This is a genomic window from Micromonospora carbonacea, from assembly GCF_014205165.1.
In the GTDB taxonomy this organism is placed as follows: Bacteria; Actinomycetota; Actinomycetes; order Mycobacteriales; family Micromonosporaceae; genus Micromonospora; species Micromonospora carbonacea.
In genome coordinates this window covers 2,595,611-2,710,953 of record NZ_JACHMZ010000001.1, presented here as the reverse complement: position 1 = coordinate 2,710,953, position 115,343 = coordinate 2,595,611, and the positions used below count along the sequence as shown (strand labels likewise).

The window sequence follows — 115,343 nt, the reverse complement described above, 5'->3', positions numbered from 1 at the left end:
CGGGGACCCGCGCCCGCAGGGCCACCTGGTCGACGAAGGTGTCGTAGTTCATGACGGCGCTCCTTCCGCTGCCTCGGGCCGGTCGCGCCCGCAGGAGGGGCTCGCGTACCCGCCGGACGGGCGGGGAAACGGCGGCCGGGCGGCGTCGATCGCCGGGCCCCGCGCGGGCGTGGGCGGCCGCACGGTGGGTAACCGCCGCCGGTCGGGAAGCCCGATCGCGGCGACGAGGAGCGCACCCATGGCGAGCTACGACGACGTCCTGCAATACCTGTCCAGCCTCGACTACCCGGCGGACAAGGCCGACGTGGTCCGCGAGGCGGAACGGGAGGGCGCCCCGCCGGACGTGCTGCGCGCCCTGCGGGCCCTGCCCCCGGTGGACTACGCCAACGGGACCGAGGTGGCCCGGTCCGCCGGCATCGAGGCGGCCCCCGAGGCGAGCCCGGCCCGCCGGGCGGCACAGGCCAGGGAGCCGCACACCCGGGTCTCGCAGCACCTACGGCGCATCTGACCGCCCGCCGACGACCCGGGCAATTGGGTACGCGGCCGGTGCGGCGCGTCGACGGCCACCCGCCGGCGGTGGCGCAGCTGCTCGTGATGGGGCTGGTCGGGCTGCTGGCCGGCGGCCTGTTCGCGCTCGTCGGCTCGCCCCGGATCGGTCCCCTCGTCGGCTGGGACGCGGCGGCGCTGAGCTGGCTGGTGCTGGTGTGGCGCAGGCTGTGGCCGCTGGACGGCGAGGGCACCGCCCGGCTCGCCGGCCGGGAGGACCCGAGCCGCGCCGTCCGCGACGTGCTGCTGCTGGTCGCCTGCCTGGCCAGCCTGCTGGCGGTCGCGGTGGTGCTGCTGTACGCGCACAGCGCCCCACCGGGGCCGCGCCGCGACGCGTACGGCGGGCTGGGCGTGGTGAGCGTGCTGCTGTCCTGGCTGGTGGTGCACACCGTCCACACCGCCCGGTACGCGCGGATCTACTACACGGGCCCCGACGGCGGGGTGATGTTCCACCAGCGGGAGCGCCCCCGCTACTCGGACTTCGCCTACCTGGCGTTCACCGTGGGGATGACCTTCCAGGTCTCCGACACGAACCTGACCAGCAACGAGATGCGCACCACCGTGCTGCGGCACTCGCTGCTGTCGTACCTGTTCGGCGCGGTGATCATCGCCGCGACGGTGAACCTGGTGGTGGGGCTGGCCGGCTGAGCGGACCGCCGCGACAGAAACGGGTGAGCGGGCCGCCGCGACAGACGGGCGCCCCGGGCCACGAACCGCGACCCGGGGCACCACGCAGAACCTGTGCCCCGGCGGTGAGCGCGGACCGAACCGGACCGCACCGCCGGGCGGCCACTCCCACCCGATGAGGGCGGGAGTCAACTGCCGAGATCATCGTACCGACACCATCGTCCGAACGGTCAGTTCTGCGGGAAACTGTGGGCCAACGCACCTCAGGTGAGCTCGGCGTACCGCTGCTCCAGGTCGACCCGGGCGAGCGCGCCGACCAGCCAGGCGAGCCGCTCCGACCCGCCGCCGCCGACCAGGTCGGCCAGGTCGGCCGCCGACCCGCCCAACCCCAGTCGGCGGGCCGCCGCCAGCGCCCGCCGGTCCGCCACTGGGGCCACCTCCCGCCACAACGCCTGCGCCTCACGCAGGAACAACGCCACCGCCTCCGCGTCGACGCCCGGCAACCCGGCCAGCAGCTTCCGCTCGGCGGCCGGGTCGTGCCGGGCCGAGCCGCGCAGCCGGCGCAGGTCGCCCCGGTAGCGGTCCACGACCGTGCGGGCCAGGTCGCCGAGGCCGTCGGCGAGCGCCTCGACGTCGCCGCGCAGCCCCGCCCCGCGCAACACGCGTACCCGGTCGGCGTGCAGCGACCGGGCCAGCCGGGCGGCGCTGTCCCACCCGGAGTCGCGCAGCGCCGCCGCGGCGGCCACGGCGCACCGGAAGTCACCCCGGCGGGCCAGCAGGACCGACAGGGTGAGCAACTGGAACAGGCTGGACGGGTTGTTGGTGACCCGGAAGCCGTACTGCTCGGCGAAGCCGCGCCCGTCGCCCGCCAGGCGGCGGGCCAGGCGCTTCCTGTCCTCGATGGTGGAGATCGCGGTGGTCGGCATGCCCGCGACTACCCGCGTCGCCGCCGGCCACGCCTGGCGGGCGGCGGCGGGGTGAGCGGCGGCTCAGCGCAGGATCTCGCCGTGCCGGGTGCGGGCCAGCAGCCGGGTGGTCGGCAGGGCGGGCGCCGGCAGCGGCGGGGCCGTGTCGTCCGCCACCACCCCGAAGCGGCGGCCCGCTGCCCAGTCCGCGCGGGCCTCGGCGATCTCCTCGTGCGACCGGCCGACGAAGTTCCACCACATCACCAGCGGCTCCTCGAACGGCTCCCCGCCGAGCAGCAGCAGGCGGCTGCCCGGGGCGGCGGCCAGGGTCAGGCTCTCCCGACCCAGGCCGAGGTAGAGCAGCGAGCCCGGCTCCACCGACACGTCACCCACCTCGGCGACGCCGGACATCGCCAGCAGCGCGTACTCGAAGTCGCGGCGCAGCGGCAGCCGGGCCGGCGCCGCGCCACGGGCGGTGAGCTGCGCGCCGAGCAGCGGGGTGTGCACCACGGCCGGGGAGCGTTCCCCGCCGAGCTCACCCACCAGCAGCGTCACGTCGGTGTCGCCGTCGCGCCACACCGGCAGGTCCCCGTGGTGGGCGAAGCCCGGCCCACCGGCCCGCGCCGGGTCCGGCAGGGCCACCCACAACTGCACCCCGTGCATCACCGGCGGATGCTGCGCCGGCGACCGCTCCGAGTGCGCGATGCCGTGACCGGAGGTCATCACGTTGAGCTGCCCCGGGCGGATCGGCTGCACGTTGCCGAGGCTGTCCCGGTGCACGATCTCGCCGTCGAGCAGCCAGGTCACCGTCTGCAGGCCCGTGTGCGGGTGGGGCGGCACCTCCATGCCGGGCCGCTGCGCGACGTCGTCCGGACCGAAGTGGTCGACGAAGCACCAGGCCCCGACCATCCGCCGCTGGCGCTGCGGCAGCAGCCGGCGCACCGTCGTGTAGCGGCCGAGCGGCACGTCGTGGCCCGGCAGCAGCACGCTGCCCGGGTCGGCGGGCGCCACGCCCGGCGGTCGGGTCTGCGCCGGCAGAGATTCCGTACGATCCACCGCCCGACTGTACGCTCAGCTCCCCTCGACGGTCACCGTGTTGGCCCCGGCGACCATGTCGACGTACACCCGGTCGGCCCGGCGGTCCCAGTCCGGCGAGCCGGTCAGCGTGCCGGCCGCCACCCCCTGCCGGTGCCGGTCGTAGACGGTGACCGCGCCCGCGCCGGCACCCGCCCGGACCCGGGTCGGCAGCGCGCCGGGCACCCGGACCACCAACTGGTTCACCCCGCCGGTCAGCCGCACCGTCAGCGTGCCGACGACCCGGGGCAGGCGCAGGTCGACGCGGGTGGCCCCGGCGGCGAGCTCCAGCCCGGTCAGCCGTCCCCGGGTCAGGTCCAGCACCTGCTCGGTCACCCCGCCGGCCAGCCGCAGCCGCCAGGTCACCCGGGAGCTGAGCACGACCTCCGCGACGGCCGGGCCACGCCGGCCGCTGACCGCCATCCGCACCCGCAGCCGGTCGCCGACGAGCTCCGGGCGGGGCTCCACCCCGCCGTCGGCGGGGCTGGTGATCCGGTACAGGTCCTCGCCGAGGTCGTCGATGCGCAGGTCGAACGTGGTCAGCCCGTCGACCAGCTCGAAACTGGCCCGGGCCCTACCGGCCAGGGGCGCGGTGAGCACCCGGCCGTCGGCCGACGCTCCCCCGCCGCCGGGCTCGGCCGCCAGCGGCACCGTCGACCCGACGTCCGGCCTGCCGCCGGAGAACGCCACCCCCAGCCGGTCCGGGTTGGCCAGGGTCACCGCCACCGCGCCGGCGCCCAACGCCAGCACCACGACCGCGGCGGCGACCATCAGCCGTACGCCGCGCGGCCAGGCCGGGACGGGCGGCTGCGGGACGGGGTCCCCGGTCACCTCGACGACCGGTGCGGGCACCGGAGGAACGGCCTCCGGACGGCGGTACGCGTCATGCTCCGACACCGGCATGTGCTCCCCTTTCGCGGTCCCCGCCAGGCAGTACGTACCCGACCCGGGATCGGATCACTCCGCCCCCCGGCTGGCAAGGAAGGGCCCCTTGTTAACGCTTTCTGTAGCGGAAGGGCCCCTTGTTAACACCCCGCTAGGCGGGGCCGCCGAGGGCCGGGGCGCCACCGGTAAGGACGCCACCGGCCGGGCCCCTGTGATCGGGGGCCCGGCCGGTGGCGTTCGTGCTGGTGTCAGCTGTTGTTCCAGTGCTGGGTGACGAGGTCGGCGGCCTGCTGTTCCCACTGGGCGTAGGCGTCGGGGTAGGCGGAGACCTGGACGGTCTGGGCGGCGTCGGTCAGGGCCATGTCCTGCCAGCCGTCGACCTGTCGGAGGCCCTTGAGGAACGCGGTGGTGGCGTACTGGGGGTCGGTGATCTGCTCCGGGGTGCCCCAGCCGCTGGAGGGGCGCTGCTGGAACAGGCCGAGGGAGTCGTGGTCGTTGCGGTCACCCAGGTGGCCCAGGTTCTCCAGCTTCGACTCCTGCAACGCCGTGCCGATCGAGATCACCGCGGCGCGCTCGTCCAGGCCCGCCTTCTTCGTGGCGGCGATGACGGCCTTGACGTTGGCGGTCTGCTCCGGGTCGAGGTCGATGCGCGACTGCGCGCCCTGCACACCGTGCGGGATGAGCTTCCCGGCGTCCACGCCAGCGGCCTTGTCGGCCTTGTCGGCCTGGACGGCGGCGACGGGCCGCGCGTCAACAGTGTCGGTGGTGGCGTGGTTCAGGGGGCCGGCGGCGAGGCCACCGGCGAACGCGAGTCCGGCGATGCCGAGGACGCTCTTACGCAGGATGGTCGTGTTCATGAGGGGGTGACTCCAATCCGGGGGTCGGCACACCCTCACGCCCCGAACGGGGGTGGCGCGGGGGTGTGCGAGCACCACGTCGAGGCGCCCGAACAACGAACAAAGGGGGAAAGACGAGGAAGGACCGGGCCGGCTGCCACGTGCGGTACCGCGCCGGGCCCAGGTGTAACGACCGGCGACCCGCCCCCATTCCCGGCGACCGGCCACCACCCTGGGGGCGGGGTCTGCTGGGCCGGGGGTCTGGCGGGTGCTGCTTCGGTCGTGCGTCAGGTGTAACGACCCCGACCCCGCCGAGATTCCGGCCCCCGGGTGCCGCCGGCCACCCCACCCCCGGTCCCGCGCCCCGGGCCGGTGCCGGCCTCGACGCCCACGCCCCGCACCCACTCCCCGCCCACCCCACCCACCCCGCCGAGTCGGACAATCCGCCCATCCCGGTGGGGGCGTGACGGGATGCCGGGCAGATGGGGGTATCAGCGGGCCGGGATACCCCCATCTGCCCGACATGATCAACCCCACCCCACCCCGCCCCACGCCACGCCCATCCCCGCGCCGGGTCGGACAAACCGCCCACGCGGGCCGTCGCGTGACGGGGTGCCGGGCAGGTGGGGGTATCAACGAGACGGGATACCCCCATGTCCCCGACACGGAGTCGATCAGCCGGGCGGGACGCGCCGACCCGTCAGTGCTCAGGCCCGCCGCGCCAAGAGCCGCTGCGGTAGACCGTTCCCCGGTACTCCCCCGTGCCGCGTTCCGGCCCGGTCGGCAGGCCCCGATCGGCGCCGGCAGACGGGCCGTGCCCAGCCGGACCGCCGGCGTACCCAGCCGGACCCCGGGCGAACCCGACGAGGTCGCCGCCGTGCTCCTCGGCGGACGGACCGCCCACGGACGGACCACCGACAGACGAGTTCGCGGAAGGGGAAACGGACGTGGAGGCGGACGTGGAGGCGGAGGCCGCGGCGTCACGCCGTGCGGCGCGGGACCGGCGTACCCGGGTGACGACGAACCACGCGACCGCCAGCGCGGACACCGCGATGACCACGTTCTGGAACGTGCCGACGTAAGCCTCGACCACGTGCCAGTTCTCGCCGAGCAGGTAGCCCGCCAGGACGAAGACCGTGTTCCAGATGAGGCTGCCCAGCGTCGTGTAGAGCAGGAACGTCAGCACCGGCATCCGCTCGACGCCGGCCGGGATCGAGATGAGACTGCGGAACACCGGGATCATCCGGCCGAAGAACACCGCCTTGACGCCGTGCCGGAGGAACCACGCCTCCGTGCGGTCGACGTCCTCAAGCTTGACCAGCGGCAGCTTGGCGGCGATGGCCCGCATCCGGTCCCGGCCCAGCATCGCGCCGATCCAGTAGAGGGCCAGCGCGCCGACCACCGAGCCGAGGGTGGTCCAGCCGATCGCCCCGACCAGGCTCATCCGGCCCTGGCTGGCGACGAAGCCCGCCAGCGGCAGGATCACCTCGCTGGGGATCGGCGGGAAGAGGTTCTCCAGCGCGACCGCCAGCCCGGCGCCGGGGCCACCCAGCCGCTCGACCAGACCCGTGACGAATCCGACCGGCCCGTCGGAGCCGGGTTCGGGACCGGCGGCGACCGTACGGGGGAAGGGCAGGAGCGGCTGCGTGCTGATCATCCGACAACGGTAGTGACCGTTCCCGCCGGCTGCCACGCCCCGCCGACGCGACGACGGGCGGGCCGTACACCGTGGACGGCCGGCGTCGGTGTGGCCCGTCAGCCCGCCGCGTCGCCGCGCGCCCCCGGGAAGCCGGTGAGCAGTTCCCGGAGCCGGGCGGCGGTCTCCCCGCCGATCTCGTCGCGCTCGACCGCCTCGGCGATGTCCTCGCGCAGGTCCCGCAGATGCTTGGCCCGGTCCTTGAGCCTGCCCCGGTTGAGCTCGGCGACCTCCTCGCGCAGGTCGTCGGCGGTCTCGCGGTCGATGTCGCCGCGCGCCTGCGCCTCGTCGATCAGGGCGGTGAACTCGGCGGCGAGCTGGCGCAACGTGACCGGCAACGAGCGGGCGGTGGTGGGCGGGGCGGCGGCCGACCGGGGCGGCTCGGTCGGCTTACCGGCGGCGGAGGCGACGGTCGTGGGCGCCCCGGACGGCGGGGGCGGCGCGCCGTCGCCGAGGGCGAGCAGCGCGACCACGCCGACGAGCAGCGCCATCCCGGCGGCGACGAGCACGCCGAGGAGGCGGTTGCCCTGGCCCGGGCCGCGCGGCGCGCGGCGGGCGGGCTCCGCCGCCGGGACGGGCCCGGGCACCCGGGCGGGCGGGGACGCCGGACCGGACGACCGCCCGGGGCGGGCGGGGGCCGCCCAGGACCCGGCGCGGTCCACCAGCGTGGGCGGGTGGTCCGGGGGCGTCGGGTCGGCGGGCCGGGCCGGGGCCGACGCGGCGGCGGGCCGGGTCCCGGCCGGTGTCGCGCCGAGCCGGCGGGCCAGCTGGGCGGCGCTGGGTCGGCGGGCCGGGTCGGCGCTCAGGCAGGCGAGGGTGAGCGCGGCGACGTCCGGGGGCAGCCCGGGGACGCGCAGCGGCGGGGGCTGCCGGCGCTGCGCGTGCGCTTCGAGGGCGTCCGCCCAGGTCTGCACGGGCAGCGGGGCGCGGCCGGCGAGGGCGCGGTGGAGCAGGGCGCCGAGGGCGTACACGTCGCTGGCCGGGTTCGGCGGCCCGGGGCGGAACCGCTCGGGGGCGAGGTAGGCGGGCGTGCCCATCATCGGCTCGTCGTCCGGCCCCGGACGGGACTGGTGCGCCCCCGGAGCGGACCCGGAACGCCCGGGGCGGGGATCGCCGTCGGGGCCGGTGCGGGGCTGGTGCGGCCCGGCGAGGGCGGCGATGCCGAAGTCGAGCACCTTCGCGCCGCTCTCGGTGAGCATGATGTTGGCGGGCTTGATGTCGCGGTGCACCACGCCGATGCGGTGCGCGGCGGCCAGGGCGGCGGCGACCTGCCCGGCCAGCCGGACGGCTTCGGGCCAGGGCAGCGGGCCGGAGGCGAGCCGGTCGGCGAGGCTGTGCCCCTCGACGAGCTCCATCACCAGGTACGGCACCACCGTCCCGCCCCCGAGGGCCGCCTCGCCGTAGTCGTACACCTGGGTGACGTGCGGGTGGGTGAGCCGGGCGGCGGCCCGCGCCTCGCGCTGGATGGTGGCGCGCAGGTGCGGGTCGGCGGCGAGTTCGGCCGCGAGGGCCTTGACGGCGACGGGGCGGTGCAGGACCTCGTCGTCGGCGCGCCACACCTCGGACATGCCGCCGAGGCCGATGCGCTCGCGCAGGACGTAGCGGTCGTGCAGGCGCAGGGTGGGCGTGAACGGCGACATCGTGGTCCAGTCTGCCTGCCGGTCGGCGTCGGGCACCAGTCGCATCTGCCTGTCCGTCGGCGTCGGGCAAGCAGACGCGTCTGTCCGTCGGCGTCGGGCACCAGTCGTGGTGACGCGCGGAAGCCGGGCCGGTGGCGGCGGTCAGGGCTTGCGGGCCACTGCCCCGTACATGCTGACGTCGACCACCGAGGGCCGGGGCAGGGGCTCCCGCTCGGCGCGCCACTGCGCGATCGAGACGATGCCCGGGTCGACGAGCTCCAGCCCGGCGAAGAAGCCGGCGAACTCCGCCCGGCTGCGCAGGCTGATCACGTTGTTCGCCCCGCCGGTCCGCGTCGCCGCGATGGACTCCTGCGCCACCTGCTCGGGAAGGTGGTCGTAGGTGGCGTGCGAGGCGGCCAGGTAGCTGCCGGCGGGCAGCGCTTCCAGCAACCGACGGACCACGTCGTACGGGTGGTCGGGGTCGGGCAGGAAGTGCAGGATCGCGACCAGCATCAGCGCCACCGGCTGCCCCAGGTCGAGGGTGCGGAGCAGGTCGGGGTGGCTCAGGATCCGCTCCGGGTCCCGCAGGTCGGCGTCGATGTAGGCGGTCGCGCCCTCGGGCGTGCTGGTCAGCAACGCCCGGGCGTGGGCGAGCACGATGGGGTCGTTGTCGACGTATACCACCCGGGCGTGCGGGTCGGCGGCCTGGGCGACCTCGTGGGTGTTGTCGGCGGTGGGGATGCCGGTGCCGATGTCGAGGAACTGCCGGACGCCGGCCTCGCGGGCGAGGTGGCCGACGGCCCGCTTGAGGAAGCGGCGGTTCTCCAGGGCGGCGGTGCGGATGGTCGGGAAGGCCGCGGCCATCGCGTCCCCGGAGTCGCGGTCGGCCTGGAAGTTGTCCTTGCCGCCGAGCAGGTAGTTGTAGCGGCGGGCGGGATGCGCCACCGAGGTGTCGATCCGGTCGCTGGGGTGGGCGGGACCGGTCGAGGTGCCGGGGGCATCGGTGGTCAAGGGGTGCCTCCATGGCTCTGCGCTTACCTGTTGCGCGGCGTCCGTCCACTGTCGCCGGTGTCGACCATGGTAGAGGCAGCCCGCGCCACGGCCCCGACCAGGGAACCCGCTACTGCGGATAGAGCTCGTCGCGCAGCCGGGTGAGGAGTTCCGGCGTGCGCTCCGGCGGCTCGGCCTCGACGCAGAGTCGTTCCATGGCCGCCGCGTAGTAGTCGAGGTCCTCGCGCTTGTCGAGGTAGATCGCGCTGGTGAGCTGCTCGATGTAGACGATGTCGGGCAGGTCCTGGTCGCCGAAGCGCAGGATAGTGAACGCGCCGCCGGCCGCGGCGTGGCCGCCCGCGTCGAACGGGATGATCTGCAACCGCACGTGCGACGCCCGGGTCGCCTCGATCAGGGCGGTGAGCTGGTCGTGCATGACCTGGGGGCCACCGATCGGCCGGCGCAGCGCCGCCTCGTCCACGACGGCCCACAGTTGCGGCGGCCGGGGGCGACGGAGCAGCTCCTGGCGCTGCATGCGCAGGCTCACCCGGCGGTCGATCTCGTCCGCCCCGGCCCCCCGGTGGCCGAGCAGGACGACGGCCCGGGCGTACTCCGGGGTCTGCAGCAGGCCCGGCACGAACTGCACCTCGTAGCTGCGGATCAGCGCGGCGGCCGCCTCCAGGCCGAGGTACGACTGGAACCACGACGGGAGCACGTCGCCGTAGCGGTGCCACCAGCCGGGGCTGTTGGCGTCGCGGGCGAGCTTGAGCAGGGCCTCCCGCTCCGTGGCGTCGGTGACGCCGTAGAGGCTGAGCAGGTCCGCGACGTCGCGCTCCTTGAAGCCGACCCGGCCCAGCTCCATCCGGCTGATCTTCGACTCGGAGGACCGGATCTCCCAGCCGGCGCCCTCCCGGGTCACCCCGCTGGCCTCCCGCAGACGGCGTAGCTGCGCGCCGAGCAGCATGCGCAGCACGGTCGGGCCGGTGGCCGGGCCACCCTCCGTGGGAACCATCGTCACGCGCCGACCTCCGCTTGCTGCCTTCGTCGCACCGGGCCCCACCCCGGCCGACGTGTAAGCATGCCATGGACCGACAGTGAGGTGAACCCGGCCCGACCGGCGTTTCGGTCCCGTTGACGGGACGCAGCCGAAGGGTGACCCAGGGTCAGCCGATGAGGTGGTCGAAGTCGCCGTCCCGGGCGCCGAGGACGAATGCCGCGATCTCGTCGATCGTGTAGATCAGCGCCGGACCATCGGGGTAGCGGGAGTTACGGACGGCGATTCCGGCGCCGCCGGGTAGCTCGGCAAGCTCGACGCAGTTGCCGCTGGGATTGCTCCGTCGACTCTTCAACCAGGTCAGCGGAGGGAGCTGTGCAGTGGGAACGCCGTTGCGGGGCTGCTGCATGGGGCATCTTTCTTGTCAAGAGCCTGCCGATGCCGCGGGGAGGAGCGGTGTGCTGGCGAGGGGCGGGGCTTACGACGGGATTTGCTGCACGTGCATCTGCTATTGCATCTGCACCGGACAGCGAGCATGATAGCCCAACGAGGGTGTACCCAGGTGTTCACTTTGGGTTACCTCACCTGGGGCTGTACCAGGGAAAACAGGAGCCCCACGGGCACGGCGGCAGCGGTCGGGCGCGTGGGCAGACGCGGTGAGGAGGGTTCGTGCCGGATCCGTTGACCATCGCGTCCGGCATCTCGGCCGCCGGGGCCCTGGTCTCCGCTTGGCAACTGCGCCGCCGGGCCATGCTGGCCGAGGCGGAGATCGAACACCTCCAGGCGGAGCTGGCCGCCGAGCGGCACGCCGCCAGCCACGACCCGCTCACCGGGCTGCCCAACCGGCGGGCCTTCTTCCGGCTGGCCGCGACCCTGCTCACCGACACCGCCGGCCAGCCGCTGATCGCCATCGTGCTGGACCTCGACGACTTCAAGCAGGTCAACGACCGCTACGGGCACGCCGCCGGGGACCAGGTGCTGATCAGCGTGGCCGAACGGCTGGCCGCCTTCGCCGGGGACAACCTCGTGGCCCGCCTCGGCGGCGACGAGTTCGCGGGACTGCTGGCCACCCCGACCGTCGACCGGCGCTGGATCGAGCACGCCTCCCGCCGGCTCTGCGAGTCGCTCGCCGCGCCGATCCCCCTCGGCGGCCTGAGCCTGCGGGTCACCGCCTCCGTCGGGCTCGCCCCCGTCACCTGCCCGACCCAGCTCACCGAGGCGCTCGACCGCGCCGACGCCGCGATGTACCGGGCGAAGAGCGTCGGCGCGTCCCGCTCCGCCCGCCAGCTCATCGACAGCGCGCGCCTCGCCGAGTGCTGACGCCCCGCCGGCGGCGGGGCCGCGACGGGGCGGCGGGGCTCAGCGCCAGCCGTAGCCGCCGCGCAGGGCCTGGCCGACCCGGTCGAAGCGCGCCCGGTCCAGCACCGCGCCCTCCCGGCGGATGCTGTCCTCCCGCATGGTGAGGACGCGGTCGAGCCGCACCCAGCTGGGCCGGTTGTCCCGGTCCCAGGCGCCCGGGCCCAACGCCAGCCAGTGCCGCTGGCCGTCCCGCTCGCTCTGGCTGGACAGCATCAGGCCGAACAGGGTGCGGCTGGAGCGCCCCACCACCAGCACCGGGCGGTCCTTGCCCTGCCGGGGGTCGTCCTCGTAGGGGACCCAGGTCCAGACGACCTCGCCCGGGTCGGCCTGCCCGTCGGGCTCGGGGGCGTAGCTGAGCTCCCGGCGCTGCAACGCCGTGACCTGCCGACGCCGCGCCACCTGGGCCGGGATCGGACCGGGGGTACGCGTCGGCGCGGCCCCGCCGCGGGCCACCCGCCCCAGCCGGGACGCCACACTCCTCAACAGACCTGCCACGGCGGGCAGCCTAACCCGTCCCCCGGCCCGCCGCCCAGCCACGGCGGCCGGCGGACGCCGCGCGGCCGCCCGCCGCGCGAACGGGCCGGGGCGGGCACAGTGGGGGGATGACGACGAACCTCCACGCCCCGCTGGCCCGCTACGCCGCCCGGCTGCACGCCACGGCCGGCGACCGGCACCACGTCGCGTCCCCGCTGGGCGCGTGGCTGCTGCTCGCCCTCTGCGCATCGGCCGCCCCCGAGGGCGACGCCGCCGGACCCCACGGGCACGCCGCCGGACCGGACGGAAACGCCGGACTCGACGGGCACGCCGGGCTCGACGGGGACGCCGCCGCCCTCGCCGACGCCCTGGGCACCGCGCCGGCGCGGGCCGCCCGGATCGCCGCCGACCTGCTGGACGCGCCGCATCCCCTGGTGCCGTCGGCGACGGCCGTCTGGCACCGGCCCGGCACCGGGAGCGCCGGGCTGGACGCCTGGCGGGCCGCCCTCCCCCGCGCCACCGGGACCGGCCCGCTGCCCGACCAGGCCGGCCTCGACGCGTGGGCCCGCGAGCACAGCCTCGGGCTGATCGAGCGGTTCCCGCTGGCCCTCGACCCCCGGGTGGCGCTCGCCCTGGCCTCGGCCGTGGCCACCCGGATCTCCTGGGCCGCCCCGTTCGACCTCGCCCCGGCCGGGGCGCTCGGCCCGGACAGCCCGTGGGCGGGGCGGCTGACCCGGGTGCTGCGCACCCCGGCGCACGGGCACCGCGCGTGGATCGCCGCGACGCCGGAGGCCGGGGACGTGGCCGTGCACGTGGCGGCGGCGCAGCCGGCCGTGGACGGCGGGCACGAGGCGGGCGGCGCGGACACCGGCACGGACGGCAGCGGCGGGGCCACCGGGGCGGGGCTGTCGGTGGTCTCGGTGGCCGCCGCGCCCGGGGTGGCCCCGCCCGACGTGCTCGCCGCCGCGTACCGGATCGCCGCCGACGCCGACGAGCCCGCCGGCCGGCGGTCGCTGTTCGACCTGCCGCTGGGCGAGACGACGCTGTGGACGCTGCGCGAGGAGGCCGTGCGCACGTTCGCCCCCGACCGCCGGGAGCAGCGGCACACGGCGGCGCTGCCCTGCTGGTCGGCCCGCGACGAGCACGACCTGACCGGGCTCGGGTTCACCGCGGCCGGCCGGGTGCTGGCCCCGCTGGTCGGCGCGGGCGACGTGCGGGCCCGGCAGGCGGTCGCGGCCCGCTACGACCGGTACGGGTTCGCCGCGGCGGCCGTCACCGGGATGTTCGCGCGGGTCAGCCTGCCCCCGCTGGGGGTGGCCCGCGTCGCGGAGCTGCGCTTCGGCCACCCGTACGCGGTGGTGGCCGTCGCCACCGACCGGCGCGGCGGCGGCACCGGCCCGTGGCACGGCGTGCCCGTCTTCTCCGGCTGGGTCGCCGAGCCCGACGACGTCGCCGCCGCCGACCTGGCCGACCCCCCGGGGGCCTGAGCACACCGGGGGCCTGCGGCGGTGGACCGCCGCAGGCCCCCGGCCCCGTGCCGGGGCGGCCACGCGGGCCGCCCCGGCGGCGGGTCAGGCCGCCACGGGCACCTTCTCCTCCTGCCGCCCGGCGGCCCGGGCGGCGAGCCGCCGCTCGCGCTCCTGCGCGCCGATCAGGTCGTCGGGCAGCGAGTCCGGCACCTCCAGGTCGAAGCGGCGCAGCAGCCGGATCGCGAAGCCGCCCAGCGTGACCAGCACCAGCGCCGCGCCGAAGCAGACGTACGCGAAGCCGATGCCCCGGCCCGGCCCGGTGCCGATGACCGCGCCCACCGACCCGGCGAGCGCGCCCCCCTCGGCGAGCATCGGCTCGAACAGGCCGCTGGCCGCCGGGGCGAGCAGCGCGAACCCGATCGGCAGCGTCGACCAGGAGATCGTCTGGTTGAGGCTGAACACCCGGCCGTGGTAGCGCTGCGGCACCTTCACCTGCACGATCGTCGCGTAGATCGACTGGGCGGTGGTCATGGCCATGGCCAGCCAGAACGCCCCGACGCAGATCACCGCGACGGAGGCGTCCAGGCCGATCACGACGCAGCCGAGCGCGGTGCCGAGGTTGCCGAGCAGGACGCCGATCATCCGGCGGTGGCGCGGGCCGCCCCACAGCGACATGAGCACGCCGCCGGCCACCGCGCCGAGCGCCTCGGCCAGGGCCACCTGCGCCACCTGCGTGGCGGTGGCGAAGGAGAGCACCAGCGGGGTGGTCAGCACCAGCGCCGGGGCCAGGAAGATGTTGCCGATCGCGAAGTAGCCCAGCATGAGCCGGAAGCCCCGGTGCTGCCACGAGTAGCGCAGCCCGTTGGCGATGGCGACGAGCAGCCGTTCCCGGGGCCGCCAGCCGAGCAGGTCGGGGAAGCGGACCACGGCCAGGGTCGCCACCGCCACCACGTAGCTGGCCACGTCGATGAGCAGGATGCCCTTGAGCTCGATGGCGGCCAGCAGCCCGGCGGCGAAGACCGGCATCAGCAGCATCGCGAAGCCGTTGGTGAGCTGGGTGACGCCCATCGCGTGGCCGAGGTAGCGCTTCGGCACGAGCTGCGGCACCGCCGACTGGAACGCGATGCGCTGGAACGACCCGGCGACCTGGCTGAGCGCCACCAGGGCGTAGATCATCCACAGCCGCAGGTTGTCCGTCCAGAGCAGGGCGGCCAGCACGAGCTGGATCGACCCGGCCCCGGAGCTGGCGATCATCATGATCCGGCGGCGGCTGACCCGGTCGGTGATCGCGCCCGCGATGGGCAGCATCAGCACGCCGCAGATCAGCGCCAGCGCCCACAGCAGGCCCAGGTTCGCCACCGAGCCGGTCTGGGTGAACAGCCAGATCGGCAGGGCGAACGCGGTCAGCGCCGAGCCTGTCGTGGAGACGAGCTGGCCGGCGGTGACCGCGACGAACCGGCCCATGCTCGGCTTGACCACGGCCCGCTCGGGGCTCCGGTCCGCGCCGATGCGCTGGTGGTCGGCGACGACCCAGCCGGCGTCGTCGCCCCGGGCCGCCGCCTCCAGGGCGGTCGTGTCGCCGGCGCGCACCGCCGGGTGCACCGCCGTGACGATCTCGGCCAGCTCGTCGGCCCGGTACTTGAGGAAGAAGTGCCCCGCCTGGTCGAGCACGACCAGCCCGACGGTGTCGGTGAGGAACTGCCACTCGGCGTACCGCTCGGTGAAGTAGTCGGTCACCGGGTCCTCGGAGCCGACCACCGAGACGATCGGGGCGCGCAGCTTCGCCGCGTTGGCGTCGAGCAGCCCGGTGAAGTACTCCTCCGAGGCGCGGGAGTCGGCCCGCATGTTGCTGATGATCCGGTCGGCCTGCTCCGGGTCCAGCTCGTCGGTGTCGACGCCCATCGACTTGAGCCAGCTCGCGTAGTGCTTGTTGCTGCGCAGCCGTTCGAGGCGGTTGCGGGCGGCGGCGAAGAGGCCCTTCGGGCGGGCGAACGGGAACATCGCGCCGATGTAGAGCGCCTCCAGCTCCCGCCCGGCCGCCTCGACCTTGCGGGCCACCTCGGCGACGATGGCGCTGCCGACGCCGCAGTGGCCGTACAGGACGATCGGGCCGGAGATCCGCTCGACGATCTCGTCGGCGACCCGCCGGGTCAGCTCCTCGAACGGCAGGCCCTCCTCGCTGAGGCCCACGTCGTGCCCGGGGATCGCCAGCGAGTACAGGGCGTTGCCGGCGGGCAGGGCGTCGGCGAGGGGCTGGTAGACGATGGCGCTGCCGCCGCCGTAGGGGACGCAGACGTACGTGCGGACCCGCTGGCCCGCCGGGATCGGCTTGGTCAGCTCGTAGAGCAGCCGGCGCGGGCCGTCGTCGGCGGCGTCGCCGGTCATGAACGCGGCCAGCTCGCGGATGGTCCGCTGCTGGAACAGGTCCATCACGCCGACGGGCCGCCCGCCGTGCTCGGCCTTGCGGATCTTCGCGACGACCTGGGTGGCGAGCATCGAGTGCCCGCCCAGGTCGAAGAAGTCGTCGTCGATGCCGAGCGTGTCGACGCCCAGCACCTCCGACCAGATCCCGGCCAGCAGCCGCTCGGTGTCGTCGCGCGGCTCGACCAGCGCCACCGACGCCTCGCGGGTCACCACGGGCGCGGGCAGCGCCCTGCGGTCGAGCTTGCCGTTGGGGCTCAGCGGCAACGCGTCGAGGGTGACGAACGCGGTCGGCACCATGTATTCCGGCAGCGTCTCCTTCAGCGCCGCCTTCAGCGCGGCGTGCTCGGCGTCGCCCACCAGGTACGCGGTGAGCCGCTTGTCGCCCGGGGCGTCCTCGCGGACGATCACGGCCGCCTCGGTGACGCCCGGCTGCTCCCGCAGGGCGCTCTCGATCTCGCCCAGCTCGATGCGCAGGCCGCGCAGCTTCACCTGGTGGTCGATGCGGCCGAGGAACTCGATCACCCCGCGCGGGCCGTCGCCGGCCGCCACCCCGCCGCCGGCCGAGTCACCGCCGCCGGCCGCTTCACCGTTGCCGGCCGCGTCGCCGTTGCCGGCCGGGGAGACGACCCAGCGGGCCAGGTCGCCGGTGCGGTACAGCCGGGCCCCCGGCTCGCCCGAGAACGGGTCGGGCACGAACCGCTCGGCGGTCAGCGCCGGCCGGCGGTGGTAGCCCCGGGCCAGGCCGACGCCGCCGATGTGCAGCTCCCCCGCGACGCCGACCGGGCACTCGTTGCCCGCCGCGTCGAGCACGTGCAGCCGCAGGTTGGCGATCGGCCCGCCGATCGGCACGCCCGACAGCCCGGCGAGCGCCGCCGGGTCGCAGCGCCAGGCGCTGACGTCGATGGCCGCCTCGGTGGGGCCGTACAGGTTGTGCAGCTCGCACCAGGGCAGCCGGGCGGTGAACTCCACCGCCGAGGCCAGCGGCAGCTCCTCGCCGGAGCAGATCACCCGGCGCAGGCCGGTGGCCGCCTCGATGCCGTCCTCGCCGAGGAAGACCGTCAGCATCGACGGCACGAAGTGGGCGGTGGTGATCCGCTCGGCCACCAGCAGGTCCCGCAGGTAGCCGGCGTCCTTGTGCCCGCCGGGCTTCGCCAGCACCAGCCGGGCGCCCTCGCGCAGCGGCCAGAAGAACTCCCACACCGACACGTCGAAGCTGGCCGGGGTCTTCTGCAGCACCGCGTCGTCGGCGGCGAGCCGGTAGGTCTCCTGCTTCCAGTGCAGCCGGTTGACGATGCCCCGGTGGGTGTTCGGCACGCCCTTGGGCCGGCCCGTGGAGCCGGAGGTGTAGATGACGTACGCCAGGTTGCCGGGCCCGGCCGTCGGCGCGGGGTCGGTGGCGGGCTGGTCGGCCCACGTCGCGGCGTCGTCGAGGGCGAGCACCGTCGCGCCGGTGTCGGGCAGCACGTCGCGCAGGTGCTCCTGCACCAGCACCACGGGCGCGTCCGCGTCGGTGACCATGAAGGACAGCCGGTCGGCCGGGTACTCCGGGTCCAGCGGCAGGTAAGCGCCGCCGGCCTTGAGCACGCCGAGCAGCCCGGCGACCAGCTCCACCGACCGCTCGGCGCACACCCCGACCAGGGTCTCCGGGCCGACGCCGGCCGCGCGCAGCCGGTGGGCGACGCGGTTCGCGGCGGCGTTCAGCCCGGCGTACGTCACCGGGCGGCCCTCGAAGGTCAGCGCCACCGCGTCGGGCGTGGCGGCGGCCCGCGCCTCGAACGGCCCGTGCAGGGTCTGCTCGTGCGGGAACCCGGCCGTGGTGTCGTTCCAGGCGGCCAGCAGGTCCCGCTCGGCGGGGTCGACCATCGGCAGGGCCGAAACCGGGGTGTCCGGCGCGGCGACGACCGCCCGCAGCAGGGTGGTCCACCGGCGGGCGATCCGCTCGACGGTGGCCCGGGTGAACAGGTCGGTGTTGAAGACGAGCTTGCCCCAGAGCCCCTCGGTGGTCTCCACCGCGTGCAGCTCGAAGTCGAACCGGGTGGCCCGCAGCTCCATCGGCGTCCACTCGAAGCGCACCTCGGCGGCGTCGGAGACCCCGGTGAACCGGCCCATCTCGTAGTTCTGCAACACGAACATGGCCTGGAACACCGGGGACCGGCTCACGTCGCGGGGCAGGCCCAGCTCGTGCACGACCTTGGCGAACGGCACCTCGGCGTGCTCGAAGCCGTCCAGCACGCCGCGCCGGGTGCGCTCCAGCAGCTCGGTGAACGTCGGGTCGCCGGCCAGCTCGGCGCGCAGCGGCAGCATGTTGATGAACATGCCGACGACGTTCTCCAGCTCGGGGGCGGACCGGCCGGCCACGGACGCGCCGACGGCGAAGTCCTCCTGCCCGGCGTGCCGGGCCAGCAGCACCTGGTAGGCGGCGAGCAGCGTCATGAACAGCGTCGCGCCGGACGACCGGGTGAGCGCGTTGAGCCGCTCGGTCTCGGCCGGGTCGAGCTGGAACTCGACGAAGTCGCCCCGGTAGGTCTGGGTGGCCGGGCGCGGCGCGTCCAGCGGCAGCTCCAGCGGGGTGATCCCGGCCAGCCGGGACTTCCACCAGTCCAGGTGGCCCCGGGCCGCCGGGCCGTCCAGCTCCCTGCCCTCCCACACGGCGAAGTCGCCGTACTGCACGGGCAGGGCGGGCGGCTCGCCGCCGTGGTAGAGGGTGATCAGGTCGCGCAGCAGCACGTCCACCGACCAGCCGTCGCCGACGATGTGGTGCTTGCTCAGGAACAGCACGTGGTCATCGGGGGCAAGGCGGATCAGCAGGGCGCGCAGCAGCGGCCCGGTGGCCAGGTCGAACGGCTCCGCCGACGCGGCCTCCACCAGCGCCTGGGCGGCGTCGGCGTCGGCCGCCTCCGTCACCGTCAGCGGCACCTCGACGGACTCCTCGACCACCACCGTGGGGCGGCCGTCGGCGTCGGCGGGGAACCGGGTGCGCAGCGACTCGTGCCGCGCGGTCAGGGCGGCCAGCGCGCCGCGCAGGGCCGCGACGTCGAGCGGCCCGCGCACCCGCAGCGGCACCGCGATGTGGTACGCCGCCTCGCCCGGGGCGATCTGGTCCATGAACCAGACCCGCTCCTGGGCGTACGACAGCGGCACCGGCGTGCCGGGGGGTCGGGGGGTGATCCGGGCGGCGGGGGCGGTGGTCCGCTTGCGCAGGCGCTTGGCGATCAGCGCCTGCCGGGCCGCCTCCCGGGCCGGATCCTTCAGGTCGGTCATGCGGTGGGTCCCTCTTCCGTCGCCAGCAGCTCGGCGACCTCGGCGTCGGTGAGCTCGTCGAGTTCCGCGGCGATCAGCTTCTCGATCTGGGCGGCCAGGTCGGCCACCACCGGGCTGCCGAACAGCGCCCGCATGGGCAGGTCCACGTCCACCTCGGCCCGGATGCGGGCCATCGCCCGCATGCCGCGCAGCGAGTTGCCGCCGAGGGCGAAGAAGTCGTCGGCCGCGCCGACCTTCTCCACGCCGAGGATGTCCGCGTACACCTCGGCCACCAGGGCCTCGGCGTCGGTGCGCGGGGCGACGTACGCGTCCTCGACCGCCGCCGGGGCGGCCTGGGCGGGCAGCGCGGCCCGGTCCAGCTTGCCGTTGGGGGTCAGCGGCAGCGCGTCGAGCGTGACGAACGCGGCCGGCACGAGGTGCGCGGGCAGCTCCCGGGCCAGGTCGGCCGCCAGGGTCGCCGGGTCGGCGTCGCCGACGAGGTAGCCGACCAGCGTCGGCTCGCCGGAGTCGACGCGCACGGCCGCCGCCGCCGCGCGCACGCCGGGCCGGGCCAGCAGCGCCGACTCGATCTCGCCCAGCTCGATGCGCATGCCGCGCACCTTCACCTGGTCGTCGCGGCGGCCCAGGTATTCCAGCGTCCCGTCGGCCCGCCAGCGGGCCAGGTCGCCGGTGCGGTACATGCGCTGCCCCGGCGGCCCGTACGGGCAGGGCAGGAACCGCTCCGCGGTCAGGCCGGGGCGGCGCAGGTAGCCGCGGGCGAGCTGGTCGCCGGCAACGTACAGCTCGCCGGCCACGCCCGGGGGCACCGGGTGCAGCGCGGCGTCGAGCAGCAGCGCCCGGGTGTTCCAGGTGGGCGTGCCGATCGGCACCGGCCCGGCGGCCAGTTCCTGCCCGGGGGCGATGCGGGCGGCGACGCAGCCGACGGTGGCCTCGGTCGGGCCGTACTCGTTGGTGACGGCCACGCCCGGGTGGGCGGCCCGCCAGGCGGCGAGCTGTTCGCCGGTGAGCGCCTCGCCGCCGATGACCAGGTCCGCCGTCGGGGACAGGGCGTCGTCGAGCAGCGGCAGGTGGCTCGGGGTGACCTTCAGGAACGCCGGCTGCCCGCCCGCGCGGGCGGCCGGCTCGTCGATGGCGGCGAGCCGGACGGTGCCGCCGGCGGTGAGCGGGCCGAGTAGCCCGGTGACGGTCAGGTCGAACGACACCGGCGAGTGCAGCAGCGCCGTGCCGCCCAGCCCCGGGTAGGCGTCCCGGGCCCAGGCCAGGTAGGCCGCCACCGCCCGGTGCTCCACCACGACGCCCTTGGGGCGGCCGGTGGAGCCGGAGGTGTAGAGCACGTACGCGGGGTGTCCGGGGCGCAGCGGGGCGGCCCGGTCGGCGTCGGTCAGGTCGGCCGCGTCGAGGTCGGCGGCGGTGCCCGGGTCGAGCACCAGCGCGTCGCCGGGCACCAGGGCCGCCGTGTCGGCGGTGGCGAGCACCAGCGCCGGCTCGGCGTCGTCGAGCAGGTACGCGATCCGGGCCGCCGGGTAGCCGGTGTCGACCGGCACGTACGCGGCGCCGGACTTGAGCACCGCGAGGACGGCCACCAGCAGGTCCGCCGAGCGGGGCAGGGCCAGCGCGACCCGGGTCTCCGGGCCGGCCCCGCGCGCCACCAGCAGCCGGGCCAGCCGGTTCGCGGCGGCGTTCAGCTCGGCGTACGTCAGTGCGACGCCGTCGCAGACCAGGGCGGTGGCGTGCGGGGTGACGGCGGCCTGCCGCTGCACCGCGTCGACGACGGTGCCGGCCGGCCGGGCGTGGCCGGTGGCGTTCCCGGCGTCGAGGACCAGCCGCCGCTCGGCGTCGTCGAGCAGGGGCAGCTCGCTGACCCGCCGCCCGGGGTCGGCGACGGCGGCGGCGAGCAGCCGCACGTAGCGGGCGACGACCGCCTCGGCGGTGTCCCGGTCGAACAGGTCGGTGCGGTAGACCAGCCGGCTCTCCCCCGCGGTGACGTCGAAGGCCAGGTCGTCCTTCGTGGTGCCCAGCGGCACCGGGTCCAGGCCGGAGTCGGGGATGAAGTTCAGCGCGGTCTGGAAGATCGGCTGCACGGACGGGTCCCGCTGCGGGGCGACCGCCTCGACGATCTTCTGGAACGGGGTCTGCCCGTGCTCCATCGCGTCGAGCAGGCCGCCGGTGACCCGGCCGAGCAGCTCGGCGACGGTGGGGTCGCCGGTCAGGTCGCAGCGCAGCGCCACCGGGTTGACGAACATGCCGATCAGCGGGGCCACCTCGGCGGTGTCCCGGCCGGCGGTGGAGACGCCGACGACCACGGTGTCGTCGCCGGAGATCCGCGACAGCAGCGCGGCGAACCCGGTCAGCAGCACCATGTACGGGGTGGCCGCCGACGCGGTGGCGAGGGCGCCGACGCGGTCGAGCAGCCCGGCGGGCAGGTCGAAGCGGACCTCGTCGCCGGCGAAGCCGAGCTGGGCCGGGCGGGGCCGGTCCAGCGGCAGGCCGGTCACGGCGGGCGCGCCGGCCAGGTGCGCCTTCCAGAAGTCGAGCTGCCGGTCCAGCTCCGGGCCGGCGAGCTGGTCGCGCTGCCAGGCGGCGAAGTCGGCGTACTGGATGGGCAGCTCGGGCACGGCGGCGGGCGCGCCGGTCAGCGCGGCCGTGGTGAACGCGGACAGCTCGGTGGTGAACAGCACCGCCGAGTGGGCGTCGAAGACGGCGTGGTGCACCACGAACTGCACCGACCACGCCTCGTTGACCTTGACCAGCCGGGCCCGCCACAGCGGCGGGGCGTCCAGCGGGATCGGGGTGCGGGCCAGCTCCTCGCGGATCTGGTGGTAGCGGGCGAGCCGCTCGGCCTCGGGTAGGCCCGACAGGTCCTCGGCCGGCAGGCGGACCGGCTCGTGCTCGCGGACCACCTGCACCAGCGTCCCGTCGTCGGAGCGCAGGTGGGTGCGCAGCGCCTCGTGCCGGGCGACGACCTGGTTGAACACCCCGGTCACGGCGTCGGCGTCCAGCTCGGGCGGGAACGGCCACGGGTTGGACACGTTGTAGACCGGCGAGCCGGGGTCGAGCTGGTTGGCCAGCCACACCCGCTCCTGGGCGAAGGAGGCGGGGAAGGTCCACTCCCTGGTCATGATGCTGCCTCGCGTACGGAGCGGGGGCGCATGTCGGTCCAGACGGTGTCGATGTGGGCGAGGCACTCCTCGCGCGTGCCGGCGAAGCCGGTGTCGTGCCAGCCCGCGGGGAGCTCCCGGTCGGCCGACCAGATCGAGTACTGCTCCTCGTCGTTGCGCACGACCAGGAATCGGGTTTCGGCCATCAGTTGTCTCCAGTGCTCTCGGGGGTGTGCGGCTCGGCCATCGCGACGGCGATCTTGCGGGGCCCGGTGAACGGCTCCCGGGCGTGCGCGGCCGTCATGTTGTCGACCACCAGCACGTCGTCGCGCTGGTAGTCGAAGCGGACGCTGGCGGCCCGGTACGCGGCCCGCAGGTGGTCCAGCACGTCGGCGGGGATCTCGCCGCCGTCGCCGTAGTAGGTGTTCGACGGCAGCCCGTCGGGGCCGAACATCGCCAGCAGCCCCTCCTGGTATTCCTGCGGCAGGGTGCTCAGGTGGAAGAACGTGGCGTGGTTGAACCAGCGCGGGGTGTCCGAGCCGGGCCGGTAGTGCACCGGCTCGCGCACGGCGCGGGTGCGCAGCCCGTCCGCGCCCACCCACTCCAGGCTGATCCGGTTCGCCGCCGCGTACGCCTCGACCTCGGCGCGGTCGTCGGTGTTGAACACGTCCTGCCAGCGGGTGCCGAAGTCGGCGTGGAAGTTGCGCACCAGCATCCAGCGGCGGCGCACGAACTCCTCCCGCACGGCCGGGTCGATCAGCTCGTAGACCCGGCGCACGTCCGCCAGGGGCGTCGCGCCGAGCGTGTCCGGCGGGGTGACGCACCAGAAGAACAGGGTCAGCGGCCAGCGCGCCTGGTACGAGTTCTCGTTGTGCAGGAAGATCTCCTCGTCCGGCGGGTAGTCGGTCGAGGTGTAGACCCGGCCCTTGATGGCGTGCCGGGGCGAGGACCGCTCGGTGTAGACCAGCGGCTCACCCGCAAGCGCCCGCACCACCGCGTCGAAGCCGTCGACGCCGCCCACGTCGAAGCCGCGGAACAGCAGCCCGCCGTGGTCGACGAGGGCGGCCCGCAGCTCGGCGCGGCGCGCGCCGATCAGGTCGGTCAGTGCCCGGCCGTCGCTTTCGACGACCACCGGCAGCGTGGCGATCGTGTCGCTCATTGCTCTGTACTCCCTTGCTTGCGTCAAGCCACGACTCCTGGTGCTTCCTTGGTGCTCACGCGCGGGGCAACCGCGGGATGCTCGTGGTCGGGGCCGGGGCCGGGGGCTCGTCGGCGGCGGACGCCTCGGCGCGCAGCTCCTCGATGCGGGCGGCGAGCCCGGCGACGGTGGGCGTCTCGAAGAGGCTGCGCATCGGCAGCCGTACCCCGGTCGCCTTGCGCATCGACGCGATGAGCTGCACCGCGACGAGGGAGTTGCCGCCGAGGGCGAAGAAGTCGTCGTCCACGCCGACGACCGGCACGCCGAGGCCGTCGCGCCACACCTGGGCGATGGTGGCCTCCAGCTCGGTGCGCGGCGCGGCCGACGCGCCGGCCTCCACGGTGGCGGCCGACGCCGCCGGGTCGGCCTCCGACTCCAGGCTCCCGGTGGTGACCCGGGCGGCGCGGGCCCGGATGTCGGCCACCGACCGGGTGGTGATCACCACCTGGGTGCCGAGGCCGGCGGTGAGGCTGCGGCGGAACGCCTCCGCGCCGTCGACCGGGCGGATGTCCTCGCTGGGCGCACCCGCCACCGGGCCGTCGGCGTCGGCGGGCGTGCCGTCGGCGGCGAGCCCACCGGTGACCGCCGACGCGTCCACCCGGCGCAGCACGAAGTCGCTGATCGAGACCAGTTCCCGCCCGTCCGGGTCGGTGAGGGTCAGGTCGGCGGAGACGACCTCGTCGGTGCCGCCGGCGCGGTGGCGCAGGTGGCTGTGGAACCGCCCGGGCAGCGGCCCGCGCACCACGATCCGCCCGTACGACAGCGGCAGGTAGGTGCCGGAGCCCTGGCCCCGGCCGAACGCGGTGGCCACGTCCAGCAGGGCCGGGTGCAGGCCCCACGCGCCGAGGTCGGCGGCGGCCTCGGCGGGCGCGGTCACCAGCGCCAGCTCCTCGCCGTCGGCGAGGTGGTGCGCGGCCAGCGACCGCCAGCGCGGCCCGAAGGCGAGCATGCTGGTGCGGCCCCGGCCGAACGACGCGTCGTCGTCGACCCGGCGGGAGCGGGCGGCCACCGCCGCCACGTCGACCGCCGCCGGGGCGGGCTCGGTGGTCCAGCCGGCCGCGCCGCGCACGTGGGTGCGCAGCACCCCGGCGGCGAGGCTCTGCACCACGAACTCCGTGGCACCGTCCTCGGCGGCGGTGAGCGCCACCCGGTACTGGGCGATCGTGCCGTCGGGCACCGAGAACGGCTCCAGGAACACCACGTCGCGCAGCTCCACCGCCGCGTCGGGGCCGGGGGCCGCGACGGCGGCGGCCACGGCGGCGCGCACCGACTCCAGGTGGGCGGTGCCCGGCACCACCGGCACCCCGCCGATGCGGTGCTCGTCGAGCAGCCAGTGGGTCGCGGCGGAGACCAGCCCGTGCAGCACCGTGCCCTCCGGGCCGGTCACCCGCGTGGTGAGCACCGGGTGGTCGACCGTGGCGGTGACGGTGTCCCGGGTCACCGCCCGGAACCCGGCCGGCGCGGTGCTCTCCGCCGCCATGCCGACCTCGGCCCAGCCGCCCCAGTTCTGCGCCACCACCGGCGCGGCCCAGCCGGCACCGGCGCGGGCGTGCGCGTCGAGGAAGTTGTTGGCCGCGCAGTAGTCGACCTGGCCGAAGCCGCCGATCACGGCGGTGATCGAGGAGCAGAGCACCACGAAGTCCAGCGGCAGGTCGCCGAAGACCTGGGCCAGGGCGAGGGTGCCGGCGAGCTTCGGGGCGAACACCCGGTCGGCCTCGGCGCGGTCCTTCACCTCGGCCATGCCGCCGCCGGGCAGGCCGGCGGCGTGCACGATCCCGTCGATCCCGCCGAACTCGGCCTCGGCGGCGGCCCGCACCCGGCGCAGGTCGGCCGGGTCGGTGACGTCGGCGGCGAGGACCAGCACCGACGCGCCGGCGGCCTCCATCCGGCGGATCGCGGCGATGGCCCGGCCCGCCCGGTCGTCCGCGCCGTGCACGGCGAGGTGGTCGTCCCACCGCTCGCGCGGCGGCAGGCCCGAGCGGGCCAGCAGCACCAGCTTCGCCTTCGCGCGGGCGGCGAAGTCCTCGGCGAGGGTGATGCCGATGCCGCCGAGGCCGCCGGTGATGACGTACCGGCCGCCGTCGCGCAGCGCGCCCGGCTCGGCCTCCGCGTCGACCGTCACCTGCTCGTAGCCGGTGACCCAGCGGCGGTTCCCGCGCAGCGCCACCTCCGGGTGCGCCGGGTCGACGGGGCGGCGCAGCTCGGCGACCAGGGCGTCCGCGCCGGCCGCGGCGGGGTCGGCGTCGAGCAGCCGCACCGTCAGGCCGGGCAGCTCGACCGGCAACACCCGGGCCAGGCCGGCGAGGGTGGCGTGCTCGGGGCGGGTCAGGTCCGCGCCGGTCACGTCGCCGATGCCGGCGGTCACCAGGTCCAGGGCCAGCGGGCGCTCGTCGCCGGTGCGGCCGGCCCCGGCGAGGGCCTGCACCAGGTGCAGGGCGCTGAAGAAGCCGCGGTCCTGGGCGGCGAGGGTGGCGGCGATGTCGGTGCCGGTGGGCTCGCCGTCGAGGGCGAGGGCGTGCACCAGCCGCGCCGGCAGGTCGTCGCCGAGGGCGGCGACCAGCGCGTCGAAGTCCTCCCGCGCGGCGGGGCGCAGCGTGAAGCCGTCGGTCTCCGTGCCGGCCGCACCGGTGGTGCCACCGGGGGCCGCGGGGACGGCGGCGAACGCGTCGCCGGGGCGTACCACGACGGGGTCGGCACCGGCGGCGCGCAGGCCGGCGACGAGCGCCGCGCCGCGCGGGCCGTCGACCAGCACCAGGCACCGGCCGAGCGGCGCGGTGGCCGGCGCGGGCGCGGCCTGCCGCCACACCGGCACGGCGAACCACTCCGGCAGCGGCCGGGGGCCCGCCTCGGCCGGCGCGGCGGCGACCGCCTCCACCGGGTCCGGGTCGACCCAGTAGCGGCGGCGCTCGAACGGGTACGTCGGCAGCGGCACCCGCCGGGCCGCCGGGTCGGAGCCGGCCCGCACGGGCAGGCCGGCGCACCACAGCGCCCCGGCGGTGGCCAGCAGCGTCGCCAGGTCGCCGGCCGGCTCCCCCGGGCCCGGGAGGCTGCCCAGCGGCACCAGGGCCCGCTGCTGCGCCGAGCCCTTGGCGACCTGCATCCGGGCCAGGTTGGCCAGCTGCCGGCCGGGGCCGCACTCCACCAGCGCCCAGGTGCCCTCGGCCAGCAGGGCGGCCACCGCGTCGCCGAAGCGCACCGGCTGGCGCAGGTGCGCCGCCCAGTACGCCGGGTCGGTGGCCTGCGCGTCGGTGATCCAGGTGCCGGAGACGTTCGACACGAACGGGACGCGCGGCGCGCGCAGCGCCACGGTGGCCATCAGCGCGGTGAACTCGGCGAGGATCGGCTCCATCATCGGCGAGTGGAACGCGTGCGAGGTGCGCAGCGCCTTGCTCTTGACCTTGCGGGTGGCCTTCAGCGTCTCGGCGAACGCGGCCACCGCGTCGGCCTCGCCGGCCACCACGCAGGTGCCCGGCCCGTTGACCGTGGCGATCGACACGCCCTCGGGCAGCAGCCCGGCGACCACCGACTCGTCCAGCGGCACGGCCAGCATCGACCCGGCCGGCAGGGACTGCATGAGCCGGCCCCGGGCGGCCACCACCGTCAGCGCGTCGGGCAGGTCGAGCACCCCGGCGACGGTCGCGGCGACGTACTCGCCGATGGAGTGCCCGACCATCGCCGCCGGCCGCACGCCGAAGCGCTGCCAGGTGACGGCCAGGGCGTATTCCACGACGAACAGGGCGGGCTGGGTGTAGCGGGTCTGCGCCAGCAGCCCGGCCGCCTCCGGGTGCCGGCCGAGGATCAGCTCCCGGATGTCGAGGCCCAGCTCGGCGCGGAGCAGCTCGGCGCACTCGTCGACCACGGCGGCGTAGCCGGGCTCCTCGGCGTAGAGCTGCGCGCCCATGCCGGCGAACTGGGAGCCCTGGCCGGAGAAGAGGAAACCCACCTTCGGGGCGGGCCCGTCGGTCACCCCGCGCGTCGCGCGCCGGGGGTTGCGCAGCGCGGCGACCGCGTCGGGCAGGTCGGTGGCGGCCACGGCGAGGCGGTGGGCGTACTGCTGGCGGCCCACCCGCAGGGTGTGCGCGACGTCGGCGAGGTGCGCGGCCCCGCCGTCGGGGTTGCCGGCGAGGTGCTCGGCGAGCCGGTCCACGGCGGCGTCGAGGGCGGTGGCGGTCTTCGCCGAGATGTGCAGCAGCTGCGCCGGGCGCACCCGCCGGTCGCCCGGCTGCGCCGGCGGCGCCTCCTCCAGCACCACGTGGGCGTTGGTGCCGCCGATGCCGAAGGAGCTGACCCCGGCGCGGCGCGGCGCGCCGTCGGTGTCCCACTTGGTGAGGGTGTTCGCCACGTAGAACGGGGTGTCGGCGAACTCGATCGCCGGGTTGGGGGTCTCGTAGTTGATCGTCGGCGGGATCAGCCCGTGCTCCATCGCCAGCACCGTCTTGATCACGCTGACGATGCCGGAGGGCTGGCTGAGGTGGCCGATGTTGGACTTGACCGAGCCGATGCCGCACCAGCCCCGGTCGTCGGTGTCCTTCGTGTAGACCGCCGACAGGGCGGCCACCTCGATCGGGTCGCCCATCGCGGTGCCGGTGCCGTGCGCCTCGACGTAGCTGATGGTGCGCGGGTCGATCCCGGCCATCCCGACGGCCTGGGCGACGGCCTCCATCTGCCCGTCCACGCTGGGCGCGGTGAAGCCGACCTTGCCGGCACCGTCGTTGTTGATGGCGTTGCCGAGCACCACGGCCCGGATGTGGTCGCCGTCGGCGATCGCGTCGGAGAGCCGCTTGAGCAGCGTCACCCCCACGCCGCTGCCCCACACGGTGCCGTTCGCGGCGGCGTCGAACGGCCGGCACCGCCCGTCGGGGGAGGTGAAGCCGTCCATGCCGAGGTAGCCGGCCTGCGGCAGCTCGATGTTGACGCCGCCGGCCAGGGCCATGTCGCACTCGCCGTTGCGCAGCGCCTCGCACGCCAGGTGGAACGCGACCAGCGAGGTGGAGCAGGCGGTGTGCACGGTCAGGCTCGGCCCCCGCAGGTCCAGCCGGTACGACACGTTCGTCGCCACGTAGTTCGGCGAGTTGCTGGTGGCGATGGAGACGGCGCTGTGCGGGTTGCCGCCGACGCGCTTGTTGCGCAGCACGTTGCGGTTGAGGTACGACGCCGCGCCGGTGCCCGCGTACACGCCGACGGCCCCGTCGTAGCGGGCCGGGTCGTAGCCGGCGTCCTGGAGCGCGGTGTAGCAGGTCTCCAGGAACAGCCGGTGCTGCGGGTCGGTGACCTCGGCCTCCCGGGCGGTCATCCCGAACAGGCCGGCGTCGAACTCGTCGTAGCCGTCGACGAGGGGGGCGCGGCTGACCCAGCCCGGGTCGTCGACCTCCTCGGGCGGCACGCCCCGGGCGAGCTGCTCCTCTCGGGTCAGCTCGGTCACCGACTCCACGCCGTCGACCAGGTTGCGCCAGAACTCGTGCACGTCGGCCGCGCCGGGCAGCCGGGCGGCCAGCCCGACGATCGCGATCGGCTCGATGCCGTCGTCGGCGGGGTGGTCGGTGTCGATCGCGTTGTCCATCAGGTCGTCCTTCATGCGGTGCCGCCGGGGCGGCGGGGAGGGATACGTCGGGCGCGGCTGCGGCGGGCGGCGGCCCGCAGCGCGGCGCGGGCCAGCTCCGGCCGGTCGGCCGCGCCGTCGAGGTGCGCGGCGAGGGCCCGGACGGTGGGGTGGCGGAACAGGTCGAGCATCGCGATCGACCGGCCGGTGGCGGCGGTCAGCCGGGCGTGCACGGCGGCCAGGGCGAGCGAGTGCCCGCCGATGTCGAAGAAGTTGTCGGTCACGCCGACGCGGTCGCGGCCGAGGACCTCCCGCCAGGCGGCGGCGACCAGCTCCTCGGTGTCGGTGAGCGCGTCCGGCCCCGCCGGCAGCGCCACCGGCCGGGCGGGCTCGGCGGACGCGGCGACGGTCATCGCGCCGAGCCCGGCGGTGCGCACCGTCGGCCGGGGCAGCTCGGCGGCCACCTCCCCGGCCGGGGACCGCGGCGCGGCGGCCAGCGCGCCGACGAGGGCGGCCAGGTCGGCCAGCATCGCCTCGACGCGGTCGGCGTCGAACAGGTCGGGGTTGAACACCACCTCGACGCCGAGCCGGCCCGGCCCGTCCGCACCGGGAAGCGCCCGCTCCACCACGTACACGGTGAGGTCGAACGGGGAGCCCGGCTTGGGCACCGGCACCGGCTCGCCGGCCAGCCCGGCCAGCGCGAGCCGGGGCTCGGCGAAGTTGAGCACGTTGAACAGCACCTGCACCAGCGGGGCGCGGGAGGTGTCCCGGCCCACGCCGAGGGCCTCCACGATCCGCTCCAGCGGTGCGCCGGGGTGGGCGGTGGCGTCGTGCAGCTCGGCGGCGCACCGGTCGACCAGCTCGGCGAAGCTCGCCCCGGCCGTGCGGACCCGCACCGGGACGGTGTCGATGAAGAACCCGACGACGTCGTCGAACGCGGCCAGCCGCCGGTCGGCGACGATCGCCCCGACGACGTGGTCGTCGCCGCCGGTGAGCCGGGTCAGCAGCTCGCCGAACCCGGCCAGCAGCACCGCCGCCACGGTCGTCGAGCGCCGCTCGGCCAACGCCCGCACCGCCCGGTCCGCCTCGGCGGAGAACGCGACGGCGGTCTCCACCCCGGCGTACGTCTGCACGGCGGGGCGGGGCCGGTCGCGGGGCAGCTCCAGCACCGTCGGCGCGCCGGCCAGGTGCGCGGACCACCAGGCGAGGTCGGCGGCGCCCCGGCGGCGGTCCCGCTCGGCCCGCCACACGGCGTAGTCGGCGTACCGGGCCGCCGGGGCGGGCAGCGCCGGGTCGTCGCCCGCCACGGCCCGCGCGTACGCGGTGGCGAGGTCGGCGTAGAACACCGCCTCGGACCAGCCGTCGAACACGGCGTGGTGCCAGGTGACGGCGAGCACGTGCTCGGCCGCGCCGAGCCGGTAGACGGTCACCTGCCAGGGCGGGCCGGTGGCCAGGTCGAACGCGTGGCCCGCCCCGTCGGCGAGCATCCGGGCCAGCTCCGCCTGCGGGTCGTCGCCGCCGGTCAGGTCCACCACGGGCACCGGCACGTCGGTGGGTTCCGCGCAGACCGCGTACGGCACCCCGGCGGTCTGCGGGATGCGCCAGCGCAGCACGTCGTGCCGTCCGGCCACCGCCCGCAGGGCCGCGCCGAGGGCCGGCACGTCCAGCTCGCCGCGCAGCCGGTGGGCCACCGCGATGTTGTACGGCGCGCTGGACGGGGCGAGCTGGTCGACGAACCACAGCCGCCGCTGCGGCGGGGACAGCGTCGGCGGGTTGCCGGTGGTCAGCCTGTCCCCGGCGTCGGGGGCGGCGGCGGTGATCCGCTCCACCAGGCCGGCGAGGGTGCGGCCGGCGAACACGTCCCGGGTGTCCACGGCGCGGCCCAGCTCGGCGCGCAGCGCCGCGACCAGCCGCATCGCGGCGATGGAGTTGCCGCCGGCGGCGAGGAAGTCGGTGTCGGGGCCGGGGGCCGCGCCGAGCAGCCGCGCCCACACCCGGGCCACCGACCGGGTGACCGGGTCGCCGTCGGCCGGGCCGTCGACGTCGCCGGCGGCGGGCGCGGGGCGGGCGGCGGCGGCCAGCGCCCGCAGCGCCGGCCGGTCCAGCTTGCCGGTGGTCGGGCTGACCGGCAGCGCCGCCAGGCGCAGCACCCGGGCGGGGCGCATCGCGGCGGTCAGCCTCGGCTCGGCGTACGCGGCCAGCGCCGCGTCGTCGGGGGCGTCGGCGGGGGTGAGGAACGCGACCAGCTCGGCCCCGGCGGGGGCGTCGACGGCCTCGGCCACGACCCGGTCGACGCCGGGCAGCCCGGCGAGGACCGCCTCGACCTCGCCCAGCTCGATGCGCTGCCCCCTGATCTTCACCTGCCGGTCGGCGCGGCCGAGGTAGACGATCCGCCCGTCGGGGGCCTGGGTGACCAGGTCGCCGGTGCGGTAGAGCCGCTCGCCGGGCAGGCCGGAGAACGGGTCGGGCACGAACCGGTCGGCGGTCAGGCCGGGCCGGTTGAGGTACCCGTCGGCCAGGCCGGGGCCGCCGATCAGCAGCTCGCCGGTCTCGCCGGGCGGCACGGGGCGCAGCTCGGTGTCGACGACGTACGCGCGGTGGTTGGGCACCGGCCGGCCGATCGGCACCGGGTCCGTCTCGGCGGCGGTCAGCTCGGCGGTGACGGCCAGCACGGTGGTTTCGGTGGGGCCGTAGCCGTTGACGAAGCGCCGGCCGGGTGCCCAGCGGGCGGCCAGCTCGGCGGGCACCGCCTCGCCGCCGCAGAGCACGGTGCGCCAGCCGGGCAGCTCGGCCGGGTCCAGCGTGGACAGCACGGTCGGGGTCAGGAATCCCCAGTCGACCTCGTGGGCGGCGATGAACCGGGTGAGCCGCGCCGGGTCGGACCGGTCGTCGGCGTCGACGAGCTGCACCGCGCCGCCGAGCAGCAACGGCACGAACAGGTCGATGACGGCCGCATCGAAGCCGAGCGAGGCGGCGCCGAGGCCGCGCACCGACGCGTTCGCTCCGGTGAGCGCCGCGCAGCCGGTGACGAACTCGACGACGTTGCGATGGCTGACCAGCACGCCCTTGGGCCGGCCGGTGGAGCCGGAGGTGAACAGCACGTACGCGGGGTCGCCGGGTCGGGCCGGGCAGGGGGCCAGCGGCGCGGGGCCGGGCAGCCCGAGCGCCTCGATCCCAGTGGCATCGCCGAACTCGGCCTCGGTGGCGTCGCCGACGACGACGCGCACCCCGGCGTCGGCGGCGATCTCGCGCAGCCGCCGGCGGGGGCCGCCCGGCTCCAGCGGCACGTAGCACGCGCCCGCGAGCAGCACGCCGAGGACGGTGACCACCAGGTCGGGGCGGCGGTGCCCGCACACCCCCACCCGGGTTTGCCGGCCCACGCCGCGCTCGCGCAGCGCGGCGGCGACGCCGGCGGCCCGGCCGACCAGCTCCCGGTAGGTGAGCTGCTCGTCCCACTGGCGCACCGCCACCGCGCCGGGGGTCCGCGCGGCCTGCGCGGCGACCAGGTCGGCCAGCGTCGCGTCGGGCCACGGCAGCGGCTCGCCGTGCGCGGCGCTGATGGACAGGATGTCGGTCACCCGTGTTCCCCCCGGTAGGTGGCTGGATCGGTGATCTGTAGGCGCAGCTCGCTGACGTAGCCGCGCCCGGCGGCGTCGGTCACCCAGGCGTCGGCGGGGGCCGGCAGCAGCTCGCTGACGGTGAGCGTGACGGCCGGGTCGGTGCGGGCGGCGGCGTCGGCCATGGCGCACAGCGACTGGGCGTACAGCGGGCCGGTGAGGTCGACGTAGCAGGGCTTGACCTCGGTGCCGACCTTCACGAAGACCCGCTCGGGCAGGCCGAGGCGGGCCCGCCAGCGGCGCACCGCGAGGTAGCGCGCGGACTCGCCGGTCACCCCGGCCAGGCCGCTGTCGGCGACGGTGGTGCGCCAGGTGCGCCGGGCCACCACCAGCCGGTCGATGGTGATCCGGGGCGTCGTCGGGGCGGGGGCGAGCAGCTTGAAGCTGTCCAGCAGCAGTGCGCCGAGGAGGTTGGCGAACACCTCGACCAGCGGCCAGCGGGCCCCGTCGGGCAGCACCGCCACCAGCCGCCCGGCGACGGACTCGACCCGGACGGCGCTCGCGGCGACCAGGTCGGTGACGTCCGCGCCCCGGGCCGTGTCGATGCCGACCTGCCGGTCGGCGGGGCCCCGCAGGTGCCAGGTGGTGCGGGTGGTCTGCCGGGGGAACCCGGCCGGCGGCAGCAGCCGCAGCCGGGCCGGCCCCAGGTCGGCGTCCATGGCCGCGCGCAGCGCGGCCGGGTCGGGGTGGAACGGGGTGAACACGGCGCTGTCGAACGGCGTGGTCGCCGGGTGCAGCTCGCCCAGGACGAGCTGGAACTCCCCGGCGTTGAGCGCGTCGACGCCGGCCGCGGCGACCTGCACGTCGGGGCTGTGCACGCGGGCGGTGGGCCAGCCCGGCGCGGCGGCGGGGAACAGCGCCTCGGCCCGCCCGGCCAGGTCGGCGCTGCGCAGCCGCAGCTCCGGCTGGTCGGCGGCGACGTCGGCGAGCCCGAACAGCTCGGCCCAGCGGGCGGTGAACCCGGCGCTGGCGACGGCGACGGGGCCGTCCGGGGCGAGGATGAGCCCCTGCGCGAGGGACCACATGTCGGCCAGCCGCACCGGACCGTCGGCGGCCAGCTCGGCGTGCAGCTCGCCGAGGACCCGCTCGCACGCCGCGCCGATCTCGGCGGTCAGCCAGCGGGCGGCCCGCAGCACGATCGCCAGGGGCGCGGCGAGCGCGTCGACGACGGCCGACCCGACGGCGACCTCCAGGTCCCGCGTCGTCTCCTCGTAGACGACCGTGCGGCCCGTGTACATCTGCCCGCCGTGCCGGGTCGCCGACTCCCCGGTGGCGGCGGTGAACTCGGCGTTCAGGGCGGCCAGGGCGGCGGCGAGCCGGTCCGGATCGCCGGCCGCCGACGCCACGGCGTCGCGGGCGGCGACGAGCCGGTCGAGGCCGGCGGCCAGGCCGGCGCGCAGCTCCGGGTCGCCGACGGCGGCGATCCGGGCGGCGAGCACCCGCACCGCCTGCGGGTTGTTGGGCAGGCCGGCGTCCCAGGTCAGCAGGCCCCGCTCGACGAGCCGGTCGAGCAGCAGGTAGCCGTCGTCGGCGCGGCGCAGGCCGGCGTCGCCGTCTTCGCACAGCCGCGCCACGATCTCCCGGGCCGGGGTGCGGCCGTCGCAGCCGGCGAGCAGCCGGGCCTCCACGGCGGTCAGCTCCACCGCCGGGGCCAGCGGCGGGCACAGCCGGCGGCCGTCGAGCCGCAGGTGGGGCGGCAGCACCGGGGCCCACCAGCGGCGCACCGCCGGATCGGCGGCGAGCCGGTCGGCGTACGCGGACAGCGCCCACGCCTCCAGGTGCGCCTGGCGGCGGGCGACCAGCCCCGGACCGGGGGTCAGCCGGGTGTGCGGGGTGTCCGGGTCGAGGGCGCCCCAGCAGACCGGCCCGAAGAAGCCGATCGTCTCGGCCTTGCCGCAGTAGCGCTGCCAGTAGCGCAGCACCGCGATCTCCCGCTTGCGGCGGGGCTTGTTGCGCACGGCCGGGTCGGTGCGCAGCAGCCCGTCGAGGGCGACGAGCATCTCCGGGTTCTGCCAGGTGACCGCCTCCCGCACGGCCGGGTCGGCGCAGATCCCGGCGAGCACGGCGGAGGAGCCGGCCAGGGCGGCGGCCAGCTCCTTGTCGTACGCCTCGGTGGTGACCTCGCCGGCCAGCAGCGCGTCGGCCGCCGCGGCGGCCTCGGGCGCGGCGAGCAGGTCGAGGCCGGCGGCGGGGAAGCCGGCGGTGCGCAGCAGCACGTCCCGCCACACCGACCAGCCGGTGTCGCCCAGTGGCAGCAGGTGGCTCACGGCGCGGCCCGCCGCTGGTCGTCGACGATGTGCAGCCGCAGCTCGCTGAAGTAGCGGCGGCCGGCGGCGTCGGGCACCCACGCGTCGTCGGGGGTCGGCAACATCTCGCTGACGGTCAGCGACACGGCGTCGCCGCCGTCGGTGCGGGCGGCCCGGACCATCGCGGCGAACATGGCGGCGTAGGCGGGGCTGCCCAGGTCGACGAAGCAGGGCTTGGTCTCGGTGCCGAGCTTGACGTAGACCAGCTCGGGCAGGCCGAGGTCGCGCCGCCAGCGGCGCACGGCGAGGAACCGGTCCCGTTCGGCGGTGACGTCGGCCAGGCCGCTCTCGGCCACCGTGGTACGCCACGTCTGCCGGGCCACCACCAGCCGGTCCAGGGTGATCCGGGGCGTGTACGGGGCGGCGGCGACCAGCTTGAACCCGTCGACGGCGTGGGCGCTGAGCAGCCCGGCGAACACCTCGGTCAGCGGCCAGCTCGCCCCGTCGCGGGCGGTGACGACGAGCCGGCCGTCCTCGTCGGCGACGGTGAGGTCGACGGTGGGCAGCACCCGGTCGGGGTCGACGCCCGGGGCGGGCAGGAACGCGAGCTGCCGGTCGGTGGGGCCGGTCAGCGCCTCGGCGGTGCGGCTGGTGCGCCGGGGCCAGTCGGCGGGGAACAGCAGCCGGATCCGGTGCTCGCCGAGGTCGGCGGCGAGCGCCGCGCGCAGCCGCGCCACGTCCGGGTGCGACGGGGTGAACACCTGGCAGTCGAACGACGGCCACGCGGCGTGCAGCTCGCCGAGCACGGCGGTGTAGTCGCCCCGCGCGAGGGCGTCGGCGTCGGCGGCGCAGAGCTGGAGGTCGGGGCTGTGCAGCCGGCCGCTGGTCCAGTCGCTGGGGCGGTCGGGGAACACCTCGGCGACCCGGTCGGCCAGGTCGGCGACGGCCAACCGCACCTCGGTCGCGCCGTCGGGCAGGTCGGCGAGGCCGAACAGGCCCGCCCAGCGGGCGGCGAACTCGGCGGCGACGGCGTCGACGGGCCGCTCGCCGGTGCCCCAGAACAGGCCCTGCACGAGGAACCACAGGTCGGCCAGGCTGACGGGGGCGTCGCCGGCGTCGGCGCGCAGCTCCTCGTAGAGGTCGCGGAACGTCGCCCCGTACGCCTGCTCCAGCTCGCCGGCCAGCCACCGGGCGGCCCGCAGCAGCACGGCGAGCGGGGCGGCGAGGTCGGCCAGCAGCGGCGCGCCGAAGCTCACGTCGAGGTCGCGGGCGGTGTCCTCGTAGCAGAGGGTGCGCCCGGCGTACATCTGGCCGGCGCGGCGGCGGGCCGGCTGGCCGGTCAGCTCGGTGAACGTGGCGTCGAGCCGGTCGAGGGCGGCGCGCAGCCGGTCGGGGTCGCCGGCGGCGTCGGCCACCTCGTCGCGGGCGGCTTGCAGCCGGTCGAGGCCGGCGCGGGCCGCGAGCCGGGCCGGCTCGTCGCCGATGGCGTCGATGCGGGCCGCGAGGGCCGCCTCGGCGTCGGGGGCGACGGGCAGGTTGGCGTCCCAGGTGATCAGCTCCCGCTCGACGAGGCGGTCGAGCAGGGCGTACCCGTCGTCGGGGCGGCGCAGCCCGATCGCCGGGTCGGCGACCAGGTCGCGGGCGCTGCGGTGGCCGTCGGCGGCGGCGAGCAGGGCCGCCTCGACGGGGGTGAGGGTCACCGGCGGACGGCCGGGGCGCAGCACCGACCGGTCGCGCAGGCTCAGGTGCGGCTGGAGCAGCGGCGGCCACCACTGCCGCACGGCCAGGTCCGCGCCGACGCGGTCGGCGTACGCGGACAGCGCCCACGACTCGAACCACACCCAGCGCCGCCGGGTCAGGGCCGGGCCGGGGCGCACCCGGGCGGTGTCGGCCTGCCCCGGGTCGAGGGTGACCCAGCAGCTCGGGCCGAAGAAGCCGACGGTCTCGTTCTTGCCGCAGTAGCGCTGCCAGTACTTCAGCAGGGCCCGCTCGCGGTCGCGGCGGCGCACGTTGCGGGGCGCGTCGGCGTCGGCGCGGGCCAGCCCGTCGAGGGCGAGCAGGGCGGTGCGGTTCTGCCAGGTGACGGCCTCGCGCAGCAGCGGGTCGGCGGCCAGCTCGTTGAGCCGGCCGGCGGTGGTGGTGAGCGCCTCGGCGAACTCCTTGTCGAACCGTTCCGCGCCCTCGCCGGTGGCGAGCAGGTCGTCGGCCGCGGCGGCGGCCTGCGGCGCGGAGAGCGCGGTGAGCCCGTCGGCGGGAAACCCGGTGGTACGCAGGATCGCGTCGCGCCACACCGACCAGCCGGTGTCGCCCAGCGGCACCCGGTGCGCGTCGGCCTCGCCGGCCCCGTCCCTGGTCGGGGCGGCGGCCTGCTCCGCCGGGCCGTCCGGGGCCGGCACGGTCCCGTGTGCGCCGGCGACCCGGACGGCGGCGGCGCCCCGCAGGGCGTCGGTGAGGTCGCCGCGGATCGCGGCGACCAGCTCGGGCAGGCGGTCGTGCAGGAAGAAGTGCCCGCCGTCGATCTCGTGCAGGGTGAACCCGGCGGCGGTGTGCCGCGCCCAGGCGGCGCTCTGCGCGTGGCTGACGGCCCGGTCGGCCCGGCCCGAGAACGCGACGACCGGCACCGGCAGCGGCTCGCCCGGCACGTAGCGGTAGCTGTCGACCCGGCCGAAGTCGGCGCGCAGCAGCGGCAGCAGCAGCTCCACCAGCTCGGGATGGGCCAGCACCTCCGGCGGCAGCCCGCCGCCGTCGCCGAGGCGGCGCAGCAGCTCCTCGTCGTCCACGGCGGACAGGCCGTCGAACAGGCTCGCGTCGTCGACGTGCGGGGCGCGCGCCCCGCCGACGTAGAGCCGCAGCGGCAGCGGCCCGCCGGTGCGGGCCAGCTCGCGGACCACCTCGAAGCCGACCCGCCCGCCCATCGAGTGCCCGTAGATCGCGTACGGGCGGTCGGCCCGCCCGGCGATCGCGGCGGCGACGTCGGCGACGGTGAAGCGCGGGTCCTCGCTGATCCGGTTCTCCCGGCCGGGAAGCTGCACGGGCAGCACCTCGACGTCCGCGCCGAAGGCCCCCTGCCAGTGGCGGAACGCGCTGGCCCCGGCCCCGGCGTAGGGCAGGCAGAACAACCGCACCGGCGCCTGGGGACGGCTTCCGGCGGAGACGAACCAGTTCACCGCACGCCTTTCTGAGGGGGGTCGATCCAGTGCCGCTGACGTTGGAAGGGATAGGTGGGCAGCCCGGTGCGCCGCACGCCGCCCTCGGGGTGCAGGGCCGCCCAGTCGACGTCGCGGCCGGCGACCCAGTCGAGGGCCAGCTCCCGCAGCTCGCCGTCGGGCCCGGCGACCCGGGCGTCGGCGTCGGGCAGGCCGGCCGGGCCGGCGGCGTCGGGCAGCCCGTCCAGGCCGACGGAGTCGAGCAGCTCGTCCAGGCCGGCGAGGGCGGCGGCGAGGTCGGTGGCGACGACCGCCGCCCGGCAGCCGAACTCCCGGCGGCCCAGCGCGAGGGTGGCGGCGACCTCGGCCAGCGCCGGGGACGCCCCGGCCAGGTGCTGCCGCAGCCGACGCAGCGCCGCCCGCAGCGCCACGGGGGTACGCGCCGACACCGGCAGCAGGTGCGCGACCGCGTCCGGGGCGGCGTCCCGCGCGGCGGCTCCCGGGACGGCGGCGTCCCGGGCCTCGACCGGCTCGACCGGGGGCGGCTGCTCGACGACGACGTGGGCGTTGGTGCCGCCGAGCCCGAACGAGCTGACCCCGGCCACCCGGCGGGCCACCTGCGGCCAGTCCCGGGCCTTCGTCGGCACGTAGAACGGGCCGCCCGCCAGGTCGATCTCGGGGTGCGGGCGGGTGAAGTGCAGGTTCGGCGGGATGACACCGTGCTGGACGGCGAGCACCGCCTTGATCAGGCCGGCGATGCCGGCGGCGGCGTCGAGGTGCCCGATGTTGGTCTTCACCGAGCCGAGGGCGCAGCTCTCGGCGGGCGCGGCGCCCCCGTACACCTCGTGCAGGGCGGCGACCTCCAGGGCGTCGCCGAGCGGCGTGCCGCTGCCGTGCGCCTCGATGAGGCGTACCTCGCCGGGGGCGACCTCGGCGGCGGCGAGCGCGCCGGCCACGGCGGCGGCCTGCCCCGACGGGCCGGGGACGGCGTAGCCGGCGCGGTCCGCGCCGTCGTTGGTGACCGCCCAGCCGGGCAGCACCGCGTAGATCCGGTCCCCGTCGGCCTGCGCGTCGGCGAGCCGGCGCAGCGCGACGACGCCGACGCCGGAGCCGAAGCCGGAGCCGTTGGCGGCCTCGTCGAAGGCGCGGCACCGGCCGTCCGGGGAGGCCATCCCGCCGGGGGTGTGCCGGTAGCGGGGCCAGGTCACGTTGACCCCGCCGGCCAGCGCGATGTCGCACTGGTAGTCGGCGAGGCTCTGGGCCGCGACGCAGACCGCGACCAGCGAGCTGGAGCAGGCGCTCTGCACGGCCAGGGCCGGCCCGGTCAGCCCGAGACGGTAGGCGACCTGGCCGGGCAGGTGGTCGGTGAACTGCCGGCCGACCAGCCGGGCCTCCCAGTCGTCGGGGTCGACGTCGCCGACCACCGCCGGGTTGTCCATGAGGTGGAACAGGAAGTAGCGGTTGGCGGAGGTCGCGGCGTAGACGCCGACCAGGCCGGGGAACCGGGACGGGTCGTGCCCGGCGTCCTCCAGGGCCTCCCACGCCGTCTCCAGGAACAGCCGGTGCTGCGGGTCGGTGCGGGCGGCCTCCTGCGCGCCGAAGGCGAAGAAGTCGGCGTCGAAGTCGGCCACGTCGTCGAACCGGCCGGCGGCCCGCACGTGCCGGGGGTCGGCGAGCAGCCGGGGGCCGATGCCCAACGCGGCCAGCTCGGCGTCGGTGTGCTCGTGGATGGCGTCGACGCCGGCGCAGAGGTTCCACCAGAAGGTCGCCGGGTCGGGCGCGCCCGGGAAGCGGCCGGCGAGCCCGACGACGACGATCTCGTCGCCGGTGTACTCGCGGGCGGCCGTGGCGGGCGCGGCCGGCGCCGGCCCGACGGGCGCGCGGTCGGGCGCGGCCGGCGCGTCGACCAGGCGGGCCTGCGCCTCGATCGTCGGGTTCTCGAACAGCCGCAGCAGGGGCAGCCGCACCCCGAACCGGGCGGCGAGCCGCTGCTGCACCACGCCGAGCAGCAGCGACTGGCCGCCGACGTCGAAGAAGCCGGCGGTGCGGGCGATCGTCTCGCGGCCCAGCACGGCGCACCAGACGTCGTGCACGGCCCGCTCGGTGGCGGTGGCCGGCGCCTGGCCGGCGGCGTCCTTTGCGACGGTGGCTTCGGCGGCCGGTTCGGGTAGCGCCCGCTCGTCGATCTTGCCGGTGACGGTGAGCGGGAACTCGTCGACCACGACGACGGCCCGGGGCAGGGCGTACTCCGGCAGCCGCCGGGCGAGGGCGGCGCGCAGGGCCGCCGGGTCGAGGACCCCGCCGGCCGGGCGGGCGTACGCGAGCAGCTCGCCGCCGCGGGCGATCGCCCGGACCGCGCCGACCCCCGGGCAGGCGGCGAGCACGGCCTCGATCTCGGTCAGCTCGACCCGGAAGCCGCGCACCTTGACCTGCCGGTCGAGCCGGCCGAGACAGACGAGGTCGCCGCCGGCCAGCCGCGCCCCGAGGTCCCCGGTCCGGTACGACCACACCCCGTCGCCGTCGCGGCTGAACCGGTCGTCGGCGCGGTCGAGGTAGCCGGGCGCGACGTGCCGGCCCCGCACGACGATCTCCCCGGTGGCGTCGCCCCGGGCAGCCTTGGTGGCTCCGACGGGGGCTGCGCCGCTGGGGTCGGCGTCGGTGTCGGTTTCGGGGTCGGCGTCGGTGTCGGTTTCGGGGTCGGCCAGGTGCAGCTCGTAGCCGGGCAGCGCGGTGCCGATCGGCAGCGGGCCGGTGGCGGCCGGGTCGGCCTCGGCCAGCGGCAACGCGTAGCGGGCGGCGAACGTCATCTCGGTCGCGCCGTACCCGTTGACCAGCACGCAGCCCGGGGCGAACCGGTCCCGGCCCTGGGCGGCGTCGGCGTGGGTGGCCTGCTCGCCGCCGAGCAGCACCGCCCGGACGCTGGTCAGCCGCCGGTCGCCGAGGGCGTCGAGCAGGAACCGGTAGACGGTCGGGGTGGAGTGGTAGACGGTGACCCGGTGCTTCCCGAGCTGCTCGACGGCGTGGGCCAGCCCGTGCCGGCGCAGGTCGACGGGGACGACGGCGGCACCGGTGAGCAGCGCCGGGTACAGGTCGGGGATGGCCGCGTCGAAGCTGAACGAGGCGAGCAGGCTGAGCCGGTCGTCGGGGCCGATGCCGAGGGTGGCGATCTGGTTGTCGACGACGTGGGCGAGGTTGCGGTGGGTCTGCCCGACGGCCTTCGGCAGCCCGGTCGAGCCGGAGGTGAACAGCACGTAGGCCAGGGCGTCGGGGTCGACCGGCACGGGGCGCAGCGGGGCGGGGGCCACCGCGTCGGTGGTCAGCACGACGCTGGCCGGCACGACGCTGTCTGACACGCCGCTGGCCGACACGGCGGTGCCGGGCCCGTCGGCCTGTTCCCGGTGGTCGGGGCCGGGCTCGCGCTCGGTCCCGGGTCGGCCGGTCGGTTCCCGGTGGTCTGCGGCGAGCCGGTCGGCCAGGTCCCGGTGCTCGGGGGCGGTCAGCACGGCGCGCACCCGCGCGGCGGCGAGCATGTGGCGCAGCCGGTCGACGGGGAAGCCCGGGTCCAGCGGCACGTACGCGGCCCCGGCGGCGAGCGTGCCGAGGATGGCGGCGACGGTGGGCGCGCCGTGCGGGGTCAGCAGGGCGACCCGGTCGCCGGGGCGGATCCCGGCGGCGGCGAGCAGCGCGGCGTGACCGCCCGCCGAGGCGGCGAGCGCCGAGTAGCTCACCGGCTGGCCGTCGCCGAGCAGGGCCGGCCGGTCGGCGAAAACCGCCGAACGGTCAGCGAAACGATGGACGATGTTGTATGTTTCCATGTCAGTGGGCGCGGGTCGTCGCACCACCGACGGGCGCGCAGCATCCAAGCATCGTGATCACGATCCCCCCCAGGACTTCACAATGGATGCAGCATAGGACTCGATGCCCGGCCGGCAAGATCATCGATCAGAGTCGGACCGAACAGCCGACGGACGCGACCCGGGACGGCCGGCAAGATTCACCCGATCATCCCCCTAGCGCGCACATGAGTTTCAACCTAGAGGCATACCCGCAAGTAATCTTGCGGCCAAAGCACCTGATGACCGGCGTTTTTCCACTGAGGCCGGACCTTAACGGCAGCTCAGGAAGGGCAATTGGCGCGGGCGGGGCACCGGCCATCGTACGCCGCGAAGGCAATCCCGACCGCCCCGCACGCACCCCTGTCGGCCGCCCCGCACGCGCTCCACGCGCCCCGCGCGGCGGGCCGGTCACCCACGCCCGCGCGTTCGGTGAGGAAGGACGCCGCCGTCCCCCCGGCGCAAGTCGTCCCGCCCGGCGACCTCCGCGTGGTTGCGACGCCCCCCCACGGCGCAACGAGACCTCGGCGCTGAACGCTGGCCGCCTCCGCGACACGACACGCCGACGCGACTCCACCGCGACCGGCCACCGAACGCCCCACCCCGCGCCACCGGACGACCCGCGCCGCCAGGGCTGGCCCGCGTGCGCCCAGCCCGACGGGGCCGGGGCCGCCCGAGCGCCCGCGCACCCCCACCACCACGCGTCACGAGGCACCCGAACACGACCAAGAGATCTTGGTACGAAACGGCCCCCCGAGGGGCCGAAAACTACCAAGATCTGTCGATGCTCCACCGCGATGTCGCGATATCGGCCGTGGCGACGTCGTCGGCCGTCAGGTCACGTCGCGGTCGGCTCGCGCACGGGCTCAGGCGGGGCCAGGCGGGGCCGGGCGGGTCAGCCGACGGGGCCGATCCGCTTGGCGAGACCCACGAACCCGGCCCAGGCGTCCGGCATGAAGGCCAGCGTCCCGCCGGCGCGGTCCTTCGTGTCCCGGACAAGAACGACACCAGGCAGGTTGTCAGCGACCTCGACGCACGCACCGCCGTTGTTGCCGCTCCTCGTGCTCTTGCGCCACCGAGCCTGGCTCACGTCCATGAGGCCGCCGCTTTCCTGATGAGTGCTAGGGATTGCGCCCGCGGCAGGGCATCACCACAGATACGAGCCCACCGCCGATCCAGCGTAGCAAGGTCAGTTGCCTGTTCGAGGATCTGCGCGTGGGCCTGACCATCCACATGGAGGAGCCGCGCGCCGCCGTCCAACTCGGCGAGGATGAACGGCCCGCCGAGCCCGGCGTACATCCCCACGTCGGCAGGAACGACATGGACCTGGACGAACGGCAGCGTCGCGCAGGTCGCCAGGTGTTCGCATTGGTCGCGCATCATGGACCGGTCCCCGCCAGCCGTGCGCCTGAGCACCATCTCATCGATGACCGCGACCAGCAGCATGGGCGGGTCGCGGCGCAGGACCGCCTGTCGAGCCAGACGAGCGGCGACGAGTCGGTCGACCTCGCCACTGGACAACGCCTCACCCGCGAGGGTGGCTCGCGCATACGCCTCGGTCTGAAGTAGGCCCGGGATCCAGGCCAGCTCGAACCATCGCAGCGAGAGCGCCTCGCGCTCTACGTCTGCCCACCGCCGGAACCACGTCGGCTCGCGCCGCTTGCCGACCTCCGGCCACAACTCCGAGACTTCTCGCCCGAGCAGGGCGGCAACCTTCGCCCGGTGGCGGGACTGCGGGATATGTCCAGGATTTGCCCACCGCCCTGCCGTCTTCGGATCCACCTCAACCTGAGCTGCAAGGGCTTCGGCAGTCAGACCGGCAGTCGCCATCGCCTCGATAACCGCGTGGTTCATCCGGCTTCCCTTTCTGAATTGTCCCGCGCACCTCAAATCCATCCTGCTACAGGGTGTGTTCGTCTCACAACCCTCAGCAAGCTGGTGTCTGGGCGGCGCGGGTCGGTCGACAGATGTCTCGGCCCGTGTTCGCCGAGGGGGCCGTCCCGGTCCTTCCGCACCAGCCGGACGGCCCCCTCTCCACTGCTCCACTGCCGACACGCACCGAGGGAGAGCCATGCCCCACCGACGAGCACGTGATCTCCGGGCGCCCTTCCGCCCGGACGGCGACGCCGAGGTGTCGCGTACCCCGATCGGGGGCCGACGGAGAGACGGGGGCCGCTGGTGAGGCCGGCGCTCGCGCTGCAACGGCACTGCGCGGCCGGGCCCACCTGGCGGTGCGCGGCCGACGGCGAGCCGTTCCCCTGCTCCGCGTGGCGGAGCCTGCCCCTGGACGACCACCTGCGCGGCGCGCTGCTGGCGGGCTTCACGCTCTTTCTGCGCCTGGCGATCCGCGACCTGCGGGGCCGGCCGGAGGGCCCGACGCCGCCGCAGATCGTGCGGCGGTTCCTGTGGTTCCTGCCGTTGACCGACGAGGAGGCGCGGGCGACCGCGCTGCGGTACCGCTGATGTCGGGCGGCCCGCACCTGCCGATGCGTCCCCTCTGGTTGTGCCGCCGCTGCGGGGCCCCGTGGCCGTGCGGCCCGGCGCGGCTGTCACTGCTCGTCGAGTACCGGGGCGACCGCACCGCCCTGCTGTTCTACCTGGCGCTGCTCATGCAGGAGGCGACGGCCCACCTGACGGCGCTGAATCCGGCGAGCCCGCCCGGCGACCTGACCAACCGCTTCCTGTCCTGGGTACGCGCGCCGCGACCGCCCTCGTGAGCGCCCCGTCTCGGGCCGGTTCCGGGTGAAGGGGACCGGCCCGAGGCGGGGCTCGGCGCTGCCCGCCAGGACAATTGTCACCGCGCACCGGGTACCGGCGGTTCTGCCAGCGCCGGCCTGGCCGTTCGTAGCGTGCTGGGCATGGCTGACCTCGTTCTGTCCCGCACACTCAGATTCGGCGCCCTGATCCTGGCCGCGGTGCTCGCGGCGCAGGCCGCCCCGGCGCAGGCCGCCCCGGCGTCGCCGGCGAGCGCCGGGCCGGTCGTCCGGACCGACAGCGGACTCGTCCGCGGGGTGACCGGCACCGGCTTCCGGACGTTCCACGGCGTGCCGTACGCGGCGCCCCCGACGGGCGAGGGTCGCTGGCGGGCCCCGCAGCCCGTGCCCGCCTGGTCCGGGGTCCGCGACGCGACCGCGACGCCCGAGAGGTGCGCGCAGAACATGGTCGGCGGCCCGCCGGCCGGGGTCGAGGACTGCCTCTACCTGAACGTCACCGCGCCCACCACGCCGGGCCCGCACCCGGTCCTGGTCTTCGTGCACGGCGGCAGCTTCCAGAACGGATCGGGCGTCGACTACGACCCGGCCCGGCTCGCCAGCCGGGGCGGCCTGGTCGTGGTGACCATCAACTACCGGCTCGGGGTGTTCGGCTATCTGGGGCTACCCGGGCTGGCCGGGTCCGGCACCTTCGGGCTTGCGGACCAGCAGGCCGCGCTGCGCTGGGTGCGACGCAACGCGGCCGCGTTCGGCGGGGATCCGGGCAACGTCACCCTCGACGGCGAATCGGCGGGTGCGGCAAGCGTCTGCGCGCAGCTCACCTCGCCGTCCGCTCGCGGCCTGTTCGACAAGGCGATCATGGAGTCCGGGTCGTGCCTGACCGACTGGCCGGACGCGCTGTTCCTTCCGGGGACCGAGGCCGGGGGGCAGTTCAGTCCCCGCGCGACGGTCGAACGGGCCGGTTCGGCTCTCGCCACCACGCTCGGCTGCCCGGCTGACCAGGCGCTCACCTGCCTGCGCGGCCAGGACCCGGCCGCGCTGCTCGCAGCGACGACCGGGACCGGCGTCGAGGCGCTCACCACCCCGGCTTACGGGACGGCGCTGCTGCCGGACTCGCCGGCGGCAGCGTTGCGGGCCGGGAAGGCGCTACGGGTTCCGGCGCTGGTCGGCAACAACCGCCACGAGCACCGGGCGTTCATCGGATTCATGGAAGTCACGCGGGGGGCCTACACCGCGGCCGACTACGAGGCGATGCTGGGGGCGGCGTTCGGCGACCAGGCCGCCCGGGTGGCCGCGCGCTATCCGGCCGAGGCGTACCCGACGCCGGGCCTGGCGTGGGCGGCCGTGGCGACCGACCGGATCTGGGCCTGCCCGACCCGCACCGTCCACCGACTGCTCGCCCGCCACGCGCCGACTTACGCGTACGAGTTCGCCGAGGAGCACGGGCCGGCGCTGACCGTGGACTACCCCTGGGGCGCCGCGCACGGATACGAACTTCCGTACCTCTTCGACGTCGCCAACTTCCTGACGGTCGGCACGGTACAGCCCGAACTGGCCGCCGACATGATCGATTCATGGGCGCGCTTCGCGGCCACCGGGCGGGCGCCATGGCCTGCCGTACGCCCGACCGAGGCGGCACCCTATGCCCGGGTGTTCGCGGTCGGCCGAGGCGGCAGTGTCGACCTGGCCGCCGAGCACCAGTGCGCGTTCTGGGACACGATCGCCACGGAGGCCTCGGCGGGTGGTCGATCCGGCCCGGGTGCCACGCCCACGCCCGTCGGCCACCGGTCCGCCCACCCGCGCTCGACCCTGCGCCCCTGACCGCCGCTACGGTGTCCGTCATGTCCGGTGCTGCGGTCGACGCGACGAGTCCGGTCGACCGCAGCACGCGACGCCGTGGGTTCGTCCTCGTGGCTGCCCACACGCTGTGGCTGTGGCTGCTGCTGCCGCCGGCCGCCGCGATCGCGCGGGGGCAGGTCCGGCCCGCGCCGGTGGCGGCGGCCGGGCTGGTCGTCTTCGCGCTGCTCTATCTCGTGCTGGTGGCGGTGCCGGTGGCCGGCCTGGCCGTCCGGCCGGCTCTGCACCACGCCGGGCTGGTCCTGCTCGCGCTGCTCGGGGTCGCGCTCGCCGCGACGTATGCCGGTGCCCCGCAGGGGTGGCTGGCCCTGCTGATGTACGTCTGCTCCGCGGGCGCCGTGGGGCTGATCCGGGCGAACCGGGCCTTCGCCTGGGTCGGCGGCAGCGTCGCCGCCGTGCTGGTGATCGGGGCCACGCGACGGTTGCCCGCTGACGACACCGCCAGGATCGCGCTGATCACCCTGCTCGCGGGTGCCATGACGCTGGCGTTCGCCCGGGTGGCCCGCCTGGTGGACGAGTTGCGCCGCACCCAGCGGGAACTGGCCCGCGCGGTGGTGGAACGGGAGCGGCTCCGGTTCGCCAAGGACCTGCACGACCTGCTCGGTCACACGCTGTCGCTGATGGTGGTGAAAGCCGAGGTGGCCCGCCGGCTCGCCTCGGCGGACCCGCACCGGGCCGCGGCGGAGGCGGCCGACATCGAGCGGATCGGCCGCACCGCGCTCACCGAGGTACGCGAGGCGGTCACCGGCTACCGGGAGCACAGCTTCGGCAGGGAACTGGACAACGCCCGGACCGTCCTGGCCGACGTCGGCATCACCGTCACCGTGCGAGGAGATGTCCATCGACTCGACGTCGAGGTCGACGACGCGTTCGGCTGGGTGCTCCGGGAGGGAGCGACGAACGTGCTGCGGCACAGCCGGGCCTCGCGATGCGACATCGGGGTCGACATCGACGCCGACGGGGCGGTGCTGACCATCCGGGACAACGGGGTGGGCGGTCGACCGGACCTTGGCAACGGCCTGCGTGGCCTCGCCGAACGGCTCTCACAGGTGGGCGGGACGTTGCAGGTCGGCCCGGCTCCCGGCGGCGGTCTGCTGCTCACCGGCCGGGTTCCCGCGCACCCGAGGGCGACGGGGACCGGATGATCCGGCTGCTGCTCGCGGAGGACCAGGGAATGATGCGTGGCGCGCTGGCCCTGCTGTTGAACCTCGAACCCGACATCGAGGTGGTGGCCCAGGTCGGAACCGTCGCCGAGGCGATGGAGGCGGCCCGCGACGTTCGTCCGGACGTGGCGCTGCTGGACATCGAGATGCCCGACGGCAGCGGCCTGGACACCGCGGCGATGCTGCGGGAACAGGTGCCCGACTGCCGGGTGCTGATCCTCACCACGTTCGGCCGGCCCGGCTATCTCCGACAGGCGATGGAAGCCGGCGCGGCGGGGTTCCTGGTCAAGGACGGCCCTGTCGAGCAGCTCGCGGTGGCCGTCCGGCGGGTGCTGGCCGGTCATCGGGTGATCGATCCGGCGCTCGCCGCGGCGGCGCTGGCGGCCGGCCCGAACCCGCTCACCTGCCGGGAGCGGCACGTGCTGACCGCCGCCGCAGACGGCGCCACGATCGCCGACATCGCCGCGCGCCTGCACCTGTCCGAGAGCACCGTCCGCAACTACCTGTCGGCCGCCATCGGCAAGACCGGCACCCGCAATCGGATCGAGGCGGCCCGCAGCGCCAGGGCCAACGGCTGGATCTGAGGCCCGGCCGGGCAGGGCGGTCAGCGCGGGGCGGGTGGCATCGGCTTGGTGCACAGCACGTCGGGCATCGGCAGGTAGCCGAGCGCCTGCCAGAATCGCAGCCCGGCCTCGTTGTCCGGCATTACCAGCAGGTTCACCCTCGGGCAGCCCAGCGCCGTGAAGCGCCGCTCCAGTTCGTCCACCATCCGGCTGGCGATGCCCCGACGCCGGTGTGCGGGGTGGACGGCGAGCCGGAGAAACCAGCCGCGTCGTCCGTCGTAGGCGCCCAGCACCACCGCCACCACGTCGCCGTGCGCCTCACCGACCAGGAACAGCTCGGGGTCCCGGGTGAGCTTGGCTTGCAGCTCGGGCCGGGGCACGACGTCGCGGCCGGCCGCGGTCCACACCGCCGCGACGGCGTCGTAGTCGTTCCAGCGGAACTGCCGGATGCGCAGCACGGCGTGTCTCCTCTCCCCGGTCATGCCTCTGAATAACGACGTCGACGGCAGGCCGTGCTGGTGGGAGCATCACCGGGTGGTACCACTGCGGATCATCAGGGGCGATGCGACCAGCCCACAGGCCAGGGGGCCGAAGATCATCGCCCACGTGTGCAACGACATCGGCGGGTGGGGCAAGGGCTTCGTCCTGGCCGTCTCCCGCCGGTGGCCGGAGCCCGAACGCGCCTACCGGCAGTGGCACCGCGAGCGCTCCGGCAACGACTTCGGCCTCGGCGCGACCCAGCTGGTCCAGGTCCGGCCCGACACGTGGGTGGCCAACATGGTCGCCCAGCGCGGCGTCCGCACCGGCAGCAACGGCCCCCCGATCCGGTACGACGCCGTCGAGCGCTGCCTCGACGCCGTCGCCGCGCACGCCACGCGGCTCTCCGCCAGCGTGCACCTGCCGCGCATCGGCTGCGGCCTGGCCGGCGGCCGGTGGGAGCGCATGGAGCCGCTCGTCGTCGCGGCCCTGTGCGACCGCGACGTCACCACCGCCGTCTACGACCACGACTGAGCGGTGGCCGCCGGTTCGGACATGTCAGGGACCGCAGCCATAATGCCCCCGTGTCGCATGCTGATCTCACGTGGTCCGCCTGGTCGGGCCTGTCCGACGAGGCCGCCGCCCGCACCGCCGCCGCCATCGCCCGCAGCACCGGAACGCGCCTCACCGGCGTCGGGCCGCACGCGTACGCGGGCCGGGGCGGCCGGGTCGCGTTCTTCGACCGCGACGGCGTCAGCTTCGCCCTCGTGCCGGGCGGCACCGCGCAGCTCGGCCACGACCCGGGCCGCTTCGTCCCCGACGCCCGGCTGCGCGCCGACTTCGCCGAGGCCAGCACGGAGTGGGCCCTCACCGAGCCGCTCGACCGTTTCCTGGCAGAGATGACCTCGCCGCCGCGTCGCGTGTCCCTGCCGGCCCGCCTCGTCGCGGTCCGCTCCGTGGAGGCCGACGCGCTGCTGCCCACCGACGACGAGGACGACCCCGAGGACGGCGACGAGGACGACGGCCACGCGTGGCTGATGGCCGGGCTCGACCGCCTCGGCCTGCGACCGCCGACTCCCGACGAGTGGGAGTACGCCTGCGGGGCCGGGGCCACCACCCTGTTCCGGTGGGGCGACGGCTATCCCGAGGGCCTGCCCTACGGCACGGTGCCGCTCATCCAGGAGCCGAACCTGTTCGGCCTGGTCATCGGCGACGACCCGTACCGCGCCGAGTTCACCACCGATCCGGCGGTCCTGTGCGGCGGCGACGGCGGCGCGTCGCTCTGCGGCGGCTACGGCAGCTTCCTGAGCTGGATCGTCCTCGCCACCGCCTACCGGGAGCGGGAGCTGGCGGGGACGGTGCACGACGGCGGGCTGCTCGGCGAGACGCCGCTGCGCCCCGTCGCGCCGATCCCCTGAGCCGGGTGCCGCTGGCCGGGGCACGCCGGCCGCCGGTCACCGCAGCACGGATGACCCGACGCCCTACGATCCATCGGGTACGGCCATCGCCCGTTCCCAGGCTCGGGGAAGGAACCGTGGACTCGTCCCTTGCGATCCTCATCGGCGGCACGGCGGTCTTCGCCGGCGGCGTCGGCTACCTGGTGGCCCGTCGGGACGCCGGCCGGCGGCGCGCCGGCCTGGCCGCCGTCGGGGCGGCCGGCGGCGTCGCCGCGGGCTTCCTCCTCATGCTGTACCTCGCGACAGTCGCCGTTCCCGCCACGGTGGGTCTCGTCGCGTTCCTCGCCGGCCTGGTCGCCTACCTGGCGTTCCGGCGCGACCTCGGCCGGCGGCGGGCCGCGCTGGCGGCGGCCGGCGCGGCGGCCTTCGTCGCCGCGGGTTTCCTGTTCGTGGTCTACCTCGCGGTGATCGCCTTCGTCGTCGCCGTCGGCGTCTACCTCCTGGCCCGGGACCGGCTGCGGATCAGCCAGGCGGTGATCCTGACGGGCACCACACTCGGCGGGCTGCTGGCCGCGTCCGCCCTCGTCTTCTGGGTCAGCCTGAGCTACGTGATGTGACCCGGAAGACGAGGGCGCACTGTCGCCGCGCCCCGGCCGCCCCCAGATCGAGGTGGCGGCCCACAGCGGCTGGGTCAGCCGGCGCAGCACCCGCCCGCGCCGGAGTCCACGGTGGCCAGTGGCAGCGCGGTGAGCAGCCCGCCGTGCAGGCCGGTGGCGAGCCCCCGGGCCGCCGGCTCCGGGGCGGGCCCGCAGCAGCCCTCGCCGTCGACGGAGTCGGCCGGGTCGCTGCTGCACACCCCGGTCTCGGGCAGTTCCAGCCGCACGTCGCGGGCCGCCGCCCAGTCCCCGGCGAGGGCGGCGACGACCGAGCGGACCTGCTCGTAGCCGGTGGCCATGAGGAACGTCGGCGCGCGGCCGTAGCTCTTCATGCCGACCGCGTAGTAGCCGGGCTCGGGGTGGCTCAGCTCGTCGACGCCGTGCGGCGGGACGGTGCCGCAGGAGTGCGCGTTGGGGTCGATGAGTGGGGCGAGGGCCCGGGTCGCGCCGAGCACCGGGTCGAGGTCGAGGCGCAGCTCGGCGGCGATGCCGTGGTCGGGGCGGAAGCCGGTGGCGGCGACGATCCGGTCGACGGTCACGGTCTCCTGCCCGCCGTCGGGGTGGCGCACGGTGACGGTGACCCGGTCGCCGGCCGGGTCGAGGGCGTGCACGGAGAAGCCGGTGAGCAGCCGGATCCGGCCCGCCTCGACGTGGGCGCGCAGCCGGGAGCCGAGGGCGCCCCGGGCGGGCAGCGCGTCGGCGTCGCCGCCGCCGTAGGCGCGGGTCGGCGAGGCCGCGCGGATCGCCCAGGTCACCTGCGTGCCGGGCGCGTCGGCGGCCAGCTCGGCGAGGGAGAGCAGGGTGTTGGCGGCGGAGTGGCCGGCGCCGACGACGAGGGTGTGCCGGCCGGCGAACCGCTCGCGGTCCGCGCCGAGCACGTCCGGCAGGGCACGTTCCAGGTACGCTCCGGCGGCCGCCTCGCCCCGGGCCGGCAGGCCGGAGGCCCCGAGCACGTTCGGGGTGCCCCAGGTGCCGGAGGCGTCGATCACCGCGCGGGCCAGCAGCTCCTCGCCGTCGGCGAGCCGGACGAGGAACGGGGCGTGCTCGCGGCCGGCGGTGCGCAGCCGATCCAGGCCGAGCCGCCCGATCGCCGTCACCCGGGCGCGCAGCCGCACCTGCGGTGCGATCTGCGGCAGCTCCGCGAGGGGCCGCAGGTACGCGTCGACCAGCTCGCCGCCGGTGGGCAGCGCGTCGGGGTCCGGTGCCGCCCAGCCGCTGTCGGCGAGCAGCCGGCGGGCGGCGTCGTCGATGTCGTAGCGCCAGGGCGAGAAGGCGCGCACGTGCCCCCACCGACGCACGGCCGCGCCGACGCTGTCCCCCGCCTCCAGGACGGTGCAGGGCAGGCCGCGCTCGTGCAGGTGCGCGGCGGCGGCGAGGCCGACGGGGCCGGCGCCGATCACCACGACGGGCAGGTCGTCGAGGACGGTCATGTAGGGCTCCTCAGGGTAGGTGTCGGATCAGCAGGGGTGATCAGCCGACGTCAGCCGACGACGGCGCTGCGGCGTTCGAGCAGCACCACGTCGCGCCAGCGGCCGTGGTGCCGGCCGACCCGTTCCCGCACGCCGATCACCCGGAAGCCGGCCCGCGCGTGCAGGGCGAGGCTGGCGGCGTTCTCCGGGAAGACCCCGGACTGGATGGTCCAGATCCCGGCGGCCTCGGTGCTGGTGATCAGCGCGTCGAGCAGCAGCCGGGCGATCCCTCTCCCCCGGGCCGCCGGGTCGACGTAGACGGAGTGCTCGACGACGCCGGCGTAGACGGGGCGGGTCGAGGTGGGCGACACGGCGACCCAGCCGAGCACGGCGTCGGCGGCGTCGACGGCGACGAGGCGGTGGGCGGGCAGCCGGGCCGCGTCGAACGCCGCCCAGGTGGGGGCGACGGTCTCGAAGCTGGCGTCGCCGCCCTCGAGGCCGGCCTGGTAGATGGTGAGAACCCGCTCGGCGTCGGCGGCGACCATGGCGCGGATCAGCAACTCGGCCTCCCTGTCTCGACATCCGTCGAAGCAGAGGCTTGCACGCTGATTAGACACCTGTCAACCTAGAGACATGTCGAAACAAGCGCCGGACCTGACCGCCGTGCCCTGCTGCGCGCCGCTGACGCAGCGCCGGTTGCCGACCGCGACGGCGGCGGCGCTCGCCCCGGCGTTCAAGGCGCTCGGCGACCCGGTGCGGCTGCAACTGCTGTCGATGATCGCCTCCGCCGAGGGCGGCGAGATCTGCGTCTGCGAGCTCACCCCCGCCTTCGACCTGACCGGGCCGACGATCTCGCACCACCTCAGGGTGCTGCGCGAGGCGGGCCTGGTCGACGCCGAGCGGCGCGGCACCTGGGTCTGGTACCGGGCCCGGCCGGCGATGCTGGGCCAGCTCGCGACGCTGCTCGCCGTCGCGCCGCCCGCCCGCGCCGCCAGGACCGCAGAGGCCACCGGGACCGTCGGGACTGCCGAGACCGGCGAAGCCGCCAGGACCGTCGAAGCCACCGAGGTCGCTCCGGCCGCCGGGGCGGCCCGGGAGTGCGCGTGAGCACCGTCCACGCCGACACCGCCGACACCGCGGTGGTCGCCCGGCTGTCCCGCCTCGACCGGCTCCTGCCCGTCTGGATCGGCCTGGCCATGGCCGTCGGCCTGCTGCTCGGCCGGGCCGTGCCGGGCCTGGCCGGGGCGCTCGACGCGGTGCAGCTCGGCGGCATCTCGCTGCCGATCGCCCTCGGCCTGCTGGTCATGATGTACCCGGTGCTGGCCAAGGTCCGCTACGACCGCCTCGACACGGTCACCGGCGACCGCCGGCTCCTCGTCTCCTCGCTGGCGCTCAACTGGGTCGTCGGCCCCGCGCTGATGTTCGCCCTCGCCTGGATCTTCCTGGCCGACCAGCCCGCGTACCGCACCGGGCTGATCATCGTCGGCCTCGCCCGCTGCATCGCCATGGTGATCATCTGGAACGACCTCGCCTGCGGCGACCGGGAGGCCGCCGCCGTGCTGGTCGCCCTGAACTCGGTGTTCCAGGTGCTCGCCTTCGGGCTGCTCGGCTGGTTCTACCTGGCCGTGCTCCCCGGCTGGCTCGGCCTGCCCGGTGCCGGGCTGGCGGTCTCGGGCTGGGACATCGCCCGCAACGTGCTCGTCTTCCTCGGCGTGCCGTTGCTCGCCGGCTGGCTCACCCGCCGCCTCGGCGAACGCGCCCGGGGCCGCGAGTGGTACGAGTCGCGCCTGCTGCCCCGGATCGGCCCCGCCGCCCTGTACGGGCTGCTGTTCACCATCGTCGTGCTCTTCGCGTTGCAGGGCGACGCGATCACCGGCCGCCCGCTCGACGTGGCCCGCATCGCGGTGCCGCTGCTGGTCTACTTCGCGCTCATGTGGGCCGGGGCGTACCTGCTCGGCCGGGCGGTCGGCCTCGGCTACGCCCGCACCACCACCCTCGCCTTCACCGCCGCCGGCAACAACTTCGAGCTGGCCATCGCCGTGGCCATCGGCACCTTCGGCGTCGCCTCCGGCCAGGCCCTCGCCGGGGTCGTCGGCCCGCTGATCGAGGTGCCCGTCCTCGTCGGCCTGGTCTACGTCTCGCTGTGGCTGCGCCGGCACTTCACCCACTGACCCCACCACACCCCAGCACCCCGGAGGAAACCACCGTGACCGACAAGCCCAGCGTCCTGTTCGTCTGCGTGCACAACGCGGGCCGCTCCCAGATGGCCGCCGGCTGGCTGCGCCACCTCGCGGGCGACGCCGTCGAGGTCCGCTCCGCCGGCTCCGCCCCCGCCGACACGGTCAACCCGGCCGCCGTCGAGGCCATGGCCGAAGTGGGCATCGACATCACCGACCAGCGGCCCAAACTCCTGGAGTACGCCACCGCCGAGTCCTCCGACGTGATCGTCAGCATGGGCTGCGGCGACGCCTGCCCCGTCTTCCCCGGCAAGCGCTACGAGGACTGGAAGCTCGACGACCCGGCCGGGCAGGGGGTCGAGGCCGTCCGGCCCATCCGCGACGAGATCCGCTCCCGGGTGGCGGCGCTGCTGCGCGAGCTGTCCCCCGCCCGCTGACGGGCCACCCGCCGGGACCTCCGGCCCGTGGAGTACGGGCAGGAGGTCCCCGCGTTCGCCGGGCCGGCCGGCCCTGCCCAGCACCACCCGCCCGTCCCTACCGTCGGGGTGGAACGAGGGAGGTCGCCATGCGGGCGTGGCAGGTGCGGGACGTGATGACGACGGACGTCGCGGCGGTACGCGAGGGCACGGCGTACCGGGAGATCGTCGACGTGCTCACCGGCTGGCGCGTCACCGCGGCGCCGGTGGTGGACGGCGCGCGGCGGGTCCTCGGGGTGGTCTCCGAGGCGGACCTGCTGCACAAGGTGGAGCTGCTCGGGCAGCCGCACGAGCGGCGGGTGTTCGTCGGCCGCCGGCACCGCGAGGCGCAGGTCAAGGCCGGGGCGACGCTCGCCGCCGACCTGATGAGCGCCCCGGCGGTCACCGTCGGGCCGGACGCGTCCTGCGTCGAGGCGGCGCGGCTCATGACCCAGCGGCACGTCAAGCGGCTGCCGGTGGTCGACGACCTGGGCCGGCTGGTGGGCATCGTGACCCGGGGCGACCTGCTCCGGGTGCACCTGCGCCCCGACGGCGACATCCGCGCCGACGTGGTGGGCGAGGTGCTACGCCGGACGCTGGGCGTGCGCGACGACGTCGTCGACGTCACCGTGCACGGCGGCGTGGTCACCCTCACCGGCCAGCTCGAACGCCGCTCCACGGTGCGCCTGGCGCTGCGGCTGTCCGCGCAGGTCAGCGGGGTCGTCGAGGTGGTCGACGCGCTCGGGTGGGCCGTCGACGACATCCCGCTGTCCGGGCTGCGGGTGGGCGGTGGCACCCCGGCGGGCGTGGCCTGAGCCCGGCCGCGGGTCCGCCCGGCTCGCCTGGACGGACCCGCGGCCGCCGTCGCGGACCGCAGGTGGTCAGGGCTCGGCGAGGACGTCGAGCAGCAGCGCGGCGGTCCAGCCGAACGCGGGCGAGCCGAGCCCGGCCCCGGTGTCGGGGTGGAAGTATTCGTGGCAGCCGGCGGTCGCGACGAGGTCGATCATCGAGTCGCGCAGCCCGGCGGCCAGGTCGAACCGGTGGTGGGCGCGCAGCCCCCGCCACAGCAGCCAGTTGAGGTTCTGCCAGCTCGGGCCCCGCCAGTAGCGCAGCGGCTCGAAGTCGGGCGCGGTGCGGTCGTGGCTGGGCAGCGGCCGGTCCATCCGGGCCGCCAGCCCGAACCGGGGCGAGCATGCCTCGGCGAGCAGCGCCGCGACCGGCCGGGCGGGCAGGCCGGGCAGCGCCAGGGGCATGAGGCCGAGCGCGGTGCGGGCCGGGACGAGCCGGCCGGTGCGCAGGTCCCGGGGGTGGAAGGTGCCGCCGACCGGGTCGTACAACCGGTCCACCAGGGCGGCGGTGATGCGGGCCGCGCGCTCGCGGTGCGGGCCCGGGTCGGCCCCGGTCTCGCGGGCGATGGCGGCGAGCGCGTGCTCGGCGAGCCCCAGCGCCGTGTTCACCAGCGGGCACTCCACCAGGAACGGGTGCCGCCCGCCGAGCCCGTCGTCGCGGTATCCGCCCGCGCGGTAGGCGTCGACCAGCGCGACGTAACGCGCGTAGTCCAGGTCCGTGGGGCGGTGCGCGGCGTCGGCGTGGTCGGTGTCGTGCCGCTGGTACGCCCGCATGACCGCCACGTCGGCGGGCACCGCGGCCAGCGGCGGGTCCCAGGCGGGGCTGTTGTCCAGCCCGGACTCCCACGGGTGCACGATGCTGGCGAGCCCGGCCCCACCGACGTCGCGCCGGCCGGTGAGGTAGCGCTGCCAGGCGACCAGCCGGGGATAGAGCCAGGCCAGCTCGGCCCGGCTGCGCTCCGACGGCGCCCGGCGGTGCACCAGCCACGCGGCGAGGGCGTGCACGGGCGGCTGGACGATGCCGGAGGTGGCCACGGCGGGCGCGCCGGCCACCCGCGCCGAGTCCCAGAAGGCGGGCCCCGGGAAGTAGGACCCGGCCCGCAGGGCGGGGTTGAACACGATGTGCGGCACCCGCCCGTCGGCCCACTGGGCGGCGAACAGGGTGCGCAGCTCCCGCCAGGCCCGGTCGGGGCGCACGTGGGACAGGCCGACCGCGATGAACGCCGAGTCCCAGCTCCACTGGTGCGGGTAGAGGGTGCGCGACGGGACGGTGTGGTCGTGCTCCCAGTTGCCGTCGAGGGTGGCCACGGCCAGCCGCCACAGCGCCCCCGCGTCGCGGGCGCGGGCCGGCGCGCCGCCGTCGGCGGCGGTGCCGGTGCTCACGCGGCTGCCCGCGGGGGGCCGGCGAGCAGCCGCACGGCGACCGCCGGGCGCAGCGCCGGTGCCGGTGCCGGTGCCGGTGCCGGTGCCGGTGCCGGTGCGCCGCGCAGTCGGCCGGCGAGTGAGACCACCCAGTTGATCATGACCCACTCCCGGTAGCGCCGAGTTCCAGCATAGAGCAGAAAATCGGCATATGTCTTGTTATTGATCAATCTACACCTCTGCTGCGGGGCCGGACGGGCTGGCCACGGGGGCGTCGGGCCGGGTCGGCTAGCGTGGGGCGATGGCTAACCCGACCCGCTGGGTGACCGACACCGGCCCCGAACACTCGCAGTGGTATGTCGACCGGTTCCGCCGGCTGGCGGCCGAGGGCGCGGACCTGGCCGGCGAGGCCCGGCTGCTGGACGCGATGGTGCCGCCGCGCGCCCGCGTGCTCGACGCCGGCTGCGGTACCGGCCGGGTGGGCGCGGCGCTGCACGCCCGGGGCCACCTGGTCGTGGGCGTCGACGCCGACCCGGTGCTGGTCGAGGCGGCCCGGGCGGACCACCCCGGCCCCCGCTGGCTCGTCGGCGACCTGGCCGAGCTGGACCTCGCGGCGGCCGGGGAGCCCGAGCCGTTCGACGCCGCCGTGCTGGCCGGCAACGTGATGGCGTTCGTCGCCCAGGGCACCGAGCGGCAGGTGCTCGGCCGGGTCGCCGCGCACGTGCGCCCCGACGGGGCGGTGGTGGTCGGCTTCGGCACCGACCGGGGCTACCGGCTCACCGACTTCGACGCCGACGCGGTCGCCGTCGGCCTCCGGCCGGAGCACCGCTTCGCCACCTGGGACCTGCGGCCGTGGCGCGACGACGCCGACTTCGCCGTCACCGTGCTGCGCCGCCCCGCCTGACCGGGGTGCCGCCAGCCTGGGCGGCGGGGAGGTGAGCGGGGAACCCTTCTCTACCGTAGGCGTTAACAGGGGGCCCTTCCTTACTCGCCGGCCGAGCGGGCCGCCGCCGGGTCGAGCGGGCTGCCGGCCGGCACGAGACTCACCAGGCCGGCGGGCAGCCGGACGGGACGCACGTCCCGGTAGCCGAGCATGCCGAGCACGGCGGGGTCGGCCAGCACGTACCGGCGGCCGAGGTCGGTGACCACGCAGAGCGCGCCGCCGGTGGCCCCCGGGGCGGCGACCGACTCCACCACCGCGCCGTGCCCGGGCTCGACCACGACGTGATCGGCGACCGCCGGCCCGCCCGCCGCCTGCGGGCTGTCCGACAGGTCGGGCAGGGTGACGCCCAGCCGCACGTCGCCCACCCCCGCGTCGTCGCCGGCCCCCGCGTCGTCGCCCACCCGGACGCAGAGCGCCCCCGGGTCCGCCGCGGCGAGCCGGGGCGGGGCCGGCGGCGGGGCGGCGGGCCCGGTCGGCACCAGGTCCGGCAGCTTGGGCAGGGCGGCGAACCGGCCGAGGGTCATCGCCTCCGGCTCGCCCTGGCCGGTGCGGGCCAGCAGCAGGGTGGCCTGCAACTCGGTGACGCCGGCGAGGCCGCCGGTGAGGGCCACGGCGTACTGGCGGCCGCCGCCGGAGTTGCGGACGAGGAAGACGTCGCCGACCGCTGCGCCGGGCACCCGGGGCGAGGGTTGGCCGAGGCCGGGCAGGTCGGGCGGGGCGAGGTCGGCCCCGGCCGGGATGCTGTTGATCAGGGCGGGCGCGGCCGGCACCGCCCGCTGCCGGGTGGCGGCGAGCGCGGCGAGCACCCGGCCGGCGTCGCGCAGCAGGTAGCGGCGGGCGTGCCAGACCAGGTGCAGCCCGCCGTCCGGGTGGCGCAGCAGGATCGCGTCGTCGCCCAGGGCCTGACCGCCGGTGGCGGCCGTGCCGATCAGCACGGCCGACCGGGGGGCGGCGGGCTCGGCCCCGGCGGCGGCGCGTTCGGCCGCCGGGGCGGCCGAGCAGACCGTCCACCCGGCGGTGGACAGCCGGGCCCGGTCGGGCAGCGAGTCGGGCGCGTCGGGGATCCCCAGCGGCAGCCCGCGCGGCACGCCCTCGATCGAGCGGCGGGACACCAGCACGGTCTTCGCCCGCTCGGCGCCGATGATCAGCAGGGCGGAGGCATAGTTGAGCACCGGGTGCAGCTTCTGCTCGCGGTAGACGAACCGGGCGCCGGACTCCTTCTCCACGATCACCGCGCCGGCGTCGCGCCACCTGGTGCCGCCGCCGGCGAACAGGCCGTAGAGGGCGAAGCCGCCGAGGGCGATCGCCGCGACCAGGACACTGGCCAGCCCGGCCCCGGCCAGCCGCCGAAACGGCGACCGCGCCGGGTCGGTCTCCCGCATCACCAGGGCGGCGACCGCCCGCTGCACGGTGAACTGGTACGAGTGAAGCTGGTCCTGCCGCGACGGCATGCGGTCCCCTCCGACGGGTCGGTCGGGGCACAGGATAGACGCTGCGTCGACACCCCGGAGACCCTCCGCCACCGGGTGCCGGCCGCGCGGGAAGATCGTCTGGCGGGCCGCGAAACGGTGGTCGCCTCGTACCCCCCGGGGTACCCTTCTCCGCGGAGGTGACGCAAGGTGAAGCTGCGACCGGAGATGACCGCCGACGCCCTGACCCGCCTGAAGCGGGCCCGGGGCCAGCTCAACGCCGTGATCGACATGATCGAGTCGGGGGAGGACTGCCGCGCCACGCTGACCCAGCTCGCCGCGGTCTCCAAGGCCCTCGACCGGGCCGGCTACAAGCTGATCGCGTCCGGGATGCGGCACTGCAACGCCGCCCGCGACCGGGGCGAGGACCCGGAGATGACCGAGGAGGAGCTGGAGAAGCTCTTCCTGGCCCTGTCCTGACTCCCCCGCCGGCCCTGCCCTGATCCCCCGCGCCCGGCGGGCCGACCCCGGGCGCGGGTCAGGCGCGGGCGGGGTGACGGCTGCCGGTGTCGTACTCCCAGCCCTCGCGCCAGGCGAACCCGTCCGTGATCAACTCCTCCAGCGGCACGCCGTCGAGCAGGTGGTCCAGCGCCCACCGCGTCGCGACGTGCCCGATCACCAGGATCCGACGCTCGTGCCAGCGCAGCGGGACGTCGTCGAGGAAGCGCCCGGCCCGCAGCACGGCCTGCCGCCAGCTCTCGCCGCCCGGGTAGGGCGAGTCGAGGTGGCGGGCCCGGCCCTGGTGCAGCTCCGCGGCGGACGTGCCGTTGCGGTCGCCGTAGTCGCACTCGCGCAGCCGCCAGTCGTGCAGGATCGGGATGCCGACGCCGCCGAAGGCCACCTCGGCGGTCTCCACCGCCCGGCGCAGGTCCGAGGTGAAGACGGCCGCGATGCCGTCGGCCCGTCTGCGCTCGCCCAGCTCGGCGGCCAACGCCCGGCCGCGCGCGGACAGCCGCCCCGGCAGCCAGCCGGTCGCCACCCCCCGGTCGTTGTCCTCACTCCAGGAATGGGTCTCGAAGACGATCCGCGTCGACATGGATCAAGGCTAGGGGCCCGACAGCGGCAGAGGTTGCCGTCAAGTGACAGCCATGTGAGCGAAACCGACCCCCGGCCGGCGGAATAAACGTTCCCTATCTTTCCCTGTTCGGGATACGCTAGGGAGCGATGAGTGAGGAAATGTACTCGGTCGAGCAGGTCGCCGACCTCCTCGGCCTGCACGTGCGCACCGTGCGCGGTTACATCCGCGCCGGCCGGCTGCGGGCGACCCGGATCGGCAAGCAGTACCGGATCGCCCGCGCCGACCTCGACGCGCTCACCGGCCGCCCGCCGACCCCGGCGGCCGGGAGCGCCGCGCTGGAGGTGTCGAGCATCGTGCAGGTCGACGGCGTCGACCGGGCCACGGCCGACCGGCTCGGCACGGTCGTGCTGGCTGGGGCGAACAACGGCTACGACCTCGCGCGCCCGCTGCGGGTGCAGGTGGTCCACGACGCGGAACGGAACCGGATGAAGATCGTGATCCTGGGCGGCGCCGCCGCCACGGCCGACCTGCTGCGCCTGCTCGACGCCGTGCTCGACGCCAACAGCGGCCTGCTCGGCCGCGAGGAAGGGAAGGTGGGAGATGCCTGACGAGGTGCGGGAGCTGGCCGGGGTGCCGGTGCTGGTGTGCGACCCCGACGGCCCGCTGGTCGCCACCGAGCAGGACGCGCTCGACCTGATCGGCGCGGCCTTCCTCGGCGCGCAGGTGGTGGCCGTGCCCGCGAACCGGCTGCCCGAGGGGTTCTTCTCGCTCGGCACCCGGTTCGCCGGCGACGTCATGCAGAAGTTCGTCAACTACCGCCTGCGCCTGGCCGTCATCGGCGACATCTCCGAGCGGCTGGCGCGCAGCCCGGCGCTGCGCGCCCTGGTGCACGAGTCCAACCGGGCCGACCACGTGTGGTTCCTGCCCGACCTCGACGCGCTCGACGCCCGGCTGCGCGCCGCCTCCTGAGCGGTCCCGGCCCGCCCCGGGCCGCCCGGCGCGGGCGCGCCGCGTACCGGATGGCGGTTGTTGCGGCGGCCGGGCCCGCGCGGGCGGTAACATCCGCTCGGACCCGGCCGAAGTGAGGAACCGCGTGGGCGTGCGATTCGAGGAACTGGCCTGGCGGGAGACCCCGATCGGCGAGATCAGCCTGCGCCGTCGGCACGACCCCGCGCTGGACCGCGAGGTCTACGAGGTCAAGCTCGACGACGAGTTCCTGATGTCCAGCCTCTTCCCCGTCGCGGAGATCGAGCTGGCCCGGCTCGGGCTGGCCCCGCTGCGCGGCACGGGGCTCGACGTCGTGGTGGGCGGCCTCGGCCTCGGCTACACGGCCCGCACCGCCCTGGAGGACCCCCGGGTGGCCTCGCTGCTGGTGGTGGAGGCGATCGAGGACGTCATCGACTGGCACCGGCGCGGGCTGCTGCCGTTCGCGGCGGGGCTGGCCGACGACCCGCGCACCCGGTTCGTCCGGGCGGACTTCTTCGCGGCCGTGGCCGACGGGGCGGGCTTCGACCCGGACTCGCCCGGCCGCCGGTTCGACGCCATCCTGCTCGACGTGGACCACTCGCCCCGGCACGTGCTGCACCCGAGCCACGCCCCGTTCTACACCGACGAGGGCCTGCGCCGCCTCGCCGGCCTGCTGCACCCCGACGGGGTCTTCGCGCTCTGGTCCAACGACCCGCCGGACCCGGACTTCCAGCGGGTGCTCACCGGGGTGTTCCCGACCTCCCTGGCCCACGTCGTCCGCTTCCCCAACCCGTTGCAGGGCCGGGAGTCGGCCAACACCGTCTACGTCGCCCGTCGCTAGCCCGCCCGGCCGACGCTAGCCCGACCGGCCGACGCCGGCCGACGCGGTCCGGTCCGGCGGCGGGCGGACGGGCAGGCACCGGGCGGGCCCGGCCCGCCGGGCGGGGCGTCGGCGAGAGTCGGCGGGCGCGGTCCCGGCGGGCATGGTCCCGGCCGAACCGGGAAAGGCGTCTGGGCCGCTCGCGCGGCGGACGCCCCGGTGGGCCGGGGCGTCCGGGGCGTCCGACCGACGGGGCCCTCCGGTCAACGGGAGGTGGACATGCGCGCCATGCTCTGGGTCGTCGGCGTCGTCGCCGGCGCGCTCGTCCTGCTGGGGCTGCTGCTCGAAGCGGTCCGCTGGCTGGTGATCATCGGGGTGATCGCGCTGCTCGCGGTGATCGTGTTCGCGTTCGTCAAGGGCCGCCAGACGGTGCAGCACCGGCACTCGGCGCGCCGCTGAGCACGATCAGCGCCGACGGCGGGCCCTGACGACGACGTCGTGCAGGGTCACCGGGTGGCCGCCGGGGCCGGTCACGGTCCGGCGCGACTCCTGCGCGGTCACGATCTCCCACCCGGCCGGGTCGAGACGCGCGGTGATGTCGGCGGCGGTCACGGACGCCGCGGCGGGCGGCCCGGTCTCGCCCGCCCCGGGGCCGCCGCCGTGCCCGTGACCGGGGCCACCGCCGGGCCCGTGATCGTGGCCGTGGCCCGCCGTGGCGTGCCGGCCGTGGTGCTGGAGGTGGCCGACGATGAACAGGGTGCCGCCGGGGGCGACCCAGGACGCGACGCGCTCGTAGAAGTCCAACTGCGGCATCGCGGGATGCGCGTAGTGCGTGGTCACCAGGTCGTACCGGACGGGCGGCTGCCAGGTGGACAGGTCCGCCTCGACCCAGCGCACCCTGCCGGCCACGCCGGCGGCGGCCCGGCCGGCCGCGCGCGCCAGCGCCCCGGCGGCGACGTCGGCCGCGGTGACCCGCCAGCCGCGGGCGGCCAGCCAGATCGCCTCGGCCCCCGCCCCGCACCCCGCCTCCAGGGCCGTCCCAGGCGTCAGGCCGTCGACCTCCCGCACCAGATGCGGGTTGGCCCCGGCGGCCGCCATGGCCGGGGCCCGGTCGCCCTGCCAGATCTGCTCCCAGTACCCCTTGTCGAACGCGTGCGTCATCGGGCCCCGCCCTCCGCACGAGGCGCCCGGGTCGCGGTCACGGCGGCACCCGGCCGGGCCGCGCCGCCTCCCGCCGCGACCGCGCCGCGACCGGCGCTCGTCTCATCTGCCACTGGCTGACCTCCCGTCGAGAGCCCGGCTGCCTTCGGCACCCGGCCCGTCGAGCATGCGGAGTACGCCGATGCGGTGACAAAGATCCTTGCCGAATGGCAAAACGCCCGCGGCGTCGGACGCCCGGAGCAGCGCGCCGGCAGCCCGCGCCCGGACCGGCCGGGTTCGGGAGGCCGCGTCGGCGCCGGCCGCTCAGGCCGACGAGGTCGCCAGGGCGTCCTGCCGCTCCTGCGGCGCGGCGGCCGGCGGGGTGGCGGCGGGGGGCTCGGTCGCCCGGTTGGGCAGCGAGAGCCGGATGACCTTCCACCAGGCGGAGACGACCTGCTTCGGCAGCGCCCCGGTGGTGTACGTCAGCCCGTACCTGGCGAACAGCGCCCGCACCTCGGGGGCCACCTCCTGGTAGCGGCAGCTCGGCAGGTCCGGGAAGAGGTGGTGCTCGATCTGGAACGACAGGTTGCCGGTCATGATGTGCAGCAGCCGGCTGCCGCTGATGTTGGCCGAGCCGAGCATCTGCCGCAGGTACCACTCCCCCCGGGTCTCCCCCTCGATGGAGGTCTTCTCGAAGGTCTCCACCCCCTCCGGGAAGTGCCCGCACATGATCACGGAGTGGCTCCACAGGTTGCGGATCAGGTTCGCGGTGAACGTGGCCGCGAGGGTGCTGAGGAACGACGGCCCCGACAGCAGCGGGTGGATGACGTAGTCCTTGAGGAACTGGCGGCGGATCTTGCGGCCGACCGCCCGGGCGCGGGCCCGGAACTCGGGGGCCTTGTGCCGGCCCTTGCGCAGGTTGTGGCCCAGCTCCAGGTCGTACGCGGCGATGCCGTACTCGAAGAAGCAGGCGTTGACCAGGTTCCACAGCGGCTGGCCGAGGTGGACGGGGTGCCAGGGCTGGTCCTCGTCGACGCGCATGATGCCGTACCCGAGGTCGTTGTCCTTGCCGAGCACGTTGGTGTACGTGTGGTGCAGCTGGTTGTGCGAGTGCTTCCACTGCTCGGCGGGGGAGACGTGGTCCCACTCCCAGGTCGTCGAGTGGATCTTCGGGTCGCGCATGAAGTCGTACTGGCCGTGCAGGACGTTGTGGCCGATCTCCATGTTCTCCAGGATCTTGGCCACGGCGAGGCCGAGGGTGCCGACGACCCAGGCCGGCGGGAACAGCGAGAACAGCAGCACCGCCCGGCTGCCCAGCTCCAGCCGGCGCTGGGTGGAGATCACCTTGCGGATGTAGGCCGCGTCGGCCGCACCGCGGCTGGCGAGCACCCGGTCGCGGATGGCGTCGAGCTCCCGGCCCAGCTCCTCGATGTCGGCGGCGGTGAGGTGGGCGATCGGGTTGTGGGCCTTCTTCTGGATGGCGGTCACGTCCGGTTCTCCTGTCAGAGGTCGATGTCGCAGGTACCGGCCGCCGCCGACACGCAGGTCTGGATGAGCACGCCGTCGCCGGGGACGGCGGTGGTGATCTCCCCGTTGCGCAGGTCCCGGACCGCGCCCTGGCGCAGCGGCACCACGCAGCCGAAGCAGATGCCCATCCGGCACCCGGACGGCATGAGCACCCCCGCGTCCTCCCCCGCGTCGAGCAGGGGGGTGCCGCCGTCGGCGGCGACGGTGACCCCGGCGCGGGTGAAGGTGACGTCGCCACCCGTGCCCGGGGAGATCACCGTGGGCCGGAACCGCTCGGTGTGCAGCCGGTCGGCCGCCCCGTGGGCGGCCCAGTGGGTCTCGACCGCGTCGAGCAGGCCCACCGGGCCGCATGCCCAGGTCTGCCGGTCGAGGTGGTCGGGCACCAGGTCGGCCAGTTCGGCCACGCCGAGCACGCCGTCGGTGTCGGTGTGCCGCTCGACGAGGCGGATCGCGCCCCGCGCGGCGAGCCCGCGCAGCTCGGCGGCGAAGATCACGTCGTCGGCGGTGGGCGCGGAGTGCACCAGCACGACGTCCGCCGAGACGGGCACGCCGCCGCGCAGCATCCCCATGACCGGGGTGATGCCGCTGCCGGCGGTGAGGAAGAGGACCCGCTGCGGCGCGGTCGCGGGCGCGACGAAGTCGCCCTGGGCCTGGTCGAGCTGGACCAGGGTGCCGGGCCGGACCCGGCGGACCAGGTGGTTGCTGACCCGGCCGTCCGGGATCGCCTTCACGGTGACCGAGATCAGGCCGTCGCGGCGGCCGGGGGCGGAGGTCAGCGAGTAGGCCCGCCACTGGCGGACCCCGTCGACGTCCACGCCGAGGCGGACGTACTGCCCGGGGGTGTGCCCGCGCCAGCCCCGGCCGGGCCGGATGGTCACCGTCGCCGCGTCCCGCGTCTCCGGTCGGACGTCGAGGATCCGCCCGCGCAGGGCCGCGCCGGAGCGCAGCGGGGCGACCAGGTCGAGGTAGTCGTCGGGCAGCAGCGGCGTGGTGACCGTCTCGGCGAGCCGGAACAGCCTGTCCCGGACGCTGCGGCGGCCGGACGGACGCGGGACGGTGGTGGTCATAGGACCAGGGTGGCGGACACGATCGCATAACATCTTGGCCAAGAAAGATGAAAGCCCTGCAGGGTTTTGTTCCGGGAGAACAAGATGTCGGATGAGTCCGGGACCGGTCGCCGCGCGGCCCACCTCGCGCTGGACGCGCCGACGGCCGCCCGGCTGCTCGCCGTGCTGCCGGCGGTCGCCGAGCGCACGGTCACCGCGATCACGGCCGAGGTCCCGGCCTACTCGGGCACCCTCACCGGGCAGATGCGAGCCAAGATCGAAAACGCGGTGCGCATCGCGTTGGGCACCTTCCTCCAGCTCGTCGGCCGTCCCCAGGCCGCAGCCGACCCGAGCACCCCGCTGGCGCCCGCGCTGGAGGCGGCGTACGCCCTCGGCAGCGGCGAGGCCCGCTCCGGCCGCAGCATGGACGCGCTGCTGGCGGCGTACCGGGTGGGGGCGCGGGTGGCCTGGCGGGAGGTCTCCACCACCACCGTGCGCGCCGGGCTCGCGGCGACGACGGTCGCCGAGTTCGCCGAGCTGATGTTCGCCTACATCGACGAGCTCTCCGCCGCCAGCGTGGCGGGGCACGCCGACGAGCTGGCCAGCGTGGGCCGGGCCCGGCAGCGCTACCTGGAGCGGCTGGCCCAGCAGCTGCTGGCCGGCGAGGCCGAGGACGTGCTGCGCCGCAGCGCCGCGCGGGCGGACTGGCCCCCGCCGCAGACGCTGACCGTCGTGCTGCTGCCCCGCAGCGGCCTCCGCACGGTGCTGACCGCGCTGAGCCCGCAGACGCTGGAGAGCGGGGAGGACGTGCCCGGGACGGAACCGGCCGAGGAGCTGGCCGTGCTGCTGGTGCCCGACGTCCACGGCGGCCGGCGGCGGCAGCTGGCCCGCATGCTGCGCGGGCACCGGGCGGTGCTGGGCCCGGCCCGGCCGTGGCACCGGGTGGCCGGGTCGTACGAGCGGGCCGCCCGCGCGCTGTCGCTCGGGCTGCCGCGCGACGACGCCGATGCGCCCCTGGACACCGAGCGGCACCTGGCGCGGCTGCTGCTCAGCACGGACCCGGAGGCCCTGGCCGACCTGCGCGCGCAGGTGCTGGAGCCCTTCGCCGCGCTGCCGCCGGCCACCGCCCACCGGCTCGCCGAGACGCTGCGGGCCTGGCTGCTGCACCAGGGCCGCCGCGACGACGTGGCGGCGGCCCTGTTCGTGCACCCGCAGACCGTGCGCTACCGGATGGCGCAGGTGCGGGAGCTGTACGGCGACCGGCTGCTCGACCCGCAGACCGTGCTGGACCTGACGCTCGCCCTGGCGGTGCTGCCGCCCGAGGAGGGCGGCTGAACGGGTTCGCGCGTCACCGCTAGCGCACCGGACGCGGCGGGCTCGACGCGCGGAGGATGAGCGCGACCGCCTCCCGGGCGGAGGTGGCCCGCGCGGGCGGACCGACCAGGTGGTCGAGGGCCCTACGCCAGGACTGCGCCACCAACAGGTGACCGGCGTCCGGCACGACCTCCAGCCGGGCGTCGGGCAGCGCGTCGCGCCACCAGCGGCCGTGCTCGGGGCCGGCGAGGGCGTCCCCGGCCCCGTAGAGCAGCAGGGTGTCCGCCCGCACCTGGTCGGGCGTGAAGCCCCAGGGGCGCAGCGAGTAGCCGGCGACGTCGTCCGCGAGGCCCCGCGTGCCCTGGGCGAACGCCTCGGCCAGCAGGTCGCCGATCCGCGCCGCCGTGGCCGGGTCGGCCAACGCGGCCTCGTCGGCCCGGTTCGCGCCGAGCAGCCGCGCCGCGGCCGGGTCCCGAGGGTCGGCGGGCACCAGGGGGGTCAGCGCGGCGTCCAGCGCGGCGCGGACGTCGGCGACGGGCCGGTCGCGCAGCGCCGCGAGCATGTCCCGCTGCCCGGGGTCGAGCCAGGGCACCTCCTCGTCGGGGGCGGGGGTGGCCAGCACGGCCACCCGGCGCACCAGGTCGGGCCGGCGGGCCGCGAGGGCCAGCGCGACCCGTCCACCGGCCGACCAGCCGGCGACGGCGACCCGCCCGAGGCCGCGCTGGTCGATCAGCTCGGCGAGGTCGTCGGCGGCGGCCGGCACGTCGGACCAGCCGGTGGCCGGCTCGGAGCCGCCGTAACCGGGCCGGTCCGGGGCGAGGAGGGTCACCCCGGCGAGGCGCGTGGCCGCGGGATCGGGGTCGAAGGCCCCGGAGCCCGGGGCCGGGTGACAGAACACCACCACCCGACGGCCGGTGTCCGCACCGGAGCGGTGCACCGCCATCCGGCGGCCGTCCCTGAGCGTGATCATCTCCCCGGTGCTGGACATGCGGCCGATTCTGACAGCGACGGGCCGGGCCGAAGACGGTACCGCGGGAGGTCACCCGATCGGGTGACCGGCGGCGGGGCCGGCCCGGCGCACGGCGGTGCCCAGGGCGGCGACCGCGACCGTGACCCCGCCGGCACCGGCCACGACGAAGGTCACCGGCGCGCCGTGGCGCTGGGCCAGCCAGGTGAACGCCGCCGCGCCGATCCCACCGAGGGAGAAGTGGATCGTCCAGAACGCGGCGGTGACCCGGCCGAGCAGGTGCTCCGGCGTCACCTCCTGGCGCAGCGACAGCGAGCAGATGCCGCCGACGCCGAGGCAGCCGAAGTAGACGGCCACCAGCGCGCCGACCTCGGCGGGCCGGCGGGTCGACGCGAGGGCCGCGACCGCGCCGCCGGTGGCCGCCGTCGCGCCGATCCAGCACGCCCCGAACCCGAACCGCCGGCGCAGCCGCGCGACGACCAGCGAACCGGTGACCGTGCCCGCGGCGCCGGCGGCGAGCACCAGGCCGACCGTCCCGTCGGGCTGGTGCAGGCCGTGCTTGAGGTGGTAGACGACCACGTCGTCCATGCCGTAGGTGAACAGCAGGAAGACGGTCAGCAGCGCGGTCAGCGGGCGCAGCACCCGGTGACGCCACAGGAACCGCGCCCCGGCGAGGAACTCCGTCCACGGCCCGGCGCGGCCCGCCGCGCCGGCGGGGGCGGCGCTGCGCGCGGGAAGCCGGACCAGCGTCAGCAGCGCCCCGGAGACGCCGAAGCTGGCGGCGTCGACGGCGAGCGCGCCCGCCGGGCCCCACCAGCCGGACACGGCACCGGCCAACGCGGGGCCGGCGACCGCCGCGAGCGCGGTGCCGGCGTACAGCCGGCCGTTCGCCCGGGTCAGCTCCGGGCCGGCGACCAGGCCGCGCACCGCCGTGACGGCGGCGACCTGGAACACCATGCCGATCGCCGCGGCGAGCGGCAGCAGCACGAACAGCGGCCAGATCGGCGGGGTCGGGGCCAGCCACCACACCAGCGGGGCCGCCGCGAGCAGCAGCATCCGCGCCACGTCCGCGCCGACCAGCAGCGCCCGCCGGTCGAAGCGGTCCACGACGACGCCGGCGAACAGGCCGGCGACCACCGAGGCCACGCCGGACGCGCCGGTGAGCAGGCCGGCGGTGGCGATCGAACCGGTCGCGTCGAGCACCAGCAGCGGCACGGCGAGCTGGGAGAACGAGTCGCCGAGCACGGAGAGGACCTGGGCCGCCCAGAGCGCGCGGAAGCCCCGGCCGCGCCCGTGCGGCGCGGGCGCGACGGGCGTCGACGTGGTCACGCTCACCGGGCAGAGGGTAGCCCACCGCAGCGGGCCGCGCGGGGCACGGGAATCGCGGCGAAATCCATTCACGAATGCTTCGGCCGCCGCCTCTTTCGCGTTTCGCGGCCGAGTCGTCTTTCTTACAATGGTCAATTCCGCGCCCCACCGTCGAAAGACTCTGCGAATACCATGCACAGGTGAGGGAGAATCACGGCCGTCAGCCGTGGGTGGTGCGCATCCGTGGTGGCAACGGCGTGATCCTCGGCAGCGGGACGCTGCTGGGCGACCGGCACGTCCTCACCTGCGCCCACGTCGTCGACCGCGCGGTCGGCCGCGCGACGGCGGGGGCCACCCCGCCCGCCGACCGGGTCCAGGTCGAACTGGTGCGCCTGCCCCGGCTGTCCGCCCGGTCCGCCGGGGTCGTGACCGGCGGCTGGGTGCCGGCGGGCAAGGAGGGCCAGGGCGACATCGCCCTGCTCGAACTCTCCGACCCGGTCCCCGGCCGCCCGGGCGCCGAGCTGCGGCGGCTGCCCCTGTGGGAGAAACACGTCTACGCGTTCGGGTTCCCGAAGGAGTTCCGCGACGGCGAGACCGTCCACGCCGTCCTGCACGGGGGGACGGGCCCGGCCAACGAGTGGATGCAGATGGACCCGAGCCCGGCGAGCCCCGGCCTCCGGGTGCGCAGCGGGTTCAGCGGCGCGGCGGCGGTCGACAACGAGACCGGCTACGTGGTGGGCATGGTGGTCTCCTACTACAGCGGCCCCGCCTCCGGCCGGTCGTTCATGATCCCCGTGGAGACCCTGCTCCACCATCTGCCCCTGCTCCAGACGTGGGTGGTCGGCGACTCCTCCGTCGACCGGGAGTTGACGTCGGTGGGCGGCGGCCGGGAGGACGGCGAGGTCGCCCGGCGCACGGCCGACTTCTTCGCCCGCCGCTTCGCGCAAAACGTCCTGGTGGTCGTCACCGGCCCGCCCACGTCGGCGTCCTCGGCCACCGTGCGCCGGGCCGTGGTGCTGGCCAACCGGCAACTCCGGCCGTCGTCGGTCGATCCGGCCGCCGCCGAACGGGACCCGTCGCTGCCGCCGCTGGGCAGCATCGACCTGGCGCTGGACGCCGCCGGCAAGCCACCACGGGAGCTGGCCGCCCGGATCCTGGGCTTCGTCGGCAGCACCGGGCCCCCGGCGGGCGACCTGCTCGGCGACGCGGCGCCCCGGTCGCTGCTGATCGACGGCGTGGACGAGTCGAGCGACCCCGAGGCGCTGGTCGACGACGTGGTCGGCCCGATCGTCGACCGCGCCGCCGACCGCGACCTGCGGATCCTGGTGGGCTTCCGCAGCCCCGCGGTCGGCCTGCGGCTCGCGCTGCTGGCCCGCCGGATCACCGGGCTGCACGATGCCGAGCACCTGGCCCGCGAGCACCGCCGCCGGCTCGAGGCGCGCGTGCGCGGGCTGCCACCGGAGAAGCCGCGGGCCACCCTGCTGCGGATCCGGCTCACCGCGCTGCGGGCCGCGGCCCGGGAGCCCGACCCCGGCCCGTTGCTGGAGCACCTGGCCGCCATGGAGCAGGGCACCGACCGGGCCCTGCACGAGGCGACGGCGCTGCGGCGCGAGCTGACCGCGCGGGCCGCCGAGCACCAGCAGCTGCGGGGGCTGCTGGACGCGCACCGGGCCCGCGCCGTCGCCGGCGGGCTGACCGAGCACCGGGGCATCGGGCGGTCCTACCGGCAGGCCCACGACCTGCTCTGGGCCGGCCCCTGCGACCTCACCGAGGCCGCCGACGCCGTGCACGCCTACGCCGAGGCGGTCCGGGGCGCCCTCGACGACCGGCGGGAAGGGGCGACGTCCTGATGCGCTGTGCGCGTACCCCGGGTTGTCCGGGCGTCGTCGACGCCGACGGCTTCTGCGAGGTCTGCGGCCTCGCGCCCCGGCCGGCACGGGCCACGAGGCCGACGGCCGGGGCGCCGGTCGGGACCGAGACCTGGCCGGTGGCGGGGCTGGTGTCCCTGCCGGTGCGCGACTTCACCGGCCACCGGCGCACCACGGCCGGCCTGACGGTGCCCGAGCACGAGCGGTTCTGCGCCAACCCCGTGTGCCGGCGGGAGGTCGGCCGGGGCGGGGCCGAGCGGCTCGACCACGGCTACTGCCCGCACTGCGGCACGCCCTTCGCGTTCGTCTCCGCCCTCGCGCCCGGCGACCTGGTGGCCGGGCAGTACGAAGTGGTCGGCTACCTGGCCCGGGGCGGCCTCGGGCAGGTCTACCTCGCCGAGGACGTGCACCTCGACCGCAAGCCCATGGCCCTGAAGCGGCTGATCAGCAAGACCGAGCCCGACGCCCTGGCGATCGAGGTATCCGAGCGGCAGTTCCTGACCACCCTGGACCACCCGAACATCGTCCGGATCTTCAACTTCGTCAGCGCGCCGGACCGGCTCTTCGGCGGGCAGACCAGCTACATCGTGATGGAATACCTGGAGGGGATGCCGCTGCACGAGCTCTGGCAGGCGGCGGTCGACCCGACCCGGCCGGCGGTCACGCTGCCCCTGGTGGAGATCCTCGCCTACGGTCACGAGATCCTGACCGCGCTGGACCACCTGCACGGCAAGGGGCTGCTCTACACCGACCTGCACCCGGGCAACGTCATCCGCACCGCCGACCGGGTCAAGCTGATCGACCTCGGCGGGGTGCGCCGGGCCGACGACCGGCACAGCCCGAAGGTGCGCACCGAGACCTACGGGGTGAGCCCGACCGAGCTGGCGGCGCACGGGTTCACGGTGCGCTCGGACCTCTACGCGGTCGGGGTCATGCTGCGGGAGCTGAGCCGTCCCCCGCTCGACTCCCCCGGCCGCGACACCGCCCTCGGTGCGGAGTCGTTCGGGCGGCTGGTCACCCGGGCCGCCCACCCCGAGTGGCGTCGCCGCTTCGCGTCCGCGTCGGAGATGTCCGAGCAGCTCAAGGGCGTGCTGCGGGAGCTGCTGCCGGCGCCCCCGGCCGACCGCGCCCAGGAGCCCTCCACCGTGTTCGCCCCCACGGCGGCGCTGCTCGACGCGGGGCTCGGCGCGGTGCCGGCGCTGGCGGCCTGGACGGACCCGGCCGCCGCCGAGGCGCCGCACCACGGCCGCCCGGCGCCGCCCTCGGTGGCCACCGGCCTGCCGGTGCCCCGCCCCGCGGCCGGCGACCCGGCCACCGCCGCCCTGCACCTGATCGGCGCGCTCGACCCCGGCAGCCTGCTGGCCCGGCTCGCGGCGTTCGAGACGGCCTCGGTCGAGGTCGAGCTGTCGCGCTGCCGGGCGCACCTGGAGCTGGCCGGGCCGGGGCCGGCCCAGGAGGCCCTGGAGATCGCGGCCGGGCTGCTGCGGGAGGACGCGGCCGCCGACTGGCGGCTGGTCTGGCACCACGGCCTGCTGGCGCTCGCCCGGTCCGACGTGGCCGAGGCCGGCGACCGGTTCGACCGGGCGTACGCGGAGCTGCCGGGCGAGGTGGCCCCGAAGCTGGCGCTCGGCTACTGCGCGGAGCAGCGGGGCGACGCCGGCGAGGCGACCCGCTACTACCGGGCGGTGTGGCGTCGGGACCGGTCGGCCGCCAGCGCCGCGTTCGGGCTGGCCCGGCTGCGGCTGGCCGACGGCGACCGGGAGGCGGCGGTGCAGTTCCTCGACGGCGTCCCCCGCGTCTCCCGGCACTACGACGCCGCCCAGGTCGCGGCCGTGCGGGTGCTGGCCACCCGGCTCGGCGACGACCCGCCCGGCGCGGAGCACCTCAACGAGGCGGTGCGCCGCCTCGACCGCCTGCGGCTGGACGGGGGCGCCCGGCACGGCGAGGCGCGCGACCGGATGACGGCGGTGCTCCGGCAGGCCGCCCTGGACCGGGTCCTCGCGCACGGCGCCGCCGGCCTGGCCGCCGGCGGGACGCTGGGCGACGCGCCGGCGGAGCGGTCCCTGCGGCGGCTGCTGGAGCGGTCCCTGCGGGACCTGGCCCGGCAGGCGCGCACGGCCAACGACCACGGTGTCCTCGTCGACCGGGCGAACGCGGTCCGGCCGCTGACCTTCCTGCGAGCACGGTGAGGAGCGACCCGGTGTCCAGCGCGCTCGACTTCGACCTGCGGATCGACCACGACCGGTTCCTGTCCACGAGGGACCGCCAGCTGCACGCGATCCTCACCGTCACCGCGCGGGCCGGCGCGGGCGACGCCCCGCCCGAGGTCGACGGCTCCGGCTACGCGGAGGTGGTCGTCGTCGACTGCTCCGGGTCCATGGCGCACCCGCCGACGAAGCTCGGCGCGGCCCGGCGGGCCACCGCCGCAGCCGTCGAGATGCTGCCGGACGGGGTCCGCTTCGCCGTCGTGGAGGGCACCCACGAGGCCCGGATGGTCTACCCCGCCCACCGGGGCCTGGCCGTCGCCGCACCGGCCACCCGGGACGCGGCCCGGCGCGAGCTGGGCCGGCTCGCCGCGGCCGGCGGCACGGCGATCGGCGCCTGGCTGGAGCTGGCCCGGGAGCTGCTGGCCGGGCACCCGGAGGCGATCCGGCACGCCCTGCTGCTCACCGACGGGCGCAACGAGCACGAGACGCCGCAGCGGCTGGCGGAGGTGCTGGCGGCCTGCGCGGGGCAGTTCGTCTGCGACGCCCGGGGCGTCGGCGACGCCTGGGAGCCCCGCGAGCTGACCCGCGTCGCCGAGGCGCTGCACGGCACCGCCGACGCGGTCCGCCGGCCCGAGGAGCTGGAGGCCGACTTCCGGGCGACCATGCGGGCCACGATGGCCAAGCGGGTGGCCCGGGCCGGCCTGCGGATCGCCGTGGTGCCGCCGGCGCGGGTGCTGTCCTGCCGGCAGGTGCATCCCACGATCATGGAGCTGCCCGTGACGCCGCTCGACGACCGCTCCGTGACCTGCCCGACCGGCTCCTGGGGGGTGGAGGCCCGGGAATACCACCTGTGCCTCGAGGTGGACCCGGCGGGCCGGCCGACGGGCGAGGACCTGCGGGTCGCCCGCGTCGACCTGCTGCTGGACGACGTGCCGGCCGCCGGGCCGGTGAACCTCCTGGCGCACTGGACGGAGGACCTGGCCCTGTCCAGCCGGATCGACCCGCGGGTCGCCCACTACACCGGGCAGGAGGAGCTGAGCCGGCTCATCGCCGACGGCTGCGACGCGTACGACACGGGCGACCGGGAGACGGCCGCCCGGCTGCTCGGCCGCGCGGTCGCGCTGGCCACCGCCGCCGGCGACGCGTTCCACCTGGAACAGTTGCGGCTGCTCGTCGAGGACGTCGACGCCGCCCCGGTGCGGCTGCGCGACGACCTGCCCCGGCTCGACGTGATCAGCGTGGCCGTGCGGTCGTCGGTCACGGTGCCCGGCCCGGCCCCCCGGCCGGCGTCGGGGCCCGGGCCGGCCGCCGACGCCCCGCCCCGGGTCTGCCCGGCCGGCCACCGCTCGCCGCCGGGCGCCCGGTTCTGCCAGCGGTGCCGCCACGAGTTCACCGACCCCGCCGACGCCGGCCCGGTGCCGGCGTGAGCGGCACGGCGCTGACCAGCACCACCCGGCGGACGCTGCTGCGGCTGCTGTGGGCGCTGCTCGCCGCGAACGCGGTCGCGCTGGCCGGCTGCCTCGCGGCCTTCCTCGGGGTGCAGCGCACCACGGAGGCCGCCTACGACCGTTCCGTGCCGGCGATCCTCGCCGTGTACGACACCCAGGTCGCTTTGCGGGAGGCCCACGGCGCGGCGGTGGCCAGCTTCGCCGCCGGCACCCGGCTGCTCGCCGGCCCGGGCGAGGACTACCAGAACCAGATCGCCCGCGCGGGCCAGCACCTCGCCGAGATCGCGGAGGACAACGCCGCCGGTGACGACGGCAGCCGCGACATCCAGGTCGTCGAGGCGTCGCTGGTCACCTACGCCGGCCTGATCGAGCGGGCCCACGCGCACTTCGCCCAGCCCGACGGCAGGGCGCTGGGCACCGCCGCGCTGCGCGACGCGTCGAGCCTGCTGGAGGAGATCCTGCTGCGCCTCGACCGGCTGGAGGAGAAGCAGGACGCGGCGCTGGACCGGCAGGTCGACGGGCCCTGGACGGGCCGGGCGACGATCCTGCTCTGGCTGCTGCCGGTGCTCGCCCTCGGCGCGCTGCTGGTCGCCGCCCAGCTGTTCCTGCGCCGCCGGTTCCGGCGGGCCCTGAACGCGCCGCTGCTGCTGGCCACGCTCGCGGTGCTGGCGCTGGGCGGCACCACGGCGACGAGCCTGCACTCGACCGGCCAGCTCGGCGACGCGCGGGCCGCGACGGACCGGGCCGCCGCCGCCCGGGGGGTCCAGCTGGCGGCACTGGCCGACCGCAACGCCACGCAGTTGGCCGCCCTGCTCCGCACCGCCTGCGCGCCGACGCCGTGCGCGGACACGATCGAGCAGGTCCTCGACCAGCGCGACGGCGATCCGACGCCGGCCGGGGCGGCGAACGAGATCGACGCCGCCGGCAGCACGGCGTGGCGGCACGGCCAGGACGCCACCGGGCTCGCGGCGCGGGCCGCGAACAGCCGCGGCGGCGAGGTCGTCCTGCCCACGGCGGCCCTGCTCGCCGCCGCGCTGGTGGTCGTCGGTTTCCTGCCCCGACTAGAGGAATACAGGTATCGGCAACGATGAGACGCGGTGCGCTCGCCCTGATCCCGGTCCTGCTCGTCGCCGCCAGCCTGGCCGCGTGCGCCGATCCCCCACGGGCGCGCGCCCTGAGCGTCGTCGCGTCCTGGTCGGAGGACGGCGGGGGCGCCACCGACGAGGAGCGGCGGCGCAACAGCGAGGCCTGGCCCTTCCTGGCGGTGCTGGACGCCTTCACGGCGGAGACCGGGATCACGTACACCTACCAGGGCACCCGGGACGTCAGCCAGGTGCTGCGGTCCGGGGTCGACCGGGGCCGGCCGCCCGACGTGGCGGTGCTGCCCCGGCTCAACGACCTGAAGGCGTACGTGCGCAGCGGCGACCTGTTCCCGCTCGACGACGTCGTCCCGGCCGGCGAGGCGGGCCTCGCCCCGCAGTTGCTGCGGCTGCCGCCCCCGGGGGCCGCGACCGCCCGGGTGTACGGGCTCTCCGTCGCCGTGCACGCCAAGAGCCTGATCTGGCACCGCACGAACGCGCCGGGCGGCCCCACGGTGTCGTCGCCGCCGGCGACGTGGGCGGAGCTGGTGGCGCTGACCCGCGCGCTCGACGACCGGGGCGGCGCGCCGTGGTGCCTCGGGATGGGGTCGCAGCCGCAGTCCGGGTGGCCGGGCACCGACTGGATCGAGGACATCCTGCTGCACCGCTCCGGGCAGACCGTCTACCAGCGGTGGGCGGCGGGGCAGCAGGCGTGGACGTCGCCGGAGGTGCGGGGGGCCTGGCAGGCGTGGGGCGCGCTGGTGGGGGCCGGGCGGGGCACGCCCAACCCGTTGCTGGTCAACTTCGACGTGGCGGGGCCGGGCATGTTCGGCTCGCCCCCGACGTGCTTCCTCGACCATCAGGCGTCGTTCATCGTCGGGTCCTACCGGAGGTTCCTCGACGGGCGGCCCGCAGGGTCCGCGCCGGGCCGGCCGACGCCGGAGTTCGACTTCTTCCCCTCCCCGGCGTTCGGCCCGGGGGACCCGCCGGTGCGGGAGGTCTCGGAGGACGTGGTGGGCATGTTCGCCGACTCGCCGCAGGCGCGGGCGCTGATCCGCTTCCTGGCCGGCGAGCGGGCCCGCCAGGTGTGGCGGGAGGCGAGCGGCCACCTGGCGTTCACCCTGAACGCGGCGACCGACGCGGCGGCGTATCCGGACGGCCTGCCGCGCCGCATCGCGCGGACCCTCGCCACCGGCACGCTGTGCCGGGACGCCTCGGACATGATGCCGGCGGCGATGACCGCCGCGTTCCACTCGGCCGTCCTGCAGTACCTGGCCGATCCCGCGCTGCTGGACAGCCTGTTGAAGGAGTTGGATAGCGTGCGGGACCGGACGCCGCCGCAGGAGTGGCTGGGGCTGCCGTGTCTCAGCCCGCCGGGGTAGCCATCGAGAAGGGACAGTGGATGAGCGAGGTGGTCGAGTTCGACCTCGACGGCGGGGGGACCGTGCTCGTGGCCGTGGACGAGACGCCGGGGATCGCCCCGGCGTCCGCCGCCGACGAGGTGCTCCGCCGGGCCGGCGTGAGCTTCAACAGGGCGATCGGCCAGGCGCGGGACGCCGCGTCGGCCGCGCTCACCGAGTTCCGGTCCATGGTGGACCGGCCGGACGAGGTGGAGATCAGCTTCGGGATCCAGCTGACGGCCGACGCGGGGGCGCTGATCGCCCGCACCGGCGTGCAGGGGCAACTCCAGGTGACGGTGCGCTGGCACCGGGAGCCGGGCGTCTGACGACGCCGTCGGGGGTGGCCGGCCCTGCCGGCGCCCGCACCCCGCCCTGACCTGCTCGTACGCGACGACATCGGGCCGCCCGGCGAACCGCCGGGCGGCCCTTCGTGTGCGCGGACCCCGCCCTCGCCACGCTGCGTGAGCGCGCCGGGACCGGGCGAACGGGGTCGGCGCTGGGCTTGCGCGGGCTACTAAACCGGTCTAGCGTCCCTCTCCAACGGGGGTCGTTTGTTGCATCGGTGTGAACCGAACGTTGCCGGACCAGGGCCGAGAGGATGCCGCGCGTGGGACCGAGCCGACCGACCATCACCGACGTCGCGAAGGCGGCCGGGGTGTCCAAGGGCGCGGTGTCCTTCGCCCTCAACGGGCGTCCCGGGGTGGCCGAGGAGACCCGGGCCCGCATCCTGGCCGTGGCCGCGTCGCTGGGCTGGACCCCGAGCCACCGGGCCCGGGCCCTGTCCGCGTCGCGGGCGTTCAGCGTCGGCATGGTGATCGCCCGGCCGCCCGAGCTGCTCGGGGCCGACCCGTTCTACCCGTCGTTCATCGCCGGCGTGGAGCGGACCCTGTCCGACCGGGGGCAGTCCCTGGTACTCCAGGTGGTGCCGGACCTGTCCGCGGAGGAGGCCAGCTACCGCCGGCTCGCCACGGCCGAACGGGTCGACGGGGTGTTCGTGCTCGACCTGCGGCTCGGCGACCCGCGGATCGCCCTGCTGGCCGAGCTGGGGCTGCCGGCGGTCACCATCGGCCGGCCGGACGTGCCCAGCAACCACCCCGCGCTGCTGGTCGACGACCGGCCCGGGGTCACGGCGGCCGTGACCCACCTGGCGGGGCTCGGGCACCGCCGCATCGCCCACGTCTCGGGGCCGCTGCACTTCCTGCACGGCGCCGTGCGCCGCCAGGCGTGGGAGCAGGCCCTCGCCGACGCCGGCCTGACCCCCGGCCCGTGCGTCGAGTCGGACTTCTCGGCGGCCGGCGGCGCGCAGGCCACCCGCGCGCTGCTCGCCACCGACGACCCGCCCACCGCGATCGTCTACGGCAACGACCTGATGGCGATCGCCGGCCTCTCGGTCGCCGTCCAGCTCGGCATCAAGGTGCCCGACGAGCTGTCGATCACCGGCTTCGACGACACGGAGCTCGCCGGCTACGTCACCCCCACCCTCACCACCGTCCGCACCGACCCCTTCGGCTGGGGCCGGGCCGCCGCCGACGCCCTGCTCGACCTCATCGACGGCCGGCCCGGCGCGGACCTCCCCACCCCACCCGCGCCACTGGTCGTGCGCGGATCGACGGCGCCACCACCCACCCCACGTCCCTGACCCGAGCCCGCCACACCCGACCACAGCACCGCCACACCCGACCACAGCACCCGCAGCACCGCCGCACCCGCACCGCCGACGGCCACCGGCCCGGCGGGCGGACGAACCTGACCCCGTCCCGGATCGGAGAAGACATGAGACGGACCCTTCCCGCCGCCCTGCTGACCGTCGCCCTGGCCGCCACCGCCGGCTGCGGCGGCTCCGGCGGCGGCGACGCCGGCAAGGCCAACGCCGCCCGCGGCCCGATCACCGTCTGGCTGTCCAACAACGCCGAGGAGGTCGCCTGGGGCAAGGCGATGGTGCAGGCGTGGAACGCCCAGCACGCCGACCAGACGATCACCGCCCAGGAGATTCCGGCGGGCACCAGCTCCGAGGAGGTCATCGGGGCGGCCATCACCGCCGGCAACGCCCCGTGCCTGATCTTCAACACCGCCCCCGCCGCCGTGCCGCAGTTCCAGAAGCAGGGCGGCCTCGTCGCGCTCGACTCCTTCGCCGACGCCACCGACTACATCACCGCGCGCACGGGCGCGACGGCCGAGCAGTACAAGTCGCCGGACGGCAGGTTCTACCAGCTCCCGTGGAAGTCGAACCCGGTGATGATCTTCTACAACAAGAAGGTCTTCGCCAGGGCCGGACTCGACCCCGAGAAGCCGCAGCTGGCCACGTACGACCAGTTCCTCGCCGCCGCCCGGAAGATCAAGTCCTCCGGCGCCGCGCCGGCCGCCATCTACCCCGCGCCGACAAGCGAGTTCTTCCAGTCCTGGTTCGACTTCTACCCGCTGTTCGCCGCCGAGACCGGGGGCAGGCAGCTCCTCGACGGCGGCAAGCCGCAGTTCGCCTCCCCCGAGGGGCAGCGGGTCGCCGAGTTCTGGAAGACCCTCTACGCCGAGGGCCTGGCCCCCAAGGAGAAGTACAACGGCGACTCCTTCGCCGACGGCAAGGCCGCCATGGCCATCGTCGGCCCGTGGGCCATCTCGGTCTACCGGGACAAGGTCTCCTGGGGCGCCGTGCCGGTGCCCACCTCCACCGGCGTCCCCGCCGACCAGGTGCGGACGTTCAGCGACGCCAAGAACGTCGCCATGTACTCGGCCTGCCAGAACCGGGCCACCGCCTGGGACGTGCTGAAGTTCGCCACCAGCAAGGAACAGGACGGCGCGCTGCTCACCGCCACCGGCCAGATGCCGCTGCGCGCCGACCTGCCGGCCGCCTACCCCGACCACTTCGCGAAGAACCCGGCCTACCAGGGCTTCGCCCAGCAGGCCGCGCGCACCGTCGAGGTGCCCAACGTGCCCAACTCGGTGGCCATCTGGCAGGCGTTCCGCGACGCGTACACCGAGTCGGTGATCTTCGGCAAGAAGCCGGTGCCCGACGCCCTCTCCGCCGCCGCGGAGAAGGCCGAGCAGCTCGCCGCCTCCTGATGGCCGCCGCCCACGCCGCAGCCGCCGCCACGGCCGGGCCGGTGGCCGGCGGCGACGGCGCCGGACGCCGCGCCCCGCGCGGCCGGGTGACGGCGGTGTTCGGCCGCCACCCGGTGGGCCTGCTCCTGGCCGCGCCGTACGCCGTGTTCGTCGCCGCGGTCTTCGCCTACCCGCTCGGGTTCGCCGTCTGGATGAGCTTCCACGACTACTTCTTCGCCGCCCCCGGCGCGGTGGTGGACCGGCCCTTCGTCGGGCTCGACAACTACCGCGCGGTGCTGACCGACCCGCAGGTGCGCCAGGCGTTCGGCAACATCGGCGTCTTCCTCGTCATCAACGTGCCGCTCACCGCCGGGCTGGCGCTGCTGCTGGCGGTGGCGCTGAACAGGGTGGTGCGGGCGCGGACGTTCCTGCGGGTCGCCTTCTACGTCCCGTACGTCACCGCGAGCGTCGCCGTCGTCGGGGTGTGGCTGTTCCTGTTCAACTCCGACGGGCTGGTCAACCGGGTGCTGGGGCCGCTGGCGCCCGACCCGTCCTGGCTGGTCAACGAGGGCCTTGCGATGCCGGTGATCGCCGTGTTCGTGGCCTGGAAGCAGCTCGGCTTCTTCATCCTGCTCTACCTCGCCGCGCTGCAGAACGTGCCGAAGGAGCTCTACGAGTCGGCGGCCGTCGACGGCGCGTCGGCGTGGGCCCGGTTCCGGTCGGTGACCGTGCCGGCGGTGCGCCCGGCGACCGCCCTGGTGGTCATCCTGGCCACCATCACCGGCGCGAACCTGTTCACCGAGCCGTACCTGCTCACCGGCGGCGGCGGCCCGAACGGGTCGTCGGCGTCACCGGTGCTGGTCATGTACCAGCGCGGCATCCAGCAGGGCCAGCCCGACGTGGCCGCCGCCATCGGCGTGCTGCTGGTGATCGGCGTGCTGGTGGTCTCGGCGATCAACCGGCGGCTGCTGGAGAGGGACTGACATGCCACGCACACCCAAGAGGCGACCCGTCACCGCGCTGCGCGCCGTGGCGCTGTTCGGCGGCGCGCTGGTCTTCCTGTTCCCCTTCTACTACATGTTCGTCGGCTCGTTGCAGGCCGAGCCGGACACCTCCCCGGCCGGGGCGTTCCCCACCTCGGGGCTGACCCTGGACAACTACCGGGACATCAACGCCCGGGTCGACCTGCTCGGCTCCCTGGTCAACTCGGGGATCTTCACCGGCGGGGTGATCGCCTGCACGGTCGTCTTCGGCATCCTCGCCGGCTACGCGCTGGCCCGGCTGCGCTTCCGCGGCCGGGGCACGCTGTTCGCGCTCGTGCTGCTGGTGCAGGTGATCCCGTTCCAGCTCCTGCTGATCCCGCTGTACGTGCTGATCGTGCGCGGCTACGGGCTGGCCGACTCGTACCTCGGGATGATCCTGCCGTTCGCGGTCAACACCACGGCCGTGTTCGTGTTCCGGCAGTTCTTCCTGCAACTGCCCGACGAGCTGTTCGCCGCCGCCCGCGTCGACGGCGCGGGCGAGCTGCGGGTGCTCTGGTCGGTGGCGCTGCCGCTGGTGCGCCCGGCGCTGCTGACCGTCGTCCTGCTGACGTTCATCGGCCCGTGGAACGAGTTCCTGTGGCCGTTCCTGGTGACCAAGCAGGCGGACATGCAACCGCTGGCGGTCTCGCTGGCCAACTACATCAGCAACGTGGCGGCCCGCGCCGCCAACCCGTACGGGGCGGTGCTGGCCGGGGCGTGCGTCCTGGCCGCCCCGGCGGTCGGCCTGTTCCTGGCCTTCCAGAAGCACTTCGTCTCCACCGACATCGGTTCCGGCGTGAAAGGTTGACGATGACTGTCTCCACCACCGTCCCCTACACCCTGACCAGGGTCGGCGTCGTGATGACGCCCGAGCCCGGCCAGCCGTTGGAGGCCGAGGGGGTGTTGAACCCGGCCAGCGGCCGCACCCCCGACGGGCGGCTGCACCTGCTGCCCCGCCTCGTGGCCGAGGGCAACGTGTCCCGGGTCGGCCTCGCCGAGGTCGAGCTGCGCGACGGCGTGCCGGCCGGGGTCCGCCGCGCGGGCGTCGTCCTGGCCCCCGACGAGGGCTGGGAGCGGGGCACGAACAACGCCGGGGTCGAGGACCCCCGCACGACCTGGGTGCCGGACCTCGGCAGGCACCTGATGACGTACGTCGCGTACGGGCCGCTGGGCCCGCGCCTGGCCCTGGCGGTGTCGGAGGACCTGCGGCACTGGCGGCGGCTCGGGCCGGTGCAGTTCGGCTACCAGCCCGACCTGGACACCGACCTGAACATGTTCCCGAACAAGGACGCCGTGTTCTTCCCCGAGCCGGTGCCCGGCCCGGACGGGCGGGACTGCTTCGCGATGCTGCACCGGCCGATGTGGGACCTGGGCTGGTTCCGCCCCGGGGAGGGGGTGCACCTGCCGGCCGGCGTCACCGACGAGCGGCCCGGCATCTGGATCTCCTACGTGCCGGTCGACGAGGTGCGCGCCGACGTCGGGGCGCTCGTGCGGCTGCGCGGGCACCGCTGCGTGGCCCTGTCGGAGTTCCCCTACGAGGAGCTGAAGATCGGCGCGGGCCCGCCGCCGCTGCGGGTGCCCGAGGGCTGGCTGCTGATCCACCACGGGGTCACCGGCGAGATCCCCGAGGGCTTCGACCCCACCACCCAGCGCGTCGAGTACGCCGCCGGGGCGATGCTGCTCGACCCGGCCGACCCGGCCCGGGTGCTGGCCCGCACCGCCGAGCCGATCCTCGTGCCGGAGCTGGCCGAGGAGCGCAGCGGCACCGTGCCGAACGTGGTCTTCCCGACCGCCATCGAGGAGGTCGACGGCGTCCGCTACGTCTTCTACGGCATGGCCGACTCCCGCATCGGCGTGGCCCGGCTGGACCGGCTGCCGTGACGACACCCCTGCCCCGACCGCGCCGAGGAGCCACCGTGAAGCGCCGCACCCTGATGCTGGGCGGGCTCGCCCTGACCACTCCCCTGTTCGCCGGCTCCCCCGCCGGGGCCGCCCCGGCCGCCGGGCCGTCCACCGCCTCGGGCCCGGCCGGCGGGCCGCTGACGAACCTGGCGCACCTGGACTTCCTGCGCCAGGCCGTCGCCCCGCCCGCCCAGGACGGGCACACCACCTACCGGCTCGCCGAGTCCCCCGAGGTCGGCATGCTGTGGACGTACGCGGAGCCGGGGCCGGACGGTGACCTGCGCCGCGTCGGCGGCGGCGCGTACGACGCGGCCACCGACACCTGGGGGCAGGGCGCGTACAACGCCGACGACGTGTCCCGGGCCGCCGTGGTCTACCTGCGGCACTGGGCGCAGACCGGGGCGACCGGCAGCCGGGACGCCTCCCGGGAGCTGCTGCGCGGCCTGACCTACCTGCAGACGACGACCGGGCCGCACGCCGGCAACGTGGTGCTGTGGGCGCAGCCCGACGGCACGCTCAACCCGAGCGCCGAGCCGGTGGAGCTGCCGGACCCGTCCGACAGCGGCCCGTCGTACTGGCTGGCCCGCACGGTGTGGGCGCTCGGCGAGGGGTACGCGGCCTGGCGCGCCGCCGACGCCGGGTTCGCCGGTTTCCTGCGCGAGCGCCTCGACCTGGCCGTCGGGGCGCTGGAACGGCAGGTGCTGTCCCGGTACGGCACGTTCCAGACCGTCGACGGCGAGCGCGCCCCCGCGTGGCTGATCGCCGACGGGGCCGACGCCACCGCCGAGGCGGTCCTCGGGCTGGCCGCGTACGTGCGGGCCGGTGGCCCGGCGGCGGCCCGGCGGGCGCTGCGCCGCTTCGCCGAGGGCATCGCCGCCCTGGCCGGTGGCGACGCCCGGCACTGGCCGTTCGGGGCGGTGCGCCCGTGGGCGCTGTCGCGGTCGATGTGGCACGGCTGGGGCTCGCAGATGCCGGCGGCGCTGGCCGCCGCCGGCAGGGCGCTCGGCGACCGGCGGCTGCTCGACCCGGCGGTGGCCGACTCCGCCACGTTCACCCCGTGGCTGCTCACCTCCGGCGGCCCGGACAACGGGCGGATCCCCACGCCGGTGGACCGCAGCCAGATCGCCTACGGCGTGGACTCCCGCCTACAGTCGCTGCTCGCCGTCGCCGACGCCACCGGGCGCGGCGGCTTCGACCAGCTCGCCGGGGTGGTCGCCGCCTGGTACTTCGGCGCGAACGCGGCCGGCGTGCCGGCGTACGACCCGGCGACGGGGCGCACGATCGACGGCATCTCCGGCGACGGGGCGGTCAACCGCAACTCCGGGGCCGAGTCGACGATCCACGGCCTGCTCAGCATGCTCGCCCTGGACGCCCGGCCGCAGGTGGCGGAGGCGGCCCGGCAGGGCCGGATCGTGGAGCGGGTCGGCACCCGGGTGGTCGAGGCGGAGCAGGGCACGCGCGAGGGCGGGGCCGCCGTGGTCACCCCGGCCTCGTCGTGGACCGGGGAGTCGTCGATCAGCGGCGGCAGCCTCGTGCGGATGCCCGCCGGGTCGGCCGTGCGCTGGGAGCTGCCGCCGTCGGCCCAGCCGGAGCTGGTGCTGCCGGTGGTCGACCTGACCCCGGGCGCGTCGGCGGTCACCCGCTGGGCGGGCGTGGCCGGCGACGGCCGGGAGCTGCCGCTGGGCCAGGTGCGGCACGGGCGGGCCGGCGCGCAGGGCGCCTCCCCCGCGCCGGGGGTGCTGCTGCCGGTGACCCCGTCCGGGCCGGGCGAGCTGCCACCGGGGGCGACGGCGCTGGTGGCCACGGCCGCCGGGGACGGCGCGGTGGTCGACGCGGTCATGCTGGAGCCGCTGCTGTCCCGCCTCGTCGTCGCCGGGGACGGCCACGCCACGGCGGTGCTGCGCAGCGCCGCCCGCACGCCGCACACGGCCACGGCCACCCTGCCCGGCGCGGGGCGGGCCGTCGTCGAGGCGTACGACTCGGCGGGGGTGCGCCGGTCGCGGACGGTGGTGTCCGGCGCGGCCGTGCCGGCGGCGGTGCTGCCCGGCGGCTTCACCGTCGTGCGCCGCTGACCGTCGGCGCCGCTGACCCGTCGCGGCGCTGCTGATCGTGGCGCGGGGCCGGCCCGGACGTCGTCGGCCGGGCCGGCCCCCGCACGCGGGTCAGACCGTGACGACGCGGTTGTCCACGATGGAGTCGAACGTCGACTCGGGCGCGATGAGGCCCCACTTCACCATCCACCGGTAGGTGCGCGCGAACTCGGCCTCCGGGTAGGGCTCGGGGTCGACGTAGCGCAGCCGGCCGAGCCGGAAGTCCGCCGGCTCCAGCTTCACCAGGTCCTCGGGGACCTCGGCGACGAAGTGGTGCAGGTACGGCCGGACGTCCTCGTTGATCTTCTTGACGGCCCGGCGGACGGCCCGGTCGACGGCGGCGAAGGTCTCCGGGTCGACGTCGGCGCTGGCGATCTCCGAGCCGACGTAGAACGCCTCGGTGACCAGCACGTAGCCGAGCTTCTCGGCGGCGGTGGTCCACGGCTCCATCAGGGCCACGGCGTCGACCTCGCCGTCGCGCAGCTTGCGGAACCGCTCGGCCGGCCCGCCGGCGTGCACCACCTTGATCTCGTCCTGATCGAGGAAGCCTTCGAGGGACTGGATGGCCAGGTAGTGCGAGCCGTGGTGGAAGTTGACGCCGACGGTCCGGTTGGCCAGGCCCTGCGGGTGCTTGATGTCGGAGTCGGGCCGCACGAAGATCGCCTGGCTGGCCACGGAGGCGCGCTTGGCGATGATCTGCCCGCCGCGGGTGCTGTCGTGGGAGCGGCGGATCTGCCCCCACTCGCAGGCCCGGTAGAGGGAGACGTCGCCGCTCTCGAACGGCGTGGAGATGCCGCCGAACGAGCTGACCAGCTCGTGCTCCTCGATCGGCTTGAGCACCGCGTCGTAGGAGCCGGGGGCGACCAGCTCCAGGTCGATGCCCTCCTCGGCGAAGTAGCCGTGTTCCAGGCCGACGAGGTACGGCAGGGTGAAGATGGCGCCGCTGCGGACGCTCCTGACCTTCTTGAGTGTCACCGGGGTGGTCCCTTCTGCTTCGTTGTTGTGCGTTAGCTGGCGGTTGTCGCGGTCGGTGGTGCCGTCGGCGCGTCCTCGATCCCCACCACCTCCTCTCCCGCCGTCGGGCCGGGTGGCGGCCGGAACAGCCGCCACGTCGCGTACGCGCAGTACGCGGCGGTCGCCGCCACCAGCGCGTACGCGGCGCGCAGGGCGGTGGTGAAGTCGTCGCCGGCCTCGGCGGCGACCCGGGCGATGTCGTCGGTCGGCTGGCCGGTCAGGGCCAGCACCGAGACCACCACCGCGCCGAGGACGGCGACGCCGAGGTTGGTGCCGATCTGCCGGGAGGCGCTGGTGATGGCGCTGGCCACCCCGGCCCGGTCGCGGGGCAGGCTGTTCACGGCCGTGTTGGTGGCCGGCGGGTTGACCAGGCCCATGCCTGCCCCGAGCAGGAGGTAGCCGACGAGCAGCGGGGCCAGGCCCGCGTCGGCGGTGACGGTCAGGGCGAGCAGGGTCATCGACGCCACGATCGACAGGTGCCCGACGGTGGCGGGCAGCCGGCCGCCGTGCCGGCCGACGATCCGGCCGGAGACGTTGGCGAGCACGAGCGTGCCGAGGGTGGTGGGCAGGGTGAGCAGGCCGGTGGCCAGCGGGCTGAACCCGCGCACCTGTTGCAGGTAGAACGTGTTGACGAAGGTGAACCCGCCCAGCGCCAGGTAGGCCACGACCGCGGTGAGCACCGCGCCGCGCAGCGCGGGGATCGCCAGGTGGCGCGGGTCGAGCACCGGGTCGGGGCGGCGGCGGGCGGCCGGCACGTAGCCGACGGCGGCGGCCACCGCCACGGCCACGGCGACCAGGACGGGCCCGCTCAGCCAGCCCCGGCTCGGGCCGTCGATCAGCGCGAACGTGAAGCCGACCAGCACCAGGGCAGCCAGGGTGTTGCCCAGCCCGTCGAGGCGGCGGGGCGGGCCGTCGACGACGCCCGGCGGCAGCAGCCGGGTGCCCGCGTAGAGCACCGCCGCGCCGGCCACGCCGACGGCGAAGAGGCTGCGCCAGCCGGCGGCCTGCACCAGCACCCCGCCGACGAGGGGCCCGCAGGCGGCGGAGACCCCGGCCGTCGCGCTCCAGGTGCCCAGCGCCCGGCCGCGCCGCAGCGCGTCGGGGAACAGGTTGGCGATGAGGGCGAGGGCGGGCGGGGCCATCAGCGCGCCCCCGACGCCCTGCACGCCCCGGGCGGCGATCAGGGCGGGCGCGTGCGGGGCCACCCCGCACAGCAGCGACCCCGCGACGAACACCAGCAGCCCGACCCGGAACATCCGCCGCCGCCCGTACCGGTCGGCGACCGCGCCGCACAGCAGGGTGAGGCTGGCCCGCACCAGCGCGTTGCTGGTCGCCACCCACTGGAGCTCGACCGTGCTCAGCCGCAGGTCGCGCTGCACCGACGGCAGGGCCAGGTTGAGCGCCGCGCCGTCGAGGACGCCGAGGAACAGCGTCCCGCAGCACACCAGCAGGGCGGCGCGGCTGCGCCAGGTGAGGGTCATCGCCGGCTCAGAGCTTCTCGTACACCGGCTTGTCGGCCCGCTTCTTCAGCACGCCGACCTCGATGGCCAGGTCGATCTGCTTCTCCAGGTTGGCGAAGACGGTGTCGTCCCACCCGTCGGCGTAGACGGGGGCGAGCCGGCCGGGCAGCAGCTCGATGGCCTGCTTCTCCTCGGCGGGGACGCCGTAGTCGGCGTGGTACCTGCCGATCAGCGTCGGGTCCTGCTTGATCAGCCGCCAGGCCTCCAGGGTGAAGTCGACGTACGCCTTCGCGGTCTCCCGGTTGGCGGCCAGCCAGTCGCGGCGCACGGCGGTGCCGTTGAGGAACAGCGGGCTGCTGTCGCCGGTCCCCTTCTGCCACAGCTCGCCGACGGAGGCGAGCTGCCGGTTGCCGGCGCCGACGAGGCGGGTGGCGTTGGGCTCGATCGCGATGATCGCGTCGAGGTCGCCGCGCTCGTACAGCGCGAGGTTGGCGATGGGCTGCCCGGTGAACAGCTTGAACTCCCGGTCGAAGCGGATGCCGTTGACCGCCGAGGCGAGCGCCGCCGCCCGGTAGGTGTCGCTGCTGGGCGGCTGCACGCCGACCTTCCTGCCCCTGAGGTCGGCGATGCTCTGGTACGGGCTGTCGGCCGGGACGATCCAGCGGCCGTGGTTCCACAGCGACGGCCCGACGATGACCACGTCGTGGCCGCTGGTGTTCACCTCGGTCGCGCCCAGCGGGCCGAAGGCGTAGATGTCGAGCACGCCGGTGAGCAACTGCTCCTGCCCCGCGCCGGGGCCGCCACCGGCCCTGCGGTCGAGGCGGAGCCCGTGCTTGGCCTCCAGGCCGAACTGCTCGGCGACGGAGTCGCGGATCGCCCCCGCCGTGCCGGGGCTGCGGGGCTGCACCTTGGCGCTGCGGGTGCCGTCACCGGCGGCGGCCGGCTCGTCGACGCCGCAGGCGGTCAGCAGGGTGGCCGCGCCGGCGCCGCCGGCGAGGAGCCCGGCGGCGCGCAGCAGGGATCGTCGGGTGAGGGGTGTCGTGGACACGGGGGTTCCTTCCAGGTGACTCAGGGGTGCCCCGGCTCGCGGGGTGCGGGCGGCGGGCCGGTGGCCGCGCCGGGGGTGGGGCGGGTTCAGGTGGGGCGGCTCGGGTGAGGGCGGCTCAGGTGAGGGCGGCGACGATGCGGCGGTGCACGTCGAACAGCTCGGGGTCCTCGGGGCTGCGGGGGCGCGGGCGGTCGATGCGGTACTCCTGCACCACCTCGGCGGGGCGTCCACCGAGGACCACCACCCGGTCGGCGAGGAAGGCCGCCTCCAGCGCGTTGTGGGTGACCAGCAGGCCGGTGCGCGGGGCGCGCAGCCAGAGCTGCTGCAACAGCAGCCGCAGGCGGCGGGCGGTCAGCTCGTCCAGCGCGCTGAACGGCTCGTCGAGCAGCAGCACCTCCGGGCGTACGACGAACGCGCGGGCCACGGCGACGCGCTGGCGCTGCCCGCCGGAGAGCACCGACGGGTACGACCGGGCGTAGTCGGTCAGGCCGACGGCGGCGAGGATCGGCGCGACCTCGGCGGGGTCGACGCCGGCCGCGGTCGCGGCGAGCCGCACGTTGGTCTCGACGGAGGTCCAGTCCAGCAGGCGGGGCTGCTGGAACACCATGCCGAGGCGGGGCCGCCCGCCGCCGGTGGAGACGGTGCCCGCGTCGGGGCGTTCCAGACCGGCGATCAGATGCATCAGGGTCGTCTTGCCGGTGCCGGAGCCGCCGACGACGGCGACCAGCTCGTCGGGCGCGAGGGTGAGGGAGAAGTCGCGGAGGATCTGTTGCCGCTCGCCGGTGCGCCGGTCGGTGAACGCCTTGTCGACGCCGTCGAGGCTGATCCGGACGCTCATCGCAGCGCCACCCGCCGCCAGCGCACCGCGCGGCGCTCCAGGGTCTGCAGCAGCCCGTACTCGATGACGGCCATGACCAGGGCGAAGGCGACGGTCCAGGCGAGCACGCCGGCCACGTTGTGCTGCGAGAACTCCAGGTTGAGCTGGTAGCCGACGCCGTCGGCGAGGCCGAAGATCTCGACCAGCACGATGACCTTCCACGCCATCGCGATGCCGAGGCGCGCCCCGGTGAACAGGTCGGGGACGATGGCGGGCAGCCACACGTACCGCAGCCGGGTCAGCGCGTCGAGGCGGTAGACGTGCGCCATCTCGCCCAGCGCCGGGTCGACCGAGCGGACGCCCTGCGCGACGTTGATGGTCAGCGCGGGGGCCGCCGCGAGCGCCACGGTGAGGATGGGGTTGAGCAGGCTCACCCCGAACCAGATGACGCACAGCAGTGCCTTGACCAGGCCGGGGGTGGCCAGTCCGATGAGGACGGCGGGCTCCAGGAAGCGGCGTAGCCACTCGCTGCGGCCCATCGCGATGCCGGCGGCGACGGAGACGACGAACGCCGCCGCGAAGCCCAACGCGACCCGGGTGAGGGTGACGCGGACGTTCTCCCACAGCGCGCCGCTGGCGGCGATGTCGACCAGGTCGCGGGCGACGTCGCCGAGGCCGGGGATCAGCGCGCTGCCGGAGGCGTCGGCCATGAGCTGCCAGCCGGCCGCGAGCAGGCCGACGAGCAGCAGCGCGGGCAGCGGCCGGGTGAGGCGTCCCACGACGTCGGGGGCGGGCGGGCGGCCCGGCGGGGCGGGCGACCGTCCGCCGCCGAGCGCGACCTCCTCGGCGGCGACGGGGTGCGCGACGGTCATCGAGATCCCATCTTTCGGTACGGGGGCCGCGTCGTCCCCGACTGCGGCAGGTCGTTGACCAGCGCGTACGCGCCGGCCTTCGATTTCCTATCCTGCCGGTAGGTTTAGTAGGGTAGCAAGGCGCGTCCCACCCATCGAGATGACGGATGTCGGGTAGCCGACAGTTGACGCGGCGTGACCGCCTGTCGACCGGGCGCCCCGGCGGCGACGGTTCGCCCGGGCGCGGACCTGCGCCCCCTCGCCCGTCCGTAGGGGATCCCCCGAGAAGGGTCCGGGGTGGCCGGCCCGCCGGTCCCGGGTTTTCTCCCCTGGCCGGCCGGGCGGCCCACTGCGAGCGTGGGCCCATGGCTTCGCTCTCCGTACGGCGCTGGCGTCAGCTCGCGCTGTGGCTGCACGTGACGACCTCGGTGGGCTGGATGGCGCAGGCGCTGGCCCTCTGCGTGCTGCTCACCACCAGCCTCACCACGCCCGACCGGGAGGTGGCCGTCGCCGCCACCTCCATGGCGCAGGTGCTCGACGGACGCCTGCTCGCGCCACTGGCCAACGCCTCGGCGTTCACCGGGTTCATGCTCGCCGCCGCGACCCCGTGGGGGTTCTTCCGCTACCGCTGGGTGCTGGTCAAGTTCGTGATCACCCTGGCCCAGCTCCACCTCGGCATCTTCGTCCTCAGCGCGGCGCTGGCCGACTCCGCCGCGGCGGCCGCCACCGGCGGGCGGGGCCCCGCCGTGCCGCTGGCCGTCGGGTCGGCGCTGATGGCCGGCGCCATCGCCTTCCAGGCCTGGGTGTCCGTGGCCAAGCCCTGGTCGACGACCCGCTGGATGCCGGCGGACCGGCGGCAGGCCGCCGGGACCGCGCCGCGCTGGGTCTTCGTGGCCACCGTCGTCGGCGTGGCCGCCGACCTCGCCGTCGCCGCGCTGCTCGGCCACCCGGCGCCGCTGATCTCCCTGATCGTCCTCGGCACGTGGCTGGTGCTGCGGCGACGACAGAACCGCCCCGCCCGGGCCGACCGCCCCGCCGCGACCACCCGGCCGGACGCCACACCGGCGCCGACGCGGGCCGGCGCGGGCCGGAGATAAGAGATCTTGGAAGCAACGGGCCCCTCCGGGGGCCGGAATCTTCCAAGATTCACCCCGGTTCCCGCCTCGACGCCGGCCTACACCGTCGCCAGCAGCATGAGCCCCATGACGACGCCCATCGTGGCGTGGCAGAGGCCCTCGGCCCGCGCCCCGGCCGCCGCCGGCCGGCCGGCGGGCACGTGGTCGCGCCAGGCCGGGGTCAGGCGTACGCCCCGGGCCGCCCACCAGCCCGCGGCGAGCAGCAGGTAACCACCCAGGGCCAGGCTGACCAGCGACGGCCACCAGCCCACCGGCGGGGCCGCGCCGTGCTGGCCGTGCGGCCCGGCGTGGCCGCCCGGCAGGCCGGTCATCCACACCATCGCCGCCGACGCGAGGGCGAAGTAGCCGGTGACCGCCCGCGAGCCGCGTGCCGCCGGGCGGCGGGCCGTCAGCGCCGCGAACCAGAGCCCGGCCGGCACGAACAGGACGGCCCACACCGCCGGCGGCACCCCGAGCGCCCACACCATCGCGGTCATCGCCACCCCCATGAGCAGGTGGACGCCCTCGGCGAGCCGGCCCCGGACGGCCCGGCCCGCCCCCGCCGACGCCAGGCCCACGAACCGGAACCCGTGGTAGGACGTCACGGCCACCAGCGCCAGCGTCATCGGCCATTGCAGCGCCGGGAACACCATGGGCTCGCTCCCCTCGTCCGACCGGTCCCGGGCCCGTGGGCAGGGGGTCAGGGCCGACGCTAGTCGGCGCGGACGCCGGCGTCTGTGCGCGAAGTTGCCCTCTCCGTCGGCACCCGCCGGGCCGGTTCGGGCGCGGCGTCGGCACCGGATCGGACGTAACCGGGCGCGGCGTCGGCACCGGGTCGGGCGCGGCGTCGGGCGGGCCCGGCCGATCTGCGCGAACGGCCGCCGCCGGCCGGGATCGGCCGTAGTCTGGCCCGTGCCGGCCGGCGGCACCCCTGCTCCGACCCGCGGCGGCGCGACGCTGCGGTGACGGGGGACGTGAGGTCGACCATGGAGCTGAGGACCACGCAGGCCGGGCGACAGCAGGACGCCGTCGCGGCGCGGGTGGCCGGCAGGACCCCCGCGCGCGGGGAGCGGATCGAGATCCTGCGCCGCCCCGGCGGGCTGGCCCGCGCCGACGAGCCGGAACGGGTGGCGACCCGCATCGACCGGCTGAGCCGCTACCACCCGGACGTGTGCCCGATCAACCCGGCGGCGATCCGGGCCGGCGACGCCGCCGCGGTGACGGCGGCGGGCGTCACCCTCGAACGCATCATCCAGACCGACGACCTGCTCGGCGTGGCCTACCTCGAAGGCGGGGCCGTCGCCGCCCGCGCGGTGGGCCGGGTCAACATCCGCGACGGGCGGGGCCGGCTCACGGGCTACGGCACCGGCTCGATGGTGACCGCCGAACTGCTGCTGACCAACCACCACGTGCTGCCCGACGCGGACGTCGCCGCGCAGAGCGGCATCGAGTTCGACTACCAGGACGGCCCCGACGGGACCCCGCTGCCGCTGCGGGCGTTCGCCCTGGACCCGGGGCGCTTCTTCCTCGCCGACGCGGAGCTTGACTTCGCGCTGGTGGCGGTCGCGGGGGCACCGGCCGAGCTGGGCCCGTTCGGCTTCAACCGGCTGATCGAGTCCGAGGGCAAGGCCATCGTCGGCGACTTCGTGAGCATCGTGCAGCACCCGTGCGGGGGCAAGAAGCAGGTGGCGCTGCGCGAGAACCGGGTCGTCGACGTGGTCGACAGCTTCCTGCACTACGAGACCGACACCCAGCCCGGCTCGTCGGGCTCGCCCGTGTTCAACGACCAGTGGGAGGTCGTCGCGCTGCACCACGCCAGCACCCCCGCGCCGGGGCACGACGAGCTTGGCGGCATCGTCAACGAGGGGCTGCGCGTCAGCCGGCTGCTGGCCTTCCTGCGGCGGCAGTCCCTGCCCCCGGCGCGGCAGCTCCTGCTGGACGGGCTCTTCGCCACCGGCAGCACCCTGCCCTCGACCGGCCCGGCGGAGCAGCTTCCCGGCCCGGCCGGTCTCGCCCGGCCCGGCCCGGTCGCGCCGTTCGACGGCCACGCGCCCCGCCGCCCGGTCGGCCTCGCGGCGGCCGGGCCGACCGGCCTGGTGGCGGGCCCGCCCGCCGGGCGCGAGGCCGCCGGCGTCGACCCCGGCTACCCGGACCGGGCGGGCTACGACCCGCTCTTCCTCGGCGGGGGCCATCCGGTGCCGCTGCCGGCCCTGGCCGCCGGCCAGGTGCCGCTGGCGGCGGTCAACCGGCAGGCCACCGCCGGGCCCCGGTACGTGCTGCCGTACCACCACTTCAGCGTCGTGCTGCACCGGCTGCGCCGGCTGGCGTTCTTCACCGCCGTCAACATCGACGGCAACTCCAGCGTCCGCCTCCGGCGGGAGCCCGACCGGTGGACGCTCGACCCACGGGTGGCCGCCGACGAGCAGACCGGGGAGGAGGTGTACGCCGCCAACCCGCTCGACCGCGGCCACCTCGTCCGCCGGCTCGACCCCGCCTGGGGCGCGTCGCGCGCCGTCGCCAAGGCCGCCAACGACGACACGTTCCACTTCACCAACTGCTCGCCGCAGCACGAGGACTTCAACCAGAACAAGACGACCTGGGCCGGGTTGGAGGACTACCTGCTGGAGAACGCGGACAACCTCGACCTCAGGGTCAGCGTCTTCACCGGCCCCGTCCTGGCCGACGACGACGACCCGTACCGGGGCGTGCAGCTGCCCCGGCAGTTCTGGAAGGTCGTCGCGATGGTCCGGGCGGACGGCGTCCTCTCCGCCACCGCGTACCTGCTCAGCCAGGCGGACCTGATCGCGGGCCTGGAGCTGGTGCCGGCGGCGTTCTCGTACGGCGCGTACCGGACTTACCAGGTGCCGGTGACCCGCGTCGAGGCCCTCACCCTGCTGTCGTTCGGGGCCCTGCGCGACGCCGACCCCCTCGCCCGGTTGGAGGGGACCGGCGTCCGGGAGATCGACGACCCGCGCCAGATCGTGCTCTGAGCCGCGCGGCCACCGGCGCGGGCCCCGGGACGGCGCGCGGATGTGTACGGTCGGGCGGTGACCGCGTCCCGGAGCATCGCAGACCCGATCAGCGCCGACCTGCCGCACCTCGACCCGACCCGGCCGACCGCGCAGCGGGTGGACCACCTGCTCGGGCGGATGAGCCTGGCGGAGAAGGTCGGCCAGATGATGCAGCTCGACTCCCACGGCGACCTGGCCGACCACATCCTCGGCAAGCACGTCGGGTCCATCCTGCACACCTCCCCCGCGCGGGTGGTCGAGGCGCACGAGCTGACCGCCCGCACCCGGCTGCGCATCCCGCTGCTGGTCGGCGAGGACTGCATCCACGGGCACTCGTTCTTCCCCGGCGCGACGATCTTCCCGACCCAGCTCGGCATGGCCGCCACCTGGTCGCCGGAGCTCGTCGAGCGGGTCGCCCGCGCCACCGCCGTCGAGGTCGCCCCGACAGGCGTGCACTGGACCTTCTCCCCCGTGCTGTGCATCGCGCGGGACCTGCGCTGGGGCCGGGTCGACGAGACGTTCGGCGAGGACCCGTTCCTGATCGGCGAGCTGGCCGCCGCGATGGTGCGCGGCTACCAGGGCGCGGACCTGGCCGACCCGACCGCCGTGCTGGCCACCGCCAAGCACTTCGCCGGCTACTCGGAGACCCAGGGCGGCCGGGACGCCACCGAGGCGGACCTGTCGCGGCGCAAGCTGCGCGCGTGGTTCCTGCCGCCGTTCGAGCGGGTGGCGCGCGAGGGGTGCCGCACCTTCATGCTCGGTTACCAGAGCACCGACGGCGTGCCGATCACCGTCAACGACTGGCTCCTGACCGACGTGCTGCGCGGCGAGTGGGGCTGGCCGGGCATGCTGGTCACCGACTGGGACAACGTGGGCCGGATGGTCTGGGAGCAGCGGGTGCAGCCCGACCACGCGCACGCCGCCGCCGCGGCCGTGCGGGCCGGCAACAACATGATCATGACGACCCCGCAGTTCTTCCAGGGCGCCCAGGAGGCGGTCGCGCGGGGCCTGCTGGTCGAGTCGGACCTCGACGACGCCGTCTCCCGCATCCTGGCCCTGAAGTTCGAGCTGGGCCTGTTCGAGGACCCCCGCCGGCCGGACGTCGCCCGGCAGCGGGCGGTGATCGGCAGCGCGCCGCACGCCGCGCTCAACCTGGAGGTCGCCCGCCGGTCGCTGGTGCTGCTGCGCAACGACGGGGTGCTCCCGCTCGCGGGCGGGTTCACGGCCGACGCCGCCGGGCGCGCCCGGGGCGACGGCGGCCCGCCGCGTACGGTCGCGGTCGTCGGCCCACTCGCCGACGACGCGCAGACCCAGCTCGGCGACTGGGCCGGCTCCTCCGGGCAGGCCGACTGGATGCGCGACGGCCAGCCCCGCGACATGATCACCACGGTCCTCGACGGGCTGCGCGACCACGTGCCCGACGGCTGGGCGGTCACCCACGCGCGCGGCGCCGACATCCTCACCATGGCCCCCGACCCCGAGGGGGCGCTGTTCCCCGACGGCCAGCCCCGCCCGCAGGTCGTCCTGCCCTGCCCGCCGGACGCGGCGCTGATCGCCGAGGCGGTCGCCGCCGCCGAGCGGGCCGACTACGTCGTCGCGGTCGTCGGCGACCGCATCGAGCTGGTCGGCGAGGGGTGCAGCACCGCGACGCTCAACCTGGTCGGCGGGCAGATCGCCCTGCTGGACGCCCTCGCCGCGACCGGCACGCCGATGGTCGTCGTGCTGCTCGCGTCCAAGCCGCTGGTGCTGCCCGACTCGGCGCTCGACGCCGCCGCCCTGCTCTGGGCGGCCAACCCGGGCATGCGGGGCGGCCGGGCGGTCGCCGAGCTGCTGCTCGGCCTCGTCGAGCCCGCCGGGCGGCTGCCCATCTCGTTCGCCCGGCACGTCGGGCAGCAGCCCACCTACTACAACCAGATCCGTGGCCAGCACGGCTCCCGGTACGCCGACCTGACCCAGCGCCCCGCCTTCGCCTTCGGCGACGGCCTGTCCTACACGACCGTCGAGTACGCCGACCTGCGGGTCGCCCCGGGCGAGCTCGCGCCGACGGACACCGTCCGCGCCGAGGTCACCGTCCGCAACACCGGGGCCCGGCCGGTCCTGGAGACCGTCCAGGCGTACGTCAGCGACGACGTCACCTCCGTGAGCTGGGCGGAGCGGGAGCTCAAGGCGTTCCGCCAGGTGGCGCTGGAGCCCGGGCGGAGCGCGACCGTCCGCATCGACGTCCCCGTCGCCGACTGCGCCCTCGTCGACGGCCGGGGCGTGCGGGTGGTCGAGCCGGGCGACTTCACGCTGCTCGTCGGCCCGTCGTCGCGGGAGGAGACGCTGCTGCGGGCCCCGTTCACCGTGCGGGCGGCGGGCTGACCGCCGGGGCGGCTCAGCCGGCGTGCCGCTCGGCGCGGCGCAGCACCTCCGTGGCGGCGCGGACCACCGCCCGGTCCAGCAGCCTGCCGTGGGGGTCGGTCGCCACGCCGGAGCCGTCGCGGGCGGCCCGGTCCAGCGCGTCGACCACCTCCCGGGCGGCGGCCACCTCCGCCGGGCCGGGCGTGAAGACGGCGTTGATGGTGGCGAGCTGGCCGGGGTGGATGGCGCTGCGCGCCCGGAACCCCTGGCGCAGCAGCGTCCGCGTGCCCGCCTCCAGCCGGTCCGGGTCGCGCAGGGTCGTCTCGACGGGGCCGACGGGCGCGACGATCCGCGCCCCGGCGGAGGCGACCACGACCTGCGAGCGGATCGGGGCGAGTTCGGCCCGGTCCGGCCCCGGTTGCAGGCCCAGCTCCCCCGCCAGGTCCGCCTCGCCGAGCCCGAGCCGCAGCACCCTCGGCGCGGCGGCGACCTGCGGGCAGGTGAGGATCCCCCGGGCGGTCTCGATCAGGGCGACGACGGCGAAGGTGGCCCCGGGCAGCCCGAGCCGGCGTTCCGCCCCGGCCAGCGCCCGGTCGACCTCGGCCAGCAGCTCCGGTTCCGCCTTCGGCACCCACACCCCGGCCGCCGCCGCGGAGAGCACCGCGACGTCCGCGTCGACCTGGTCGCTGTTGATCCGTACCCAGGTCTCGGTGGTGGTCGGGGCGGCCAGCGCGGCGGCGACCGCCCGGCGGGCCTCGTCCTTGCGGGCCGGGGTGACGGCGTCCTCCAGGTCGAGCACGAGCGCGTCGGCGCCCCGGCCGGGGGCCTTGCGCAGCAGCTCCTCCCGGTCCCCGGGGACGTAGAGGTAGCTGCGGGCGACGGGGGGCACGGCGCTACCGCCCGGCCCGGGGCACGTAGCGGCCCTGCGGGCTGCCGGTGACCTTGCCGTCGACGAGGACGTGCTCGCCCCGGACGAAGGTGTCGGTGACCCGGGCGGTCAGCTCGAAGCCCTCGAACGGCGTGTACTCCTGGGCGGACTCGGAGTCCGCGGCCCGGACCGTCCAGGTGTGGTCGTCGTCGACCAGGCAGAGGTCGGCGTCGTAGCCCTCGGCGACGGCGCCCTTGCCGGCCAGGCCGAAGCGGCGGGCCGGGTTCCACGAGGTCAGCTCCGCGACCCGCGACAGCGGCAGGCCCCGGCGGCGGCCCTCGGTGAGCAGGCCGGGCAGTAGGTACTCGGCCCCGCCGAAGCCGGACTTGGCGACGAAGACGTCGTCGCGGGGCTCACCGAACTTGACCTCGTCCTTGCAGCAGGCGTGGTCGCTGACCACCCAGTCGACGTGCCCGTCGAGCAGGTGCCCCCAGAGCGCCTCGACGTCGGCGCGGGGACGCAGGGGCGGGTTGACCTTGCCGCCGAGGCCGTGCGCGGTGGTGATGTCGGCCAGCAGGTGCCCGATGGTCACCTCGCGGCGGAAGTCGATGTGCGGGAACGCCTCGGCCATTCGCAGGGCCGCGTCGAGCGCCTTGGCCGAGGACAGGTGCAGCAGGTTGATGGTGGGCAGGCCCGTCTCGTGGGCCAGGTACGAGGCGATGGAGACGGCGAGCCCCTCGGAGTGCGGCGGCCGGGAGGCGTGGTACGCCTCCAGCCCGCGCAGCCGGCCCTCCTGCTCCACCTGCCGGGTGTAGGCGCTCATGATCTCGGCGGTCTCGCAGTGCAGCGACAGGGAGATCTGGTCGGCCAGCTCGGGAAAGCGTTCCCGGGCCGCCTGCACGCCGCGCATCACGAACTCGAAGTGGGCGTAGTCGTAGCGTTCGCCCTCGGGGATCATCAGGAACGAGTTCTGGTCGGCCGAGCGGCCGTGCAGGCCGTGCCCGCCGTAGAACATGAAGATCTTGAAGGAGGTCACCCCGAACCGGTCGACCAGGTCGGGCAGCTCGTCGATGTGCTCGCGCATCATCGGGGCCAGGTGGAAGCCGTAGTCGATGTGGGAGCGGCCGGCGCTGGCGGCGAGCACGTCGGGGAAGAAGTCCTCGTACCGGCCGCCCCGGTTGAGGTAGTACTGCCCGGTGCGCATGTAGGTCAGGGCGGTGGTGACGCCGCCCTGGGCGCTGGCGCGGCTCTCCGAGGCGGTGTCCTCGGCGAGCGGGTGGTAGATGCCCCAGTGCTGGTGGGCGTCGACGACGCCGGGGAAGGCCAGCTTCCCCTGCCCGTCGTGCACGGTCGCGGCGTCGGCCGGGTCGAGGCCCGGCGCGACCCGGGCGACCCTGCCGGCGGTGACGCCGATGTCCACCGTCTCGGTGTCGGACCGGTCGTGCCGGACCAGGCGCACGTTGCGCAGCAGCAGGTCGAAGGTCGTCATGCGCTCACTCCTGTCGGGTGTCGGGTGCCGCCGCGGCGGCGAGCAGACCGGCCAGCCGCCGGACGTCGGGGGCGGTGTCGAGGGCGGCGATCTCCCGCTCGACGGCCCCGGCGACGTCGGCGGGCAGCCGGCCGGCGACGTTGTGCCGGAACTTCAGGGCCAGCTCGGCGGTGGTCAGCGGGCGGGCCGGGCCGCCCCGGTTGGCCAGCACCTCCTCGGTCCACTCCCGGCCGTCGCGGGTGACCACGCGCAGCACGGCCGGGAACTGGTGCGGGAAGATCGCGTCGCAGCGCTCGTCGGGGACCACGTCGACGCGGGCCATCACGGCCCGGCGGGACTCCTCGACGGCGAGGGCGTCGGTGAAGTCGTCCGGGCCGACGCCGAGCACCCCGCCGCCGTGCAGGCCGGCGGCGACCGCGTACGGGCCGCTGAACTGGGCCTCGTAGCCGGTGGTGGGGCGGCGCTTGCGGTCGATGGGCTGCCCGATGGTGCGGATGACCGGGGTGGGCACGCCGAGGGTCACCGACTCCACGTCGGACGGGCGCACGCCGCGGCGGCGCAGCGCCAGCGCCGCGTCGATGGCCGCGTGGGTGAAGTGGTTGGCCGGGTACGGCTTGAAGAAGATGTCCGGCACCGCCCAGTCGACGCCCAGCCCCGCGGTGATCTCCGCCGGGTCGTACTCGCCGCGCAGGAACGCCTCGAAGAAGCCGAACCGGCCCTCCAGGACGGTGGGCGGGCCGGTGACGCCGTGCCGGGCCAGGGCCGCCGCGCTCACCGCCGAGTGCGCCGCCCAGCCGCAGTGGATCCGCTTGACGGTGCCGCCGGTGCGGTTGGCCTCGATCAGCCCGGCCGCCATCGAGGCGGCCACGCCCAACGCGTCGAGGGTGCGCCCGGCGTCCAGCCCGAACAGCCGGGCGGCGGCGACCGCCCCGCCGAGGGTGCCGCAGATGGAGGTGGCGTGCTGGCCGTGCTCGAAGAAGACCGAGTTGCCGGCGGCGCGGTCGTAGCCGGCCATGCCGAGCCGCACGCACACCTCCAGGCCCACCGCGACGGCGGCGACGGTCTCCCGGCCGGACGCGCCGGTGAGCTCGGCGGCGGCGAGCGCGGCCGGCACCACCGACGCGCTCGGGTGCAGCACCGACGGCAGGTGGGTGTCGTCGTAGTCGAGCGAGTGCGCCAGCACCCCGTTGCCGAACGCGGCCAGCGCGGCGGGCACCGGGTCGGCGACCCCGATCGCCCGGGCCTGCCCCCGCCCGCCCTGGTCGCGGACGTACGCCAGGGCGGCCCGGCTGCTCGGCAGGTCGACGGCGGCCACGCAGAGCCCGACGACGTCGAGCACCCGCTGGCGGACGCTGTCGACGACGGCGGCGGGCAGCGCGGCGGCGGGCGTGTCGGCGGCGAACGCGGCCAGGGCCCGCCCGAGGGTCGGCTCAGCCACGGCCCACCACCGCCAGCGGACGCACCGGCGAGCCGGTGGCCCCGTACAGGGGCAGCGGGGCCAGCACGAAGGTGAACTCGTGCACCGCGTCGCGGGCGAGTTCCTCCAGCGCCATCGCCTCGATCAGGTAGACGCCGTGCTCGACCAGGAGGATCCGGTGCGCGGGCAGGCTGCTGTGGCCCTGGCCGGGGCGCAGGCACTCGAAGGCGATGGTGTCGGCCCCGGCGGCGTGCACGCCGTGCGCGGCGAGCCACCGCGCGCCGTCGGCGCCCACGCCGGGCACGCCGGAGTCGTGGCCGACGTAGCGGGTGCGGTCGGGGTCGTCGAAGTGCCGGCCCCAGCCGCTGCGGACGAGCACCACGTCGCCGGGCTCCACGGGGGTGCCCTGCCGGTCGACGGCGGCGTCCAGGTCGGCGGGGGTGATCTCGTAGCCGGCCGGGCAGTCGGGCCGGTCGAGGGCGGCGGGCACGTCGAGCAGGACGCCCCGGCGGACCATCGGCGCGACGGTGTGCACGCCGAGCTCGGTGAACCGCCCGCCGGACTGGGCGGCGGCGGCGTCCGCGCCGCCGTGCAGCAGCCCGTCGTGGGAGACGTGGGCGAGGGCGTCGACGTGCGTGCCGACGTGGGTGCCCATCACCAGCAGGTCGTTGGCCGCCGAGCCGCCGTCGGCGCGGACCATGTCACCGTGCCGGCGCGGCATGGTCAGCCAGAACGGCGGGTGGTTCGGCGACTGGGGCATGCCGATCGAGAGCAGCCGGCCGAGGTCGTAGATCTCGACTCCGGCGCGGACGGCGTCGAGCAGCCGGTCGGCGTGGCGGGCGGTGGTCGTCACGGTTCCTCACGTTTCAGCGGTTCGGCCAGGTCGTCAGGCGACGACGTGGCGGGCTCGGAGATCGGCGATCTCGGCCGGGTCGCAGCCGAGCTCGTCGATCAGCAGGGATTCGGTGTCGGCCCCGAGGGCGCGCCCGGTGAAGCGGATCCGTCCGGGGGTCGCGGACATCCGCCACATCACGTTGTGCATCCGCACCGGCCCGAGGTCGGCGTCGTCGACGGTGGTGAGCATCTCCGTGGCCCGCACGTGCGGGTCCTCGACGATGTCGCGGGCGCTGTAGACGGGGGCGACGGCCGCGCCGGCCTCGGCGAACGCGCGGCTCACCTCGTCGCGGGTGCGCTCGGCGATCCACCCGCCGACGTACGCGTCGAGCTCGTCGGCGTGCCCGGCGCGGCCGGCGCCGGTGCGGAACCAGGGCTCGTCGACGACCTCGGGGTGGCCGACCAGGCGCAGCACCCGCTCGGCGATGGCCTGGGCGCTGGTGGAGACGGCGACCCACGCCCCATCGCTGGTGCGGTAGGTGTTGCGGGGCGCGTTGTTGACCGACCGGTTGCCGTTGCGCTGCTCGACGACGCCGAGCTGGTCGTAGACGGTCGGGCCGGGGCCGACCGCCGTCATGATCGGCTCCAGCAGGCTCAGGTCGACGACCTGCCCCTCGCCGGTGCGGTCGCGGTGGCGCAGCGCCATCAGCACCGCCGACGAGGCGGCGATGCCGCAGATGCTGTCGGCCAGGCCGAACGCGGGCAGGGTGGGCGGGCCGTCGGCCGCGCCGGTGAGGTGGGCGAAGCCGCTCATCGCCTCGGCGAGGGTGCCGAAGCCGGCGCGGGAGGCGTACGGGCCGGTCTGGCCGAAGCCGGTGATCCGGGCGATGACCAGGCCGGGGTTGACCGCGTGCAGCTGCGCCGGGCCGATCCCCCAGCGCTCCAGCGTGCCGGGGCGGAAGTTCTCCACCAGCACGTCGGCCCGGGCGGCCAGGCGCAGCAGCAGCGCCGCGCCCTCCGGGGCGGACAGGCTCAGCCCGACGGTGCGCTTGTTGCGGGAGATCTCCTTCCACCACAGGGGATGGCCGTCCCTGGCCTTGCCGTGCCCGCGCATGCTGTCCCCGGCGGTCGGGTGCTCGATCTTCACGACGTCGGCGCCGAAGTCGCCGAGGATCTGGCAGCACAGCGGCCCGGCGAGGATCGTGGAGGCGTCCAGCACGCGCAGCCCGGCGAGCGGGCCGTCGGCGGGCGTGGGGTGGGCGGTCACGGTGGTCACTCCTCTCCCCCGCCGGCCGGGGCGGCCGGCGGGCGGAACCCGAGTTCGGCGGAGACGTCGGCGGCCGCGGCGGCCACCAGCGCCCCGTGGTCGGCGCAGACCTGCCGGGTGAACCGGTCCTGCGGCCCGCACAGGGAGATGGAGCCGAAGACCTGGCCGGTGCCGTACCGGATGGCGGCGGCGACGCTGCCCGCGCCGTTCTGCCGCTCCCCGATGCTCACCGCGTAGCCCTGCCGGCGGATGTGGGCGAGCTCGGCGCGCAGCACGGCCGGGTCGGTGATGGTCGAGGGGGTGACCCGCTCCAGCGGCTGGGCCAGGTACTCGTCGAGCTCCACGGCGGGCAGCGCCGCGAGGATCGCCTTGGACGACGAGCCGGAGTGCAGCGGGTGGCTGGTGCCCAGGGACACCGACATGCGGACCTCGTGCGGGGAGAGCACCTGGTCGATGTAGACCCGGATCGAGCCCTGCCGCACCGACAGGGTGGCGGTCTCGCCGGTGCGGCGGACCAGCCGGACCAGGTACCGGCGGGCGATCTCCGGGACGTCCAGCGCGCGCAGGGCGGCCAGGCCCACCGCGAGCGCCCCGGCGCCGAGCCGGTAGCGCTTGGTGTCCTCGTCGAAGTCGAGGAACTCGTCGGCGGCCAGCTCCTTCAGGATCCGGTACGCGACCGCCTTCGGCAGCCCCAGCTCGCGGGCGATGGTGGACACCCCGAGGGTCTCCGGCGCCCGGGCGGCGATGATGTTGATGACGTCGAGGGCCCGGCCGAGGCCGGAGCGGACCCGCCGGTCATCGGGTGCGACGAGGGGGGTGGTGGTCATGTCTGTCCTCACTGTGGGCGGACGCGGGCGGAAGGGCAGGGCCGCCGGTCACGGGGGTGTCGCGGGGGTGCCCGGCGGCAATCCTCGCAACTGCCGCTGCCGTTCCACGGCGACGACGAGCGCCACCGAGGCGAGCACGACGACGCCGGCGAGCACCTGCCGGCCGGTGAGCCGCTCGTCGAGCACCACCATGCCCAGCAACACCGCGATCACCGGGTTCACGTAGGCGTACGTGGCCACGAGTTGCAGGGGCGCGCGGCGCAGCAGCCAGGTGTAGACGCTGAACCCGACGACGGTGCAGACCAGCATCAGGTAGGTCCAGGCGACCCAGGAGCGGCCGGTGACCTCGGCCGGGCGCAGCCGGTGCCACTCGCCGGCCGGCCACGCGGCCACCGCCACGGCCGCGCCGCCGGCGAGCATCTGCCAGCCGGTGCCGACCAGGTGGTCGGCCGGGGCGGGCAGCCGCTGGGTCAGCGTCGAGCCGGCCGCCCAGACCATCGTGGACGCCACGATCGTGGCGATGCCGGCCAGGTGCAGGCGCTGGTCCCCGGCGAGCACCAGCAGGGCCAGCCCGGCGAGTCCACCGAGGACCCCGACGACGGCAGCCGGCCGGGGGCGCTGGCCGCCGCCGAGGCGGATCGTCAGCACCCACAGCGGCATCGCGGCGACGAGCAGGGAGGCCAGGCCGGACGACACGTACTGCTGGCCGACGGCGAGCAGCGCGCTGCCCGCCCCGACCATGAGCAGGCCGCCGGCCAGCACGCCGGGCCACCGGTCGCGGGGCAGGCGCACCCGGGCCGGGCCGTTGCGCGCCGCCACCACCGCGAGCACCAGGGCCCCGGCGGCGAGGAACCGGCCGGCGGTGGAGACCATCGGCGGCAGGCTCTCCAGGGCCACCCGGTTGCCCAGATAGGTGGAGCCCCACAGCAGGTAGACCGCGCCGAGCCCGGCGGCGAGCGCGGCCGGTTCCACCGGTGGGCCCACCCCCGCCGGGGCCGCCACCACGGTGGGCTCAGCGCCGGACATGGGACCGGGTCACGGGGTCACCGCCGGGGCGTCGAGGTCGCACTGGGCGGCGACGGCGTCGGCGAACGCCTCCGGCTGCTCGTCGGAGACGAAGTCGGTGCCGCCGGGGATGGTGACCAGCGGGGCGTGCGGCAGGGCGGCCCGGACCACGGGCGTCATCCGGTCGACCAGGTCGTCGGCGCCGTGCAGCAGCACGGTCGGCACGGCGGCCAGGGCGGCGGTGTCCAGCCGGTGGTCGAAGACGGCCCGGTACGCGGTGGCGTAGTCCGGCCCGGTCATCAGGTACTCGGCGACCTGCCGGTCCGCCTCCTCGGGGCTGAGCCGGGGGTAGAGCCCCCAGACCCGGTCCCAGATCACCCGCAGGTGCGACCCGTCGCGGTCCGGCGTGTAGCCGGGGGCGTAGGTCACCTTCTTGCGGGCGCGTTCGGCGTCGTCGTAGAGCGGCAGGCCCTGGAGGATGAGCCGGTGGACCCGGCGCGGGTCCCGCAGGGCGGCCTCCGCGGCGATCACCGCGCCGGTGTGCTGGCCGAGCAGGCGCACCCGGTCCAGGCCGAGGGCGTCGGCGGTCTGCCAGAGGGCGGCGGCGTACTGCGGGATGGTCCACGGCTGCGGCGGCGCGTCGGACATCCCGAAGCCGGGGGTGTCCACGGCGACGACGTGCAGCCCGCGCCGGGCCAGCGGGGCCAGCGCCAGGTCGTAGGTCGCCGACGACAGCGGCGACTGGTGCACGACGAGCAGGGCCGGGCGTCCCGGCGTCCCGGCGTGCCGGTAGTGGACCTGGCCCCAGGGCAGGTCGACGTAGCCGCGCGCGGCGCGGCCCCGGACCCGGGTCACCCGGTCACCGCCAGGGCGGCCATGACCTCGATGACGTGCCTGATGCCGTCGCGGTAGTCGTCGAGGCGGATGTTCTCGTTGGGCCCGTCCACCCCGGAGTCGGCGCGGGACACGCCGACGCCGACGATGGGCCGGGCGGCGAGGGCACCCTGGTTGCCGATCCACTGGGTGTACGGCTCGATCACCGGTTCGGCGCCGTAGGCCCGGCGGGCGGCGTCGGCGACCAGGGCGACGAACGGGTCGCGGTGGTCGGTCATGTTCGGCCGGCTGGTCGCCATCACCTCGATGCCGACGTCGCCGAAGCCGGTGGCGGCGAGATGGTCGCGGACGGCGGCGAGCACCCGCTGCGGGTCCTGGCCGGGCACCAGCCGGATCTCGACCTTCGCGGCGGCGGTGGCGGGGATGCCCAGGGTGACGTCGTCGCGCATGTCGCCGCCGGCGATGCCGGCGACGGTCAGCGTCGGCACGGTGCGGATCGCCACGGCGGCCTGCCGGTCGTCCAGCCCGCCGGTGAAGCCGCGCACGCCGGCCCGCTCGCGCAGGAAGTCACCGTCGAACTCCACCTCGGCGAGCAGGTCGCGTTCGGCGTCGGTGAGCGGGCGCACGTCGTCGGCGAAGCCGGGCACGGTGACCGTGCCGTCGGGGCGCTGCAACTGCGCCAGGGCGGCGGCGAGCCGGGCCGTCGCGGCCGGCAGCAGCGCCGTGTTCTGGCTGGTCAGGTCGCGGGGCAGGGTGCGGACGGTGAGCCGCAGGTAGAGCACGCCCTTCTCGGCGAGCTTGAGCAGCGGCCGGTCCTGCCCGTCGCGCCACGAGTTCTCCCACAGCGCCGCGTCGCTGGCCAGCCGGTCGGCGTGCGCCGCGCAGAACGAGCCGAGGCCGGGGCTGTGCAGCCACTGCTTGCCCTCGAAGATGAACCGGCTGGTGACCGGCGGGGTCAGGCCCGCCAGCCGCCAGGCGGCGACCGCGTGGATGCGCGACATCAACGCGCCCTTGTCGTCGGCGACGCCCCGGGCGTAGAGGCGGCCGTCGTGGATCTCGGCCGCGTACGGCGGGCTGATCCAGTCGGCGTCGTCGCCGGCCGGTTCGACCTCGACGTCGTAGTGGGTGAAGTGCAGCAGCCGACGCCGCCCCGCGCCGGGGATCTCGGCCAGCACGTACGGGTGGGACTGCTCCCACTCGATGATCTCGGCCTGGCCGCCCCAGCGGTGCACGGAGTCGGCGATGAACCGGGCGGTGGCCGCCATCTGGTCGGGCTCCTGCCGGCGGCTGCGGATGCGGCAGAGCTGCTGGAGCTCGGCGACGAACTCGTCGAAGTGGGTGTCCACCGCGGCGAGCGCGGCGGCGGTGTCCGGGTGGGGCATGGGTTTCCTCCGCGGGGCTCAGTGGATGGTGACGCCGCCGTCGACGAAGACGGTCTGGCCGGTGACCATCGCGGCGGCGTCGCTGAGCAGGTAGGCGACGGCGTTGGCGACGTCGTCGGGGTGCGCCATCCGGCCGAGCGGGATGGTGGCCAGCTTCTCGGCGAGGTACGCGGCGTCGCCGCGCACGTCGGTGGTCATGTCGGTGGGGACGATGGTCGGGCCGACGGCGTTGACCCGGATGGCGTCGCGCGCCCACTCCAGGGCCAGCACCCGGGTCAGGTGCAGCACGCCGGCCTTGCTGACGCAGTAGCCGACGGTGTTCAGCACGGCGATCTGCCCGTTGGTCGAGCCGAGGTTCACCACGGCGCCCCGGGCGGCGCGCAACGCCGGGTACGCCGCCTGGCACATCCGGAACGTGCCGGTGAGGTTGACGTCCAGGACCGTGGCGAAGTCCTCCTCGGTCATCGTGGCCGCCGGCCCCCGGCGGACCACGCCGGCGTTGTTGACCAGCAGGTCGAGCCGGCCGTGCCGGTCGAGGACCCCGGCGACCAGCCGCGCGCAGGAGCCCGCCTGGCGGATGTCGACCCGGTGGCGGCTGTGCGGCCCGCCGGGGTCGTCGACGTCGGCCAGGTCGGCGTGGGCGACGACCGCGCCCCGGGCGGCGAGGGTGGCGGCGATCCGCGCGCCGATGCCCCGGGCCGCGCCGGTGACCAGGGCGACCCGGCCGTCGAGGCGGAAGGCGTCGCCGGTGCCGCTCATGCGCCGATCACCTTGGTGTCCTCGGCCCAGAAGGCGAGCCGGCGCTGCAACAGCCGGATGAGGAAGTGCGCCAGCAGGCCCATCACCGACAGCACCACCAGCACGGCGAACATGCCGGCGATGTCGAAGTTGTAGTTGGTCTGCAGCAGCAGGTAGCCCAGGCCCTCCTTCGCGCCGATGAACTCGCCGACGACCGCGCCGAGGATGGCGAAGACGATGCCGATGTCCAGGCCGGCGAAGATGAACGGCAGCGCGCTGGGCAGCCGCACCATCCGGAAGATCTGCGCCCGGCTGGCGCCGAAGACGGTGAGCATCTGGATCCGGTCGGCGTCGGCGGCCCGCAGCCCCTCGATGACGTTGACCAGCATCGGGAAGAACGAGATGACGGCGGCCATGACCACCTTGCTGGTGAGCCCGAAGCCGAACCAGAGCACGAACAGCGGCGCGAGGGCGACCTTCGGCACGGTCTGGAACGCCACGATGTACGGCATCAGGGTCGCCTCGACCACCTTGATCTGGGAGATGAAGGTGCCCAGCAGCACGGCCGCGCCGACGCCGATGGCGAAGCCGAGCAGCGCCTCCTGGCTGGTGACCCAGAAGTGGCCCCAGAACTGCTCGTCGGTGAGCTGCCGGTGCAGCGCCTCGACGATCTGGGACGGGCGGGGCAGCACGTACTCGTCGACGTCCAGCAGCCGGGTGCCGTACTCCCAGGCGAGCACGACCACGACGAAGACGGTGGGGACGAGCCAGAGCTGGGGACGTTCGCGCAGGTCGACCCGGCGTCGCCGGGGGGCCGTCGGCCCGGGGGCCGGGGCGGTGGTCTCCACTACCTCGGTGTCTGCCATGGCGGCACCTCCTCAGTCGATGACGCCGGCGGCGTTGAAGTGGCGGCGGATGCGTTCGACGTAGACGCCCGCCCGGTCCGAGGACATGACGCCCAGGTCGCGGGGCCGGTCCAGGTCGATGGTGAGGATCTCGGCGATCCGGCCGGGGCGGGGGCTGAGCACCACCACCCGGTCGGAGAGGAAGACCGCCTCCGGGATGGAGTGGGTGACCAGCACCGCGGTCTGTCCGCTCTCCCGCCAGATGCGCAGCAGCTCGACGTTCATGTACTCGCGGGTCATCGCGTCGAGCGCGCCGAACGGCTCGTCCATGAGCAGCACGGCGGGATCGTGCACCAGCGCCCGGCAGATGCCGGCACGCTGCTGCATGCCGCCGCTGAGCTCGTGCGGGTACTTCCGCTCGAAGCCGGTCAGGCCCACCATGTCCAGCAGCTCCTGGGCGCGGGCCCGGTGCCGGGCGGGATCCAGCTTCTGGATCTCCGCCGGCACCATGACGTTGTCGAAGATGGTGCGCCAGGGCAGCAGCGTGGGGGCCTGGAACACCATCCCGACCTCGCGGAGGGGGCGGACCACCTCGGTGCCGGCGATCCGCACCGTGCCGGCCGTCTTCGGGCTCAACCCGGCGAGGATCTTGAGCAGGGTGGTCTTGCCGCAACCCGACGGGCCAACGACCGAGATGAACTCGCCCCGGCGTACGGTCAGGTTGATGTCGCGCAGGGCCTGGGTCGGCGCCGACCGGCGCGGCTGGTACTGCTTGTCCAGGCCGGCGACCTCGATCCAGGAGTCCTCCGACACCGTTGCCGGCTGCTGCGTCCGGCGACCCATCGCCTTGATGGCCATCGCATTCCCTTCCGCGTCCGCTGCCGCTACTTGGCGGGGTAGTTGGCGGCCCTGTCGAGCACCGCGGCCTTGTCGAAGTCGTTGGCCCCGGCGAGCAGGCCCGGCTCCCACACGTCGCCGAGCTGCACGTCCCCGGTGATCTGGCCGGCCTCCTTGGTGTACGCCTGGGTCTTGGTCCACTCCTGGTCGCTGATCGCGCCCCAGTCGCCGAACTGCTCGGGCGTGCCCGAGGCCGGGGTGGCCGTCTTGAGCCAGGCGGTGAGGCTGCGGGTGTCGGCCGGCAGCTGGTCGGCGGCCTGCTTGCCGGCGAGGATCTGCGGGAACACCTGGTAGCCGATCCGCATGGCGGCCTCCGGGTTCTTCGCGGAGAACAGCATCGCCTTGTACGCCGCCCGCATGAACCGGGTGTAGACGTCCTTGTTGTCGTCGAGCTTGCGGGCGCCGACGGCGAAGCTCAGCGACCGGATGCCGTCGAAGGCGTCGGGGTTGTCGAGGTACTTCAGCGTGATCCCGGAGTTCTCGATCACCGCGTACGCCTGGGTGTAGAGGGCCAGCATGTCGACCTTGCCGTCGTTGAGCGCGGCGGCGGCCGGCGCGCCGACGCCGACCGGCAGCAGCTCCACGTCCTTGGCGGGGTCGAGGCCGGCGGCGGCGACGAAGGCCCGGGCGTACGGCGCGGAGCCGGAGGCCAGGCTGATCACGCCGATCTTCTTGCCCTTGAGGTCGGCGCCGCCGGTGAGCGTGCTGTCCGGCTTCACCGCCATCACCCACGGCCAGTTCTGCACCAGGCCGCCGATGGCCTTGACCGGCACGTTCTTCTCGACCGCGCCGAGGATGGAACCGCTGTCGGCGGCGGTCAGGTCGGCGCTGCCGGAGGCGACCGCCTGGAGGGCGGCGACGGAGCCGTCGGTGTTGATCGTCTCGACGGTGAGCTTCTCCTCGGCGAAGTAGCCGAGTTCCTTGGCGACCGCGTAGACGGCCACCTCCTCCTTGGGACCGATGACCGCGGAGGCGATGGCGAAGGTCAGCTTCGCCGGCTCCCCCTCCTTGGCGGCCGCGTCGTCGCCGGAGCCCCCACATCCGGCCAGGGCCAGCGCGGCGACCAACACCGCCGGCAGCACACCCCACTTCTGCTTCATATCGACACCTCGTCCTCAGGGTTTTTCGGGTAGGGAAGATCGACCGCGCGGGATCCACGCGGCGGGTGGGACGGTTCGGTGGGGCCGGCCGTGGCACGGCCGGGTGGGCCGGGCGGCCCGGGGAGGGTCAGCGGGACGGGTCCCGCCGCGCCACGGCGGTGGCGAGGTCGTTGTAGACGTGCTGCTCGACGATCAGCCCGTCGCGCAGGACGAACACGTCGGCGTAGCGGATCCCGTCGAACGGCTCGCCGTCGGGCCACTGCCCGTACAGCCGGCCGAGGGAGGTCACCGAGACGCCGTCGGCGGCGGCGACGCCGACCAGGTACCGGTCGCGGTGCTTGCGCACCCACCGGTAGGTGCCCCCCGACGCCGCCGCCAGCTCGGCCAGGGTGGCGAAGCGACGCCCGCCGGGGAAGACGATCAGCGCCCCCGGGGCGAGCAGCCGACCGGCCCGGTCGAGGTCGCGGTCCTCGCAGAGTTGCAGGTAGTGGTCGACCAGCCGGGCGGCGTCCATCAGCCGCTCTTGCCGCTCAGGGCCGCTTCCCACTGGTCGCGCAGCGGGTGCTCGGCCGGGCCCTGCTCGGTGAGGATGCGCATCAGCCGGGTCAGCAGCAGGTCGCGTTCCCGGTCGAGCACGGCCTGCCCGTCGGCGTCGGCGGTGAAGCCGTCGAGGTCGCCGGGACCGAGCACGGCGCGGCGCACGAGCAGCTGCTCCAGCGCCCGCAGCCGCTGCCGGTCGACGTGCAGCTCGGTGGAGAGTTGCAGCACCAGGTCGAGCAGCTTGCCGAGGCGGGGGTCGCCGAAGTAGTCGAACTCGGTGCTCATCACGCCTCCGGCTTCGTCGCGGCCAGCACGGCCCAGGGGAAGTGCCACTCGACCCGGTCGCCCCAGCCCTCGGGGCGTACGCCGGCGCGGCGCTCGTCGAACGGGGTCCAGCTCGCGTCGACCAGGCCCGCCTCGGCGCAGACGGCGAGCAGGTCGGAACCGAACAGCGCGTGGAAGAACGGCTCGTTGTTGCGCTCGGCGTGCTCGTAGACGGTGGCGTCGCGCAGCGGGTCGCCGGTGAGCTGGAACTCCAGGAAGCGCAGCGCGCCCCCGGGCTTGAGCAGGCGGGCCGCCTCGACGATCGTCTCCCGGATCGCCTCGGCGGGCATCTCGTGCAGCACCATCGTGCCGGTGACGACGTCGCAGGAGGCGTCGTCGAGGCCGGTGGCCCGCCCGTCGGCCTGCCGGTAGTCGATGGCCAGCCCCTGCGCCTCGGCCTCGGCGTGCGCCAGGCGCAGCCCGGGCGCGGCCAGGTCGACGCCGACGACCTGCGCCGACGGGTAGCGGCCGACCAGCGGGCGGGTGCTCTTGCCGAACCCGCAGCCGATGTCGACGACCCGGGTGGCCGCCGGCAGGTCCGGCAGCGCGGTCTCGGTGAACAGCCGGTGGAACTTGTAGCCGTCGTTGTCGCGCAGCATGACGATGCGCGCGCCGAACTCGTAGACGTAGGCGGACATGTCGTCGGAGAAGAAGCCGCCCGGCTGGATGTGGATGTCGTAGTCGGTGTACCACGAGGGCAGGTCCAGGTCGGGGTCGAGGGTGAGCGCGCCGAGCGGATGCGCCGGCACCTCGGCGAGCTGGGCGGCCAGCTCGTCGCGGCGGCCCAGGACGGCCTCCCCGGCGGTCTTCCACAGCATCTTCTGCTGCACCCGTTCCAGGTGGCTGAACCACGGGTAGAGCGGCAGGTCGCGCAGGGTCGCGCCGGCGTCGGCGATGGTGGCCGCCGGTTCGCCGGTGGCGGCGTACTCCCGGGTCAGGGCGGGGTAGACGGTGTCCGCCCAGCGCTTGCGCAGGCCGAGGACGAAGTCCACGGCGGAGCGTTCGTCGAGGGTGAGTCGATCCTCGATGTCCAGCATGGGGATCTCCTTGCGTCGCGCCGGCCCGGTGAGGCGGGCGGCTCGGTGAGGGGATGCTCGGGTCGGCGCCGGCGGGGGTCCGCCACCGACGTGGTCAGTAGGCGAGGGCCACCGCGGCGGCGTCGGGGCTGTCGTGGCGGCCGAGGAACGCGCCGGCGTACCGGCCCTCGTAGACCGCCTCCAGCGTGGTGCGGGGTGCGTTGGCGTCACCGACGAGGTGGATCCGGGGTCCGTCGGGTGCCGCGTCCAGGTGGCGGAACAGGGTGTCGTCGGCGGCCGGCGCTCCGGCGTCGACGACGGCGGTGACGTCGTCGACGGGCACGTCGACGCCGGCCAGTGGGCCGGTCAGGGCGATCGTGCCGCCGTCCACCACGCGGGGGGTCCGCAGTGGATGGACGACGACACCGAGTTCGGTGAAGCGCCGCAGCAGCGCCAGTCGGGAGTAGGTGGTGATCCGGGCGGCGAGGCTCGCCGTCGGGGAGACGAGGTGCACCCGGGCGCCCCGCCGGGCCAGCGCCTCGGCGACGGAGGACGCGGCCCAGGTGCCGTCGTCGTCGAGGACGACGTACGTGCCGCCGCCGGCGTCGGGCGCGGCGAGCAGGTCGACCGCCTGCCACAGGTCGAGCACGGGCGGCCCGCCGGGCAGGGCGCGGCGGGCGGGGCGGGAGCCGGTGGCCACCACCACGTCGTCGTAGCCGCCGTCGCGTGCCCCGGCGGCGGTGACCCGGTGGCCGAGGAGGAGCTCGACGCCGGCGGCGCGGGCCTCGGCGGCGAGGTCGCGGGTGAGCAGGCCGAGCCGCTCCCGGCCGGGCACCCGGGCCGCGACGCGGACCTGGCCGCCGAGGTCGTCGGCGGCCTCGGCGAGGGTGACCCGGTGACCGGCGCGGCGGGCGGCGGTGGCGGCGGCCAGGCCGGCCGGTCCGCCGCCGACCACCAGCACCCGACGGGCTGGCACGTGCCGACGCCGGGCCGAGGCCCACTCCCGTTCGACGCCGACCTCGGGGTTGACCACGCAGGTGATCGGCAGGCTGGCCTCGACGCGGGCGATGCAGCCCTGGTTGCAGGCCAGGCAGGAGCGCGTCTCGTGCTGCCGGCCGGCGGCGGCCTTGCGGACCAGGTGCGGGTCGGCGATGTGCGGGCGGGCCAGGCCGACCAGGTCGGCCTCCCCCGCCGCGATCAGCTCGGCCGCCTCGGGCAGGCTGTCGAGCCGGCAGACGGCCAGCACCGGCAGGTCGGGGAACTCCCGGGAGAACCGGGCGGCGTGGTGGCGGAAGGGCGCGTGCCCGAAGCTCATGTCGGCCATCTGGGTGGCCAGCGACCAGCTGCCGTGGTAGGCGGAGTGACTGACGTGGACGTAGGCCAGCGGGTGCTCCGCACGCAGCCGGGTGACGATCTCCACCATCGCGTCGGGGTCGAGCCCGCCGGGGAGGAACTCGTCGGCGCTGATCCGCAGCCCGACCGGCAGGTCGGCGACGGCGGCGTGCACGGCGGCGAGGACCTCGTGGGTCAGCCGCATCCGGTTGGCCAGGCTGCCGCCGTAGTCGTCGGCGCGGCGGTTGGTGTGCGGGGAGAGGAACTGCTGGAGCAGGTGCCCGTGTCCGGCGTGGACCTCCAGCCCGTCGAAGCCGGCCCGCCGCATCCGGCGGGCGGCGGCGGCGAACGCGTCGACGACGGTGGCGAGGTCGCGGCGGCCCATGGCGTGCGGCACGTGCGCCCCGGCGGCCCAGGCCACCGGCGAGGACGACCAGGCGGCGGTGCGGGTGGCGTCGCCGTTGGCCTGCCGGCCGGCGTGCATGACCTGGGCGAAGATCCGCGCGCCGTGGGCGTGCACGGCGTCGGTGACCCGCTGGTACGCCGGGACGCTCGCGTCGGTGAAGGCGCCGAGGCTGATGCTGCGTCCGGCGCTGGTGGGGTGCACCCGGATCGCCTCGGTGATGATCAGCCCGGCGCCGCCGCGGGCCCGCTCGGCGTGGTAGGCGGCGAGCCGGGCCGTGGGCTCGTTGTGCAGGCCGAAGTTGGTGGTGTGGCCCGGGACGAAGACCCGGTTGCGCAGGGTCAGCGAGGCGAGGCGGACCGGCGAGAGGAGCTTCCGCAGCTTCTCGTCCGCCATGCGCGGGCCTCCTGTCTGGACCTACCGACCCCCGACCGCAGACCGTTCGGGTGAACCGTACGCCGTTCGAACAAGAGGAACGCTAGGACCGCCGTTCACCTTCCGTCAATGACTTACCGATCAGTAACATCACTTGAGACCCGGCCTTGACCTGGTGTTTCTCTCAGCCGAACGGGGCGGCAGGCCGAACGCGTCGCACGCCTGCTCGTGCATCCGGACCACCTCCCGCCGGATCTCGGCCCGTTCGCTGATCCGCCGGGCGAACGGGATCCGCACCGGCACCTCGATGCCGTCGACGGCGACGGCGAAGTCCATGCCGTCGGCGTCCAGCCCCGTCGCCCGCGCCCGGGTGGCGTTCGGGCAGCCGCCGAGGGCGCGGCAGATCAGCAGCGAGTCGTCGGCGTGGTCGGCGTTCATGTGCCCGCAGACCGCGCGCACGGTGTCGGCGTCGAACGGCTGCCCGGCATCGTGGGACGCCGGCCGGTGCGGCTGCCCGGTCACGCCACGGCCTCCGTCGCCACGGCCTCCGTCGCCCCGGCGTCGGCGCCGGCGACGGCGTCGGGCACGTGCCGGGCCAGCGCGGCGAAGACCGCCGTGTTGTGCCGGTACGCCAGCAGCACCTCCTCCAGCAGGGCGGCCTCGGCCGCCGGGTCGAGCGGCAGGGCGTCCAGCCGTGCCCGGTAGGCGTCCTT

Annotated in this window: 94 protein-coding genes and 2 pseudogenes (2 of these 96 running past the window's edge); 38 read left to right on the top strand and 58 right to left on the bottom strand. The window is 75.7% G+C overall.

Annotated elements, in window-relative coordinates:
• On the bottom strand, window positions 1-52 hold the 5' portion of the coding sequence (locus HDA31_RS11705; RefSeq protein WP_178065081.1) for a DUF2267 domain-containing protein. The gene continues 362 nt to the left of window position 1, outside the view; the window shows 52 of its 414 coding nt (coding positions 1-52); the start codon lies at window positions 50-52; its stop codon lies beyond the left edge, outside the window.
• 186 nt (window positions 53-238) lie between these two features.
• On the opposite strand from HDA31_RS11705, the gene HDA31_RS11700 reads away from it, so the two are divergent.
• Together HDA31_RS11700 and HDA31_RS11695 are read left to right on the top strand one after the other, a co-directional pair.
• Window positions 239-508 (top strand): DUF2795 domain-containing protein, encoded by a 270-nt coding sequence (locus tag HDA31_RS11700; RefSeq protein ID WP_074473236.1) that lies wholly within the window; start codon window positions 239-241, stop codon window positions 506-508.
• A gap of 38 nt (window positions 509-546) precedes the next feature.
• Window positions 547-1,194 carry a DUF1345 domain-containing protein gene (locus HDA31_RS11695; RefSeq protein WP_221486602.1) on the top strand — a complete coding sequence of 216 codons (648 nt, stop codon included), beginning with the start codon at window positions 547-549 and terminating at the stop codon, window positions 1,192-1,194.
• Window positions 1,195-1,436: 242 nt separating this feature from the next.
• On the opposite strand, the gene HDA31_RS11690 is transcribed toward HDA31_RS11695, so the two are convergent.
• From HDA31_RS11690 to HDA31_RS11650, 9 genes and pseudogenes are all read right to left on the bottom strand, one after another.
• A complete protein-coding gene (locus HDA31_RS11690) occupies window positions 1,437-2,099 on the bottom strand; it encodes a hypothetical protein (protein WP_178065080.1) in 663 nt (220 codons plus the stop codon).
• Between the two features lie 63 nt (window positions 2,100-2,162).
• On the bottom strand, window positions 2,163-3,134 hold the full coding sequence (locus tag HDA31_RS11685; protein WP_178065079.1) for a pirin family protein: 972 nt from the start codon (window positions 3,132-3,134) through the stop codon (window positions 2,163-2,165).
• Between the two features lie 15 nt (window positions 3,135-3,149).
• Entirely contained in the window at window positions 3,150-4,055 is a 906-nt protein-coding gene (locus HDA31_RS11680; RefSeq protein WP_246383895.1) for a hypothetical protein, read from the bottom strand.
• A gap of 230 nt (window positions 4,056-4,285) precedes the next feature.
• A complete protein-coding gene (locus tag HDA31_RS11675; protein WP_178065150.1) occupies window positions 4,286-4,894 on the bottom strand; it encodes a hypothetical protein in 609 nt (202 codons plus the stop codon).
• 885 nt (window positions 4,895-5,779) lie between these two features.
• Window positions 5,780-6,530 (bottom strand): annotated as a pseudogene (locus HDA31_RS11670) (DedA family protein); the annotation flags it as partial.
• A gap of 98 nt (window positions 6,531-6,628) precedes the next feature.
• The gene (locus tag HDA31_RS11665) at window positions 6,629-8,254 is read right to left on the bottom strand and encodes a serine/threonine-protein kinase (protein ID WP_246383893.1); all 1,626 of its coding nucleotides are present in this window, start codon (window positions 8,252-8,254) and stop codon (window positions 6,629-6,631) included.
• 96 nt (window positions 8,255-8,350) lie between these two features.
• Window positions 8,351-9,199 (bottom strand): SAM-dependent methyltransferase, encoded by an 849-nt coding sequence (locus tag HDA31_RS11660; protein WP_178065078.1) that lies wholly within the window; start codon window positions 9,197-9,199, stop codon window positions 8,351-8,353.
• Window positions 9,200-9,308: 109 nt separating this feature from the next.
• The gene (locus tag HDA31_RS11655; RefSeq protein WP_491562592.1) at window positions 9,309-10,190 is read right to left on the bottom strand and encodes a Sco1979 family transcriptional regulator; all 882 of its coding nucleotides are present in this window, start codon (window positions 10,188-10,190) and stop codon (window positions 9,309-9,311) included.
• A 151-nt stretch (window positions 10,191-10,341) separates the two neighbouring features.
• A complete protein-coding gene (locus HDA31_RS11650) occupies window positions 10,342-10,581 on the bottom strand; it encodes a DUF397 domain-containing protein (RefSeq protein WP_074473229.1) in 240 nt (79 codons plus the stop codon).
• 260 nt (window positions 10,582-10,841) lie between these two features.
• Between HDA31_RS11650 and HDA31_RS11645 the strand changes: the two genes are divergently transcribed.
• A complete protein-coding gene (locus HDA31_RS11645; RefSeq protein WP_074473228.1) occupies window positions 10,842-11,492 on the top strand; it encodes a GGDEF domain-containing protein in 651 nt (216 codons plus the stop codon).
• A gap of 39 nt (window positions 11,493-11,531) precedes the next feature.
• Here the strand turns inward: HDA31_RS11645 and HDA31_RS11640 are convergent, their stop codons facing one another.
• Window positions 11,532-12,026, bottom strand: coding sequence for a type II toxin-antitoxin system PemK/MazF family toxin (locus HDA31_RS11640; RefSeq protein ID WP_178065076.1), 495 nt, complete (start codon window positions 12,024-12,026; stop codon window positions 11,532-11,534).
• Window positions 12,027-12,133: 107 nt separating this feature from the next.
• Between HDA31_RS11640 and HDA31_RS11635 the strand changes: the two genes are divergently transcribed.
• Window positions 12,134-13,492: a hypothetical protein gene (locus tag HDA31_RS11635; protein ID WP_178065075.1), complete on the top strand. Its 1,359-nt coding sequence runs from the start codon at window positions 12,134-12,136 to the stop codon at window positions 13,490-13,492.
• 84 nt (window positions 13,493-13,576) lie between these two features.
• On the opposite strand, the gene HDA31_RS11630 is transcribed toward HDA31_RS11635, so the two are convergent.
• From HDA31_RS11630 to HDA31_RS11580, 11 genes are all read right to left on the bottom strand, one after another.
• A complete protein-coding gene (locus HDA31_RS11630) occupies window positions 13,577-19,159 on the bottom strand; it encodes a non-ribosomal peptide synthetase/MFS transporter (RefSeq protein ID WP_178065074.1) in 5,583 nt (1,860 codons plus the stop codon).
• Window positions 19,156-22,278, bottom strand: coding sequence for a non-ribosomal peptide synthetase (locus tag HDA31_RS11625; protein WP_178065073.1), 3,123 nt, complete (start codon window positions 22,276-22,278; stop codon window positions 19,156-19,158). The genes HDA31_RS11630 and HDA31_RS11625 overlap by 4 nt, the downstream gene beginning before the upstream one ends.
• Window positions 22,275-22,463, bottom strand: coding sequence for an MbtH family protein (locus HDA31_RS11620; protein WP_074473223.1), 189 nt, complete (start codon window positions 22,461-22,463; stop codon window positions 22,275-22,277). The genes HDA31_RS11625 and HDA31_RS11620 overlap by 4 nt, the downstream gene beginning before the upstream one ends.
• Complete coding sequence (locus tag HDA31_RS11615) at window positions 22,463-23,416, bottom strand: TauD/TfdA family dioxygenase (protein ID WP_043968606.1); 954 nt, start codon at window positions 23,414-23,416, stop codon at window positions 22,463-22,465. Before HDA31_RS11615 ends, HDA31_RS11620 begins: the two co-directional genes overlap by 1 nt.
• Before the next feature lie 55 nt (window positions 23,417-23,471).
• Complete coding sequence (locus tag HDA31_RS11610; protein WP_221486601.1) at window positions 23,472-29,015, bottom strand: type I polyketide synthase; 5,544 nt, start codon at window positions 29,013-29,015, stop codon at window positions 23,472-23,474.
• A gap of 11 nt (window positions 29,016-29,026) precedes the next feature.
• Complete coding sequence (locus HDA31_RS11605) at window positions 29,027-32,572, bottom strand: non-ribosomal peptide synthetase (protein WP_178065072.1); 3,546 nt, start codon at window positions 32,570-32,572, stop codon at window positions 29,027-29,029.
• Window positions 32,569-34,878, bottom strand: a complete 2,310-nt coding sequence (locus tag HDA31_RS11600) for a lantibiotic dehydratase (RefSeq protein WP_178065071.1) — start codon at window positions 34,876-34,878, stop codon at window positions 32,569-32,571. The genes HDA31_RS11605 and HDA31_RS11600 overlap by 4 nt, the downstream gene beginning before the upstream one ends.
• Entirely contained in the window at window positions 34,875-38,024 is a 3,150-nt protein-coding gene (locus HDA31_RS11595; protein ID WP_178065070.1) for a thioesterase domain-containing protein, read from the bottom strand. Before HDA31_RS11595 ends, HDA31_RS11600 begins: the two co-directional genes overlap by 4 nt.
• Window positions 38,021-41,818 carry an AMP-binding protein gene (locus HDA31_RS11590; RefSeq protein ID WP_178065069.1) on the bottom strand — a complete coding sequence of 1,266 codons (3,798 nt, stop codon included), beginning with the start codon at window positions 41,816-41,818 and terminating at the stop codon, window positions 38,021-38,023. The genes HDA31_RS11595 and HDA31_RS11590 overlap by 4 nt, the downstream gene beginning before the upstream one ends.
• A gap of 913 nt (window positions 41,819-42,731) precedes the next feature.
• Window positions 42,732-42,932, bottom strand: coding sequence for a DUF397 domain-containing protein (locus HDA31_RS11585; RefSeq protein WP_178065068.1), 201 nt, complete (start codon window positions 42,930-42,932; stop codon window positions 42,732-42,734).
• The gene (locus HDA31_RS11580; protein ID WP_178065067.1) at window positions 42,923-43,690 is read right to left on the bottom strand and encodes a DUF5753 domain-containing protein; all 768 of its coding nucleotides are present in this window, start codon (window positions 43,688-43,690) and stop codon (window positions 42,923-42,925) included. Before HDA31_RS11580 ends, HDA31_RS11585 begins: the two co-directional genes overlap by 10 nt.
• A gap of 324 nt (window positions 43,691-44,014) precedes the next feature.
• On the opposite strand from HDA31_RS11580, the gene HDA31_RS11575 reads away from it, so the two are divergent.
• The 5 genes from HDA31_RS11575 to HDA31_RS11555 all read left to right on the top strand — a co-directional run bounded on the left by HDA31_RS11575 (window position 44,015) and on the right by HDA31_RS11555 (window position 48,151).
• Entirely contained in the window at window positions 44,015-44,299 is a 285-nt protein-coding gene (locus HDA31_RS11575) for a hypothetical protein (RefSeq protein WP_246383891.1), read from the top strand.
• A complete protein-coding gene (locus tag HDA31_RS11570) occupies window positions 44,299-44,553 on the top strand; it encodes a flavin reductase (protein ID WP_178065066.1) in 255 nt (84 codons plus the stop codon). The genes HDA31_RS11575 and HDA31_RS11570 overlap by 1 nt, the downstream gene beginning before the upstream one ends.
• Before the next feature lie 141 nt (window positions 44,554-44,694).
• On the top strand, window positions 44,695-46,368 hold the full coding sequence (locus HDA31_RS11565) for a carboxylesterase/lipase family protein (RefSeq protein ID WP_178065065.1): 1,674 nt from the start codon (window positions 44,695-44,697) through the stop codon (window positions 46,366-46,368).
• Window positions 46,369-46,388: 20 nt separating this feature from the next.
• On the top strand, window positions 46,389-47,549 hold the full coding sequence (locus HDA31_RS11560; RefSeq protein WP_178065064.1) for a sensor histidine kinase: 1,161 nt from the start codon (window positions 46,389-46,391) through the stop codon (window positions 47,547-47,549).
• Window positions 47,546-48,151, top strand: a complete 606-nt coding sequence (locus HDA31_RS11555; protein ID WP_178065063.1) for a response regulator transcription factor — start codon at window positions 47,546-47,548, stop codon at window positions 48,149-48,151. The genes HDA31_RS11560 and HDA31_RS11555 overlap by 4 nt, the downstream gene beginning before the upstream one ends.
• Before the next feature lie 20 nt (window positions 48,152-48,171).
• Here the strand turns inward: HDA31_RS11555 and HDA31_RS11550 are convergent, their stop codons facing one another.
• A complete protein-coding gene (locus HDA31_RS11550; RefSeq protein WP_246383890.1) occupies window positions 48,172-48,588 on the bottom strand; it encodes a GNAT family N-acetyltransferase in 417 nt (138 codons plus the stop codon).
• A 76-nt stretch (window positions 48,589-48,664) separates the two neighbouring features.
• Here HDA31_RS11550 and HDA31_RS11545 point away from each other — a divergent pair, with 76 nt between their 5' ends.
• The 3 genes from HDA31_RS11545 (at window position 48,665) to HDA31_RS11535 (ending at window position 50,621) form a co-directional block, all read left to right on the top strand.
• Window positions 48,665-49,141, top strand: coding sequence for a macro domain-containing protein (locus HDA31_RS11545; protein ID WP_178065061.1), 477 nt, complete (start codon window positions 48,665-48,667; stop codon window positions 49,139-49,141).
• A 50-nt stretch (window positions 49,142-49,191) separates the two neighbouring features.
• Window positions 49,192-50,025: a hypothetical protein gene (locus HDA31_RS11540; RefSeq protein ID WP_178065060.1), complete on the top strand. Its 834-nt coding sequence runs from the start codon at window positions 49,192-49,194 to the stop codon at window positions 50,023-50,025.
• 116 nt (window positions 50,026-50,141) lie between these two features.
• Complete coding sequence (locus HDA31_RS11535; protein ID WP_178065059.1) at window positions 50,142-50,621, top strand: hypothetical protein; 480 nt, start codon at window positions 50,142-50,144, stop codon at window positions 50,619-50,621.
• Between the two features lie 74 nt (window positions 50,622-50,695).
• On the opposite strand, the gene HDA31_RS11530 is transcribed toward HDA31_RS11535, so the two are convergent.
• Entirely contained in the window at window positions 50,696-52,090 is a 1,395-nt protein-coding gene (locus HDA31_RS11530; protein WP_178065058.1) for an FAD-dependent oxidoreductase, read from the bottom strand.
• A 50-nt stretch (window positions 52,091-52,140) separates the two neighbouring features.
• Window positions 52,141-52,629, bottom strand: coding sequence for a GNAT family N-acetyltransferase (locus tag HDA31_RS11525; protein WP_260422037.1), 489 nt, complete (start codon window positions 52,627-52,629; stop codon window positions 52,141-52,143).
• Between the two features lie 73 nt (window positions 52,630-52,702).
• On the opposite strand from HDA31_RS11525, the pseudogene HDA31_RS11520 reads away from it, so the two are divergent.
• The 4 genes and pseudogenes from HDA31_RS11520 to HDA31_RS11505 form a co-directional block, all read left to right on the top strand.
• A pseudogene (locus tag HDA31_RS11520) lies at window positions 52,703-53,038 on the top strand (ArsR/SmtB family transcription factor); the annotation flags it as partial.
• A gap of 134 nt (window positions 53,039-53,172) precedes the next feature.
• Entirely contained in the window at window positions 53,173-54,240 is a 1,068-nt protein-coding gene (gene arsB / locus HDA31_RS11515) for an ACR3 family arsenite efflux transporter (protein WP_178065056.1), read from the top strand.
• Window positions 54,241-54,275: 35 nt separating this feature from the next.
• On the top strand, window positions 54,276-54,683 hold the full coding sequence (locus HDA31_RS11510) for an arsenate reductase ArsC (protein ID WP_178065055.1): 408 nt from the start codon (window positions 54,276-54,278) through the stop codon (window positions 54,681-54,683).
• Window positions 54,684-54,811: 128 nt separating this feature from the next.
• Window positions 54,812-55,516 carry a CBS domain-containing protein gene (locus HDA31_RS11505; protein ID WP_178065054.1) on the top strand — a complete coding sequence of 235 codons (705 nt, stop codon included), beginning with the start codon at window positions 54,812-54,814 and terminating at the stop codon, window positions 55,514-55,516.
• A 66-nt stretch (window positions 55,517-55,582) separates the two neighbouring features.
• On the opposite strand, the gene HDA31_RS11500 is transcribed toward HDA31_RS11505, so the two are convergent.
• Window positions 55,583-56,932 (bottom strand): MGH1-like glycoside hydrolase domain-containing protein, encoded by a 1,350-nt coding sequence (locus HDA31_RS11500; protein WP_376701378.1) that lies wholly within the window; start codon window positions 56,930-56,932, stop codon window positions 55,583-55,585.
• Window positions 56,933-57,212: 280 nt separating this feature from the next.
• Here HDA31_RS11500 and HDA31_RS11495 point away from each other — a divergent pair, with 280 nt between their 5' ends.
• Window positions 57,213-57,815 carry a class I SAM-dependent methyltransferase gene (locus tag HDA31_RS11495; protein WP_178065053.1) on the top strand — a complete coding sequence of 201 codons (603 nt, stop codon included), beginning with the start codon at window positions 57,213-57,215 and terminating at the stop codon, window positions 57,813-57,815.
• 80 nt (window positions 57,816-57,895) lie between these two features.
• On the opposite strand, the gene eccB is transcribed toward HDA31_RS11495, so the two are convergent.
• Window positions 57,896-59,305 (bottom strand): type VII secretion protein EccB, encoded by a 1,410-nt coding sequence (gene eccB, locus HDA31_RS11490; RefSeq protein ID WP_178065052.1) that lies wholly within the window; start codon window positions 59,303-59,305, stop codon window positions 57,896-57,898.
• Between the two features lie 168 nt (window positions 59,306-59,473).
• Between eccB and HDA31_RS11485 the strand changes: the two genes are divergently transcribed.
• On the top strand, window positions 59,474-59,743 hold the full coding sequence (locus tag HDA31_RS11485) for a metal-sensitive transcriptional regulator (protein WP_043968569.1): 270 nt from the start codon (window positions 59,474-59,476) through the stop codon (window positions 59,741-59,743).
• Window positions 59,744-59,801: 58 nt separating this feature from the next.
• On the opposite strand, the gene HDA31_RS11480 is transcribed toward HDA31_RS11485, so the two are convergent.
• On the bottom strand, window positions 59,802-60,359 hold the full coding sequence (locus HDA31_RS11480) for a histidine phosphatase family protein (protein ID WP_178065051.1): 558 nt from the start codon (window positions 60,357-60,359) through the stop codon (window positions 59,802-59,804).
• A gap of 128 nt (window positions 60,360-60,487) precedes the next feature.
• On the opposite strand from HDA31_RS11480, the gene HDA31_RS11475 reads away from it, so the two are divergent.
• From HDA31_RS11475 to HDA31_RS11460, 4 genes are all read left to right on the top strand, one after another.
• Complete coding sequence (locus HDA31_RS11475; RefSeq protein WP_246383888.1) at window positions 60,488-60,949, top strand: helix-turn-helix domain-containing protein; 462 nt, start codon at window positions 60,488-60,490, stop codon at window positions 60,947-60,949.
• On the top strand, window positions 60,942-61,310 hold the full coding sequence (locus tag HDA31_RS11470; protein WP_074473198.1) for a DUF4180 domain-containing protein: 369 nt from the start codon (window positions 60,942-60,944) through the stop codon (window positions 61,308-61,310). Before HDA31_RS11475 ends, HDA31_RS11470 begins: the two co-directional genes overlap by 8 nt.
• Before the next feature lie 130 nt (window positions 61,311-61,440).
• Window positions 61,441-62,148 (top strand): polyamine aminopropyltransferase, encoded by a 708-nt coding sequence (locus HDA31_RS11465; RefSeq protein WP_246383886.1) that lies wholly within the window; start codon window positions 61,441-61,443, stop codon window positions 62,146-62,148.
• Window positions 62,149-62,406: 258 nt separating this feature from the next.
• Window positions 62,407-62,586 (top strand): hypothetical protein, encoded by a 180-nt coding sequence (locus HDA31_RS11460; RefSeq protein WP_074473522.1) that lies wholly within the window; start codon window positions 62,407-62,409, stop codon window positions 62,584-62,586.
• A gap of 6 nt (window positions 62,587-62,592) precedes the next feature.
• On the opposite strand, the gene HDA31_RS11455 is transcribed toward HDA31_RS11460, so the two are convergent.
• From HDA31_RS11455 to HDA31_RS11445, 3 genes are all read right to left on the bottom strand, one after another.
• Entirely contained in the window at window positions 62,593-63,288 is a 696-nt protein-coding gene (locus tag HDA31_RS11455) for a class I SAM-dependent methyltransferase (RefSeq protein WP_178065049.1), read from the bottom strand.
• Window positions 63,289-63,591: 303 nt separating this feature from the next.
• Window positions 63,592-64,755, bottom strand: coding sequence for a fatty acid desaturase family protein (locus tag HDA31_RS11450; RefSeq protein ID WP_178065048.1), 1,164 nt, complete (start codon window positions 64,753-64,755; stop codon window positions 63,592-63,594).
• A gap of 14 nt (window positions 64,756-64,769) precedes the next feature.
• On the bottom strand, window positions 64,770-65,861 hold the full coding sequence (locus HDA31_RS11445) for a ferredoxin reductase (protein WP_178065047.1): 1,092 nt from the start codon (window positions 65,859-65,861) through the stop codon (window positions 64,770-64,772).
• Between the two features lie 84 nt (window positions 65,862-65,945).
• Between HDA31_RS11445 and HDA31_RS11440 the strand changes: the two genes are divergently transcribed.
• Complete coding sequence (locus HDA31_RS11440; protein ID WP_178065046.1) at window positions 65,946-67,175, top strand: PucR family transcriptional regulator; 1,230 nt, start codon at window positions 65,946-65,948, stop codon at window positions 67,173-67,175.
• 19 nt (window positions 67,176-67,194) lie between these two features.
• On the opposite strand, the gene HDA31_RS11435 is transcribed toward HDA31_RS11440, so the two are convergent.
• A complete protein-coding gene (locus tag HDA31_RS11435) occupies window positions 67,195-68,142 on the bottom strand; it encodes an alpha/beta fold hydrolase (RefSeq protein ID WP_178065045.1) in 948 nt (315 codons plus the stop codon).
• A 51-nt stretch (window positions 68,143-68,193) separates the two neighbouring features.
• Entirely contained in the window at window positions 68,194-69,456 is a 1,263-nt protein-coding gene (locus HDA31_RS11430; RefSeq protein WP_219824905.1) for an MFS transporter, read from the bottom strand.
• 173 nt (window positions 69,457-69,629) lie between these two features.
• Between HDA31_RS11430 and HDA31_RS11425 the strand changes: the two genes are divergently transcribed.
• From HDA31_RS11425 to HDA31_RS11370, 12 genes are all read left to right on the top strand, one after another.
• Window positions 69,630-71,279 carry a trypsin-like serine peptidase gene (locus HDA31_RS11425; protein WP_178065044.1) on the top strand — a complete coding sequence of 550 codons (1,650 nt, stop codon included), beginning with the start codon at window positions 69,630-69,632 and terminating at the stop codon, window positions 71,277-71,279.
• The gene (locus HDA31_RS11420) at window positions 71,279-73,486 is read left to right on the top strand and encodes a serine/threonine-protein kinase (RefSeq protein ID WP_178065043.1); all 2,208 of its coding nucleotides are present in this window, start codon (window positions 71,279-71,281) and stop codon (window positions 73,484-73,486) included. Before HDA31_RS11425 ends, HDA31_RS11420 begins: the two co-directional genes overlap by 1 nt.
• A gap of 11 nt (window positions 73,487-73,497) precedes the next feature.
• Window positions 73,498-74,931: a vWA domain-containing protein gene (locus HDA31_RS11415; RefSeq protein ID WP_178065042.1), complete on the top strand. Its 1,434-nt coding sequence runs from the start codon at window positions 73,498-73,500 to the stop codon at window positions 74,929-74,931.
• Window positions 74,928-76,043 carry a GlnX family signal transduction membrane protein gene (locus tag HDA31_RS11410; protein ID WP_178065041.1) on the top strand — a complete coding sequence of 372 codons (1,116 nt, stop codon included), beginning with the start codon at window positions 74,928-74,930 and terminating at the stop codon, window positions 76,041-76,043. Before HDA31_RS11415 ends, HDA31_RS11410 begins: the two co-directional genes overlap by 4 nt.
• Window positions 76,040-77,413: an ABC transporter substrate-binding protein gene (locus HDA31_RS11405; protein ID WP_178065040.1), complete on the top strand. Its 1,374-nt coding sequence runs from the start codon at window positions 76,040-76,042 to the stop codon at window positions 77,411-77,413. The genes HDA31_RS11410 and HDA31_RS11405 overlap by 4 nt, the downstream gene beginning before the upstream one ends.
• A 20-nt stretch (window positions 77,414-77,433) precedes the next feature.
• Window positions 77,434-77,757: a CU044_2847 family protein gene (locus HDA31_RS11400; RefSeq protein WP_074473188.1), complete on the top strand. Its 324-nt coding sequence runs from the start codon at window positions 77,434-77,436 to the stop codon at window positions 77,755-77,757.
• A 281-nt stretch (window positions 77,758-78,038) separates the two neighbouring features.
• Complete coding sequence (locus tag HDA31_RS11395; protein ID WP_281370175.1) at window positions 78,039-79,070, top strand: LacI family DNA-binding transcriptional regulator; 1,032 nt, start codon at window positions 78,039-78,041, stop codon at window positions 79,068-79,070.
• Window positions 79,071-79,204: 134 nt separating this feature from the next.
• On the top strand, window positions 79,205-80,488 hold the full coding sequence (locus HDA31_RS11390) for an extracellular solute-binding protein (RefSeq protein WP_178065038.1): 1,284 nt from the start codon (window positions 79,205-79,207) through the stop codon (window positions 80,486-80,488).
• Window positions 80,488-81,450 carry a carbohydrate ABC transporter permease gene (locus HDA31_RS11385; protein ID WP_178065037.1) on the top strand — a complete coding sequence of 321 codons (963 nt, stop codon included), beginning with the start codon at window positions 80,488-80,490 and terminating at the stop codon, window positions 81,448-81,450. The genes HDA31_RS11390 and HDA31_RS11385 overlap by 1 nt, the downstream gene beginning before the upstream one ends.
• 1 nt (window position 81,451) lies before the next feature.
• Window positions 81,452-82,297, top strand: a complete 846-nt coding sequence (locus HDA31_RS11380) for a carbohydrate ABC transporter permease (RefSeq protein WP_219824904.1) — start codon at window positions 81,452-81,454, stop codon at window positions 82,295-82,297.
• 2 nt (window positions 82,298-82,299) lie between these two features.
• Window positions 82,300-83,370, top strand: coding sequence for a glycoside hydrolase family 130 protein (locus HDA31_RS11375; RefSeq protein ID WP_178065036.1), 1,071 nt, complete (start codon window positions 82,300-82,302; stop codon window positions 83,368-83,370).
• A gap of 35 nt (window positions 83,371-83,405) precedes the next feature.
• Entirely contained in the window at window positions 83,406-85,463 is a 2,058-nt protein-coding gene (locus HDA31_RS11370; RefSeq protein WP_219824903.1) for a hypothetical protein, read from the top strand.
• A gap of 90 nt (window positions 85,464-85,553) precedes the next feature.
• Here HDA31_RS11370 and HDA31_RS11365 read toward each other — a convergent pair whose 3' ends face one another.
• The 5 genes from HDA31_RS11365 to HDA31_RS11345 form a co-directional block, all read right to left on the bottom strand.
• On the bottom strand, window positions 85,554-86,456 hold the full coding sequence (locus HDA31_RS11365) for an ABC transporter substrate-binding protein (protein WP_178065035.1): 903 nt from the start codon (window positions 86,454-86,456) through the stop codon (window positions 85,554-85,556).
• Between the two features lie 32 nt (window positions 86,457-86,488).
• Entirely contained in the window at window positions 86,489-87,976 is a 1,488-nt protein-coding gene (locus HDA31_RS11360; RefSeq protein WP_178065034.1) for an MFS transporter, read from the bottom strand.
• A gap of 7 nt (window positions 87,977-87,983) precedes the next feature.
• Window positions 87,984-89,003 carry an ABC transporter substrate-binding protein gene (locus tag HDA31_RS11355; protein ID WP_178065033.1) on the bottom strand — a complete coding sequence of 340 codons (1,020 nt, stop codon included), beginning with the start codon at window positions 89,001-89,003 and terminating at the stop codon, window positions 87,984-87,986.
• 115 nt (window positions 89,004-89,118) lie between these two features.
• Entirely contained in the window at window positions 89,119-89,841 is a 723-nt protein-coding gene (locus HDA31_RS11350) for an ABC transporter ATP-binding protein (RefSeq protein ID WP_178065032.1), read from the bottom strand.
• Entirely contained in the window at window positions 89,838-90,692 is an 855-nt protein-coding gene (locus tag HDA31_RS11345) for an ABC transporter permease (protein ID WP_219824902.1), read from the bottom strand. Before HDA31_RS11345 ends, HDA31_RS11350 begins: the two co-directional genes overlap by 4 nt.
• A gap of 344 nt (window positions 90,693-91,036) precedes the next feature.
• Between HDA31_RS11345 and HDA31_RS11340 the strand changes: the two genes are divergently transcribed.
• Window positions 91,037-91,768 carry a hypothetical protein gene (locus HDA31_RS11340; protein ID WP_219824901.1) on the top strand — a complete coding sequence of 244 codons (732 nt, stop codon included), beginning with the start codon at window positions 91,037-91,039 and terminating at the stop codon, window positions 91,766-91,768.
• 77 nt (window positions 91,769-91,845) lie between these two features.
• Here the strand turns inward: HDA31_RS11340 and HDA31_RS11335 are convergent, their stop codons facing one another.
• A complete protein-coding gene (locus HDA31_RS11335) occupies window positions 91,846-92,439 on the bottom strand; it encodes a DUF5134 domain-containing protein (RefSeq protein WP_178065031.1) in 594 nt (197 codons plus the stop codon).
• A gap of 333 nt (window positions 92,440-92,772) precedes the next feature.
• Here HDA31_RS11335 and HDA31_RS11330 point away from each other — a divergent pair, with 333 nt between their 5' ends.
• Both HDA31_RS11330 and HDA31_RS11325 read left to right on the top strand, forming a co-directional pair.
• Window positions 92,773-94,776, top strand: coding sequence for a DNA/RNA non-specific endonuclease (locus HDA31_RS11330; RefSeq protein ID WP_178065030.1), 2,004 nt, complete (start codon window positions 92,773-92,775; stop codon window positions 94,774-94,776).
• 57 nt (window positions 94,777-94,833) lie between these two features.
• Window positions 94,834-97,158, top strand: coding sequence for an exo-beta-d-1,3/1,6-glucosidase (locus tag HDA31_RS11325; protein WP_246383885.1), 2,325 nt, complete (start codon window positions 94,834-94,836; stop codon window positions 97,156-97,158).
• Between the two features lie 13 nt (window positions 97,159-97,171).
• On the opposite strand, the gene HDA31_RS11320 is transcribed toward HDA31_RS11325, so the two are convergent.
• The 19 genes from HDA31_RS11320 to HDA31_RS32175 all read right to left on the bottom strand — a co-directional run.
• On the bottom strand, window positions 97,172-98,026 hold the full coding sequence (locus HDA31_RS11320) for an HpcH/HpaI aldolase/citrate lyase family protein (RefSeq protein WP_178065029.1): 855 nt from the start codon (window positions 98,024-98,026) through the stop codon (window positions 97,172-97,174).
• A 4-nt stretch (window positions 98,027-98,030) separates the two neighbouring features.
• Window positions 98,031-99,494 (bottom strand): dihydroorotase, encoded by a 1,464-nt coding sequence (locus tag HDA31_RS11315; protein ID WP_178065028.1) that lies wholly within the window; start codon window positions 99,492-99,494, stop codon window positions 98,031-98,033.
• Between the two features lie 4 nt (window positions 99,495-99,498).
• Window positions 99,499-100,932, bottom strand: a complete 1,434-nt coding sequence (locus tag HDA31_RS11310) for an MmgE/PrpD family protein (RefSeq protein WP_178065027.1) — start codon at window positions 100,930-100,932, stop codon at window positions 99,499-99,501.
• Window positions 100,925-101,764, bottom strand: coding sequence for a cyclase family protein (locus HDA31_RS11305; protein WP_178065026.1), 840 nt, complete (start codon window positions 101,762-101,764; stop codon window positions 100,925-100,927). Before HDA31_RS11305 ends, HDA31_RS11310 begins: the two co-directional genes overlap by 8 nt.
• A gap of 33 nt (window positions 101,765-101,797) precedes the next feature.
• Window positions 101,798-103,021 carry a CaiB/BaiF CoA transferase family protein gene (locus HDA31_RS11300; protein WP_311774353.1) on the bottom strand — a complete coding sequence of 408 codons (1,224 nt, stop codon included), beginning with the start codon at window positions 103,019-103,021 and terminating at the stop codon, window positions 101,798-101,800.
• Window positions 103,018-103,839, bottom strand: a complete 822-nt coding sequence (locus HDA31_RS11295) for an IclR family transcriptional regulator (RefSeq protein WP_074473171.1) — start codon at window positions 103,837-103,839, stop codon at window positions 103,018-103,020. The genes HDA31_RS11300 and HDA31_RS11295 overlap by 4 nt, the downstream gene beginning before the upstream one ends.
• Before the next feature lie 48 nt (window positions 103,840-103,887).
• On the bottom strand, window positions 103,888-104,865 hold the full coding sequence (locus tag HDA31_RS11290) for an EamA family transporter (protein ID WP_178065025.1): 978 nt from the start codon (window positions 104,863-104,865) through the stop codon (window positions 103,888-103,890).
• Between the two features lie 9 nt (window positions 104,866-104,874).
• Window positions 104,875-105,699, bottom strand: a complete 825-nt coding sequence (locus HDA31_RS11285) for an alpha/beta fold hydrolase (protein WP_178065024.1) — start codon at window positions 105,697-105,699, stop codon at window positions 104,875-104,877.
• Window positions 105,696-107,060 (bottom strand): M20/M25/M40 family metallo-hydrolase, encoded by a 1,365-nt coding sequence (locus tag HDA31_RS11280; protein ID WP_178065023.1) that lies wholly within the window; start codon window positions 107,058-107,060, stop codon window positions 105,696-105,698. The genes HDA31_RS11285 and HDA31_RS11280 overlap by 4 nt, the downstream gene beginning before the upstream one ends.
• Window positions 107,061-107,078: 18 nt before the next feature.
• On the bottom strand, window positions 107,079-107,819 hold the full coding sequence (locus HDA31_RS11275; RefSeq protein WP_178065022.1) for an SDR family NAD(P)-dependent oxidoreductase: 741 nt from the start codon (window positions 107,817-107,819) through the stop codon (window positions 107,079-107,081).
• A complete protein-coding gene (locus HDA31_RS11270) occupies window positions 107,816-108,664 on the bottom strand; it encodes an ABC transporter permease (RefSeq protein WP_178065021.1) in 849 nt (282 codons plus the stop codon). The genes HDA31_RS11275 and HDA31_RS11270 overlap by 4 nt, the downstream gene beginning before the upstream one ends.
• Before the next feature lie 12 nt (window positions 108,665-108,676).
• Window positions 108,677-109,501, bottom strand: coding sequence for an ABC transporter ATP-binding protein (locus HDA31_RS11265; RefSeq protein WP_176734786.1), 825 nt, complete (start codon window positions 109,499-109,501; stop codon window positions 108,677-108,679).
• A 26-nt stretch (window positions 109,502-109,527) separates the two neighbouring features.
• Entirely contained in the window at window positions 109,528-110,640 is a 1,113-nt protein-coding gene (locus tag HDA31_RS11260; RefSeq protein WP_178065020.1) for an ABC transporter substrate-binding protein, read from the bottom strand.
• 127 nt (window positions 110,641-110,767) lie between these two features.
• A complete protein-coding gene (locus HDA31_RS11255; RefSeq protein ID WP_178065019.1) occupies window positions 110,768-111,154 on the bottom strand; it encodes a nuclear transport factor 2 family protein in 387 nt (128 codons plus the stop codon).
• The gene (locus HDA31_RS11250; RefSeq protein WP_074473163.1) at window positions 111,154-111,465 is read right to left on the bottom strand and encodes a hypothetical protein; all 312 of its coding nucleotides are present in this window, start codon (window positions 111,463-111,465) and stop codon (window positions 111,154-111,156) included. The genes HDA31_RS11255 and HDA31_RS11250 overlap by 1 nt, the downstream gene beginning before the upstream one ends.
• Window positions 111,465-112,541 carry a class I SAM-dependent methyltransferase gene (locus HDA31_RS11245; RefSeq protein WP_178065018.1) on the bottom strand — a complete coding sequence of 359 codons (1,077 nt, stop codon included), beginning with the start codon at window positions 112,539-112,541 and terminating at the stop codon, window positions 111,465-111,467. Before HDA31_RS11245 ends, HDA31_RS11250 begins: the two co-directional genes overlap by 1 nt.
• A gap of 94 nt (window positions 112,542-112,635) precedes the next feature.
• Window positions 112,636-114,651 carry an oxidoreductase gene (locus HDA31_RS11240; protein WP_178065017.1) on the bottom strand — a complete coding sequence of 672 codons (2,016 nt, stop codon included), beginning with the start codon at window positions 114,649-114,651 and terminating at the stop codon, window positions 112,636-112,638.
• Window positions 114,652-114,780: 129 nt separating this feature from the next.
• Window positions 114,781-115,152, bottom strand: coding sequence for a DUF2470 domain-containing protein (locus HDA31_RS11235; RefSeq protein ID WP_246383882.1), 372 nt, complete (start codon window positions 115,150-115,152; stop codon window positions 114,781-114,783).
• Window positions 115,149-115,343, bottom strand: the 3' end of a protein-coding gene (locus HDA31_RS32175) for a biliverdin-producing heme oxygenase (RefSeq protein WP_178065016.1). The gene runs 513 nt beyond the window's last position; 195 of the gene's 708 nt are visible here — the last part of the coding sequence; the start codon falls outside the window, past its right edge — the gene reads right to left on this strand; it ends in the stop codon at window positions 115,149-115,151. The genes HDA31_RS11235 and HDA31_RS32175 overlap by 4 nt, the downstream gene beginning before the upstream one ends.

What these genes read in the sequence shown, in the direction of transcription:
- HDA31_RS11700 (WP_074473236.1), top strand. Translation starts at nt 239, where the DNA reads ATGGCGAGCTACGACGACGTCCTGCAATACCTGTCCAGCCTCGACTAC.
- HDA31_RS11690 (WP_178065080.1), bottom strand. Translation starts at nt 2,099, where the DNA reads ATGCCGACCACCGCGATCTCCACCATCGAGGACAGGAAGCGCCTGGCC.
- HDA31_RS11680 (WP_246383895.1), bottom strand. Translation starts at nt 4,055, where the DNA reads ATGCCGGTGTCGGAGCATGACGCGTACCGCCGTCCGGAGGCCGTTCCT.
- HDA31_RS11675 (WP_178065150.1), bottom strand. Translation starts at nt 4,894, where the DNA reads ATGAACACGACCATCCTGCGTAAGAGCGTCCTCGGCATCGCCGGACTC.
- HDA31_RS11665 (WP_246383893.1), bottom strand. Translation starts at nt 8,254, where the DNA reads ATGCGACTGGTGCCCGACGCCGACCGGCAGGCAGACTGGACCACGATG.
- HDA31_RS11655 (WP_491562592.1), bottom strand. Translation starts at nt 10,190, where the DNA reads ATGGTTCCCACGGAGGGTGGCCCGGCCACCGGCCCGACCGTGCTGCGC.
- HDA31_RS11650 (WP_074473229.1), bottom strand. Translation starts at nt 10,581, where the DNA reads ATGCAGCAGCCCCGCAACGGCGTTCCCACTGCACAGCTCCCTCCGCTG.
- HDA31_RS11635 (WP_178065075.1), top strand. Translation starts at nt 12,134, where the DNA reads ATGACGACGAACCTCCACGCCCCGCTGGCCCGCTACGCCGCCCGGCTG.
- HDA31_RS11630 (WP_178065074.1), bottom strand. Translation starts at nt 19,159, where the DNA reads ATGACCGACCTGAAGGATCCGGCCCGGGAGGCGGCCCGGCAGGCGCTG.
- HDA31_RS11625 (WP_178065073.1), bottom strand. Translation starts at nt 22,278, where the DNA reads ATGACCAGGGAGTGGACCTTCCCCGCCTCCTTCGCCCAGGAGCGGGTG.
- HDA31_RS11620 (WP_074473223.1), bottom strand. Translation starts at nt 22,463, where the DNA reads ATGGCCGAAACCCGATTCCTGGTCGTGCGCAACGACGAGGAGCAGTAC.
- HDA31_RS11615 (WP_043968606.1), bottom strand. Translation starts at nt 23,416, where the DNA reads ATGAGCGACACGATCGCCACGCTGCCGGTGGTCGTCGAAAGCGACGGC.
- HDA31_RS11610 (WP_221486601.1), bottom strand. Translation starts at nt 29,015, where the DNA reads ATGGACAACGCGATCGACACCGACCACCCCGCCGACGACGGCATCGAG.
- HDA31_RS11590 (WP_178065069.1), bottom strand. Translation starts at nt 41,818, where the DNA reads ATGGAAACATACAACATCGTCCATCGTTTCGCTGACCGTTCGGCGGTT.
- HDA31_RS11585 (WP_178065068.1), bottom strand. Translation starts at nt 42,932, where the DNA reads ATGGACGTGAGCCAGGCTCGGTGGCGCAAGAGCACGAGGAGCGGCAAC.
- HDA31_RS11580 (WP_178065067.1), bottom strand. Translation starts at nt 43,690, where the DNA reads ATGAACCACGCGGTTATCGAGGCGATGGCGACTGCCGGTCTGACTGCC.
- HDA31_RS11570 (WP_178065066.1), top strand. Translation starts at nt 44,299, where the DNA reads ATGTCGGGCGGCCCGCACCTGCCGATGCGTCCCCTCTGGTTGTGCCGC.
- HDA31_RS11565 (WP_178065065.1), top strand. Translation starts at nt 44,695, where the DNA reads ATGGCTGACCTCGTTCTGTCCCGCACACTCAGATTCGGCGCCCTGATC.
- HDA31_RS11560 (WP_178065064.1), top strand. Translation starts at nt 46,389, where the DNA reads ATGTCCGGTGCTGCGGTCGACGCGACGAGTCCGGTCGACCGCAGCACG.
- HDA31_RS11555 (WP_178065063.1), top strand. Translation starts at nt 47,546, where the DNA reads ATGATCCGGCTGCTGCTCGCGGAGGACCAGGGAATGATGCGTGGCGCG.
- HDA31_RS11530 (WP_178065058.1), bottom strand. Translation starts at nt 52,090, where the DNA reads ATGACCGTCCTCGACGACCTGCCCGTCGTGGTGATCGGCGCCGGCCCC.
- HDA31_RS11505 (WP_178065054.1), top strand. Translation starts at nt 54,812, where the DNA reads ATGCGGGCGTGGCAGGTGCGGGACGTGATGACGACGGACGTCGCGGCG.
- HDA31_RS11495 (WP_178065053.1), top strand. Translation starts at nt 57,213, where the DNA reads ATGGCTAACCCGACCCGCTGGGTGACCGACACCGGCCCCGAACACTCG.
- eccB (WP_178065052.1), bottom strand. Translation starts at nt 59,305, where the DNA reads ATGCCGTCGCGGCAGGACCAGCTTCACTCGTACCAGTTCACCGTGCAG.
- HDA31_RS11480 (WP_178065051.1), bottom strand. Translation starts at nt 60,359, where the DNA reads ATGTCGACGCGGATCGTCTTCGAGACCCATTCCTGGAGTGAGGACAAC.
- HDA31_RS11475 (WP_246383888.1), top strand. Translation starts at nt 60,488, where the DNA reads ATGAGTGAGGAAATGTACTCGGTCGAGCAGGTCGCCGACCTCCTCGGC.
- HDA31_RS11470 (WP_074473198.1), top strand. Translation starts at nt 60,942, where the DNA reads ATGCCTGACGAGGTGCGGGAGCTGGCCGGGGTGCCGGTGCTGGTGTGC.
- HDA31_RS11460 (WP_074473522.1), top strand. Translation starts at nt 62,407, where the DNA reads ATGCGCGCCATGCTCTGGGTCGTCGGCGTCGTCGCCGGCGCGCTCGTC.
- HDA31_RS11455 (WP_178065049.1), bottom strand. Translation starts at nt 63,288, where the DNA reads ATGACGCACGCGTTCGACAAGGGGTACTGGGAGCAGATCTGGCAGGGC.
- HDA31_RS11445 (WP_178065047.1), bottom strand. Translation starts at nt 65,861, where the DNA reads ATGACCACCACCGTCCCGCGTCCGTCCGGCCGCCGCAGCGTCCGGGAC.
- HDA31_RS11440 (WP_178065046.1), top strand. Translation starts at nt 65,946, where the DNA reads ATGTCGGATGAGTCCGGGACCGGTCGCCGCGCGGCCCACCTCGCGCTG.
- HDA31_RS11435 (WP_178065045.1), bottom strand. Translation starts at nt 68,142, where the DNA reads ATGTCCAGCACCGGGGAGATGATCACGCTCAGGGACGGCCGCCGGATG.
- HDA31_RS11420 (WP_178065043.1), top strand. Translation starts at nt 71,279, where the DNA reads ATGCGCTGTGCGCGTACCCCGGGTTGTCCGGGCGTCGTCGACGCCGAC.
- HDA31_RS11405 (WP_178065040.1), top strand. Translation starts at nt 76,040, where the DNA reads ATGAGACGCGGTGCGCTCGCCCTGATCCCGGTCCTGCTCGTCGCCGCC.
- HDA31_RS11400 (WP_074473188.1), top strand. Translation starts at nt 77,434, where the DNA reads ATGAGCGAGGTGGTCGAGTTCGACCTCGACGGCGGGGGGACCGTGCTC.
- HDA31_RS11390 (WP_178065038.1), top strand. Translation starts at nt 79,205, where the DNA reads ATGAGACGGACCCTTCCCGCCGCCCTGCTGACCGTCGCCCTGGCCGCC.
- HDA31_RS11385 (WP_178065037.1), top strand. Translation starts at nt 80,488, where the DNA reads ATGGCCGCCGCCCACGCCGCAGCCGCCGCCACGGCCGGGCCGGTGGCC.
- HDA31_RS11380 (WP_219824904.1), top strand. Translation starts at nt 81,452, where the DNA reads ATGCCACGCACACCCAAGAGGCGACCCGTCACCGCGCTGCGCGCCGTG.
- HDA31_RS11375 (WP_178065036.1), top strand. Translation starts at nt 82,300, where the DNA reads ATGACTGTCTCCACCACCGTCCCCTACACCCTGACCAGGGTCGGCGTC.
- HDA31_RS11360 (WP_178065034.1), bottom strand. Translation starts at nt 87,976, where the DNA reads ATGACCCTCACCTGGCGCAGCCGCGCCGCCCTGCTGGTGTGCTGCGGG.
- HDA31_RS11350 (WP_178065032.1), bottom strand. Translation starts at nt 89,841, where the DNA reads ATGAGCGTCCGGATCAGCCTCGACGGCGTCGACAAGGCGTTCACCGAC.
- HDA31_RS11345 (WP_219824902.1), bottom strand. Translation starts at nt 90,692, where the DNA reads ATGACCGTCGCGCACCCCGTCGCCGCCGAGGAGGTCGCGCTCGGCGGC.
- HDA31_RS11340 (WP_219824901.1), top strand. Translation starts at nt 91,037, where the DNA reads ATGGCTTCGCTCTCCGTACGGCGCTGGCGTCAGCTCGCGCTGTGGCTG.
- HDA31_RS11335 (WP_178065031.1), bottom strand. Translation starts at nt 92,439, where the DNA reads ATGGTGTTCCCGGCGCTGCAATGGCCGATGACGCTGGCGCTGGTGGCC.
- HDA31_RS11330 (WP_178065030.1), top strand. Translation starts at nt 92,773, where the DNA reads ATGGAGCTGAGGACCACGCAGGCCGGGCGACAGCAGGACGCCGTCGCG.
- HDA31_RS11315 (WP_178065028.1), bottom strand. Translation starts at nt 99,494, where the DNA reads ATGACGACCTTCGACCTGCTGCTGCGCAACGTGCGCCTGGTCCGGCAC.
- HDA31_RS11295 (WP_074473171.1), bottom strand. Translation starts at nt 103,839, where the DNA reads ATGACCACCACCCCCCTCGTCGCACCCGATGACCGGCGGGTCCGCTCC.
- HDA31_RS11290 (WP_178065025.1), bottom strand. Translation starts at nt 104,865, where the DNA reads ATGTCCGGCGCTGAGCCCACCGTGGTGGCGGCCCCGGCGGGGGTGGGC.
- HDA31_RS11280 (WP_178065023.1), bottom strand. Translation starts at nt 107,060, where the DNA reads ATGCCCCACCCGGACACCGCCGCCGCGCTCGCCGCGGTGGACACCCAC.
- HDA31_RS11275 (WP_178065022.1), bottom strand. Translation starts at nt 107,819, where the DNA reads ATGAGCGGCACCGGCGACGCCTTCCGCCTCGACGGCCGGGTCGCCCTG.
- HDA31_RS11270 (WP_178065021.1), bottom strand. Translation starts at nt 108,664, where the DNA reads ATGGCAGACACCGAGGTAGTGGAGACCACCGCCCCGGCCCCCGGGCCG.
- HDA31_RS11265 (WP_176734786.1), bottom strand. Translation starts at nt 109,501, where the DNA reads ATGGCCATCAAGGCGATGGGTCGCCGGACGCAGCAGCCGGCAACGGTG.
- HDA31_RS11260 (WP_178065020.1), bottom strand. Translation starts at nt 110,640, where the DNA reads ATGAAGCAGAAGTGGGGTGTGCTGCCGGCGGTGTTGGTCGCCGCGCTG.
- HDA31_RS11255 (WP_178065019.1), bottom strand. Translation starts at nt 111,154, where the DNA reads ATGGACGCCGCCCGGCTGGTCGACCACTACCTGCAACTCTGCGAGGAC.
- HDA31_RS11250 (WP_074473163.1), bottom strand. Translation starts at nt 111,465, where the DNA reads ATGAGCACCGAGTTCGACTACTTCGGCGACCCCCGCCTCGGCAAGCTG.
- HDA31_RS11245 (WP_178065018.1), bottom strand. Translation starts at nt 112,541, where the DNA reads ATGCTGGACATCGAGGATCGACTCACCCTCGACGAACGCTCCGCCGTG.
- HDA31_RS11240 (WP_178065017.1), bottom strand. Translation starts at nt 114,651, where the DNA reads ATGGCGGACGAGAAGCTGCGGAAGCTCCTCTCGCCGGTCCGCCTCGCC.